The sequence below is a fragment of the Pseudomonas sp. 11/12A genome (assembly GCF_000800055.1).
Lineage (GTDB): Bacteria > Pseudomonadota > Gammaproteobacteria > Pseudomonadales > Pseudomonadaceae > Aquipseudomonas > Aquipseudomonas mohnii.
Genome location: NZ_JUGV01000001.1, coordinates 1,934,241 through 2,049,583, shown reverse-complemented (window position 1 = coordinate 2,049,583; position 115,343 = coordinate 1,934,241). Strand labels below are relative to the sequence as shown.

General features: G+C 61.4%; 99 protein-coding genes (1 of these 99 only partly in view). 36 read left to right on the top strand and 63 right to left on the bottom strand.

Going from position 1 to position 115,343, the window contains the following annotated elements:
* From GQ39_RS09470 to GQ39_RS09460, 3 genes are all read left to right on the top strand, one after another.
* Nucleotides 1-855 carry the 3' portion of an alkene reductase gene (locus GQ39_RS09470; RefSeq protein ID WP_047529184.1) on the top strand. 258 nt of this gene lie to the left of the window's left edge, so 855 of the gene's 1,113 nt are visible here — the last part of the coding sequence; its start codon lies off the left edge, out of view; it ends in the stop codon at nucleotides 853-855.
* Between the two features lie 53 nt (nucleotides 856-908).
* The gene (locus GQ39_RS09465; protein WP_047529182.1) at nucleotides 909-2,051 is read left to right on the top strand and encodes an FAD binding domain-containing protein; all 1,143 of its coding nucleotides are present in this window, start codon (nucleotides 909-911) and stop codon (nucleotides 2,049-2,051) included.
* Nucleotides 2,052-2,163: 112 nt separating this feature from the next.
* A complete protein-coding gene (locus GQ39_RS09460) occupies nucleotides 2,164-3,063 on the top strand; it encodes a LysR family transcriptional regulator (RefSeq protein WP_047529180.1) in 900 nt (299 codons plus the stop codon).
* A gap of 99 nt (nucleotides 3,064-3,162) precedes the next feature.
* On the opposite strand, the gene GQ39_RS09455 is transcribed toward GQ39_RS09460, so the two are convergent.
* Nucleotides 3,163-5,070, bottom strand: coding sequence for a sigma 54-interacting transcriptional regulator (locus tag GQ39_RS09455; RefSeq protein WP_047529179.1), 1,908 nt, complete (start codon nucleotides 5,068-5,070; stop codon nucleotides 3,163-3,165).
* Nucleotides 5,071-5,313: 243 nt separating this feature from the next.
* Between GQ39_RS09455 and GQ39_RS09450 the strand changes: the two genes are divergently transcribed.
* From GQ39_RS09450 to GQ39_RS09355, 20 genes are all read left to right on the top strand, one after another.
* Nucleotides 5,314-5,796, top strand: coding sequence for an MSMEG_0572/Sll0783 family nitrogen starvation response protein (locus GQ39_RS09450; protein WP_047529177.1), 483 nt, complete (start codon nucleotides 5,314-5,316; stop codon nucleotides 5,794-5,796).
* A 138-nt stretch (nucleotides 5,797-5,934) separates the two neighbouring features.
* Entirely contained in the window at nucleotides 5,935-6,912 is a 978-nt protein-coding gene (locus tag GQ39_RS09445; RefSeq protein ID WP_047529175.1) for a Nit6803 family nitrilase, read from the top strand.
* Nucleotides 6,899-7,981 carry an MSMEG_0568 family radical SAM protein gene (locus tag GQ39_RS09440; RefSeq protein WP_047529174.1) on the top strand — a complete coding sequence of 361 codons (1,083 nt, stop codon included), beginning with the start codon at nucleotides 6,899-6,901 and terminating at the stop codon, nucleotides 7,979-7,981. The genes GQ39_RS09445 and GQ39_RS09440 overlap by 14 nt, the downstream gene beginning before the upstream one ends.
* Nucleotides 7,982-7,995: 14 nt before the next feature.
* Nucleotides 7,996-8,556 (top strand): MSMEG_0567/Sll0786 family nitrogen starvation N-acetyltransferase, encoded by a 561-nt coding sequence (locus GQ39_RS09435; RefSeq protein ID WP_047529172.1) that lies wholly within the window; start codon nucleotides 7,996-7,998, stop codon nucleotides 8,554-8,556.
* On the top strand, nucleotides 8,549-9,577 hold the full coding sequence (locus GQ39_RS09430) for a sll0787 family AIR synthase-like protein (RefSeq protein ID WP_047529170.1): 1,029 nt from the start codon (nucleotides 8,549-8,551) through the stop codon (nucleotides 9,575-9,577). The genes GQ39_RS09435 and GQ39_RS09430 overlap by 8 nt, the downstream gene beginning before the upstream one ends.
* A 1-nt stretch (nucleotide 9,578) precedes the next feature.
* A complete protein-coding gene (locus GQ39_RS09425) occupies nucleotides 9,579-9,914 on the top strand; it encodes an MSMEG_0570 family nitrogen starvation response protein (protein ID WP_047529168.1) in 336 nt (111 codons plus the stop codon).
* A gap of 52 nt (nucleotides 9,915-9,966) precedes the next feature.
* Entirely contained in the window at nucleotides 9,967-11,268 is a 1,302-nt protein-coding gene (locus tag GQ39_RS09420) for an MSMEG_0569 family flavin-dependent oxidoreductase (RefSeq protein WP_047529165.1), read from the top strand.
* Nucleotides 11,269-11,654: 386 nt separating this feature from the next.
* Nucleotides 11,655-13,304, top strand: a complete 1,650-nt coding sequence (locus GQ39_RS09415) for a flavin-containing monooxygenase (protein ID WP_047529163.1) — start codon at nucleotides 11,655-11,657, stop codon at nucleotides 13,302-13,304.
* 83 nt (nucleotides 13,305-13,387) lie between these two features.
* Entirely contained in the window at nucleotides 13,388-14,437 is a 1,050-nt protein-coding gene (locus GQ39_RS09410) for an alpha/beta fold hydrolase (protein WP_047529162.1), read from the top strand.
* A gap of 83 nt (nucleotides 14,438-14,520) precedes the next feature.
* Nucleotides 14,521-15,495 carry a transporter gene (locus tag GQ39_RS09405; protein ID WP_236693089.1) on the top strand — a complete coding sequence of 325 codons (975 nt, stop codon included), beginning with the start codon at nucleotides 14,521-14,523 and terminating at the stop codon, nucleotides 15,493-15,495.
* Nucleotides 15,496-15,579: 84 nt separating this feature from the next.
* Complete coding sequence (locus tag GQ39_RS09400) at nucleotides 15,580-16,701, top strand: Re/Si-specific NAD(P)(+) transhydrogenase subunit alpha (protein WP_047529157.1); 1,122 nt, start codon at nucleotides 15,580-15,582, stop codon at nucleotides 16,699-16,701.
* Between the two features lie 15 nt (nucleotides 16,702-16,716).
* Nucleotides 16,717-17,040: an NAD(P) transhydrogenase subunit alpha gene (locus GQ39_RS09395; RefSeq protein WP_003187010.1), complete on the top strand. Its 324-nt coding sequence runs from the start codon at nucleotides 16,717-16,719 to the stop codon at nucleotides 17,038-17,040.
* Nucleotides 17,040-18,482, top strand: a complete 1,443-nt coding sequence (locus GQ39_RS09390) for an NAD(P)(+) transhydrogenase (Re/Si-specific) subunit beta (RefSeq protein ID WP_047529137.1) — start codon at nucleotides 17,040-17,042, stop codon at nucleotides 18,480-18,482. Before GQ39_RS09395 ends, GQ39_RS09390 begins: the two co-directional genes overlap by 1 nt.
* A 343-nt stretch (nucleotides 18,483-18,825) precedes the next feature.
* Nucleotides 18,826-19,716, top strand: a complete 891-nt coding sequence (locus GQ39_RS09385; protein WP_047529135.1) for a helix-turn-helix domain-containing protein — start codon at nucleotides 18,826-18,828, stop codon at nucleotides 19,714-19,716.
* A 92-nt stretch (nucleotides 19,717-19,808) separates the two neighbouring features.
* Nucleotides 19,809-20,066 carry a hypothetical protein gene (locus GQ39_RS09380; RefSeq protein ID WP_047529134.1) on the top strand — a complete coding sequence of 86 codons (258 nt, stop codon included), beginning with the start codon at nucleotides 19,809-19,811 and terminating at the stop codon, nucleotides 20,064-20,066.
* A 334-nt stretch (nucleotides 20,067-20,400) separates the two neighbouring features.
* Nucleotides 20,401-20,805, top strand: coding sequence for a DUF2251 domain-containing protein (locus GQ39_RS09375; RefSeq protein WP_047529132.1), 405 nt, complete (start codon nucleotides 20,401-20,403; stop codon nucleotides 20,803-20,805).
* A gap of 927 nt (nucleotides 20,806-21,732) precedes the next feature.
* Complete coding sequence (locus tag GQ39_RS09370) at nucleotides 21,733-23,070, top strand: MFS transporter (protein ID WP_047529130.1); 1,338 nt, start codon at nucleotides 21,733-21,735, stop codon at nucleotides 23,068-23,070.
* Nucleotides 23,071-23,375: 305 nt separating this feature from the next.
* Nucleotides 23,376-24,068, top strand: coding sequence for a 3-oxoacid CoA-transferase subunit A (locus GQ39_RS09365; protein ID WP_047529128.1), 693 nt, complete (start codon nucleotides 23,376-23,378; stop codon nucleotides 24,066-24,068).
* 8 nt (nucleotides 24,069-24,076) lie between these two features.
* Nucleotides 24,077-24,718, top strand: a complete 642-nt coding sequence (locus GQ39_RS09360; protein WP_047529126.1) for a 3-oxoacid CoA-transferase subunit B — start codon at nucleotides 24,077-24,079, stop codon at nucleotides 24,716-24,718.
* A gap of 183 nt (nucleotides 24,719-24,901) precedes the next feature.
* Nucleotides 24,902-25,345: a hypothetical protein gene (locus GQ39_RS09355; RefSeq protein WP_047529124.1), complete on the top strand. Its 444-nt coding sequence runs from the start codon at nucleotides 24,902-24,904 to the stop codon at nucleotides 25,343-25,345.
* A 318-nt stretch (nucleotides 25,346-25,663) separates the two neighbouring features.
* Here the strand turns inward: GQ39_RS09355 and GQ39_RS32995 are convergent, their stop codons facing one another.
* From GQ39_RS32995 to GQ39_RS09275, 17 genes are all read right to left on the bottom strand, one after another.
* Nucleotides 25,664-25,945, bottom strand: coding sequence for a hypothetical protein (locus GQ39_RS32995; protein WP_139213587.1), 282 nt, complete (start codon nucleotides 25,943-25,945; stop codon nucleotides 25,664-25,666).
* A 12-nt stretch (nucleotides 25,946-25,957) separates the two neighbouring features.
* Nucleotides 25,958-26,998, bottom strand: coding sequence for a Rieske 2Fe-2S domain-containing protein (locus GQ39_RS09350; RefSeq protein ID WP_047529122.1), 1,041 nt, complete (start codon nucleotides 26,996-26,998; stop codon nucleotides 25,958-25,960).
* Between the two features lie 178 nt (nucleotides 26,999-27,176).
* Complete coding sequence (locus GQ39_RS09345) at nucleotides 27,177-28,589, bottom strand: DUF1329 domain-containing protein (protein ID WP_081997879.1); 1,413 nt, start codon at nucleotides 28,587-28,589, stop codon at nucleotides 27,177-27,179.
* A gap of 112 nt (nucleotides 28,590-28,701) precedes the next feature.
* On the bottom strand, nucleotides 28,702-29,910 hold the full coding sequence (locus GQ39_RS09340) for a helix-turn-helix transcriptional regulator (protein ID WP_047529120.1): 1,209 nt from the start codon (nucleotides 29,908-29,910) through the stop codon (nucleotides 28,702-28,704).
* A 91-nt stretch (nucleotides 29,911-30,001) separates the two neighbouring features.
* A complete protein-coding gene (locus GQ39_RS09335; protein ID WP_081997878.1) occupies nucleotides 30,002-31,210 on the bottom strand; it encodes an acetyl-CoA C-acyltransferase in 1,209 nt (402 codons plus the stop codon).
* 7 nt (nucleotides 31,211-31,217) lie between these two features.
* Nucleotides 31,218-31,688 carry a MaoC family dehydratase gene (locus GQ39_RS09330; protein WP_047529118.1) on the bottom strand — a complete coding sequence of 157 codons (471 nt, stop codon included), beginning with the start codon at nucleotides 31,686-31,688 and terminating at the stop codon, nucleotides 31,218-31,220.
* Nucleotides 31,689-31,698: 10 nt separating this feature from the next.
* Complete coding sequence (locus tag GQ39_RS09325) at nucleotides 31,699-32,484, bottom strand: SDR family oxidoreductase (RefSeq protein WP_047538666.1); 786 nt, start codon at nucleotides 32,482-32,484, stop codon at nucleotides 31,699-31,701.
* A 176-nt stretch (nucleotides 32,485-32,660) separates the two neighbouring features.
* The gene (locus GQ39_RS09320; protein WP_047529116.1) at nucleotides 32,661-33,539 is read right to left on the bottom strand and encodes an SDR family oxidoreductase; all 879 of its coding nucleotides are present in this window, start codon (nucleotides 33,537-33,539) and stop codon (nucleotides 32,661-32,663) included.
* A 67-nt stretch (nucleotides 33,540-33,606) separates the two neighbouring features.
* Nucleotides 33,607-34,758, bottom strand: a complete 1,152-nt coding sequence (locus tag GQ39_RS09315) for an acetyl-CoA C-acetyltransferase (protein WP_047529114.1) — start codon at nucleotides 34,756-34,758, stop codon at nucleotides 33,607-33,609.
* 3 nt (nucleotides 34,759-34,761) lie between these two features.
* Entirely contained in the window at nucleotides 34,762-35,820 is a 1,059-nt protein-coding gene (locus GQ39_RS09310) for an acyl-CoA dehydrogenase family protein (protein WP_047529113.1), read from the bottom strand.
* Between the two features lie 10 nt (nucleotides 35,821-35,830).
* The gene (locus GQ39_RS09305) at nucleotides 35,831-36,988 is read right to left on the bottom strand and encodes an acyl-CoA dehydrogenase family protein (RefSeq protein ID WP_047529111.1); all 1,158 of its coding nucleotides are present in this window, start codon (nucleotides 36,986-36,988) and stop codon (nucleotides 35,831-35,833) included.
* A gap of 9 nt (nucleotides 36,989-36,997) precedes the next feature.
* Nucleotides 36,998-37,750 (bottom strand): enoyl-CoA hydratase family protein, encoded by a 753-nt coding sequence (locus GQ39_RS09300; protein ID WP_047529109.1) that lies wholly within the window; start codon nucleotides 37,748-37,750, stop codon nucleotides 36,998-37,000.
* Complete coding sequence (locus tag GQ39_RS09295) at nucleotides 37,747-38,859, bottom strand: NAD(P)H-dependent flavin oxidoreductase (protein WP_047529107.1); 1,113 nt, start codon at nucleotides 38,857-38,859, stop codon at nucleotides 37,747-37,749. The genes GQ39_RS09300 and GQ39_RS09295 overlap by 4 nt, the downstream gene beginning before the upstream one ends.
* Nucleotides 38,856-39,764, bottom strand: a complete 909-nt coding sequence (locus GQ39_RS09290) for an enoyl-CoA hydratase (protein ID WP_047529105.1) — start codon at nucleotides 39,762-39,764, stop codon at nucleotides 38,856-38,858. The genes GQ39_RS09295 and GQ39_RS09290 overlap by 4 nt, the downstream gene beginning before the upstream one ends.
* 16 nt (nucleotides 39,765-39,780) lie before the next feature.
* Nucleotides 39,781-40,578: a CoA-transferase subunit beta gene (locus tag GQ39_RS09285; RefSeq protein WP_047529103.1), complete on the bottom strand. Its 798-nt coding sequence runs from the start codon at nucleotides 40,576-40,578 to the stop codon at nucleotides 39,781-39,783.
* Nucleotides 40,579-40,590: 12 nt separating this feature from the next.
* Nucleotides 40,591-41,466 (bottom strand): CoA transferase subunit A, encoded by an 876-nt coding sequence (locus GQ39_RS09280; RefSeq protein ID WP_047538663.1) that lies wholly within the window; start codon nucleotides 41,464-41,466, stop codon nucleotides 40,591-40,593.
* 12 nt (nucleotides 41,467-41,478) lie between these two features.
* The gene (locus GQ39_RS09275) at nucleotides 41,479-42,369 is read right to left on the bottom strand and encodes a VOC family protein (protein WP_047529101.1); all 891 of its coding nucleotides are present in this window, start codon (nucleotides 42,367-42,369) and stop codon (nucleotides 41,479-41,481) included.
* Nucleotides 42,370-42,599: 230 nt separating this feature from the next.
* Here GQ39_RS09275 and GQ39_RS09270 point away from each other — a divergent pair, with 230 nt between their 5' ends.
* Nucleotides 42,600-43,772: an acyl-CoA dehydrogenase family protein gene (locus GQ39_RS09270; protein ID WP_047529099.1), complete on the top strand. Its 1,173-nt coding sequence runs from the start codon at nucleotides 42,600-42,602 to the stop codon at nucleotides 43,770-43,772.
* Nucleotides 43,769-44,959 carry an acyl-CoA dehydrogenase family protein gene (locus GQ39_RS09265; RefSeq protein WP_047529097.1) on the top strand — a complete coding sequence of 397 codons (1,191 nt, stop codon included), beginning with the start codon at nucleotides 43,769-43,771 and terminating at the stop codon, nucleotides 44,957-44,959. The genes GQ39_RS09270 and GQ39_RS09265 overlap by 4 nt, the downstream gene beginning before the upstream one ends.
* Nucleotides 44,960-46,187: 1,228 nt before the next feature.
* Here the strand turns inward: GQ39_RS09265 and GQ39_RS09255 are convergent.
* From GQ39_RS09255 to GQ39_RS09245, 3 genes are read right to left on the bottom strand one after another with little or no spacing between them, the layout of a single operon-like run.
* Complete coding sequence (locus GQ39_RS09255; protein ID WP_047538661.1) at nucleotides 46,188-46,817, bottom strand: nuclear transport factor 2 family protein; 630 nt, start codon at nucleotides 46,815-46,817, stop codon at nucleotides 46,188-46,190.
* A 5-nt stretch (nucleotides 46,818-46,822) separates the two neighbouring features.
* Nucleotides 46,823-47,596, bottom strand: a complete 774-nt coding sequence (locus GQ39_RS09250; RefSeq protein WP_047529094.1) for an SDR family NAD(P)-dependent oxidoreductase — start codon at nucleotides 47,594-47,596, stop codon at nucleotides 46,823-46,825.
* 14 nt (nucleotides 47,597-47,610) lie between these two features.
* Complete coding sequence (locus GQ39_RS09245) at nucleotides 47,611-48,345, bottom strand: SDR family NAD(P)-dependent oxidoreductase (RefSeq protein ID WP_047529092.1); 735 nt, start codon at nucleotides 48,343-48,345, stop codon at nucleotides 47,611-47,613.
* A 259-nt stretch (nucleotides 48,346-48,604) separates the two neighbouring features.
* Between GQ39_RS09245 and GQ39_RS09240 the strand changes: the two genes are divergently transcribed.
* Nucleotides 48,605-49,438, top strand: coding sequence for an alpha/beta fold hydrolase (locus tag GQ39_RS09240; protein ID WP_047529090.1), 834 nt, complete (start codon nucleotides 48,605-48,607; stop codon nucleotides 49,436-49,438).
* A 152-nt stretch (nucleotides 49,439-49,590) separates the two neighbouring features.
* Here the strand turns inward: GQ39_RS09240 and GQ39_RS09235 are convergent, their stop codons facing one another.
* The 5 genes from GQ39_RS09235 to GQ39_RS09215 all read right to left on the bottom strand — a co-directional run bounded on the left by GQ39_RS09235 (nucleotide 49,591) and on the right by GQ39_RS09215 (nucleotide 56,571).
* Nucleotides 49,591-50,823 (bottom strand): NADH:flavin oxidoreductase, encoded by a 1,233-nt coding sequence (locus GQ39_RS09235; protein ID WP_047529088.1) that lies wholly within the window; start codon nucleotides 50,821-50,823, stop codon nucleotides 49,591-49,593.
* Between the two features lie 73 nt (nucleotides 50,824-50,896).
* On the bottom strand, nucleotides 50,897-52,543 hold the full coding sequence (locus GQ39_RS09230) for a DUF1302 domain-containing protein (protein ID WP_047529086.1): 1,647 nt from the start codon (nucleotides 52,541-52,543) through the stop codon (nucleotides 50,897-50,899).
* Between the two features lie 94 nt (nucleotides 52,544-52,637).
* The gene (locus GQ39_RS09225) at nucleotides 52,638-54,248 is read right to left on the bottom strand and encodes a FadD3 family acyl-CoA ligase (RefSeq protein WP_047529084.1); all 1,611 of its coding nucleotides are present in this window, start codon (nucleotides 54,246-54,248) and stop codon (nucleotides 52,638-52,640) included.
* A gap of 32 nt (nucleotides 54,249-54,280) precedes the next feature.
* Complete coding sequence (locus GQ39_RS09220; RefSeq protein WP_047529081.1) at nucleotides 54,281-55,303, bottom strand: ferredoxin--NADP reductase; 1,023 nt, start codon at nucleotides 55,301-55,303, stop codon at nucleotides 54,281-54,283.
* An 80-nt stretch (nucleotides 55,304-55,383) separates the two neighbouring features.
* Nucleotides 55,384-56,571 carry an acyl-CoA dehydrogenase family protein gene (locus GQ39_RS09215; RefSeq protein ID WP_047529079.1) on the bottom strand — a complete coding sequence of 396 codons (1,188 nt, stop codon included), beginning with the start codon at nucleotides 56,569-56,571 and terminating at the stop codon, nucleotides 55,384-55,386.
* Nucleotides 56,572-56,808: 237 nt separating this feature from the next.
* Here GQ39_RS09215 and GQ39_RS09210 point away from each other — a divergent pair, with 237 nt between their 5' ends.
* The 4 genes from GQ39_RS09210 (at nucleotide 56,809) to dmpG (ending at nucleotide 60,444) form a co-directional block, all read left to right on the top strand.
* Nucleotides 56,809-57,582 (top strand): glucose 1-dehydrogenase, encoded by a 774-nt coding sequence (locus GQ39_RS09210; RefSeq protein WP_047529077.1) that lies wholly within the window; start codon nucleotides 56,809-56,811, stop codon nucleotides 57,580-57,582.
* Between the two features lie 73 nt (nucleotides 57,583-57,655).
* The gene (locus tag GQ39_RS09205; RefSeq protein WP_047529076.1) at nucleotides 57,656-58,447 is read left to right on the top strand and encodes a fumarylacetoacetate hydrolase family protein; all 792 of its coding nucleotides are present in this window, start codon (nucleotides 57,656-57,658) and stop codon (nucleotides 58,445-58,447) included.
* Between the two features lie 31 nt (nucleotides 58,448-58,478).
* Nucleotides 58,479-59,405 (top strand): acetaldehyde dehydrogenase (acetylating), encoded by a 927-nt coding sequence (locus GQ39_RS09200; RefSeq protein WP_047529073.1) that lies wholly within the window; start codon nucleotides 58,479-58,481, stop codon nucleotides 59,403-59,405.
* 10 nt (nucleotides 59,406-59,415) lie between these two features.
* The gene (gene dmpG / locus GQ39_RS09195) at nucleotides 59,416-60,444 is read left to right on the top strand and encodes a 4-hydroxy-2-oxovalerate aldolase (protein ID WP_047529071.1); all 1,029 of its coding nucleotides are present in this window, start codon (nucleotides 59,416-59,418) and stop codon (nucleotides 60,442-60,444) included.
* Between the two features lie 85 nt (nucleotides 60,445-60,529).
* On the opposite strand, the gene GQ39_RS09190 is transcribed toward dmpG, so the two are convergent.
* The 11 genes from GQ39_RS09190 to GQ39_RS09140 all read right to left on the bottom strand — a co-directional run bounded on the left by GQ39_RS09190 (nucleotide 60,530) and on the right by GQ39_RS09140 (nucleotide 75,588).
* Nucleotides 60,530-61,363 (bottom strand): SDR family NAD(P)-dependent oxidoreductase, encoded by an 834-nt coding sequence (locus GQ39_RS09190; protein WP_047529069.1) that lies wholly within the window; start codon nucleotides 61,361-61,363, stop codon nucleotides 60,530-60,532.
* An 11-nt stretch (nucleotides 61,364-61,374) separates the two neighbouring features.
* A complete protein-coding gene (locus GQ39_RS09185) occupies nucleotides 61,375-62,142 on the bottom strand; it encodes an SDR family oxidoreductase (protein ID WP_047529067.1) in 768 nt (255 codons plus the stop codon).
* A 206-nt stretch (nucleotides 62,143-62,348) separates the two neighbouring features.
* The gene (locus GQ39_RS09180; protein ID WP_047529065.1) at nucleotides 62,349-63,584 is read right to left on the bottom strand and encodes a helix-turn-helix transcriptional regulator; all 1,236 of its coding nucleotides are present in this window, start codon (nucleotides 63,582-63,584) and stop codon (nucleotides 62,349-62,351) included.
* A 183-nt stretch (nucleotides 63,585-63,767) separates the two neighbouring features.
* The gene (locus GQ39_RS09175) at nucleotides 63,768-66,191 is read right to left on the bottom strand and encodes an efflux RND transporter permease subunit (protein ID WP_047529063.1); all 2,424 of its coding nucleotides are present in this window, start codon (nucleotides 66,189-66,191) and stop codon (nucleotides 63,768-63,770) included.
* 14 nt (nucleotides 66,192-66,205) lie between these two features.
* Nucleotides 66,206-67,192 carry a WD40/YVTN/BNR-like repeat-containing protein gene (locus GQ39_RS09170; protein WP_047529061.1) on the bottom strand — a complete coding sequence of 329 codons (987 nt, stop codon included), beginning with the start codon at nucleotides 67,190-67,192 and terminating at the stop codon, nucleotides 66,206-66,208.
* A 385-nt stretch (nucleotides 67,193-67,577) separates the two neighbouring features.
* Complete coding sequence (locus GQ39_RS09165; protein ID WP_047529059.1) at nucleotides 67,578-68,528, bottom strand: bifunctional OB-fold nucleic acid binding domain-containing protein/MaoC family dehydratase; 951 nt, start codon at nucleotides 68,526-68,528, stop codon at nucleotides 67,578-67,580.
* A 4-nt stretch (nucleotides 68,529-68,532) separates the two neighbouring features.
* Entirely contained in the window at nucleotides 68,533-69,744 is a 1,212-nt protein-coding gene (locus tag GQ39_RS09160; RefSeq protein ID WP_047529057.1) for a thiolase family protein, read from the bottom strand.
* Nucleotides 69,745-69,837: 93 nt separating this feature from the next.
* Nucleotides 69,838-71,508 (bottom strand): DUF1302 domain-containing protein, encoded by a 1,671-nt coding sequence (locus GQ39_RS09155; protein ID WP_047529055.1) that lies wholly within the window; start codon nucleotides 71,506-71,508, stop codon nucleotides 69,838-69,840.
* A 66-nt stretch (nucleotides 71,509-71,574) separates the two neighbouring features.
* A complete protein-coding gene (locus GQ39_RS09150; protein WP_047529054.1) occupies nucleotides 71,575-72,660 on the bottom strand; it encodes an MBL fold metallo-hydrolase in 1,086 nt (361 codons plus the stop codon).
* Nucleotides 72,653-74,506, bottom strand: a complete 1,854-nt coding sequence (locus GQ39_RS09145) for a long-chain-acyl-CoA synthetase (RefSeq protein ID WP_047529052.1) — start codon at nucleotides 74,504-74,506, stop codon at nucleotides 72,653-72,655. Before GQ39_RS09145 ends, GQ39_RS09150 begins: the two co-directional genes overlap by 8 nt.
* Nucleotides 74,503-75,588, bottom strand: a complete 1,086-nt coding sequence (locus tag GQ39_RS09140) for an alkene reductase (protein ID WP_047529050.1) — start codon at nucleotides 75,586-75,588, stop codon at nucleotides 74,503-74,505. Before GQ39_RS09140 ends, GQ39_RS09145 begins: the two co-directional genes overlap by 4 nt.
* Before the next feature lie 301 nt (nucleotides 75,589-75,889).
* Between GQ39_RS09140 and GQ39_RS09135 the strand changes: the two genes are divergently transcribed.
* The gene (locus GQ39_RS09135; protein WP_047529048.1) at nucleotides 75,890-77,218 is read left to right on the top strand and encodes a spinster family MFS transporter; all 1,329 of its coding nucleotides are present in this window, start codon (nucleotides 75,890-75,892) and stop codon (nucleotides 77,216-77,218) included.
* Between the two features lie 69 nt (nucleotides 77,219-77,287).
* Nucleotides 77,288-77,719, top strand: a complete 432-nt coding sequence (locus tag GQ39_RS09130) for a nuclear transport factor 2 family protein (protein WP_047529047.1) — start codon at nucleotides 77,288-77,290, stop codon at nucleotides 77,717-77,719.
* 160 nt (nucleotides 77,720-77,879) lie between these two features.
* On the opposite strand, the gene GQ39_RS09125 is transcribed toward GQ39_RS09130, so the two are convergent.
* The 10 genes from GQ39_RS09125 to GQ39_RS09080 form a co-directional block, all read right to left on the bottom strand.
* Entirely contained in the window at nucleotides 77,880-79,262 is a 1,383-nt protein-coding gene (locus GQ39_RS09125; protein WP_047529044.1) for a DUF1329 domain-containing protein, read from the bottom strand.
* 90 nt (nucleotides 79,263-79,352) lie between these two features.
* Complete coding sequence (locus GQ39_RS09120) at nucleotides 79,353-81,032, bottom strand: class I adenylate-forming enzyme family protein (RefSeq protein ID WP_047529042.1); 1,680 nt, start codon at nucleotides 81,030-81,032, stop codon at nucleotides 79,353-79,355.
* A gap of 147 nt (nucleotides 81,033-81,179) precedes the next feature.
* Nucleotides 81,180-82,322, bottom strand: coding sequence for an acyl-CoA dehydrogenase family protein (locus GQ39_RS09115; RefSeq protein ID WP_047529040.1), 1,143 nt, complete (start codon nucleotides 82,320-82,322; stop codon nucleotides 81,180-81,182).
* Nucleotides 82,319-83,536 (bottom strand): acyl-CoA dehydrogenase family protein, encoded by a 1,218-nt coding sequence (locus tag GQ39_RS09110; protein ID WP_047529039.1) that lies wholly within the window; start codon nucleotides 83,534-83,536, stop codon nucleotides 82,319-82,321. The genes GQ39_RS09115 and GQ39_RS09110 overlap by 4 nt, the downstream gene beginning before the upstream one ends.
* 67 nt (nucleotides 83,537-83,603) lie before the next feature.
* Complete coding sequence (locus tag GQ39_RS09105) at nucleotides 83,604-84,773, bottom strand: acyl-CoA dehydrogenase family protein (protein ID WP_047529037.1); 1,170 nt, start codon at nucleotides 84,771-84,773, stop codon at nucleotides 83,604-83,606.
* A gap of 9 nt (nucleotides 84,774-84,782) precedes the next feature.
* Nucleotides 84,783-85,961: a lipid-transfer protein gene (locus tag GQ39_RS09100; RefSeq protein WP_047529034.1), complete on the bottom strand. Its 1,179-nt coding sequence runs from the start codon at nucleotides 85,959-85,961 to the stop codon at nucleotides 84,783-84,785.
* A gap of 17 nt (nucleotides 85,962-85,978) precedes the next feature.
* On the bottom strand, nucleotides 85,979-86,398 hold the full coding sequence (locus GQ39_RS09095; protein WP_047529032.1) for a MaoC family dehydratase: 420 nt from the start codon (nucleotides 86,396-86,398) through the stop codon (nucleotides 85,979-85,981).
* Complete coding sequence (locus GQ39_RS09090; protein ID WP_047529031.1) at nucleotides 86,370-87,503, bottom strand: acyl-CoA dehydrogenase family protein; 1,134 nt, start codon at nucleotides 87,501-87,503, stop codon at nucleotides 86,370-86,372. Before GQ39_RS09090 ends, GQ39_RS09095 begins: the two co-directional genes overlap by 29 nt.
* Before the next feature lie 12 nt (nucleotides 87,504-87,515).
* Nucleotides 87,516-88,484: a bifunctional MaoC family dehydratase N-terminal/OB-fold nucleic acid binding domain-containing protein gene (locus tag GQ39_RS09085; RefSeq protein WP_047529029.1), complete on the bottom strand. Its 969-nt coding sequence runs from the start codon at nucleotides 88,482-88,484 to the stop codon at nucleotides 87,516-87,518.
* A 56-nt stretch (nucleotides 88,485-88,540) separates the two neighbouring features.
* On the bottom strand, nucleotides 88,541-89,329 hold the full coding sequence (locus GQ39_RS09080; RefSeq protein ID WP_047529028.1) for an SDR family oxidoreductase: 789 nt from the start codon (nucleotides 89,327-89,329) through the stop codon (nucleotides 88,541-88,543).
* A gap of 141 nt (nucleotides 89,330-89,470) precedes the next feature.
* On the opposite strand from GQ39_RS09080, the gene GQ39_RS09075 reads away from it, so the two are divergent.
* Nucleotides 89,471-90,256, top strand: coding sequence for an enoyl-CoA hydratase (locus tag GQ39_RS09075; protein ID WP_047529026.1), 786 nt, complete (start codon nucleotides 89,471-89,473; stop codon nucleotides 90,254-90,256).
* Nucleotides 90,257-90,381: 125 nt separating this feature from the next.
* On the opposite strand, the gene GQ39_RS09070 is transcribed toward GQ39_RS09075, so the two are convergent.
* From GQ39_RS09070 to GQ39_RS09045, 6 genes are all read right to left on the bottom strand, one after another.
* Nucleotides 90,382-91,161 (bottom strand): SDR family oxidoreductase, encoded by a 780-nt coding sequence (locus GQ39_RS09070; RefSeq protein ID WP_047529025.1) that lies wholly within the window; start codon nucleotides 91,159-91,161, stop codon nucleotides 90,382-90,384.
* A complete protein-coding gene (locus GQ39_RS09065) occupies nucleotides 91,158-92,855 on the bottom strand; it encodes an FAD-binding protein (protein ID WP_047529023.1) in 1,698 nt (565 codons plus the stop codon). The genes GQ39_RS09070 and GQ39_RS09065 overlap by 4 nt, the downstream gene beginning before the upstream one ends.
* 8 nt (nucleotides 92,856-92,863) lie before the next feature.
* On the bottom strand, nucleotides 92,864-94,573 hold the full coding sequence (locus tag GQ39_RS09060) for an FAD-binding protein (RefSeq protein WP_047529021.1): 1,710 nt from the start codon (nucleotides 94,571-94,573) through the stop codon (nucleotides 92,864-92,866).
* 230 nt (nucleotides 94,574-94,803) lie between these two features.
* Nucleotides 94,804-96,375, bottom strand: a complete 1,572-nt coding sequence (locus GQ39_RS09055; protein ID WP_047538658.1) for an amidase — start codon at nucleotides 96,373-96,375, stop codon at nucleotides 94,804-94,806.
* A 110-nt stretch (nucleotides 96,376-96,485) separates the two neighbouring features.
* Nucleotides 96,486-98,138: a methyl-accepting chemotaxis protein gene (locus tag GQ39_RS09050; RefSeq protein WP_047538655.1), complete on the bottom strand. Its 1,653-nt coding sequence runs from the start codon at nucleotides 98,136-98,138 to the stop codon at nucleotides 96,486-96,488.
* Between the two features lie 55 nt (nucleotides 98,139-98,193).
* Nucleotides 98,194-99,630, bottom strand: coding sequence for a coniferyl aldehyde dehydrogenase (locus GQ39_RS09045; protein WP_047529020.1), 1,437 nt, complete (start codon nucleotides 99,628-99,630; stop codon nucleotides 98,194-98,196).
* Nucleotides 99,631-99,829: 199 nt separating this feature from the next.
* On the opposite strand from GQ39_RS09045, the gene GQ39_RS09040 reads away from it, so the two are divergent.
* Nucleotides 99,830-100,813: a flavin reductase family protein gene (locus GQ39_RS09040; RefSeq protein ID WP_047529018.1), complete on the top strand. Its 984-nt coding sequence runs from the start codon at nucleotides 99,830-99,832 to the stop codon at nucleotides 100,811-100,813.
* Complete coding sequence (locus GQ39_RS09035) at nucleotides 100,810-102,150, top strand: spinster family MFS transporter (protein WP_052193523.1); 1,341 nt, start codon at nucleotides 100,810-100,812, stop codon at nucleotides 102,148-102,150. The genes GQ39_RS09040 and GQ39_RS09035 overlap by 4 nt, the downstream gene beginning before the upstream one ends.
* Nucleotides 102,151-102,365: 215 nt before the next feature.
* Here GQ39_RS09035 and GQ39_RS09030 read toward each other — a convergent pair whose 3' ends face one another.
* The 6 genes from GQ39_RS09030 to GQ39_RS09005 all read right to left on the bottom strand — a co-directional run bounded on the left by GQ39_RS09030 (nucleotide 102,366) and on the right by GQ39_RS09005 (nucleotide 108,667).
* Nucleotides 102,366-103,010: a dTMP kinase gene (locus tag GQ39_RS09030; RefSeq protein ID WP_047529016.1), complete on the bottom strand. Its 645-nt coding sequence runs from the start codon at nucleotides 103,008-103,010 to the stop codon at nucleotides 102,366-102,368.
* Nucleotides 103,011-103,294: 284 nt separating this feature from the next.
* Nucleotides 103,295-104,359, bottom strand: coding sequence for a 2,3-butanediol dehydrogenase (locus GQ39_RS09025; RefSeq protein WP_236693142.1), 1,065 nt, complete (start codon nucleotides 104,357-104,359; stop codon nucleotides 103,295-103,297).
* Nucleotides 104,360-104,449: 90 nt separating this feature from the next.
* A complete protein-coding gene (locus GQ39_RS09020) occupies nucleotides 104,450-105,562 on the bottom strand; it encodes an acetoin dehydrogenase dihydrolipoyllysine-residue acetyltransferase subunit (RefSeq protein WP_047529012.1) in 1,113 nt (370 codons plus the stop codon).
* Complete coding sequence (locus GQ39_RS09015; protein WP_047529010.1) at nucleotides 105,559-106,578, bottom strand: alpha-ketoacid dehydrogenase subunit beta; 1,020 nt, start codon at nucleotides 106,576-106,578, stop codon at nucleotides 105,559-105,561. The genes GQ39_RS09020 and GQ39_RS09015 overlap by 4 nt, the downstream gene beginning before the upstream one ends.
* 33 nt (nucleotides 106,579-106,611) lie before the next feature.
* On the bottom strand, nucleotides 106,612-107,589 hold the full coding sequence (locus GQ39_RS09010; protein WP_047529008.1) for a thiamine pyrophosphate-dependent dehydrogenase E1 component subunit alpha: 978 nt from the start codon (nucleotides 107,587-107,589) through the stop codon (nucleotides 106,612-106,614).
* Nucleotides 107,567-108,667 carry an ATP-NAD kinase family protein gene (locus GQ39_RS09005; protein ID WP_047529007.1) on the bottom strand — a complete coding sequence of 367 codons (1,101 nt, stop codon included), beginning with the start codon at nucleotides 108,665-108,667 and terminating at the stop codon, nucleotides 107,567-107,569. Before GQ39_RS09005 ends, GQ39_RS09010 begins: the two co-directional genes overlap by 23 nt.
* A 343-nt stretch (nucleotides 108,668-109,010) precedes the next feature.
* Here GQ39_RS09005 and GQ39_RS09000 point away from each other — a divergent pair, with 343 nt between their 5' ends.
* On the top strand, nucleotides 109,011-110,891 hold the full coding sequence (locus GQ39_RS09000; RefSeq protein WP_047529005.1) for a sigma-54-dependent Fis family transcriptional regulator: 1,881 nt from the start codon (nucleotides 109,011-109,013) through the stop codon (nucleotides 110,889-110,891).
* Between the two features lie 261 nt (nucleotides 110,892-111,152).
* Here GQ39_RS09000 and GQ39_RS32335 read toward each other — a convergent pair whose 3' ends face one another.
* From GQ39_RS32335 to GQ39_RS08985, 4 genes are all read right to left on the bottom strand, one after another.
* A complete protein-coding gene (locus GQ39_RS32335; protein WP_139213585.1) occupies nucleotides 111,153-111,509 on the bottom strand; it encodes a hypothetical protein in 357 nt (118 codons plus the stop codon).
* Nucleotides 111,510-111,512: 3 nt separating this feature from the next.
* Nucleotides 111,513-112,985 (bottom strand): FAD-dependent tricarballylate dehydrogenase TcuA, encoded by a 1,473-nt coding sequence (tcuA, locus tag GQ39_RS08995; RefSeq protein WP_047529003.1) that lies wholly within the window; start codon nucleotides 112,983-112,985, stop codon nucleotides 111,513-111,515.
* Nucleotides 112,986-113,119: 134 nt separating this feature from the next.
* A complete protein-coding gene (locus tag GQ39_RS08990) occupies nucleotides 113,120-114,193 on the bottom strand; it encodes an SMP-30/gluconolactonase/LRE family protein (protein WP_047529001.1) in 1,074 nt (357 codons plus the stop codon).
* A gap of 123 nt (nucleotides 114,194-114,316) precedes the next feature.
* A complete protein-coding gene (locus GQ39_RS08985; protein WP_047528999.1) occupies nucleotides 114,317-115,162 on the bottom strand; it encodes an alpha/beta fold hydrolase in 846 nt (281 codons plus the stop codon).
* Nucleotides 115,163-115,343: the final 181 nt, after the last annotated feature.

The following is a 115,343-nucleotide window of genomic DNA, read 5'->3' as shown; positions in this document are numbered from 1 at the left end:
AGCGACGCCGTGCATGCGGAGGGCGGGCGCATTTTCCTGCAGCTTTGGCATGTGGGGAGGGTGTCACACCCCGTGTTTCAACCGAACGGCGGCTTGCCGGTCGCGCCGACCGCACAGCCGGTCCCCGGCAAGACCTTCATCCTCAATGAGCAGGGCGAGGGGGTGTGGGGTGATGTTCCTGTCCCTCAGGAACTGGACATCCCGGGGATCGAAGCGATCGTTTCCGATTTCCGCAAGGCCGCGCGCAATGCGCTTCTGGCCGGTATGGACGGCGTGGAAATCCACGCGGGCAATGGCTACCTGCTGGACCAATTCATCAACAGCGCCAGCAATCAGCGCAGCGATCGCTACGGTGGAAGTATTGAAAACCGTGCACGGCTGCTGCTCGAAGTGGTTCAAGCGGTGACCGAAGAAGTCGGGGCCGAACGCGTTGCCGTACGCCTGACACCGATGGGGCGATTCATGGGAATGGGCGATGACACCCCGGAACAGACCTTTGGCTACATTGCTTCCCGGCTCAATCAATGGAATCTCGCCTACCTGCACCTGGTGGAACCGATGATGGTCGGCACGGTGCTCGATGAAAGTAATGATCCACGCTGGGACGCCATCATCAAACAGCTGCGTGCTGACTTCCACGGCGTTCTGATGCTGGCGGGGGGGTACACCGCAGAGACCGCTGAACGCGCCATCGCGCAAGGGCGTGCCGACGTCATCGCGTTCGGTCGCCCGTTCATTGCCAACCCCGACTTGCCGGCTCGCCTGCGCGGGCGTACCGAACTCAACCCGGCGGACGGCAACAGCTTTTTTGGCGGCGACGCCAAGGGCTATATCGACTATCCGGCGCTGGCATAACGCAGCTCAAAACCGGTTGGTTCGGGAATCACCACTACGCAAGGAGAAAGGTAATGAAGAGTCCGGATAGTCCGAAAGCCCTGGTCATCGGTGGTTCTCTGGGCGGCCTGTTTGCCGCCACAGCGTTGCGGGCAATTGGCTGGCAAGTCGATGTTTTCGAGCGCTCCCCCGCGGCAATGGATAGCCGTGGCGGAGGCATTGTTCTGCAAGCGGATGTCCTGCAGCATTTTCGCTATGCAGGCATCCAGCATACCCATGCGCTGGGTGTCCGCTCCCATGATCGTCTGTATCTGGATCGAGCCGGTAGCGTCTTGCATAAAGAACCGATGCCGCAAACACAGACGTCCTGGAACACCGTGTACAACGCATTGTTTTCGGCATTTCCCGCCGAGCACTATCACCGTGGCAAGACGCTGGTGGATCTGGCTCAGGACGAGCACGGGGTGACGGCGATGTTCGCCGATGGCAGTCGTGCCGAGGCAGACCTGCTGGTGGGGGCCGATGGGGCGGGTTCATCCGTGCGGAGCAGGGTGTTGCCCGGGGCGCAACCTGGCTATTCGGGCTATGTGGTTTGGCGTGGGCTTGTTGATGAAGACCGACTTGCAGACTTCGCCAAGACGCAGCTTTACGAGGACTTTGTCTTTCAACAGGACCCTGGATCGCTGATGCTCGAATACATGGTGCCGGGCTTGAACGGCTCCATTGAGCCTGGCGAGCGTCGGTTCAACTGGCTATGGTATTTGAAAGCCGCGCAAGGGCCGGAACTGGACGCCGTGCTCACTGATCGCGACGGCCAGCGGCGTAACCACTCCATTCCACCGGGGGCTTTGGCGGCGGAGCAGGAGGCTTATCTGCGGGAAATGGGCGAGCGATATGCAAATCCGGCTTTTCGCGAACTGATACGCCAGACCCAGGACATTTTTGTCCAGGCGATCCTTGATCTCGACGTTCCACAAATGGTGTTCGGACGCGTGCTGTTGACCGGCGATGCCGCTTTTGTACCGCGGCCCCATACCGCCGGAAGCACGGCCAAGGCGGCCCGCAATGCACTGTTCCTGGCGCAGGCCATCGACGACAATGGCGATCTCGACAAAGCCCTGCAGACCTGGCAAAGACAGCAACTTGCAGAAGGCAAGCGCATGAGGGACTGGGGAGTGCACATGGGCAATCGGATCATGGGCATCACGCCATCCTGATTCAGCGGCTCGTATCGGGTTTAATCCACCTGGTTAAGCACATCCATGCAAGACGTGAAACGCCTGGTCATGCACAGTCGTTACCTTACCTTTTCGATCCTGGACTCCGCTTATGGATAAGTTGCTGGCGCTCAAAATGTTTGTCGAAACCGTACGCTGTGGGGGGTATTCGTCTGCGGCGCGCAAGCTTGGCATCTCCACTTCGTCTGTGACCCGGCAGGTAGCGGGGCTGGAGAGTGAGTTGGGCGCCAGCTTGCTCAATCGCACCACGCGCAACACGAGCGTCACGGTGGCAGGGCAGCACTATTTCGATAAAGCCGTGGCGATCCTCGAGGCCATCGACGAGGCCGATGCCGTCGTGACCGACCGTGGCAGCGAAGCCCAGGGACGCTTACGGGCCAGCGTCCCGGTGGAGTTCGGCCGACGCATCATCGCGCCGCATCTGGGACGACTGCTGGATCGTCATCCTGGCCTGGAGATCAGCCTCGCGCTGAGCGACGAGGTCAGTGACCTGCTCAGCGAGCAGATAGATGTGTCCGTGCGCCTGGGTTCATCGGTCGTCAGTGAAGACATCGTCAGCAAGCGCCTGGGCGATTTCCAGCGTTGGGTAGTGGCGAGCCCCGATTACCTGACGCGTACCGGACTGCCCAGGCACCCCCATGATCTGCTGGAGCACCAATGCCTGCGTTTTGATTACCGCACAGGCCACCACAATTGGACATTCCAGGGTGATGAGGAAATCATTCGCTTGAATGTGCAGGGAAGGCTGCAAAGCAACAACGCCGACATTCTGCGTGAGGCGGCGTTGGCCGGGGGCGGGGTGACGCTATTGGCCGACTGGCTGGTGCGTGACGATGTCAGCGCAGGTCGCCTCACGCGTGTGCTGGAGCAGTACGAGGTCAACCCTGGCAGTGCCAGCAGTTGTATTAATGCGCTGTACCTGCCCAATCATCGTGGTTCCAGTCGCATTAATGTGTTCATTGAATTTCTGCAGGAAATCCTCGCACCCTGAGCATGTGCCGTGCATTTGACTACCCGGCCTGTGCGACATTGCCCAAGGCGGTTCAGGCAGGGTAGATATCCATCCATGAGGCCGGCAGGGCGGCGATGATCAATCGCCCACTTTGATGTCCAGCCGCTTGAACCTCGATGCCAGTGTCGTGGGCTTGAGACCCAGCCGTTCAGCAGCACCGCCCTTGCCGAACAGCTTTCCATCCGCGGCCTTCAGTGCTGCCTGCATGTTGTTGCGTTCAAGCTCGCGAATCTGGGCGTCAGTCATGATCACGGACAAGGGGGGAGGTTGTGGCGTGGCGTTGAGGCTGGCTTTAGGTTCGTCGGGCAAATCCAGGTTCAGGTCCGCGCCGATCGAGGTGATCAACGCACGCTCGATGACGTTTTGCAACTCGCGAATATTGCCTGGCCATGAGTAGCGTTGCAGGCGTTCGATGTCGCTGTTGCGCAATCGCCTGCCAGGCATGTTCAAGCGTTTGCCGGTCTGCTTGAGGAAGTGTGCGGCCAGGGCGCCGATGTCCATCGATCGATCACGCAATGGCGGCGACTTGATCGGGAATACGTTCAGGCGAAAGTACAGGTCTTCGCGAAAGTGCCTGGCCTCGACTTCCTGACGCAGATCGCGGTTGGTCGCGGCAATGATCCTGACATCGACCTTGCGCGTGCGTTCTTCACCGACGCGCTCGAACTGACCTTCCTGCAACACTCGCAGTAGCTTGCTTTGCAGCTCCAGGGGAATTTCGCCGATTTCGTCGAGGAACAGCGTGCCTCCGTCAGCCAGCTCAAAGCGCCCGACGCGATCACGCACCGCCCCGGTAAACGCGCCCCGGATGTGCCCGAAAAACTCGCTCTCGAACAATTCCGCAGGGATCGCCGCGCAATTGACCCGAATCAGCGGATGGGCATTGCGGCGACTGGCCTGGTGGATGGCGCGGGCAATCAGCTCCTTGCCCGTTCCCGATTCACCGTTGATCAACACGCTGGCATCGGTCGGGGCGACCACGTCGATCTGCCGGATGATTTTTTTGATCGGCTCGCTCTGGCCGACGATTTCGCGGAAGTTGTGCTCGATGTGAATCTCTTCCTGCAAGTAAGCGTTCTGCTCTTCGAGACGCTCCTTGAGTACCTTGAGTTCATCCAGGGCACTTTGCAGCTGGTTTTCCGTGCTGCGCCGCTCGGTGATGTCGCGGAACACCACCACCGCACCGACGATACGGCCCTCGGAAATCACCGGAGTGCTGGTGAATTCCACCGGAAACGAACTGCCATCCCGGCGCCAGAACACTTCCTGACGACCCTCATGAATCACACCATCGTGCACCGCCTTATAGATCGGGCACTGTTCGACCGGGTAATGACTGCCATCGGCATGGGTGTGGTGGTGAATGCGGTGGATGTTCTTGCCGATCATGTCCTGGGTTTCCCAACCCAGCATCCGCGCACAGGCGGGGTTGACGAAGGTGGCCAGGCCCTCGCTGTTGATGCTGTAGATGCCGTCGCCCACGGAACTGAGCAGCAGTTGGTTGTCGCGTTCATTTTCCTGGAACAGGTTAAGGATGTTGCGCCACTCGATCAGCCCGCCGCGCATGGTGCGCTCGGTCTGGGCCTGGTCGCGCTGGTACTTCTCCTGACTGCGTTCACGCAGCACCAAAATGAGGTGTTGTACGCCCTTGATTTGTAGGGTGGTGGCGGAGATTTCCAGTTCGATGCGTTCGCCGCTTTTGCAGTTGCAACTCAGTTCATCTGTCCAGCCGCGGCCTTTGTCCATCACTGCCTGGGTGAAGACGATCAGGTCCGCCAGTTGATGCCCGAACAGCTTGCTCACCGGTAGCTCCAGCAGTTCCTGGCGGGGATAGCCGAGCAACTTGCAGGCGGCGATGTTCAGGTCGCCCAACCGGTCGGAAAACGGATTGAGCAGCGCGATGGCTTCGGCGCAATGTTCAAACACCATATGCCGTGACGAATACGCCAGGTCGGCCCAACCGCTGAGAGAGTCTGCTTCAGTCATGACTACGAAATCTCGTGTTTTGCCACTACGAATACTCGTATTTCTACGGGAATGCGTGGTTCGGCGAAAGCATCAGATGCGAAATCAAACACCGGATCAGTTCAGTATTTACATAAAAATCAATGGGATAAGTCGTTACGAAAAAGGTTTTATTTTTCTGGCACGGCGTTCGCTCTATCTCCTGCAACCCGGCAGCCAATACAGGCTGACGTCAAAGCACGAAGAAAACTGGAGAGCGACACTATGCCAAGCGTGGACATCCCCCATTACAAAGACGGCGACTTCCTGGTCAATTACGAAGAAAAAGTCTTCGAGGACATCAAAGCCGAGCCTGGTGAGAAAGTGCTGATCACCTTTCACACCATCGCTTTCGAGGGCTCCATTGGCCTGGTCAATATGCTTCAAGCCAAGCGCCTGCTGCGCAAAGGCTTCGAAACCAAAATCCTGCTGTATGGACCCGGCGTGCAGTTGGGCGTGCAACGCGGCTTCCCGACCTTGGGCGCCGAAGCATTTCCCGGCCACCTGGCGGTGAACAAGCAGTTGATGCAGTTCATGGAGGAGGGCGGTGAGGTTTACGCCTGCCGCTTCGCCCTGCAAGCGCTGTACGGCCAGACCGAAAAAGCCCTGATCGAAGGCATCCGCCCGATCAACCCACTGGACGTCATGGACCTGCGCCTGCTGATGCGCCGTGAAGGCGCGATGATCATCGATACCTGGACCGCCTGACGCACAAAAAACCTTGTGGGAGCGAGCTTGCTCGCGATCGGTGTAACTGATGCACCGCGTCACCCGAATCGCAGGCAAGCCAGCTCCCACAGGACCGCTGTTGATCTTCCGAACACTACTGACTTCAGGACCCCCATCATGGCCATCATTCGCGCAGCCGCCGTTCAGATCAGCCCAGTGCTTTACAGCCGCGAAGGCACCGTGGACAAGGTCTGCCAACAGATCATCGCCCTCGGTCGACAAGGCGTGCAGTTCGCCGTGTTCCCGGAGACGGTGGTGCCGTACTACCCATACTTTTCGTTTGTGCAGCCGGCGTTCGCCATGGGTGCACAACACCTCAAATTGCTCGATCAATCCGTCACGGTCCCATCCGCCGCGACCCTGGCCATTGGCGAGGCCTGCAAGCAAGCAGGGATGGTGGTTTCCATCGGCGTCAATGAGCGCGACGGCGGCACGATCTACAACGCGCAGTTACTCTTCGATGCCGACGGCAGCCTGATTCAGCATCGGCGCAAAATCACCCCGACCTACCACGAGCGCATGGTCTGGGGGCAGGGTGATGGTTCGGGTCTGCGCGCCATCGACAGCGCCGTGGGGCGCATCGGTTCGCTGGCATGCTGGGAGCATTACAACCCGCTGGCCCGTTACGCCTTGATGGCGGACGGCGAGCAGATTCACGCGGCGATGTTTCCCGGCTCACTGGTGGGCGACATCTTTGCCGAGCAGATCGAAGTCACCCTCCGCCATCACGCCCTGGAGTCCGGGTGCTTCGTGGTCAATGCCACCGCGTGGCTGGATGCCGATCAGCAGGGCCAGATCATGCAGGACACCGGTTGTGGGCTCGGCCCGATCTCCGGTGGCTGCTTCACGGCCGTCGTGTCGCCCGAAGGCAAATTGCTCGGCGAGCCGCTGCGTGGCGGCGAAGGCGTGGTCATTGCCGATCTCGACCTGGCCTTGATCGACAAGCGCAAACGCATGATGGATTCGGTCGGGCATTACAGCCGTCCGGAACTGCTCAGCCTGTTGATCGACCGCACGCCGACGGCCCATGTCCATGAGCGCGGTACGCACTTCGCGGCGCTGGCCACCGAGGAGTTCGATCATGCGAGCCAATGAATTGCTGGCCGAGTTGCAATGCCATGGCGTGCGTTGGCCGGCGGCACAAAACGGTTTGTCCCGACAAGGCGGCGCGGGGCCGTCGGACCACAAGGCGCTGAGTTTTGGCAGTCGGACCATGATGGTGCCGATCCTCAATCAGGCTTCACAGGATTCGCCCTACCAGGCGCAGCCCAACGCCGATGGCAGTCAGGCGCTGATCTTCCGCGAAGGCTTGCAGGTGGGGCAGGTGCAAATGCCCGGTGTGCCGAAGTTCTACGGTTTGAGCACCGCCGATGGCATTCCCTATTGGAAAATCGCCACGCTGCACAGCAGCGATGTCCTCGCGACCACGGTGCTGCAGCATTGCATTCGTTTCAATGATCGCGGCAGTTCCTGCCAGTTCTGCGCCATCGGCCAGTCGCTGGCGGCGGGCAAAACCATTGCCCGAAAGCGCCCGCAGCAACTGGCGGAAGTGGCAAAGGCCGCGGTGGAACTTGATGGCGTCAAGCACATGGTGATGACCACTGGCACACCACAAACGCCGGACCGTGGCGCGGCGATTTTGTGTGAATCGGCCGCCGCCGTTACAGCCGCTGTCGATTTGCCGATTCAGGCGCAATGCGAGCCGCCGGACGATGATCGCTGGTTCCAGCGCCTGGCCGACAGCGGGGTGGTGTCACTGGGTATGCATCTGGAAGCCGTCACCGATGAAGTGCGCCACCGGATCATGCCGGGCAAGGCCGAAGTGCCGCTGAGCCGCTATTTCGAAGCCTTCAGCGCAGCGGTCGAGGTCTTCGGTCGGGGCCAGGTCAGCACCTACATCCTGGCCGGCCTGGGCGACAGCGAAGCCGCCATCAGCGAGATGAGCGAACGTTTATGCGCGTTGGGTGTGTATCCGTTCGTGGTGCCGTTCGTGCCCATCGACGGCACGCCATTGGCCCATCACCCAAAACCGGAGAGTGCGATGATGGCCCGGCTTTATCCGCAGATCGGCGCCAGCTTGCGCCGCCACGGATTGCACTCCGATCAGATCAACGCCGGTTGCGCCAAATGCGGCGCGTGCTCGGCCCTGAAAAGCTACGAATAAGCCGGAGAATCCCTATGCCGAATTCCGCCTTTGCCCTGGTCGACAGTACCTTCGAGCCGTTCCGCGCGGGCGAGTTATGGGTCAAGCCCGCCAGCGAACACTGGGAGAAACAAGCCTATTTTGCCCTGCGTCGGTCGGTATTTTCCGATGAACAACAACTGCTGGTGCAGGACAAGGACAGCCATGATTTTCAGGCGATTGCCATTGTCGCCCTGGCCGGCAATTGCGGGATCGCCGATCAGGTGGTGGGCGCGGTGCGCATCTACCAGCCGGAGCCAGGCCTGTGGTTTGGTGGGCGTCTATGCGTGGCGGCGGCGTATCGTCGCCACAGCATGATCGGCAAGGCGTTGGTCAACGAAGCCGTGTCGCGGGCCAAGGAACTGGGCTGCGAAGTGTTTCGCGCTACGGTGCAGGCGCAGAACGAAGTCTATTTCCATGGCCTGCGCTGGCAAACCCTGGAAAAGCTGGAGTTGCTCGGCCAGCCGCATTGCTTGATGCAAGCGGATTTGCCGAGCTACCCGCTGATGCCGCGCCAGGTCTCATTGCGTGCGCTGAAGGTGGCTCGCCATGACTGACGCTCTTGATCTGGCGGCGCTGATCGACACCTTGCGGACCACCCCGGCCATGCGCTCCAAACAGGCGATTCAGCAGCCTGCCGCCGTGGTGGGTCGCGCAACACAAGCGCTGACCCGCGAGCAGCTTTACGCCTTGCCTGGCGACGACACAGCAGCGATTGCCTGTGGCGATCAGTTTCAGCTGCTGGCCATCGAAGGCATGTTGCCGGCCTTTGTCGAGGCTGCGCCGTGGTTTGCAGGATGGTCAGCGGTCATGGCCAATGTCAGTGACATTACTGCCATGGGCGGTCGTGCCACGGCGGTGGTCAACGCCTACTGGCATCACGACAAAGACGCCGCGCAGCAGATTCTGGCGGGCATCCGTGCAGCCTGTGAAGCCTATGGCTTGCTGTTGGCCGGTGGGCACACCAGCCTCGACACGAACCATCCCGCCGCGCTGGCCGTGGCGATCACAGGGACTGCGCAAACACTGCTGTCGACCTTGCATGTCGCTCCCGGCCAAGTCATCGCCATGGCGGTGGACCTTGAAGGCGCCTGGCACGCCGACAGCACCTATTGGAAAGCCTTCGAAGGCGTACAGGCCGAGCGTCTGCGCAGCAAGATCCACGTATTGCCGCGCCTTGCCGATGCCCGACTGTTGCTCGCGGCCAAAGACATCAGCAACGCCGGGATTCTCGGCAGCCTGTTGATGCTGCTGGAAACCACCGGCTGCGGCGCAACCATCGATCTGGCTGCACTGCCGTGTCCGCCGGATGCCGACCTCGCACGCTGGCTCCAGGTGTTTCCCAGCTACGGCTTCCTGATGACGCTAGACGAGCGTGACTGGCCGCAAGTCCAGACAGCCTTCGCATTCGAAGGGATTCCCTGTGAGCGTATCGGTCAGGTGAACTCAAGCGGCGCATTGACCGTCCGGCACGGACAACAGCGTGGTGAATTCTGGAATCTTCGTGAGCAGGCCTTTACCGGATTCAGTTACCCCCATCTCGACCTCACCCCTTTAAACCTGAAACAGGAGCACTGACATGCCCGCCGTCAATTTCAGAATCCGCTGGCCCAATGGGCGCGAAACCACCGGCTATTCACCCTCGACCGTGATTTTCCAATACCTGGAAGAGGGCGCCAGCTACCCGTTGCCGGAGTTTCTACAGCGCATCGAACAGGCCTTGAACAACGCTTCGGAGCGGGTGAAGGAGGTCAAGGGGTTCTATTGCAGCTCGGCCATGGACACCTTGAGTTCATTGAAGGGACAGGCCAGTGATCTTCAAGCGCCTGCCCACGAAGAAGGGCAGGTGGACATTCTCAGCATGCGGACCGAAGGCGCCGGTCAGGTGATCGGCGCAGGCTGGAGTTCGTTCTGATTCATTGAATTTCCCCTTGATGCTTATCGTCACCCATGACAGGAGCAACGTTATGACCAGCCATCTCACCTCAATCAAAACCTCACATTACAGTGTGATCATCGTTGGCGGTGGCCAGGCCGGGTTGTCCGCCAGCCATTACCTGCAACAGGAAGGGATCGACCATCTGGTGCTGGAAAAGCACAGCGTGACCCATACCTGGCGCAATCAGCGTTGGGACGCTTTCAGTCTGGTCACGCCTAACTGGCAATGCGCCTTGCCGGGCTATACCTATGTCGATGATTTCAAGGGCGCCGACCCTCACGGTTTCATGAAAAAGGACGAGATAAACCAATACCTCGCTGGCTTCGTCAAATCGGTGAACGCGCCGGTTCAGGAGGGCGTTACCGTGCAGCGTGTGGTCCCGCGCACACTGGGTGGTTTCGAGGTATATACCTCGAACGGCGAGTTCACGGCTGATCAAGTGATCGTCGCGTCCGGCGGCTATCACACGCCAATCATTCCGCGCCTGGCCGAGCGTTTACCGGCCGGTGTTCATCAACTGCATTCAGAGCAATACCGTAACCCCGGGGCATTGCCTGTCGGCAACGTACTGGTGGTCGGCTCCGGGCAGTCGGGGGCACAGATTGCCGAGGACCTGCATCTGGCAGGACGCAAAGTCTTTCTTGCAGTGGGTGACGCACCGCGTTGCGCGCGTTTCTATCGAGGCAAGGACGTGGTCGACTGGCTGGCGGAAATGGGCTACTACGAGATCGGCGTCGATACCCATCCGCTGCGTGAGGGCGTGCGCGACAACACCAACCATTACGTCACGGGACGCGACGGCGGGCGCGATATCGACCTGCGTAAATTCGCCCTGGAAGGCATGGAATTGTACGGTCGTCTTGAAGGGTTGCAGGGTACGCGCATGCAATTCGCCCCTAACCTGGAAGAGAGCCTGGACAACGCCGATGCGGTGTACAACCGCATCAACGGATCGATCGACAAGTACATCGAGGAACACGCAATCGACGCGCCGCCCGGTGAACGCTACGAGCCGAATTGGTCGCCCGAACAAGAGCGCAGCGAACTGGACCTTGAGGAGGCAGGCATCACCAGCATCATCTGGTGCATCGGCTTCAGTCCGGACTTTACCTGGGTCGAGGCTCCCGTCTTCAATGGCCGTGGCCACCCGGGACACCAACGCGGGGTCACGGCGCAGCCAGGTCTGTATTTCCTCGGATTGCCATGGTTGTACACCTGGGGGTCGGGGCGTTTTTCCGGCGTGGCAAAAGATGCGCAATACCTGGTGGACCGTATCAGGGCTTCACGCATAGAACCTTCGATTCAGACGAAACGGGCTATCGCAAGGTAGTCGTCAGAATCGGGGTGAACGATATCGTGTAGGCGCGAACTTCGTTGCTATCGGAAAAGTCCGTTCAAATAGGCTGGGCAAATAGTGCGGGCGTAGATACAAACGCACTTATCTTGTATAGCGAAAATACCGGAGGAGGGCTATCACGAGGCCGGTCACGCCTGGGAAAAGAGCAAAGCGACGATGAGCCCGCTCATCGTTCGCGGCGTTCTCCAATCAATTTTGCGGGTCATACCGCCTGTCACTGCACCGGATTCTTCAAGCTATTCACCATTTCCTTCAAGAGTGACACTCGCCTTCATTGTTAACGTTTATCCGCGCCTTAACCATTGCCTGGCAGCAAGTAAGTAAAGGCAAATATAAACATAACAATATGAGGTTTCAAAATGAGTGCTCAATCTAAACTCACCTCTGCGTTTACCGGCGACGGTAAAGTCACCTACCTGGACGCAATGGTGATTGGTGCTGGGGTTGCTGGCCTCTATCAGTTGTATCGACTTCGTGAAATGGGCTTGACGGTCCGCTCCTACGATACGGCTTCCGGTGTTGGCGGCACATGGTATTGGAATCGTTACCCCGGTGCGCGCTTTGACTCTCAGGCTGAAATTTATCAGTACTGGTTCTCCGAAGAACTCTACAAATCCTGGCAGCCAACCGAGCGATTCCCCGCGCAGCCCGAAACAGAGGAGTGGCTGAACTTCGTCGCGGATCGGCTGGACCTCAAGAAAGATATCCAGTTCAACACCCGTATCGCTTCCGCTCACTTCTGCGAGGAGAGTGGTCGCTGGATTGTGACAACCGAGGCGGGTGAAACGATCAATACGCAATACCTGATTTCTTGCTGCGGCATGCTGTCCGCCCCACTGTCCGACCGGTTCCCCGGCCAAACCGACTTCAAAGGCCAGATCTATCACACCGGTCTGTGGCCAAAAGACCCCGTGGACTTCAAGGGCAAGCGTGTGGCCGTGGTGGGCACTGGCGCCACGGGTATTCAGGTGATTCAGACCATCGCCCCGTCAGTGGGATCAATGAAGGTCTTCGTGCGCACCCCGCAGTATGTCATTCCGATGAGGAACCCCAAATACAGCAAAGAAGACTGGGAAAAGTGGGGCACACAATTCCATCAACTCAAGAAACGCGTGCGAGAAACCTTTGCAGGTTTCGACTACGACTTCGACGCCGGCCCCTGGGCCGAGAAGTCCCCCGAAGAGCGACAAGCCGTGCTTGAACAACTCTGGGAAGATGGCTCGTTAGCCATGTGGCTGGCTTCTTTTCCCGAGATGTTCTTTGACGAGCAGGTCAACGAAGTCGTGTCGGAGTTCGTGCGTATCAAGATGCGTGAGCGTCTCCAGTCCAAGCCGGATCTTTGCAACCTGCTGATCCCCACCGACTATGGTTTCGGCACCCATCGCGTACCGCTCGAAAACAAGTACCTTGAAGTCTATCTGCAACCCAACGTCGAGGCGGTTGACTGCAAGCAGTCACCAATCGAGCGCATCGTGCCGGAGGGGATCCAGACCGCCGATGGAAAGATTCACGAGGTCGACATTATCGTGCTGGCCGTGGGCTTTGATGCCGGTTCCGGCGCACTCAGCCGGATCGATATTCGCGGTCGCGACAGCCGGTCACTGAGGGAGCAGTGGAAACAAGAAATCCGCACATCCATGGGACTGCAGATCCACGGCTACCCCAACCTGTTCACAACAGGTGCACCGTTGGCACCGTCGGCTGCACTTTGCAACATGACCACCTGCCTGCAGCAGCAGGTGGACTGGATCACTGGATGTATTGAGTTTGCCGCCCGGCACGGTAAACAAGTCGTAGAAGCCTCCAAAGAGTTCGAGGACGACTGGGTACAGCATCACGACGAGACGGCGGCGAAGACCTTGGTCGTCAAAACCGACTCTTGGTACATGGGCTCCAACGTCGATGGAAAACCGCGCCGACTCGTATCCTATATTGGTGGCGTTGGTAATTATCATCGCCGATGCGACGAAATCGCCGCACAGGGTTACCCGGGCTTTGAAATGGCCTGAGGTCGAATGACTGCTCACTAGTTGCAGCTGTCACCACGACTCTCTATTTCGCCGTGACAGCTCGATAAACGAGGTAACCTGTAATGAACAATTATTACTCCCAAGAAAATCACGGTCCTTTTGAACTTATTAATATCGGGCCGCTCCAGCTTGAAGAAGGGTCATGTATTCCTGACTGCCGACTGGCAGTAGCAGTGCATGGCACCCTGAACGCCGACAAGAGTAACGCCATACTTGTTCCGACCTGGTACTCCGGCACGAGCAAGGCGATGGAGCAGATATACATTGGCGAGGGGCGAGCGCTGGACCCTTCGAAATACTGCATCATTGTTGTCAACCAGATCGGTAACGGCCTTTCCAGCTCTCCGAGTAACACGGGCGGATCGCTGGCAGGTCCTGGATTCCCGAATGTCAGGATTGGCGATGACGTCAGTGCCCAGCACACATTGCTGACCGAGTACTTTGGGATCGAGAGCCTGGCGTTAGTGGTGGGGGGGTCGATGGGGGCGCAGCAAACCTACGAGTGGGCCGTGCGCTATCCAGACTTTGTCAAACGCGCCGCAGCGATAGCGGGTACAGCGCGCAATAGCGAACATGACTTCCTGTTTACCGAATTACTCATTGAAGCGATAACGACCGATCCGGCCTTCCGGGCGGGCTTATACAGCTTATCGTCAGAAGTACAGGCCGGACTCAAGCGGCATGCGAAACTGTGGGCATTGATGGGCTGGAGTACCGAATTCTTCCTCGCCGAGCGGCATAAGGCGCTGGGTTTCGAGTCGATGAAGATATTCGTCGACAGTTTCATGGCGAGCTACTTTGCGGCAATGGACCCTAACAACCTCCTGACCATGGCCTGGAAATGGCAGCGGGGAGATGTCAGTCGAAACACGGGCGGTGATCTTGCGACAGCCCTGGGTCAAATCAAAGCGAAAGTCTATGTAATGCCAATCTCGCACGACCAATTCTTTACCGTGGAGGATTGTTTGTCGGAGCAAAAAATGATCCCGAACAGCGAGTTCAGGCCCTTGAGTTCAATCGATGGTCACCTCGGACTGTTTGGCACCGATACTGAAATGCTCAATCAACTGGACGCCCATCTGGCAGAGCTGCTGTCATCCCCAACACATTGAAACACGCCTTCAAGAACAATAAATAAATGGCACAGGACTCCTGTGCCAAACCCAGAACAATTTTATAAAAAACAGGGTTGAAGATGAAAATAACAACAGCACATTTTTTGCGCGTGCCAAATACGCTCGAGCCGAGTTCTGACGCTAACGTTGATAGCCTCAGAAAAAACAACATAAACGTCCGAATTCGCCATGCGTTTCGGTTGATGATTTTAGTTTTCTGCCTTCAACTATCTATTGTGTGTCACGCATTGGATGTCGATCCTGGTGACTATACGCCAATGCCAGATGGCACAAAGCTTGGACTTGTTTATTTACAGCACGCCGAGCGCGACGATTATTACGTGCGTGGCAATCGTTTAAGCGACAAATATAACCTTCAGTCGGACGTCGCCATTCTGAGGGGGGTCAGCTATCAGGAGTTTGCAGGCCTGCTGACGAATATCCAACTTCTATTGCCTTTTGGCCACCTGTCGGCAGGTGGCGATATAAAAACCATGGGCAGCGAAACAGGAATGGGCGATCCCATTCTGGCCAATGCGATCTGGATCCACCAGGACCCTTCGGCAAACCGCGCATTGGGCATAACTCAATATCTGTTTTTGCCTTTGGGAGACTACAGCAAGAATAAAGAGCTGAATATTGGGGAAAACAGATGGAAGTATGTTTTGCAGGGTGGGTACATGCACGGCATCGGCAGCCACGTCATTCTGGATTTCGTCGCTGACGTTACTTTTTTCGGTGACAACGATAGTTACTCCCCCGACGATCTGACGATGAAGCAGCGTCCACAGTACCAGATGCAAGGATTTGCCAGGTACAAACTCAGTGAGCGCGCGACCATTCATGTCGGTTATTCCCGGCTATGGGGAGGGGAGAGAGAAGTTGACGGAACTGATTTGAAAGATGAAAGCGGTCAAGAAAAAATAATGTTGGGAGGGTCTTATTTTGTTACCCCCAAAACACAACTGCTTGCGACATTGGGGCGTGATATTTCAGTTGATAATGGCTTCAAGGAAGAGTCTCGCCTTAATCTTCGATTGCTTTACGTATTCTAAGCAACACCGTTCTTGATCATGGAGAGTCTGGAAGGGACTCCACAACACGCTCCGCTCTAACGTCATTATCCAGAGAGATTCGCCGTGCATATTGGTATAACTCGCGAAACACACGCTGGAGAGACCCGTGTGGCTGCTACGCCGGAAACGGTGAAAAACCTCGTTGGCCAAGGCCATAGAATCACCGTCCAAAGCGGCGCCGGCATTAACGCCAGTGTTGTCGACAGTGCTTATGAAGCGGCAGGCGCGATCATTGGCAGCGCCAACGATGCGTTTGGTGCGGAGCTGATTCTTAAGGTGGTCGCGCCCAGCGACAGCGAGCTGGCGCTGATCAAGCGCGGCACCGTTGTGGTGGGCATGCTCAACCCGTTCAGCAATGAAACCATCGCCAAAATGGCCGAGTGCGGCATGACCGCTTTCGCGCTGGAGGCCGCACCGCGTACCTCCCGCGCCCAAAGCCTGGATGTGCTGTCCTCGCAAGCCAACATTGCCGGCTATAAAGCCGTGCTGCTGGCCGCTCATTACTATCCGCGCTTCATGCCGATGCTGATGACCGCTGCAGGTACCGTGAAAGCGGCACGCGTGCTGATTCTCGGCGCCGGCGTGGCCGGGCTGCAGGCGATTGCCACGGCGAAACGTCTGGGTGCCGTGATCGAAGCGTCTGACGTGCGCCCCGCGGTAAAAGAGCAGATCGAATCCCTCGGCGCCAAGTTCGTCGACGTGCCCTACGAGACCGACGAAGAGCGTGAATGCGCCGTCGGTGTCGGCGGTTACGCGCGGCCCATGCCGGCCAGCTGGATGCAGCGCCAGGCGGTGGCCGTGCACGAGCGCGCCAAGCAGGCAGATATCGTCATCACCACCGCGCTGATTCCGGGCCGCAAGGCGCCGACGCTGTTGAGCGCCGAAACCGTGGCACAGATGAAACCGGGCTCGGTGGTCATCGACCTTGCCGCCGCCCAGGGCGGCAACTGCCCGCTGACCGTGGCCGATCAGGTGGTCGTCGAAAATGGCGTGACCATTGTCGGTCCGACCAACCTCGCCGGTGCGGTCGCGGCAGATGCTTCAGCGCTGTATGCCCGCAACTTGCTGGACTTCCTGAAACTGGTCTTCACCAAGGAAGGCCAGTTCGAGATCAACCTCGAAGACGACATCGTCGCCGCGTGCCTGATGTGCCGCGACGGCCAAGTCATCCGCAAAAACGCCTAAGCAGGGATTCAGACGATGGAAGAGCTTATCTCCCCCGGTATCTACAACCTGATCATCTTCGTGCTGGCGATTTATGTCGGTTATCACGTGGTCTGGAACGTTACACCTGCGCTGCACACGCCTTTGATGGCCGTGACCAACGCCATTTCGGCGATCGTGATCGTCGGCGCCATGCTGGCAGCGGCTTTGACCGTGACGCCACTGGGCAAGACCATGGGCACCCTCGCGGTCGCGCTGGCGGCGGTCAACGTGTTCGGTGGCTTCCTGGTCACTCGCCGCATGCTTGAGATGTTCAAGAAAAAAGCCCCGAAAGCCGTAAAAGAAGAGGCGCCGAAGTAATGAGCATGAACCTCGTAACGACGCTCTACCTGATCGCGTCGATCTGCTTCATCCAGGCCCTCAAAGGCCTGTCGCACCCCACCACGTCGCGTCGCGGCAACCTGTTCGGCATGCTCGGCATGGCCCTGGCGATCCTCACCACCGTCGGCCTCATCTATAAGCTGGGCGCGCTCTCTTTTGGACAAGGCGGGGCGACAGCCGGCATTGGTTACGTGATTGTCGGCCTGCTGATCGGCGGCACGGCCGGTTCGATCATGGCCAAGCGCGTTGAAATGACCAAGATGCCGGAACTGGTCGCGTTCATGCACAGCATGATCGGTCTGGCCGCGGTGTTCATCGCCATTGCCGCCGTCGTCGAGCCGCAGTCCCTGGGCATCGTCAAGCACCTGGGTGATTCGATTCCGGCGGGTAACCGACTGGAACTGTTCCTCGGCGCCGCCATCGGTGCCATCACGTTCTCCGGTTCGGTGATCGCGTTTGGCAAGCTGTCCGGCAAGTACAAGTTCCGCCTGTTCCAGGGCGCACCGGTACAGTTCGCCGGCCAGCACAAACTGAACCTGCTGTTGGGCCTGGCCACACTGGCGCTGGGCGTGACCTTCATGCTGACCGGCCACCTCAGCGCTTTCGCCTTGATGCTGGCCCTGGCGTTCGTCATGGGCGTGCTGATCATCATCCCGATCGGTGGCGCCGACATGCCGGTGGTGGTGTCGATGCTCAACAGCTACTCCGGCTGGGCGGCGGCGGGTATCGGCTTCTCGCTGAACAACTCGATGCTGATCATTGCCGGCTCCCTGGTGGGCTCGTCCGGTGCGATCCTCTCGTACATCATGTGCAAGGCGATGAATCGCTCCTTCTTTAACGTGTTGCTCGGCGGTTTCGGCAACACAGCCGACGCAGGCCCGGCAGGCGCCAAGGAAGCCCGTCCGGTGAAATCCGGCTCGGCTGACGACGCGACCTTCCTGCTGACCAACGCCGACACCGTGATCATCGTTCCGGGCTACGGCCTGGCGGTGGCCCGCGCCCAGCATGCGCTGAAGGAACTGACCGAGAAGCTGACCCACCGTGGCGTGACCGTGAAGTACGCGATCCACCCGGTGGCAGGGCGGATGCCTGGCCACATGAACGTATTGCTGGCCGAGGCCGAGGTGCCTTACGACCAGGTGTTCGAGATGGAAGACATCAACTCCGAGTTCGGTCAGGCCGACGTGGTCCTGGTGTTGGGCGCCAACGACGTGGTCAACCCGGCCGCGAAGAACGATCCGAAATCGCCGATTGCCGGCATGCCGATCCTCGAAGCGTTCAAGGCCAAGACCATCATCGTCAACAAACGCTCGATGGCCAGCGGCTATGCCGGCCTGGACAACGAACTGTTCTACCTGGACAAGACCATGATGGTGTTCGGCGACGCCAAGAAGGTCATCGAGGACATGGTGAAGGCCTGATATAAGTCGCTCCGCTGCGAGAACTACGTCTCGCAGCCCCTTTACGGCCACCCCCAGGCGGCCGTTTTTTTGCCTGGACAGGAAAAATTCGAAACCATCAGCTCATGGGAATTAGTTGGTATTTTGTTATGTCTTTTTCATATTAGCGTCCGGATTTTTTATAATAACTTTAAGTCGCATGGCGATTGATATCTCTTTCGACACCGAGAATCCCATGCTAGTATCCCGACATGCTGCATATACTAATAAAAACAATACTAGCCGACCACCTCTTGAGTGCTTTCAATTCTGCGTAGGAGCGCAATAAGAGCAAGGGGGACGGCCCTCAAATGAGACTTTAAGTATGCCGACTGTCATTACTCCAAAGGAACTTCTCAAGTGGGTGCCAGGCGTAGTTCTCAGCTCAAGCGAAGAACTCGGCTGGAAAGATATAGAGCAGCGGTCATATCGATACAAAGGTCAGGACGTCCTTATCCCACCCCTCGATCATTTCATGATCGTTTATTATTTCCTGGGCCATACACCGATGGATAGATGCGTGGATGAAGGGTGGACGCGTACCGCTTGCGCTCCGGGCGATATTTCCCTGCTTACAATGTCACAGGACTCCCATTGGAACTGGACCGAAGACATTGATGTTTCTCACCTCTATCTTTCCAATGCGCTGATGTCACGTGTTGCCATGGATGTTATGGAACGTCCGATTGAAGAGGTCCGCCTGCATGATCTGCTCCGTACGCAAGACTCGATTCTGACTTCCATTGTCAGCGCAATTACAAGCGAAGTCAGAAGCCGTGGAATTGGTGGATCGTTGTATGTTGAGGCCTTGAGCATGCAGTTAGCCATTCACCTTCTCCGAAATTACGCCAGCGTCACCTTTAAAGAATCCTGTACGCCTGGTCGCCTATCTCAACAGCAGAAGAAACATTTGCTCGACTTTATCGATAGCCATTTGGAACAATCCATACGCCTGGATGAAATGGCCGATGCAGTAGGCTTGGGAGTCTGGACATTCTCGAAAAAATTCAGCGAATCATTTCATTGTTCGCCACATACATTTGTCACCGAGCAGCGCGTCGAGCGAGCGAAGCGGCTGCTGTACAATGGAACACTTTCGATTAAAGAAATTGCATATCATTGCGGATTTTCGGATCAGGCGCATTTAACTCGCATCCTGCGTACCAAACTTGGCGTGACACCTACACAACTAAGACGAATTAAAAACCAAGAATAGCGTTCCTGCAAATATCGAAATGAATTTTTCTGCTTCGCTGAACAAGGGCAAGCGAAGTCAAGCATTTGCCGTCAACTGCTATCGGAAAAAACATGGACCTCTTAGACATTCTATCATCCGCTGTCATATCGGTATTGGTTGCGGCGCTGATAACACTCAGAACCATAGACAGGAAGGTCCGGATCGAAAACATCACGCAGGAACGTGCCAAATGGGAAGAGAAGATTCGCGGTAAATCCCAGTTAACCCTCACACGACGTCCGGGCGAAACCTCTATCCCGAAACAATATTTGCCTTGCGAGTCTGCAACCATCGGCGAGGCGATGTCTGATCCGACGGATAAAAAATAAAGCAGGCCATCTGGCGCATGATTTGATGGAGCAGAGTAGGGGAGCGCTACCATATCGTCTTGAAAGTCTTTACGACGAAATCTTGGTGGATCAGGGATCGGATCTCAGTGGATGCGACAGGGAGATCCTTAGGGGCGGTGCCATCTTATTCTATCGTCCAATAACCGCCTCTTTATTATAACTAAACTAAATGGATATTTAGTTTAGTTATAATAATCAGTTATTTGTCGGTAGCGTAGGGCAGGTTAACCACCGTCATCTTGCCGTTGTGATCCGCCAATGGCCGTTGGCATTATCGAATGCTCCAGATATTCAACCCGTATAGGAATACCCGATGCCAATATACCTGACAGCCGAATCTGAACTGCATGTGGGCCAAGGCTCCGTCACAGAAGCTCCTGCGGAGGCAGGAACTTACGTTGTCGTATTCGAAGACGACGAAGATACCGGCTATTTCTACGCGCTGGACACAGCGGCTGAAGGCAACCCGATTCAGGATGCGCTGCATATCTACAACGTGGCGGACGTTTCTGACAAACACAAACCCTCCAGCGTGAAGATCGGCTGGTCGGTTGATCACAGCAAGGCTGCGCTGCTGATCAACGATTACCCGCATGCCATACTTGATTTCACGGCGAAGCAAGGATATTGCCGTACCGGGTTCCCGCCGCAAAGTGACAATGGCTGGTCCGAGCGTGGACACGAATGGGATGATTCGGCGCTTGAGTTGTTTGCGTGAAACAGCATCAAATTGCGTTAAACGCCATGTGTCAGAAAGCATGGCGACTTGAATCGTAATTTCGTCACGGTGTTTTCTCGCATGCGAGAAATTCGACTTGGCTAGCCTGGTCACCAGGTGAAAAGCGGCAGCAAAGACACCCAGGCTTCGTATATCACGGTTCGCATAATGTATATTATGTTAAATGCAGTATTGCTCGATTAATGACAGGCGTGTTTAGTTTTGATTCTCTCCCTCAGCGCCCAATTGCTCATCAACAGCGTCGTCATGCTGCTTGGGTGTTGTCCTGCGTTCCGTACTGTATTGGATTGCCAGTTTCATTGAGCAAAACTTCGCCCGCGCCCCTAAGCAACGCAGGACCAGCAACCGCATCGTGTGCAGACACGTGCAGCTAGATACACCGCACGCGCCATCGCCAACGGCACCTTTTGCAGCCCGTATGCAACGAGGACATGGCGAAAAAACTACTTGGAGCGCAGAGCTCATGAATTATTTCTTCTTTATTCACGGCAGCCGAACTGAGCATCAAGCGGCTATCACTTGACCAAATCAAGTCCGGAAGTTTGAGAACTAGGTATTTGCCATCGCGTAGCAAGTTAGACAGTCCTTCACTCCAAGCGATGCAGCACTGCTAACGTAATAGCTGTTCAATTTCGACATCGACCACTGCCTTCCCCCCTGCCCCTCGCCCCGTCTGCTCGTTGCCATTCTGTTACGAGAAGTTGTCCTGTCCTGCAAAGCAGCGGGGTTATCAGGGCCACGACGTTTGAGGGCACGTGAAATTGATCATGCAATAGCAGTTCATACCTTCTAGGTATCACACACCACTCAAATGATATTAGACCCCGGTGAGTTTCGAACTTAGCCTGTGATCCGTAAGGCTATGCGTACGCATAAAAAATAAAAATGCCTTTTAATGGAGCAATTATGAGTACTCATTGTTCGATTCCCACGCTTCTCGACGGCACTCGAATCAGCGCATTTCAATGGAAAGTGTTTGGCCTCTGCTTTTTCGTAGCCATACTCGACGGCTTTGATACTCAAGCCATTGCCTTCACAGGTCCCTCAATCACTCAGTTTTTCGGACTGGGCGCAGGTGCATTGGCACCGATTCTCACCGCCGGTATTGTCGGCATGGTGCTCGGGGCAATGACATTGGGACTGTTGGGCGACAAATTTGGTCGACGACCGACAATTATCGGATCGGTCACCTTATTTGGTGTGGCCTCCTTAGCCACCGCATTTGCGCACACTACCGAACAAATTCTGGTTTTGCGGTTTATCGCGGGACTTGGAATGGGTGGCGCAACGCCCGTGGTTCTGTCGCTTGCGGCCGAGTACGGCAGCGCCAAACATCGCGGCACAATCATGACCACTGTTTTGCTTGGATTGCCTGCGGGCGCCATTCTGGGCGGATTGTTGGCGGCAAAAATGCTGCCCTCGATCGGCTGGCAAGGCATTTTTGCGGTTGGCGGTGTAGTGCCGCTGGCGCTGGTGGGGGTATTAGTGTTCGCGTTGCCTGAGTCGCTGTATTTTTTAGCGAGGAATCAATCAACTCTCAGCCGTCAAAAGATTGCGCGAATTATTGCCCGCATCACCAAAACCCAAACAACACCGGACGCCACTTATAGCGTTCCTGAGACGGAAGTCAAAACCAGGGTGGCTTCGTTGTTCAATGGCGGCCTGGCTCGTAATACCCTGGGGATATGGACGGTCTACCTGTTTAACTGGGTTGCCTGGTTTATGTTTCTATCCTGGCTGCCCACTGTTCTTAAAGCGACCGGATTACCCGCAGAGCAGGCGCCAATGGGGACTGTCGCGGTCAATGCAGTGTTTGTTGCGTGTGCCATACCACTGTCTATCATCTTGCCGAAGATCAACACGCGGCTTTTGCTGCTTATCCTGTTCCTGTTCGGGATCGCGCTTTGCTGGGGACTGGCTAACAGTGGCACCAATTGGACCCTGGTGTTTATCCTGGCCGGCTGCGCCGGTGTAGGTATCGGAGGTCAGCAAATAGTATTGAACTACATGGTTGCCCAAGCCTACCCCACTGCACTGCGTGCAACGGCAACAGGCTGGGCTATTGCACTGGGGCGGGTCGGGGCCATTATCGGATCGGCAAGCGGTGGCTGGTTTCTTGAACACGGTGGGCCCGCTGGCTACTACTCAGCACTGATCATTCCACTGATCATTGCCTCAGCCGGGCTGATCATTATTCGCCCTCAAATCGATGCGGTGGAAGGTCATCCGCTCGCCACTCATTGACGCTCAGCGGTTACACGGGAAGGTCTCGAGGAAGACGCTCATTAAGGTTCGTCTTCCTCTAACCCCGGTACAACCCAACCCAATGCCAAGGATGGGTTCGCTAACCTCGCACATGCACAGCTGAATGCTCCAAGGTACCTGTCACGGTGTTACGGTTTCGTTCGCTAATCGCACGACATCACATGTCGGGACACCCTCCTTGCCCCATTGTTTGGCACGCTATGCACATCTTAACCGTCACGATGATCCAGCGGTTTTTTCCATCGGATCATTCTGTTCAGCCAACATAAAAACGGGAGTACGTCTTGATCAACAAAACATTTGAGTCCGTCGCTGCTGCACTAGACGGCATTGCCGATGGTTCGGTCATCATGGTGGGTGGCTTCGGCACTGCCGGGATGCCGTCGGAGTTGGTAGATGGTGTCATTGCTTCCGGCGCTCGCGAGCTGACCATCATCAGCAACAATGCCGGCAACGGTGAGATTGGTCTGGCGGCACTGCTCAAGGCCGGGCGCGTTGCCAAGGTCATCTGTTCGTTTCCACGCCAATCCGATTCCTATGTATTCGACGAGCTCTACCTGGCAGGAAAGGTACAGCTTGAAGTCGTGCCACAAGGCAATCTGGCCGAACGTATCCGCGCGGCAGGCTCTGGAATCGGTGCGTTTTATTCGCCCACCGGGTATGGCACGTTGCTGGCCGAAGGCAAAGAAACCCGAGTGATCGACGGTCGCAACTATGTGCTGGAAATGCCGTTGCGCGCCGATGTCGCACTGATCAAGGCCGAAAAGGGCGATCGCTGGGGCAACCTCACCTATCGCAAAGCCGCGCGTAATTTTGGACCAATCATGGCGATGGCGGCGACAACGACAATCGCCCAGGTCAATCAGATCGTCGAGTTGGGAGAGCTGGACCCCGAACACATTATTACCCCGGGGATCTTCGTTCAGCGCGTGGTCAAAGTGCCGCGTGCCCCTCTCACGAAAGCCAACGTCAACTGAGGCCCGCCATGACTGTTATGAAAAAACTATCGCGTAGCGAAATGGCCCAACGAGTGGCCGACGATATTCTCGAAGGCTCTTACGTGAACCTGGGCATTGGCGTGCCCACGCTGGTGGCCAACTACCTGGGTGACAAGGAAGTGTTCCTGCACAGTGAAAACGGTGTACTGGGCATGGGCCCGAGTCCTGCACCGGGTGAGGAAGATGATGACCTGATCAACGCGGGCAAACAGCACGTGACGCTGCTGCCCGGTGGCGCCTATTTTCACCACGCCGATTCGTTCTCGATGATGCGCGGCGGGCACATCGATATTGCCGTGCTTGGCGCCTTCCAGGTCTCGGTCAACGGCGACCTTGCCAACTGGCACACCGGCGCCGAAGGCTCCATTCCGGCAGTGGGTGGCGCGATGGACCTCGCGACAGGCGCGCGTCAGGTGTTCGTCATGATGGATCACCTGACCAAGACGGGCGAAAGCAAATTGGTGCCGCAATGCACCTACCCACTGACCGGCATTGGCTGCGTGACTCGGATTTATACCGACCTGGCTATTCTGGACGTCACCGCGGAAGGCTTGAAGGTCCTGGAGATTGTCGCTGATATCAGCTTTGAGGACTTGCAAACGCTCAGTGGCGTGCCTTTGATTCGATAACGGATCAAGTCGGTTGGCTCGTTACAGGCGGGCCAGCCATCCAACTGTTTCAATAAATTCAAAATTGCAGCGCATTTCATAGTGGAGGATGACCGCCCATCAGCTAGATCCCGCGCCCAGCGCAGGCCACTAGACTACACAGGGGGACATGAAATCAACGCACTTCAAATCAGGAGTTCTGTAATGAACAGAAAATCTTGGCTGGCGTTGGTAGTGATGGTCGGGACGATTTCAGGTTGCGCAAGCAGAACCGAGGTTGTCGATGTCCCCCTCAATGCTACCCCGCAAAACGCCGAGCATATCGCTCGAGCCACCCTCAGCCCGGTGGGCAACCAAACCAGCATCTGGCTCACCGTCGGTGGTGTCCCTCACGACCTGGCTGTACCTAGCCGCCTCGTTACTGCGATCTACTCTGGCTCGTGTCAGCAGTTGAGCGCACAACCGATGTACAAGACCCATCAGGCCAACAGCGTCGATTATCCATCGCTGGCCCCGCGTACCCAGCAATGGTCCCAGGCGCCGGTGGCGCTGAGCGAACTGACCAAGGGTGACTATGTCTTGCTCGTTCGTACCAGCCCGGCGGACGGTAGCCGCCCTCTTTTCTGCGGCAACATCAGCGCGAGCTAGGGGCGCATCAGGCAATTCGTTCGGTACCGTGGCTTGCGCACATCCACCAGGCCACGATGAACCCGCGCTTTTCAGTGAGCGCACCTTGCGCCCGTCGAGACATTTATCCAACGCCTCGGCATCGCCATGGGAGCGGCTGGCGACCACGTCCAGTCCCTCCTCCGATACCGTCCGGCATTGAATGACCTCGCGTTTTCTGCCTGCTCGATACAGGTCGCCTCGTCTCGCTGCTCACGGAATGGTGGTGTGGACATTGAAGGGTCATGAAACAGCAAAAGGCGACAGGGATGTCGCCTTTCTTTATGCGTAACGCCGCCGCTAGCGAAGGTTAAGCCAGTTCGGAACGCTCTGGCTGATCGCGACGCAACCCGCATACTGCTTGCAGGCTTTTACGCTGGGAGATTCCGCTGGTTGCGAGACCTGCACGGTGAACACCAGCAGGAACAGAATCAGCAGGCAAACATGATAGGCAAGAAGACTTTTTATTTTCATTGTCAGTGCTCTCGTGACCGTCAGGTCGGACCTATGTCGTTCAAGAACCCGGAACGGGTGACCTCTTTCCGACGCCCCATGAGCGACACGGCATGGCGTGTCGCTCATGGGGCCTCACCTTCAGCGCTCGTCGACCGTGATGAATTCACGGCGTTCGGCCATGAATGCGGGCACGTCATCCTCATCGGTGAAGAACTGCTCGTACCACTCGCGCAGCTGGTACACCGGGCCGTCGGTTTCAGCCAATATCGGCTTATCGATCCGTATCTTGTGCTTCCAGATCACGACGTCCTGATAGAACGAATCCCGATTGCCCTGGACATAGGCCCTGGCCACCTCCTGGTTCTGTTCTTCAGTCCAGCCCGGCACCCGTTTGACCATGCACCCAAAACGTAAATCGAAGCTGTTCGGCGTCACTGGCACGTGGCTGTTGAGCAAAATGGCGTGGATGCGCACATCGCCGAACATCGAGCTGATCTGCGTGAAGTGGGTGGCAGGGCCGTAGTAGGCCGATGGCGCGATCAGGTCGCCGCCCAGGCGCTCGGAGTCACCATGGAAAATCTGGTGCCCGATATGACCTTCAAAGACGTTGGCGAAGTATTTGGTGGGCGTGCCGTGTACCGGTCCGAAATGCTGGGCGTCCACCAGGTTATCGACCAGCTCCCGTGGATTGGTCTCGATGTGCATGGTGTCGATGTTCCAGTCATGGATCCAGTCCGGGTCGTCCATCTCCGGCAGGTGCGGGATGACCACGCCTTCTTTCGGCGGACGGCCCTCGGGATTGTTCCAGATGAACAGCAGGTTATTTTCTTCGCAGGTCAGCCAGCTACGGGTCTTGGCCTTGGGTGGAATGCGCTTGCAGTAAGGGATCTCCACGCATTTGCCGCCCGTGTCGTACTTCCAGTGGTGGAAGGGACAGACCAGTTTGTCGTTCTCGATGGTGCCTTGCGACAGATCGGCGCCCATGTGCGGGCAATAGGCATCCAGAACGCTGATGTTGCCTTGGCTGTCGGCGAAGGCCACCAGCCGGGTGCCAAAAACTTCCAGGGTATGGGGCTTGCCGTCACGGTATTCGCTGGCATTGCCCAGGCAATGCCAGCCACGCGCGTAACGGTGAGTGCGCTGGGCGTTCTCGACATTGATCTCAACGAGTTTCGTCATTGTTATTGTTCCTCGATTGCAGACTTCGGGGCGGGTAATGCCCCCAAGAAATACAGGGCGATCCCATGGCAGGCATCATTGAACAGCCGCGCAAGGAGATCATCCTTCAGTTGGACTAGATCAAACGCGATCCATTCTCAAAGGGTGCTCACTGCTCGTTGAGCACCCTGCTCCACGGCTATTGACCGAATCGGCGCGCGGCTTCCGGGCCGAAGTCCCGCGGACTGAAACCCGGCTTGTTCAACTGGTAGCCACTGCGCTGTTCATTGATCAGGTTGAACGCCAGGTAGCTGCCGGCATTGAGGTCGTAGTACAGCCCCACACCCGCTTGCGGTCGCTGGCTTTCATAGGCGTAGAAGAAATTCAGCATCGACGTCCGCCATAGCTCGCCACGGTTGTCGTAGTTGTCGGCCAGCATCGGGAACCAGGTGTCTTCATCGATGTACAGCTTGCGTTTGCCGTACAGATGGCGATAACCCGGCTTCAGGGTGCCTTCCAGCTCCCAGACCCGATGACGCTCGTAGCGCATGGCGTCCTGATTGAAGTGGCCCGGGGTCAGCAAGTCGGCGTACTTGAGATTCGCCGCGTGCAGGCGATACGTGTTGTAGGGGATGAACATCTCGCGCTTGCCGACGATCTTCCAGTCATAACGCTGGCCCGAGCCGTTGAACAGCCGCACTTCGTCCACGGTGATCGAACCGCCGCTGCCAGGGAACGACATGTCGAAGCCATACCCCGGCGACTGGCGCACACGACGGGTACCGGGGTCGTAACGCCAAGCCTGGCGGGGTTCGGTCTTGTCGTTCCAGAACTCGGTGCCGGTATTGATCTCGCCCTTGTCCCGTTGTGGCAGAAGCGTTTCGTTGAGGTAGAACGCCGAGTTGCCCACCGTCTCGCCTTTCTTGCCCGGTTCCAGCGACGGCGCCAGGTTGCGCGAGTGCACGCGACCCCAGTTGATGTTGCCGTCCTTGAGCACATAGGCGTTGTCGGAGGTGTACTCCTCGGTCCAGGCGCGCAAGGTGAAGGCCGAGGCGTTCTTCAGCAGCTCCAGGCCGCTGCGTGGTACGGGAAAGGGCGTGCCACCGGTTTTGCCCACCACCCCTTCACCGTCATCGACCAGTCGCGCGATGCTGGCGTTTTCGCGGGTGGCATTGCACACCCCATCATCGAAACGGAAATCCCGGTGCGAGGGATAGACCGGCATCTTGTACGTAGCCGGGTACAGCTTGAACAAGGCTTTCTGCCCGTCGGACAGATACTGGCTGTATTGCGCCAGGTTGGCCGTGGTAATCACGAACAGCGGTTTTTCGTCCGGGTACGGGTCAATGGGATGGTTGCCGGTGCCCTTGAAGTCCACGTGGGGTGGCACCCCCAGCCACTTGCCACTGAACGCCGGGATGCTGCCATCGGCATTGGCGCTCTTGTCGGCGCCGACACAGGTCAAATCCTTGCCCAGGCGCTCCACATCTTCGGGTGCCGCATTCGCCGTGGCGATTGCACTGCATCCCAATATCAACCCCAACACCCAGCTGGGAGTGGCGTTGGCAGGCCGCGAGACAAGACAACTGGAGGCCAGGTTACTGCCGGTCATTTTTATTCTCCTTGGTTACCGATAGCGGTCACCCAGTATCGGCAGCCCAAGGATCGAGAAGCATCGTCCGCACGGACTAACGCATTTTTACCCGGCGCCCAAGCAATACCACTTAAAGCGCTGGCTCGGCCAAACCCGGTCCGTGGGGCTGCGCCAACGCCACGACACTGTTGAGCATGATCCTCACCAGTTCGGTCTGGCGACGGACACCGGTCTTGGAAAAAATCGAACGCAAGTGCGCACGGGCTGTGTTGCGGCGAATACTCAATGTCTCCGACGCCTCCTCCAGCGACAGACCGTTGGCCAGCTCCAGGGCCAGCGCGGTTTCCGCCGGCGTCAGGTTGTACAACTGCGACGTCGCCACGTTACTCACCAGCGACTTGCTGACCGCGTCGCGCACATACACCACGACCGTCGGTTTCCCCCTGCCCTCGACCAGCTCCTGCGTCGGTATCAATTCCACTACCACGCCCAGGCTGACTTTCCCCGAGGGCCGGGAAATCGACATGGCCTCGGCACCCTGCACGCCGGCACCGCCCGAGCTTGCCCGCTGAAAGGCATTACGCACCAGGCGCAGCAGTTCGCGATTGTCACTCGGGTAAATGGCTTCGAGCCGACCGCCAACGACTTTAAGGCCGTCCTGACTGTCGAGAATCTCCCGGGCCACCGAATTGAGCTGCACTACACTGCCGTTCTCATCGAGGACGAAGGTCGCCACCGCCATGCGGCTGATGGTTTGCGAATACAGGCTGCCCAGGGATTCACTGCGATCAAGCTGTGAATGCATGTGCAACGCACGGCGCAAATGCGGCAGGAGCATCTCGCACATGGCTCGATCGACGTGAGAAAACCGTGCCTGATCCCGTGGGCGGTTGATCCGGAAACGTACGGCGCTGCCATCGGGCATGCGGATATCGGCACCCAGCATCTGATGACAGTTATAGGGTTGGCAGTAGAGCAGATAAAAAGAAGAACCAAGCCACTCGGCCTCGCTCACCAATTCATCCACGGTGAAAACCGTGTCGGTGGGCAGATTGTCGAACAGCGTGGATTTGGAATAGTAGGCGTAATGGTTGATGCCCCCCTCCCCCAGCTCGACATCGCCGGCGACCATCATCGGCGACAGCAGCGGCTCATCCTGAACGCGCAGGATCAAGGTCACGAAATTGGCCTTGAACAGTGAACGCAGCTGGCGCAACGAATCACCCAAACGGCGGATATCCATGGCCGAATCGTACATGTTGCCGATGAGCCGTTCGTAGTCTGAAAGCTCCAGCCCCATCTCAGTCAGGACCTGTGTGTTCGTCAAGCGACTTTGCATTGCCACTCCCCCGGCAGCGGGCCCGGACTAAGGGGCCCGCTTGAATCAATGGTCATGGGTGATATCGATGCGCATTGCACCGTGGTCCATCTTAAGGCAGTTCGAACAACCCGGCCGCGCCCATGCCGCCACCGATGCACATGGCAATCACCACATAACAGGCGCCGCGACGACGACCTTCCAGCAGTGCGTGACCGACCATGCGCGCACCGGACATGCCGAACGGATGGCCAATGGAGATTGCACCGCCGTTGACGTTCAGGCGTTCGGCCGGGATTTGCAACGCATCGCGGCAATGCAGCACCTGGCAGGCGAAGGCTTCGTTGATTTCCCACAGGCCGATGTCCGCCACGCTCAGGCCAAAGCGCTTGAGCAACTTGGGCACCGCCACCACCGGGCCGATGCCCATTTCCTCGGGGGCGCAGCCGCCCACGGCAATGCCCCGATAGATGCCCAGCGGAGTCAGCCCGCGACGCTGGGCTTCCACGCGACTCATCAGCAGGCTGGCCGATGCACCGTCGGAAAACTGCGAAGCGTTGCCGGCAGTAATGAACTCCCCCTGCTCAATCCATTTACCGTCCTTCCACACCGGCTTGAGCGACGCCAGGTCCTCCAGGCGCGTGTTGGGGCGATTGCATTCGTCGCGCTCGACCACCACACGCTGATGACCGCTGGGTTGGCCGGCGGCATCGAAACACAGCTTGTCGACGCTCAAGCCAACGATTTCCTCGTCGAACAATCCGTCACGCTGGGCGGCGGCGGTGCGCAGTTGGCTCTGCAAGGCATACTCGTCCTGAGCAGCGCGGCTAATGCCGTAGCGACGCGACACGATTTCAGCGGTTTCCAGCATCGGAATGTAGGCGCTGGGCATGATCTGCAATACGGCTTCGGACTGGGCGCGATAGCTGTTCTTGTGCTTGGTCTGGGTCAGTGACAACGATTCCACGCCACCGCCGATGGCGATGTTCAACTCGCCGGTCATGATGCCCTTGGCCGCGACGCCGATGCTCATCAAGCCCGAGGCGCACATGCGATCCAGGGCCATGCCCGGCACGGTGTCCGGCAAGCCGCCGGTATAGGCGCACAGGCGGCCGATGTTGTAGGCCTGGGTACCCTGCTGCACCGCAGCGCCCATGATCACATCATCCACTTCACCCGGTTCGATACCGGCCCGCTCGACCACGGCCCGTACCACGTGTCCGCCCAGCACCGGGGCTTCGGTGTCGTTGAACGAACCGCGAAACGACTTGGCGAGCGCGGTCCGCGCAGTAGCAACGATGACAACTTCATTCAAATCCATGACAGGCTCACTCGGTAATAGGGTTGAAGGTGTAGCGGCTGATCGTGTCGATTACACAGCCGGGGCGCGACTGGCCCTCGACTTCCACAGTGACGCGCACCACCAGTTGCACGGCGTCCGCCAGTTGTTCGGCACGCACGATGCTGGCGCTGCCACGCACCCGCGATCCAACCTTGACCGGTGCCGGGAAGCGCACGCGGTCACTGCCGTAATTGACGCCCATCGCCATGTTGTCGATCGTGAGCAATTGCGGCAGGAACAGGTTAACCAGCGACTGGGTCAGGTAACCGTGGGCGATGCAAGCACCGAACGGGCCGGTGGCGGCGCGTACCGGATCGACATGAATCCACTGGTGATCGCCGGTGGCTTCGGCGAACAGATCGATGCGCGCCTGGTTGATGGTCAGCCACTCGGTGCAGCCGAGGTCCAGGCCTTCGGCCTCGAGCAACGCCCGGGCACTGCTGAAAACATGAGTCATCGCCTACTCCTCAGGCTTGTTGGGAACTGACGGACAACACTTCGCCGACCATGTAGGAGGCGTAATCGCTGGCCAGGAACATCATCACGTTGGCGACTTCCCAGACTTCGGCGGCACGCCCGAACGCCTCGCGCCCGGCCAGGCTGGCGAGCAGCTCTTCACTGGAAGCCTTCTTGAGAAAGTCATGCAGGGCAATCGATGGCGACACCGCGTTGATACGCACGCCATACTCCGCGGCCTCCAGCGCGCTGCAACGGGTCAGCGCCATGACCCCGGCCTTGGCCGCGGCGTAATGCGCCTGTTCCTTCTGGGCGCGCCAACCGAGGACCGAGGCATTATTGACGATGGCACCCGCGCCACGGCGTTGCATCGGCCCCAGCATCGCGCGGGTCATGCGAAACGTGCCCGTCAGGGTCACATCCAACACCCGCAGCCACTCTTCGTCGCTCATCTCGACCACGCGCTTCTGGCCACCGAGGCCCGCATTGTTGATCAGCACATCGACGCCGCCGAGGTGTTCCTCGGCGCTCGCCACCAGGGCCTGGACCTCATTTTCGAGGGTGACATTGCACAATTGGCCATAAATGGCTTGCAGGCCCGTTTCGGCCTTGAGGCGCTCCACCGCCTCTTCAAGGCGACGCGGGTGCACGTCGGAAATCATCAATGCCCGGCAGCCCTCCTCGGCGCTGCGCCGGGCGGCTGAGTACCCGATACCGGCACCTGCGGCGGCTGTAATCAGCACCGACTTGCCTGCCAGCAGTTGATGACCGGGAACATAAGGGGGGGCTTGTTTCACAGCGTCTACCTCCAGGGAATGAATGCCCTGCATTTGTAGGGAGGGCGCCAGGCGGGCGCATCGTCAAAACAGGGTATAAAACCCCGGTGTCCCTGGGAGCTCGGTTTGCCCGCGAAGAACGAAAAGGCGCAGTAACAGACACGCTGCTGCGCCCGGTTCGAAGGCCAGCTTGGCGACTACGTGCCCCACACCTTCTGAGCCTTCGGGGCTTCGGCGAGGATCTCGGCTACGGCGCCACCAATTTCCTCCACCTGCCACCTCGCCCCCTTGTCGCGGGTCACGCCGGTGCGCCAGCCGTCCCCGAGGGAAATTCGCCCGCCCTGGCTCTCGAACACCTGGCCATTGACGTGGGCCGATTCCGTGCTGCCAAGCCACACCACCAGCGGTGCAACGTTTTCCGGGGCCCAGGCATCGAAGCTATCGTCCTCGGGCTTCTTCACCACATCAGGCATCGCGCTTTCGGTCATCGAGGTACGCGCTGCAGGGGCCAGTGCGTTGGCGGTGATGCCGTAACGCGCCAGTTCGGCCGCCTGGACCAGCGTCAACGAGGCAATCGCGCCCTTGGCCGCTGAATAATTGGACTGCCCCACCGAGCCCTGGAGACCCGCGCCGGAGCTGGTGTTGATGATGCGACCGTCAACCGGTGTACCGGCCTTGGCCAGATCACGCCAACGCCGCCCCAGCAGGTTGGCCAGGCAGTAATGCCCCTTGAGGTGCACGCGCATGACCATGTCCCAGTCTTCTTCGCTGAGGCTGATAAACATGCGGTCGCGCAGGACCCCGGCATTGTTGACCAGCACATGCACTTCACCGAAGGCCCCCAACGCCGCGTCGATGATGTGCTGCGCGGTGGCCAGGGTGGTGATGTCGTCACTGTTGGCGATGGCCTGGCCACCACTGGCGCGGATTTCGCCCGCGACGTCTTGCGCCGCATCGGCGCGGATATCGTTGATCACCACGTTGGCGCCCGCTGCGGCGAACGCCAGCGCATAGGCGCGACCGAGCCCGCCGCCGGCCCCGGTGATGATCACGGTGCGGCCTGAACATATAGCCATGCTTGACTCCTTTGACTGCACGACCGCACGCCCCACGGGCGGCGGTACGGATGGATAAGGGAAAACCCTAGAGGCGTTCGATGATCGTGACGTTGGCCTGGCCACCGCCTTCGCACATGGTTTGCAGGCCGTAACGGCCACCGCTGCATTCCAGCTCGTTCAGCAGCGTGGTCATCAGCCGGGCTCCCGTGGCACCCAGCGGGTGACCCAGGGCGATGGCGCCACCGTTGACGTTGGTGCGCGCCGGGTCGTAGTCGAGCTCCTTGGCCCAGGCCATGACCACGGAGGCGAAGGCTTCGTTGATCTCTACCCGGTCGATATCGCTCATGCGCAAACCGGTTTTCTCCAGGGCCCGACGGGTCGCGGCGATCGGCGCGGTCAAGTGCCAGATCGGGTCATCGCCCAGCACCGTCAGGTGATGGATACGCGCGCGAGGCGTCAGGTCATAACGCTTGAGCGCTGCCTCCGACACCACCAGCAATGCCGCCGAGGCGTCGCAGGTCTGGCTTGAAACAGCGGCGGTGATCGAGGGAAATTGCGGGTCCACCGGCTGCAATTCGGCCATTTTCGCAAGACTGGTCAGGCGCGGCGTTTCATCCACTCGCAAACCGTTGCAGGCAACGATTTCCCGGGCGAATCGCCCGCTCTCGATGGCGGCCAGGGCGCGGGCATGACTTTGCAGGGCGAAGGCCTCCATCTGCTCGCGGCTGATGCCCCAATGATCGGCGATGCGCTGCGCGGCGTAGAACTGGTTGACCGGTTGATCGCCGAACCGTGCGCGCCAGCCTTCACTGCCGGAAAACGGATCGGGATAACCCAGCGCCTGCCCGGCCAGCATGGCCGAGGAAATCGGAATCCGGGTCATGGTTTGCACCCCGCCGACGGCTATCACGTCCTGAGTGCCGCTCATCACCGCCTGCGCGGCGAAATGCAGCGCCTGTTGTGACGAGCCGCACTGACGATCAATCGTGGTGCCGGGCACGTTCAGTGGCAAACCGGCGGCCAGCCAACTGGTGCGGGCGATGTCCCCGGCCTGGGCACCGATGGTATCGACGCAACCGAAGATCACATCGTCATAGTCTTCGCCGGGAATGGCGTTGCGCTCCACCAACGCCTTGAGCACCCGGGCGCCCAGGTCAATGGCGTGAACGTCGCTCAAGGCACCCTTGCGCTTGCCGGTCGGGCTGCGCAGTGCATCAACAATATAGGCCTCTGGCATGACTCACTCCTCGAAGGTATGGCCCGGGCCCAGGCGGGCACCATCGGCGAACACGTACTCGCCGACACGGGTTTTATGGAAACCGCGATCCCCCCAGGACGCATCGAGCGCCCAGGCACGTTTCATGAACATCTGCAGGTCGACTTCCCAGGTGTAGCCCATCGCGCCATGCACCTGAATACCCTTGCGCGCCGCGATCCAGCTGGCTTCGCAGCAGGCCAGGCGGGCCTGGGAAACCCATACGCCGGCATGGGCATCGCCCCTGGCCAGGCCATGCGCGGCGCGGTACAGCACCGGTTTGGCCTGTTCGATATGCCGGGCAACATCGGCCAGGTGATGCTTGACGGCCTGGAAGCTGCCGATCGGCTTGCCGAACTGTTTGCGCTGCGCGACGTAGTCCACGGACAAATCGAGCATGCGTTGCGCCAGCCCGAGCAGTTGCCCGGCCACCGACAAGGCGCCACGCTCGAGCAGTCGTGCCTGCAGGGTACGACCCAAAGCGCCGCTGGCCACGCAGGTGGCCGGGGTCGGGTTCCAGATAACCCGCCCCAGACGCCGGGACGCGTCGATGCTCGGCCGTTGCTGAACATCCACCTGGGCGCGCGGCACGATATGAATGTCGTCGCCATCGGTCAGGATCAAGACTTCAGCCAGCTGAGCATCACTGACCAGCGGGTTGACGGGATGACTGATGGCAATGCGCACGGTGCCTTCGGCAATGCGCGGTAAAAGACTGCTGCGGGCCGGGTGCCCGCTTGGCAGGCTGGTGAGCAGCCCGGTGGCGACATACGCAGTGTCGGCCAGGGAGTCGGGAATCGCGTAATACCCCAGTTCCTGGGTCATCAACGCCCAGGCCAAATCGTCCATGCCCAGGCCGCCTTCGGCCTCGGGCACCGACAAGGCGGTCAGGCCCTGTTCGGCAATCTTGCCGCGCAGGTCCGGTGAACGACCGACATCGGTCTCCCAGATTTCCCGGAGCATTTCCGGGGCGGCTTCGGTCATCAGGAAACGACTGATGGCTTCGCGAAACGTCAGCTGGTCATCGGTAAAAGTGAAGTCCATGGCCCGTTCCTTATTTCGGCAAGCCGAGCATCCGCTCGGCAATGATGTTGCGCTGGATTTCGTTGGTTCCGGCGTAGATCGGCCCGGACTGGGCGAACAGGAAGCCCTCCAGCCAGCCCGCCGCATCGCCCTCCACGGGCGGCAACAGCTCGGCGCGGCCACCGAGAATGCGCATCGCGGTTTCGTGCATTTTCAGGTCGAGCTCCGACCAGATGATCTTGTTGATGCTCGACTCGGCACCAATCTGCTCGCCCCGACTCAGCCGGCCGACCGTGTAGTAGGCCGACAGGGCATACGCCTCGGCACCCATCCAGGTTTCCAGCACCGCGTCGCGCAGGCTCGGGTCGCGGTCGGCGCTCTCGCGGTTGGCCTTGTACAGTTCCACCAGCTTGCGCGCGGTGTATTGGAAACGCGCCGGCGAACGCAGCAAGAGCCCGCGTTCAAAACCGGCGGTGGCCATAGCCACATGCCAGCCCTGACCTTCGGCACCGATACGGTTGGCCACCGGCACCCGGACGTCGTCGAAAAACACTTCGGCAAAGGCATCCTTGCCATTGAGGGCCTTGATCGGGCGAATGCTCACCCCCGGGGCATTGAGCGGCACCATCACGAACGACAGGCCATGGTGGCGGCTCGAGCCCGGTTCGCTGCGAAACAGGCCAAACAGCCAGTCGGCGAATATCGCCCGGGTCGACCAGGTTTTCTGGCCGTTGATCACGTAATGCTCGCCGTCGAGTGTCGCCTTGCTGGTGATCGCCGCCATGTCCGAACCGGCGTTCGGTTCCGACCAGCCCTGAGCCCACATGTCGAGGCTGGCGGCCATGCGCGGCAGAAACCGCTGCTTCTGTTCAGGCGTGCCGAATTCCATCAGCGTCGGCCCCAACAGCAACTGGCCATTCTGGTTGACCCGCATCGGCGCCCCGGCGCCGTAATACTCTTCTTCGAAAATCAGCCACTCGATCAGGTCACAACCGCGACCGCCCAGTTCGGCGGGCCACATCACCATCGACCAGCGACTCTCGAACAGCTTCGCCTCCCAGGCCCGGTGTTGTTCGAAGCCTTCGCGGGTGTCGTAGCTGGCCAGCGGCTCGCGCGGCAGGTTGGCCGCCAGCCAGGCGCGCACTTCGGCGCGGAAGGCGGTTTGTTGGGGTGTGTAAGTCAGTTCCATGGCGTTCCCTCAGAACTTGGCGTCGCGTTTTTCGACGAAGGCCCGGCGGGTCTCCGCGGAGTCCGGGCTGCTGTAGGCCTGCATCGTGAAGCCCTGCTCCCAGCGATATTTGTCTTCCAGGTTGCCGTCTTCGATACCGTTCAAGGCTTCCTTGGCGATACGGATCATGCTTGGGCTTTTTTCGGCGATTTTCGCCGCGATGCCCAGGGCGGTTTCGCGCAGTTGGTCCTTGCTGACAATCCGCTCGATAAACCCGTATTGCAGGGCTTCGGGCGCACCGATGCTGTCGCCGGTAAAAAACAGGTAGCGCACTTTTTGCACCGGGAACAGACGTTGCAAATGCGCACCGCCCCCCATCGCGCCACGGTCGACTTCCGGCAAGGCGAAAGTCGCGCAGTCAGACGCAATAACGATATCCGCCGCCCCGGTGATGCCGATGCCGCCGCCCAGGACGAAGCCGTGCACCGCGACAATGACCGGCACCGGATTGCGATGCACGGCCTTGAACGTGGCGTAGTTGCCGGCGTTAACGTCGACAATTCGCTCGGGGTACTTATCCAGTTCCTTGATGTCGACACCGGCACAAAAGCCCCGGCCTTCAGCGCGGATGACAATCACGCGGACTTCGGGGTCGGCCCCAAGCGCCTCGATCTGTCGCGCCAGGGCGTGCCATTGCTGACTGTCAAGGGCGTTGACCGGTGGTTTGGCGATCACCAGTTCCGCGATCCCCTGATTGAGTTGTGTGGTAAATGCCTGGTTCACAGGGGTTCTCCAATACTGGCGGGATGGTTCGATGAATGGGTCTGGCGGCGGGCCAGGAGCGCGTCCAGGCATTGCTCGGCTTCACTGGCGATGCCTTCGATGACCTCACGGCAACTGAGCAACTCGCCGATCGCCGCAGCGACCTGGCCGCTGGGCAGGATGCCTTCGTCCGGCGCGCCATCGACCATTGAGCGTTGCAGCAGCACCGGCTGGTTGGCAGCCATAACCACTTGCGACAGCGCGGACGGGTCTTCACGCAACGCACGGAGAAATACCGCGGCCATGTGCCCCAGGCTCATGCCTGTGTGTTGCTTCCATTGCCAGGCGCTACCCAGGGCCATGCGCAAGCGCCCGAACGGGCCGGCCTTTTCCAGATGATTGATGAAGCGGTTTTCGATCATGCGATGGCGCATGCCGTCCACCGCCGTGGTGACCCGCACCTGTTGCGGGTCGCTGACCTTCAGGTAGCGCTGCAACGTCGCCGGCGGCGTCGGCGATTCGCGAGTCATGAGGAACCGCGTGCCCATCGCGATCCCGGCACCGCCGGCGGCCAGCACCGAGGCCAGACCACGGCCCGTGGAAAACCCTCCGGCGGCGATCACCGGCACCTTGACCGCTGCCAGTACCTGGGGCAACAGGATGGAACTGGGCACACCGCCGGTATGACCGCCGCCCTCGCCGCCCTGAATGGTGATCAGATCGGCGCCGAGTTCCACGGCCTTCAGCGCATGTTTGAGTGCCCCCACGGTCGGGATACAGAGCACCTTGGCCGCCTTGAACCGCGCGATGGTCTGTTTGTCCGGGCCACGCCCGTAGCTCACGGCACGCAGGCGGTACTGGATCGCCAGGTCGACGCACTGCGCGGCGTTGTCCTGGAACATATGGAAATTGAGCCCGAAGTTGCTGCCCCCGGTGGCGTCGATCACCTTGCGGATTTCGCTTTCCAGTTCGTGAGCGGGAATGGTTGCACCGGCCAGGAAACCAAAGCCGCCAGCCTGGGTCGTGGCGATCACCAGGTTGGCGTCGGCGACCCAACCCATCGCGGTTTGCACAATCGGGTAGCGACAACCGAGCGCCTCGGTCAAGGGCGTATCAAGCCATCGGTTCATGGGCGTTTGTCCTCGGCCTGCTTGTTGGCCCGGGCCATGCCTTTGGCATCGAAGCCGCCCAATTTGTCGCCGGACAACAGCTCGTTATGGGCGTGGGCGAAATGGTGCCAGGCGAACACTGCATCCATGGCCGTGCGCTTGCCCTGCAGGTCTTCGACGTGGTTGATCGCCTGCTTGGTCAGTGCCAGGCCCATGCGTGGCTGGCGGGCGATGCCGGCGGCCAGTGCATAGCACGCTTGTTCAAGCGCTTCACGGGGCACCACGCGGTTGACCATGCCCACTTGCCAGGCCCGGTCGGCGCTCATGCGGTCGCCGGTAAACAGGAATTCCTTGGCGATACGCGGGTTCATTTCATAGGGATGGGCAAAATACTCCACCCCCGGAATGCCCATGCGCACCACCGGGTCCTGGAAGAATGCGTCATCGCTGGCAATGATCAAATCACACACCCAGGCCAGCATCAGCCCACCCGCGACACAGGCACCCTGGACCATGGCAATGGTCGGCTTGGGCAATTCGCGCCAGCGCCGGCACATGCCCAGATAGACTTCCTGTTCCCGGGCGTAAAGTTGCTCGCCACCGGGTTTGTTGGTGTGGTCCCACCACAGGTGCGCGCGCTCGAACGGTTTGTCGATATCGCGCCCCGGCGTGCCGATGTCGTGGCCTGCCGAGAAATGCTTGCCGTTGCCCCGCAAGACGATGACCTTGACTTCGTCATCGTTGACCGCCTCGCGAAAGGCGGCGTCCAGGGCATAGGTCATCTGCGAGTTTTGCGCATTGTTGAAGGTCGGCCGGTTCAGCGTCAGCGTGGCAATACCCTCGGCCACGCTGTACAGCACCGGTGTGTCTGTTTCGTAGACGGCTTTGTCCTCACGGACGACGAATTCACTCTCGCTGCTGTGCATGTTCACTGTCCTCGCCTCAGGCCTGACGGATGCCGGGCGGATTGCCCTTGATCGCCGTAGCGCGGTAATCGTGGGGATCGAGTCGGCGGATCAGGGCCAACTGCTCTTCGGTCGGGTGCACCGTTTCATGCAGTTGCGCCGATTTGAGCAACGGGAAACCGGTGTTTTGCTGGACCTGCTCGAAGGTCACGCCGGGGTGCAGCGAGCGCACCTGCACCGCACGGTCGGGGCCGTCGAAATCGAGCACGCACAGATCGCTGACCACCCAGCGGATGTCCATCAGGTCGCGGCGCGCACCTTCGGGCCAGCGGTCGGCCTTGAAGCCGACGCCGGACACCATGTCCACCTCACCGCTGACGAACACCCGGGTGTTGTGGCTGGGCACGAAAAACGAGTTCAGGTGGTTGATGCTGTTGCCCGGCAAACCGCGCACGCCGAGGATCGCGGTCTTGGGCTTTTGATAATCGCCCACGCAGGACAGGTTGGTCTGGCCCCAGCGGTCGATCTGGGTCGGGCCGATCATCGCGTGACGGCGACCACCCCAGACACATTCGAAGACCCGCTCGAACGACAGGTAGCCCGAGTAACGCGGCACGTAGTCGCCACGCGGGCCGAGGGGAATCGGCTCTTCGACCAGGAAGGCTTCGCTGTCGGTCATCAGCAGCTCGGGGCTGTGGGTCAGTTTGGCCAGGCTCGCGCCAAGGCGCGGAATCACGCCAAGACCCGAGGCAATCACTTCGCCATTGCCGCGCCAGGCCTCGGAGGCGGCGACGATCATCAGTTCAGCCAGGGTGAAGTCACAGGTTGCAGACATAGTCGCTACTCCTCAGAACACGGGAAGGGGCAAGGCGCCCATGGAGTCGGCACCGCCGTTCTGTGTCTGATAGGCCTGCTCGCCGCCGGCGACGTAGGTCTGCACATAATCCTGCCAGCCGTTTTCCGCCTGGCTGCTGGCGACATAGCCCTTAAGATGTTTCATGTCCCAGCCGTAATCAGGGGCGCAAGCGGTCGGGTGTGCGCCGAGCGGTGCATGCACCACCCCACTCACCAGATAGCGCTCGAAGGTATTGAATCGAGCCTGCTCGGCGCTCAATGCCAGACGTTCTTCCAGGCGTTCGCAGGAGACGAAACACTGTTGCGCGGCACGGGCGAACAGGTGATCGAAATAAGGGTCCGGGCCGGTCACCAGGGTATTGCCCAGGCGATCGGCGACATTGACATGGACGAAGGCCACATCGAGATTCAACGCCGGCATCGCCAGCAGTACCTCGCCATCGGCATAAGGCGACGCGACGGTCTTGAGTTGCGGATTCAGGCGCATGACGTCAGTCGCCAGACCGCAACGGGTCGGCAGAAATGGCAGGCGCATGCCGGCGGCGCGCAAGCCCCACTGGAACATGCCTTCGTCGAGCTCCAGCAACTCCAGTTCACCGGCCTCGCGGGCCTTGCGGTAATAGGGTTCCAGCGGAATGGCGTCGAGGGTGGCGAAACCGAACACCAGTTTCCTGACCTTGCCGGCCGCGCACAGCATGCCCACTTCCGGGCCGCCGTAGGCCACCACGGTCAGGTCCTTGACGTTTGATCGCAGGATCTCGCGCACGATCGCCATCGGCTTGCGCCGTGGCCCCCAACCGCCGAAACCGATGGTCATGCCATCGCGTAATTGAGCGACCGCATCGGCCGCTGTCATCTGTTTATTTATCATGACAATTCCTTACTGTCGGCCGACCGAAAAGTCGTGCCCCCAAATGCTCACGCGGGTGAACTCGAATGCCGAATGCTCGGCCCAATCGACTTGCAATCCACCAAAGCCGTATTCCAGATCGAATCCCGACGGTGTCTTCATGTAGAAACTGGTCATGCGATCGTTCAGGTGCTGGCCAAGCGTTGCCGACAGGTTCACGTCATGGGCCAGCAACCGGTCATGGGCACGACCGACTTCGGTCATCGAATCCACCTCGACCATCACGTGCACGCAACCTGACGGCACCGGGTATTCGGCCAGCGCCAGGCTGTGGTGGCGGGCGTTATGGCAATGCAGGAAGTGAATGCGCACGGGTGGCTTGGACGGATCCGGGCGGAAGTTGAAAATGTCCGACAGCTCGAAACCCAGCACGTCCTTGGCGAACGCCAGCGTGGCGTCGAAGTTCGGTGCCGGCAGCACGGTATGGCCCAGGCCCATGTCGCCGGTGATGAAACGCGGCACACCCTGGGGCGACACAAACGGCAGGCAGTCGGAGCGATGACCCCAACTCAGTTCATGGGTGTTGCCCGACGGATCGGTGACTTTGACCAGTGCCTGGACACCACGCTGATCGATTTCGGCGGGGGTGCCCGGCTGCCATTCAATACCCGCGGCAGTCAGGTGCTCGAGGGCCGCCTGGAACGCCGGCTCGCCAGGCAGTTCCCAGCCGGATGCCAGATAACGTGCCTCGCTGCCTTCGACGATCAGCATGCGAAACGGGCGCTCGTCCATTTTTACGTACAGGCCCCCGCCCGGCGCCGCATGCACCTGCATGCCCAGCACGTCCTCGGCATAACGCTGCCACTGACTGAGGTTCTCGATCTGGGAGACGAAATAGCTCAAACCACGAATATCGATCATGCCTAAGTTCTCATTGGCTGAAGGGGGTGCGTGGCGAGCATTGTGCAAAGCGCCGCCCGCCGCTTCATCGTCCGTTGAGACTAAGCACCACCACGGCCTGCGCGCTCCTGCGGGCGAAGAACGATGACGCGGCGCAACCAACTGCCTGCGCACTAGTCCGTTTTAGTGATTCGACAGTCGCCCCGAACAACCCAGACTGCTGCATCCATCCGCCTTGCAGAGACAACCCCATGGAGTTCGCTTTTACCGAAGAACACCTGATGATTCGCGACAGCGCCGAGCGTTTTCTCGCCGCCGCCAGCGATTCCCATGCCGTGCGTGCCGCCATGATTCGCGCGGACGGTTACGACCCCGATGTCTGGCGGCGCATCGGCCTTGAGCTGTGTTGGCCGGCGCTGATGATCCCTGAGCGTTTCGGTGGCATGGGCCTGGGGTTTGTCGAGCTGGCGATTCTGCTGGAACAGAGCGGTCGCTTCCTGTTGGGCTCGCCGCTGTTCGCCACGACCTGCCTGGCCACCCCTGCGCTCCTGGCGGGACACAACACGGCCCTCCAGGAACACTGGCTCAGTGCGATTGCCGCCGGTGAAACCACGGCGACGCTGGCGTTCGCCAGTGGCAAAGGCTGGGATGCACGCAGTGTGCAAGCGATCGCCCGGCCCGCTGCCGGCGGCTGCTACCTGAGCGGCGTCTACACCCAGGTCATCGACGGGGCACAAGCGGACTTGCTGATCGTCGCTGCGCGCAACCCCGGCAGCGAGGGGGAATCGGGTATCAGCCTGTTCGCCCTCGCTGCCGATACGCCGGGGATCCTGTGCACGCCCCTGCCCACCCTGGATCAGACTCGGCGCCTGGCACGTATCGAACTGCACGATGTGTTCGTTAACGAGGCGCAAATGCTCTGCGCCCCCGACCAGGGCTGGCCGGTGCTGCGCGAGACCCTTTCGATTGCCGCCGCCGGCCTGGCCGCCGAACAGGTCGGTGGCGCGCAGCAAGTGTTCGACCTGACGCTGGCGTACATTGCCGAACGCCGGCAATTCAACCGCACCATTGCCAGTTTTCAGGCCATAAAGCACCGCTGCGCCGACATGATGCTGCAGGTCGAGTGCGCCCGTTCCGCGATCTACTACGCCGCCTGCGTCGTGCAGGAACACCTCGACCCCGAAGGTGATATCGCGGTGGCCAGCGAACTGGCCATGGCTGCCGCGACGGCGAAGATCCATGCCAGCGAAGCATTTTTCCACTGCGCCGCCGAGTCGATCCAGTTGCATGGCGGCGTAGGTTTCACCTGGGAATACGACCCGCACTTGTACTTCAAGCGCGCCCGCGCCAGCGAGCAATTGCTGGGCAGCCCGGCGCTGCATCGTGAACGCATGGCGACACACCTGTTTGGAGAAGACGCATGAAAATCGGTTTCAGCAAGGCCGACGAGGCTTTCCGTCAAGAGGTCGCCCAATGGATGGCCGAGCACCTGAGTGGTGAGTTTGCGTCGCTGCGCTATCGCGGCGGCCCCGGCGACGAGCATAGTTTTCCCGAGGAACGTAAAGCCTGGGAGCGAGAACTCGCCGCAGGTGGCTGGATTGGTCTGGGATGGGCCACAGAGCATGGTGGGCGAGGACTGAGCATCTGCCAGCAGGTGATTTTCCATGAGGAATACGCCCGGGCCGGCGGCCCCGGACGCATGGGCCACATCGGCGAAGGGCTGGTCGGCCCGACCCTGGCCGCCTTCGGCACCCCTGCCCAGCAACAACGCTTGTTGCCCGGCATCCTCACTGGCAGCGAGTTCTGGTGCCAGGGCTATTCCGAGCCCGGCGCCGGTTCCGATCTGGCGAACGTGCAAACCCGGGCCAGGCTCGATGACACGGGCGAACACTGGCTTATCAGCGGCCAGAAAGTCTGGACCTCGCTGGCGCACGAAGCCGATTGGTGTTTCGTGCTGGCGCGGACAGAGCCCGGGAGCCAAGGGCATCATGGCCTGTCATTCCTGCTGGTGCCGATGGCCCAGGCGCAGATCCGCGTGCAGCCGATCCAGCAATTGACAGGCACCAGCGAGTTCAACGAAGTGTTTTTCGATCAGGCAGTCACCCGCGCCGATAACCTGATCGGCCTACCGGGCGACGGCTGGAAAATCGCCATGGGCCTGCTCGGCTTCGAACGCGGTGTCTCGACGCTGGGCCAACAGATGCAATTTCAAAACGAGCTCGATGAAATCATCCGCATCGCCCGCGCCAATGGCGCCTCGCGCGACCCGTTGCTGCGCCAGCGCATCGCACAGGCGTGGTCGGGACTGAAGGTGTTGCGCTACAACTCGCTGCGCATGCTCTCCGGTCCGCAGGATGGCAGTCTCAAGCGAGAAGCCATGATCTACAAACTGGCCTGGTCCACCTGGCACTCGGATCTTGGGAAACTGGCGATGGATGTGTTGGGCGACGAGGCAGAAATCCTCGAGGGCGCGCCTTACCAGCTGAGCCGTTTGCAGTCGCTGTTCCTGTTCACCCGCTCCGACACGATTTATGGCGGCAGTAACGAGATACAGCGCAATATCATTGCCGAACGGGCGCTGGGAATGCCGCGGGAGGCGCGGGCTGTCTGAATGCCTGCGTTGTCCTGGCGTTTTTCGCGAGCAGGCTCGCTCCTACAGGGTCCACACAGATCCTTGTGGGAGCGAGCCTGCTCGCGATGGACGTCAACGATAACGCGGGCTGTCTGAATGCCCGCGTTGTCCGCACGTTTTTCGCGAGCGGGCTCGCTCCTACAGGTTCCACGCAGATCCTTGTGGGAGCGAGCCTGCTCGCGATGGACGTCAACGATGACGCGGGCTGTCTGAATGCCCCCATTGCCCGCGCGTTTTTCGCGAGCGGGCTCGCTCCTACAGGGTCCACGCAGATCCTTGTGGGAGCGAGCCTGCTCGCGATGGACGTCAACGATAACGCGGGCTGTCTGAATACCCGCATTGCCCGCGCGTTTTTCGCGAGCGGGCTCGCTCCTACAGGGTCCACGCAAATCCTTGTGGGAGCGGGCTTGCCCGCGATGGACGTCAACGATAACGCGGGCTGTCTGAATGCCCCCATTGCCCGCGCGTTTTTCGCGAGCGGGCTCGCTCCTACAGGTTCCACGCAGATCCTTGTGGGAGCGAGCCTGCTCGCGATGGACGTCAACGATAACGCGGGCTGTCTGAATACCCGCATTGCCCGCGCGTTTTTCGCGAGCGGGCTCGCTCCTACAGGGTCCACGCAAATCCTTGTGGGAGCGGGCTTGCCCGCGATGGACGTCAACGATAACGCGGGCTGTCTGAATGCCCCCATTGCCCGCGCGTTTTTCGCGAGCGGGCTCGCTCCTACAGGTTCCACGCAGATCCTTGTGGGAGCGAGCCTGCTCGCGATGGACGTCAACGATAACGCGGGCTGTCTGAATGCCCCCATTGCCCGCACGTTTTTCGCGAGCGGGCTCGCTCCTACAGGGTCCACGCAGATCCTTGTGGGAGCGAGCTTGCTCGCGATAGTCGGCAACGATGACGCGGGCTGTTTGAATGCCCGCGTTGTCCTGGCGTTTTTCGCGAGCGGGCTCGCTCCTACAGGGTCCACGCAGATCCTTGTGGGAGCGAGCCTGCTCGCGATGGACGTCAACGATAACGCGGGCTGTCTGAATGCCCCCATTGCCCGCGCGTTTTTCGCGAGCGGGCTCGCTCCTACAGGGTCCACGCAGATCCTTGTGGGAGCGAGCTTGCTCGCGATGGTCGGCAATGATGACGCGGACTGTTTGAATGCCCGCGTTGTCCTGGCGTTTTTCGCGAGCGGGCTCGCTCCTACGCAGGGGCGAAGTCAGCGAACCCGAATCTTCGGGTCACCCGCCCCGCGTCGCAGCGTCGCAAGAAACCCCTCCAACGGCGCCGGCTCGGCAATTTCCGGCAACGCTTCCTTGTCCGGCCGTTTCGCCCAGAACGCATCCCAGGACGGGAACAGTTCGTGGAAGGTACCGGCATAGGGCTCGCGCCCCGGCCAGCGCATTTTCAAGCCGCCGATCGGTGGCTTGTTCAGGTCGGTCGCATACCAGTAGCACGGCAGGCGACGTCGGAAACACCAGCGCCCATCAATCCGCTCGTAGTCGTCCCAGTACAGCATCTGCATGATCACCCACTCGGGGCCCGTCTCATGCTCGTTCTTGGAATAGACCACGCCCGTGGCGTGATCCGAGTCACTGAACTCGATGATGTGCTGACCCAGGTGATGGGACGTGCCGTGAAACTGCTTGCGCATGGTTTCGTCCAGCCAGGCCTTGAGGTGCGCCCGACCGCTCTTGTCGCGACCCACACGCACATCCGGGGCGAAACAGTTGGCCATGGCGTCCATGTCACGCATATCCAGGGCCAGCGCGTATTTGCCGGCCAGTTGACGGATCGCGTCCAGCGACTCCAGGCGGTCGATGCGCTCAAGCAGCGCGGCGGATTCCAGGCCCATCAGTCGAACACCGTGTACAGGTCGGAACCACGTCCGCCGTCGACCGCCAGACTGGCGCCGGTGACATAGGAGGCCTCGTCGCTGGCCAGGAACAAAATGGCGTTCGCCAGTTCCACCGGCAGGCCGACCCGTTTCATCGGGATGACTTTTTCGGTGTTGGCACGGGCCTTCTTGTCGCCGAGCATGCCGGCGGTCGCCGGGGTATCGACCACGCCCGGGATGATCACGTTGCAACGGATGTTGTGCGGCGCGCCTTCGCTGGCCGCCGCGCGGCTGAAGTTGATCACTGCCGCCTTGGCCGCCGAGTAACCGGCCATCTGCGCGGTACCGAACAGCCCGCAGATCGAGGCGATGTTGACAATCGAACCGCCGCCCTGCTCTTTCATCAGGCGCATCGCCGTGCGCGTGCCGAAGAAGGTGCCATCGACGGTGGTGGCGAAGTTGGCGTGCCAGTCGGCGGTGGTCATGTTGTCGATGTCGCCCCAGGTGTAGGCCATCGCATTATTGACCAGGATGTCCAGACGTCCGTGACGTTGTGCCGTGGCTTGCAGTGCACTGACGTAGGCTTGCTCGTCGCTGACATCGGCGACGGCGATTTCAGCCTGGCCGCCGAAGCCGAGAATTTTTTCCTGCACACCCTGCAGTGGCTCAACGCGGCGCCCGCACAGCACCACAGTAGCGCCCTCCTCGGCAAACCGCAGCGCGGTGGCTTCGCCGATGCCGGAACCCGCGCCGGTAACGAAGGCGATTTTTCCCTGTAAACGCTTGTTCATCAGTCTCTCTCCGATCAGATAAAGGCCATGCCGCCGTTGACGGCAACGTTCTGGCCGGTCATGAAACTGGCGTCTTCGCTCGCGAGGAACACCGCAACACGGGCGATTTCGTCCGTCTCGCACATGCGGCCCAACGGCACGTTTTTCAGCAGCGCTTGCATGTAGTCGTCAGGGATGCCGGCCATCATTGGGGTATTGGTCGGTCCCGGCACCAGGGTGTTGACGCGAATACCGCTGGCGGCCAGTTCTCGGGCGATCGAGCGGGTCAGGCCCATCACCCCGGCTTTCGAGGCGCAGTAGTGGCTGGGACCGTCGCCGGTCAGCGCGGCGGTGCTGGAAAGGTTGATGATCGCTCCCTTGCGTCCACCCTTGATCATCAGCCTGGCGCCTTCGCGACAGCACAGGAAGGTGCCGCCCAGGTTCACGCCGATCACCCGCGCCCAGCTCTCGTCAGGGGTTTCAAGGAAGCTGTCCAGGGCGCCGACGCCCGCGTTGTTGACCAGGATGTCGAGGCCGCCGAAGTGTTGCTCGGCCTGGCCCATGGCATCGGCCACGGAAGCACTGTCACCAACATTGCAGGCCAGGGCCAGGACTTTATCGCCCAGGTCCGCAAGACTCTCGGCCAGCGCAATCTGGTTGAGATCGACCGCCACCACCTTGGCGCCTTCGGCGACAAATCCACGCACGATGGCCTGGCCCATGCCCTGCGCGGCACCGGTCACGAACGCCACTTTATCGAGTAACTTCATAGCAATCTCCGAATGGACGAATACGCTGCGGCCCGCTGCCCTTGCAGTGGAGCCGTCCCCTGCATGATTAGCGGCAAGTGCCTGGCCACACATCGTCCGATGAGACTATCGCCGCGTGGTCTGAACGGACGATGTGATCCCTCCCGTCAACGCCCAGCATTGGCGGGGTGCGCACCTCGCCAGGCGCTGCATCCCCTTCAATCTGCTCCGGCGCCTGGCGCGGCTGTGCTTCATGAATCCGCAGACAATGGAGAACCCCATGAATCAACCCGTAGACCTGCCCCTGCCCGTCGGCCATTACGCAACGCTGCCCAACGGGTTGCGCCTGCACTACCTGGATGAGGGCACGGGCCCCGTGGTGCTGTGGCTGCATGGCAGCGGCCCGGGCGCCAGTGGCTACAGTAATTTCAAGGGTAACTATCCGCAGTTCGTCGCTGCCGGTTACCGCAACCTCGTGCTCGACCTTCCGGGTTTCGGCCGCTCGGACAAACCCGAAGACGTACAGTACAACCTGGATTTTTTCGTTGACTGCGTGGCGGCCTTCCTGGAATCCGTCGGCGTGAAGCGCTGCACGCTACTGGGTAACTCATTGGGTGGTGCGATTGCCCTGGGCCTGGCCCTGCGCCTGCCGCAATTGCCCCAGAGTCTGATCCTGCTGGCACCTGGCGGTGTCGAGGAGCGGGAAACCTACTTCAAGATGGAAGGCATCGTGCGCATGGTCAGCCTGTTCAGCGCCGGGCCCATTGGCATGGAAGAAATGCGCAACATGATGCGTCTGCAGTTGTTCGACGATTCGATCCTGCCGGAAAGCCTGCTGCAAGAACGCGTGGCGGTGGCCGTGACTCAACCGAAGAACCTGTTCAGCACGATGATGGTGCAGAACATGGAATCGCGCCTGGGCGAGATTCAGTGCCCGATCTTCGGTTTCTGGGGCAACAACGATCATTTCAACCCGGTCAGCGGCGCCCAGCGCATCATCGATGGCGCAGCGAATGCCCGGTTCATCGTGCTCAACCGCTGCGGGCATTGGGTCCAGGTGGAACACCGCGAATTGTTCAACCGCAGCTGCATCGACTTCCTGCAGAACGGTTGAAACCCGTGGCGACGCGGTTTGATAAAGACGCCGCGGTATCTGGTTCGTTGTAGGAGCGAGGCTTGCCCGCGAACTGGACGATGCGGTGTCCCTGTGTCACCGCGTTATCGTTCCAGCCGGGCAAGTCTCGCTCCTGCCACCAGGGCTCGATTTCAGGCCCCCGCCGCCGGCAGGCGGTTCAATTCGGCATCACCGGGCTTACCCAGTACGCAGGAGGTGCCACCGGGCGTGTACATCATCGCCACGCAGCGGTTGCAGGCGGTGCAGATCGAATCGCGGCTGGTGCCACTGGCGAGCTTGTTGACATAGTCATTCTCGGCCAGCAATACCCGGCCCATGGCGACCAGATCGAAACCCTCGGCCATGATCGTCTCGATACTCGCCAGGCTCTTGGCGCCGCCCAGATACGCCAGCGGCATCTTCACCGCCGCCCGCACCTTGCGCGCATGTTCCAGCAGATACAGCTCGCGGAACTCCACGGTCGGTTCCTTGCGGCGCTGGATGGCCATCGCCAGGGCAATGATCTTGTTCTTCTGCTGTACGCGGTTTTCCTTGGGGAACGAGGAGCCGAACATGGTGGTGATCGACTCGGCGTTCATCCCCGCGCTGAGCACCAGCAAGTGGGCGCCCTCCTGCTCCAGCATGCGGGCGATCTTCGCCCCGTCTTCGGCACTGTTACCGGCGCGAACCCCTTCGGTGACGCTGTACTTGCAGATCACCGCCATCTCATGACCGACCGCATCCAGCACCGCGCGCAACACCCGGCGCGGAAAACGCAGGCGGTTTTCCAGACTGCCGCCGTACTGGTCTCGACGCTTGTTGTACATCGGCGAAATGAACTGGCTGAGCAAATAGCCGTGGCCCATGTGGATTTCCACCGCATCGAAACCGGCCTGGCGTGCCAGGCGCGCGCCCTGCGCGAAGTCGCGCACCACCTGTTGCATGTCAGCCTCGTTCATCGCCTGCTTGAGGAACATGCCACTCATCAAGCCGATCTTGTTGAAGCCGCCGCTGGCCGACAGCGGACGCTTGGTCGAACGTTCACGGATAAAGGTAAAGCAGCCGCCGTGGGTGATTTGCGCGCTGGCCAGGCCACCGGCTTCATGCACGCCGTCGGTCAGGGCCTTGAAATGCGGCAGGCTGGCCTGGGTCAGGGTCAATTGGTTGGGCAAAGTACGGCCATCGTTGCTCACCGCGCAGTAGGCCACGGTCGTCAGGGCGATACCGCCCGCGGCCAGGTCCGAGTGCAACTTGACCAACTGCCTGGAAGGCACGCCCTGGGCACTCATGCCCTCATTGGTGGCGGACTTGATAAAGCGGTTTTTCAGGGTCAGTGGGCCAATCGCAATCGGGCTGAACGGTGACGGGGTCGGACGAGGGTTCATGAGATGCCTCTCTTTATTGTTATCAGGCTACGAACGCAGGCTGCGTCGCCTCATCGCGACGCAGCCCTGTTCATCAGAAGGTGTACTTGGCGTTGAGCGACAGGTAATCGCGGTCAGCCAGCAGCCGGCCTTGGGCGACGTCAGGCGAACTCAGGTAGGCGACATAGGTCATGCCGATCTGGAAGTTGCCCAGATACTTGAAGTCACCGCCCACGGTCAGACGCTTCTCGTCGCGCCCCAGCCCCTGATAGGCGCTGCCGTCGACGTTCTGCGTCCATACCACTTTGGTGCTGAGGTCCAGGCCGTTGGCAATGGACGGGTAGTCCATGTAGGCGCCCACGCCGAGCAGGGTCGAACCGCGGGTCTGAGTCTTCGATTCGAATTCATCGAAGGTACCGTCCACGCCGGGGCCTCCGCCGGTGATTGTCAGGCTGTCCACCCCGGCGATGCGCTGATGCACCACTTCGCCCATGAAGGTCGTCTGCTGGGCCAGCAAGCTTGGCCCGAGGATGTACGACGCGTTGAGGTTGCCTTGCCAGATTTGCCCGGTGGTCGGCGAGCCGTTGTTCAGGTAGACAGAGGCGCCGTCGCGGTAGCTCAGGTCACCGGCATACTGCACCGAATCGCCGACCTTGGAGCTGAAGCTGATGCCGGTGAGCTTGACGTCTTCGAAGTAGCCCAGGCGATAGATCGGCGCGGTGCCGTCATGGCCAATGCTCTTGAGCGATGAATATTGGGTGGTGCCGGTGAAGTCGAAGAACAATGAGCCGATGCGCTCGTTGTAGCGGTAATGGAAAAGCCCCACCTCGGTGTTCTCGGTGACCCGGTAACGCACGCCAACGCCCCATTGGCCGCTGTCGCTGGGGTCTTTCTCACCGCCATAACCGACCGCCACACCGCTCGGCAAGCCGTCTACCTGCCCACGACCCAGACGAAAGAATTCGGCACCGGGACCAAAGGTATCGCTGCCGAAATAGTCCCCCACCGGGTTCAGTTCAGTCTTTTCCCACTCGTACTGGTAGTAGCCCACCAGTGCCAGGTCTTCATTCAGCGACCAGGAGCCCGACACCTGCCCCACCGGCAGGTAGGAGTCCTTGGCCTCGGTGCCGGGCACGTTGAACTTGGTGGCATCCACCGGGGCCTGCCCCTGGCTGATGTTGGGCCAGAACAGGCTCTCGCCCCAGGCCACCAGATGCCGCCCGGCTTTGAGCGACAAGTACTGTGTCTCGCCCATTTCAAAGTTGCCATACACATAGGCATCCAGCAGGCGCGCGGTGCTGCCGCTCTGCCTTCTGGTTTCATCACTGAAACCATCGTTGTGTCCCAACTTGTTCACTGTGTCCGGTGAGTCGTTGGCATTGCGCTGGTGATAGACGTCGTCATAGAAATCACTCCCGCGCAGCACCGCGCCGAGGTTGTCATGCTTGAGCAACAACTCGCCGAACAGGCTCAGACGATTGTTGATCAAGGAGCCGCGCTTGAAGTTGCGCGTGCCGTCGTCGTTGTTCGGGTCGTTGAGATATTGATTGGCCTGTTTGGCGGTGCGCATGGAAGCGGTGTAGTTGACCGTCAACGCCGATTCCAGTGTGGTGTTTTCCCCCAGTTCGATCGTCGGCGCAGCGTGGGCCGAGGCACCGGCAACGGTAATGGTCGCCGCCAACAGGCTGCGTCCTCCCCACAGATTTGCCGAATGGCGCACAACCGTATTTCGCGTAAGCATGCTCCTCTCCTTTTTGTTGTTTTGTGCTTGTGTCAACGCAGCATGAAAAGAACCGCCGCCGCGCACATCGTCCATTTGGCGAGATGGGACCGCTTTACGCCGGGGTGCTGCCCACCAGCGCGCGCAGTTCGTTTTTCGCCACCTTGCTCGAGGGGTTCAATGGCAAGGCGTCGAAGAAGCGCACTTGGCGCGGCACCTTGTAATTGGCCATTTGCTCGCGGCTCCAGGCGATCAGTTGAGCCTCATCGAGCACTTGACCTTCGCGCAGCACCACGCAAGCACAGCCGACCTCGCCCATGCGTTCGTCGGCGATACCGATCACCGCCACCTGGGCAATCGCCGGGTGTTTGATCAGCGCCGCTTCGATTTCCGCCGGGTAGCAGTTGAAACCGCCAACAATGAACATGTCCTTCAAGCGATCGGTGATGATCAGGTTGCCCGCCTCGTCCAGGCGCCCGACATCGCCGGTGTGCAGCCAGCCTTCGGCGTCGATGGCTTCGCGGGTCGCTTCGGGGTTCTGGAAGTAGCCCTGCATGACGTGGAAGCCGCGCAGGCAAATCTCTCCGGTCTGCCCTGGTTCCAGCGCCAGGTTATGCGGATCGCGGATGCTCACTTCGGTGCCGGCAATCGGCCGTCCGCTGGTGCCGGCGATCACCTGCGCCGAGTCCCGGGGATCGCAGATGGTCGCCAGCCCTCCGCACTCGGTGAGTCCGTAGGCGGTGGTGACCACGGCAAATCCCAACTCGTTGCGCATGCGCTCGATCAGGCTTGGCGGAATGCTGGCCGAGCCGGTCACGGCGATGCGCAGGCTCGACAGATCGGTTTGCTTGAGTCGGGGATGGGCCAGCAGCGACAGGTACAGGGTCGGCGCACCGGGCAGTACGCTGATGCGCTCGCGGGCGATGCGCTCGAACACCGCTTCTGCGTCAAACACCGCGTGGGGCAGGATGGTCGCGCCGCCGATCAGGCAGGTCAGCCATCCGGCCTTGTAGCCAAAGGCATGGAAGAACGGATTGACGATCAGGTAACGATCGCCCGGCACCAGGCCAATGATCTTGACGTATTCGGTGAAGGCCCGCAGGTTCTGGCCGTGGCCGCTCATCACACCTTTGGGCTTGCCGGTGGTGCCGGAGGTGAACAACAGATCGCACATGGCCTCGGGGCCGACTGCCAGCGCACGGCGCCTGGCACTGTCGGCATCGATGGTCGCCGCGCCCAGCAAGAACTGCGCAAGGGTGAGGTCCGAAGACCGGGCAGGCGTTTCACCCTCGACAATGATCAGGTGTTCCAGGCTGGCCGGCCGATGCGGTGCCAGCAGCGCCGGGTAGTCGACATCGAGAAAACGTTGCTGGACGAACAACACCCGGCAACCGCTGCGCTCCAGCACATCGGCGGCCTCCGGGCCCTTCATGCGCGTGTTGATCGGCACCAGCACTGCACCGGCGCACTGGATGCCAAGCGCTGCGAGGATCCAGTCAGCGCTGTTGGGCGCCCAGACACCAACCCGGTCACCCGCCTGGATGCCCAGTGCCATCAAGCCCCTGGTGAATTCCAGGACACGTTCGGGCAAGCGGGCATAGTCGATACATTGGCCGTTTTCCTCGATGGCTGTGCGACCGGCGAAGCGTTCGGCACTGCTGAAGAGCAACCGGGCCAGGGTGACAGGGGCTGCGCTCAAAGGCGCAAGGTTCAGGCTCTGATTCATCGTAGGCTCTGGCTTGGCATCATTCAGGGACGTCATTCGGGAAAACGGATATGCAGTTGCGCGGTGGTCGGCACAGCCTGGCAGGCCAGGATCCATCCTTCGGCCAGATCGCTCGCGTCCAGCGCATCGTTGTGCAGCAGCTCGACATCGCCGCTTTCCAGCTTGCACATGCATGAGGCGCAGCCACCGACACGGCAGGCGGCGGGTGGATTGAGGCCGGCACGCTCCATGGCGGCCAGGACCGTTTCGCCACTGTCGCAGCCCAGTTGATAATCCTGGCCGTCCAGACGCACCGCCAACCGTGCGGCCACGGCGGCTTCGCTGCTGCTTACCGGCGGCTGTTCGCCTTCGCCGGGCAGCGACACGAAGCGCTCGACATGCACTCGGCCATCCGGCATGCCCAAGTCACCGAGGGCGCTGACGACTGCGTCCATGAACGGCGCTGGTCCGCAAATGAACGCGTGGGCATCGACAAACGGCCGCGCCAGTTCGCACAGTTGTCCGACACTCGGCACGCCCTGGACCGAGTCGAGCCAATGGACGATTTGCAAGCGTTGCGGATGGGCGCTGGCCAGGGCCTTGAGCTCATCCTTGAAAATCACCGAGTCTTCATCACGGTTGGCGTAGATCAACAGGATGCGACCGGTTCCCGCGAGCAACGCCGAACGCAGGATTGACAGCACCGGCGTCACACCGCTGCCGCCGCCGAACAGCAATAAGTCGCTGTCCAGGTTGCGTGGCACGAACACACCGGCCGGTGGCAGCACCTCCAGCGCCTCGCCAGCCTGCAGCTCGTCGCACAGCCAGTTGGAAGCGCGTCCCTGATACACACGCTTGACCGTCACCCGCAACGGCTCATCGAGCAACGGCGTGCTGGACAAGGAGTAACACCGAGGCAGCCAACCGTCCTCGAAAGGAACACGCAGTGTCAGGAACTGGCCGGGTTGATAACGAAAGCGTTCAGCCAGATGCTCAGGCACGTCGAAGACCAGGGAGCGCGCATCGGCGGTTTCCTCGATCACGCGTGCCACGCGCAGGGCAAAGTAATTGTTCATAGGTCAGGTACTCATGACCACCTGCCCGCATGCCGCGGACAGGTGCAAAACCCAGGGGTGTCGAAACGGGCTGCGAGGCCTCAGACGTAAGGGTCCGGATTGGGCAAGCCCAACATCACGGCGCCATAGCTGCGCCCGTAAGCCATGTAGTTGTTCGCAATGTGCCCGCGCGCCTGGTGCAGGTCGCGGAACAGCCGCGCAACCGGGTTGGTGTTGTACAACCCCGAGGCAGCCATGCTGCGCAGCAGGTCGTTGACCCGATCGGCGCAGATGTTGGTCACGTAGGCCGACTGGTAGCGGTACAGCAGGCGGGTCTCGGTGTCCGGGTACTCGCCGGCCCGGGCCAGCGTCATCAGGTGCTCGTAGTTGCGCTCCAGCACCAGGCGCAGACTGTCGACGGTGATCATGGCTTCGGCCACCGCCGTTTGCGCCACCGGATCGTCAGCGGTGCGGGCGCCGTGCTTGCCGATGTGTTTGGCGGCGTTTTCGCGGAACTCGTTGATCGCACCTTGCAGGGCGCCGATGGCCGATGTCGACACCGCACGGGAGAACACTTGGGCGAAGGGAATCGCATAAATCGGATTGGTATTGACCAGGCGTCCCGGGGTCGCTTCGAGGGTCCAGTTGTTAGTGCGTTGCACACGATGGGCCGGGACGAACGCATCCTCGACCACGATGTCGTGGCTACCGGTGCCGCGCAGGCCCAGCACGTCCCAGTTGCGCTCGATCTGGTAATCGCGACGGGGCAGCAGGAAGGTGCCGTGCTCGGCGGCAAAGTCGCCATCGGGCGGCAGGATACCGCCGAGGAGTATCCATTGGCAGTGTTCGCTGCCGCTGGAGAAACTCCAGCGCCCGCTGATGCGGTAACCGCCCTCCACCACCGTGACTTTGGCCGCCGGCATATAAGTCGAGCAGATCAACGTGCTGTGGTCGTCGGCCCAGACTTCGCGTTGTGCCTCGATCGGATAACGCGCCAGCTGCCAGGGGTGCACCCCCATCACGCCGTAGATCCAGGCCGTGGACATGCAACCCTCGGCCAGGATGGTCTGGATTTCGAAGAAGGTGCGCGGGTCCACTTCATAACCACCGAATACCCGTGGCTGCAAGGCTCGCAGCAGACCAGCGGCCTGCAATTGCGCAACGCTTTCTTCAGGCACCTTCAAGTCCTTTTCGGCCTGCGCCGTACGTGCCTTGAGTGCCGGCACAAGGCTGCGTGCACGTTCAAGCAGATCACGTTCGTCCTGGGTCTTTTCTCGCATGCTGTGCATCACTCAATTCTCCCGATCTCACTGCGCCACTGCGCGAACTGTGATGGATCATCGGGTTGAGCGAGCAATCATTCATCGTCAAAGCGGACTAGGGCGTGCGAGCCGGTGGAACCCCGCTGATACAGGCGAAGAGCGATGACGCGGTCGCTGCGGCGCTAGTCCGTTGAGACGATGCCTTGCCCGGCCACCACAGCGATAGTGAATGCATCTATAGCCGACCCCACGGAGCAAGGGCCCATGAGTATTTTGCAGCGTTTCCACCTGGACGGCAGCGTCGCCATCGTCACCGGCAGCGGCCGTGGCATTGGTCGAGCGATTGCCCTGGCGTATGCCGAAGCGGGCGCCGATGTGGTGTGCTCGGCACGCTCGCTGGACGAGGTGCAGGCGGTGGCCGAGGAGGTGCGCAGCTTGGGTCGACGCGCCCTGGCCGTCGCCTGCGACGTCAACGATGCCGAGCAGCGCCGGATACTGGTTCGCCAGAGCGTCGAGCACATGGGCCGAATCACCCATCTGGTCAACAACGTTGGCGGCGGCGGGCCGAATGATCCGCTGGAAATGACGCCCGAAGACTTTGCCCAGGTGCTGAATTTCAACGTCGCCACCACCTACGCCTTCTGCCAGTTGTGCGTGCCGCTGATGCGCGAGGCCGGTGGCGGCAACATCATCAATATCAGCTCGGTGGCGGCGCGTTACGCCCAGCGCCATTTCAGCGCCTACGGCACGGCCAAGGCGGCCCTGAGCCACCTGACCCGTCTGCTGGCCCAGGACTTTGCTCCGCAGATCCGGGTCAACGCTGTCGCCCCGGGCCCCACCCTGACCGAAGCACTCAACGGCGTAATGCCGACGGCCATGCGCCAGGTCATGGAAACCAACACCCCGCTCAAATGCCTCGGAACCCCGCAAGACATCGCCGCCGCCGCACTCTATCTGGCCAGCCCTGCTTCGGCCTGGGTGACCGGCAAGATCATCGATGTCGATGGCGGTGCCGACTCGTCGGTCTGGCCCGGCTGAACCCACACCTTTACGCCTGTACCGGTTGCTGTCGGGGCAGGCTTTTTTCTTCCTGCCATCTGGAGCCCTCACCATGGATGCCCATTTGATCACCGCGCTCGGTGATGAGCTGTTCAACGCCTTGCGCAATCGCCAAACACTCGCGCCCCTGACCCGTCGCTATCCAGAGATCACCCTGGAGCAGGCCTATCGGATTTCCCTGCAGTTCCTGAAACGCCGCGAAGCCCTCGGCGAACGGGTGATCGGCAAGAAAATCGGGGTCACCAGCCGTGCCGTGCAGGAGATGCTCGATGTCCACCAACCGGACTTCGGCTTCCTGACCAATGCCATGCAAGTCGAGGTCGCCAGCGATGTCAGCCTGGCTCGCTACCACCTGATCCAGCCCCGTGCCGAAGGCGAAATCGCCTTTATCCTCGGTGAAGACTTGCAGGGCCCGGGGATCAGCGCCGAGGACGTGCTGGCCGCCACCCAATCGGTGGCGCCCTGCTTCGAGATCGTCGATTCGCGAATTGACGACTGGCAGATCCGCATCCAGGACACCGTGGCCGATAACGCCTCGTGCGGCGTATTCGCCCTCGGGACACAGCGCATCGACCCGCGAGAGCTGGACCTGGCCGCCGTACACATGCAGCTGCTCAAGAACGGTCAGCCGGCGGGCTCGGGCCTGGGTTCGGCGGTGCAAGGTCACCCTTGCGCGGCAGTGGCCTGGCTGGCCAATACCCTGGGCGAGCTGGGCATCCCCTTTCGTCGCGGCGAAATCATTCTCTCGGGCGCCCTCGCGCCGCTGGTGCCTGTGGTCGCCGGAGACCATATCAGCCTGACCATGAGCGGGTTGGGCGAAGCCAGCCTGCGCTTTGTCCCTTGAACCACCCTTCCCTCCACTGGAGCCAAAAACCATGAGCAAAAAGATCAAATGCGCGCTGATCGGGCCGGGCAATATCGGCACCGACCTGCTGTACAAGCTGATGCGCAGCGAAGTGCTGGAACCGGTATGGATGGTCGGCATCGACGCCACTTCCGAAGGTTTGGCGCGGGCTCGCGAGCTGGGCCTGAAAACCACCGCCGATGGCGTTGACGGCCTGTTGCCACACGTCATTGAAGACCAGATCCAGATCGCCTTCGACGCCACCTCGGCCTATGTGCACGCGCAGAACTCGCGCAAGCTCAATGCCCTGGGCGTGTTGATGATCGACCTGACCCCGGCGGCCATCGGCCCCTATTGCGTGCCACCCGTCAACCTCAAGGCCCAATTGGGGCGGGGTGTGATGAACGTCAACATGGTCACCTGTGGTGGCCAGGCCACCATTCCGCTGGTGGCGGCAGTGTCCAGCGTGCAGCCGGTCGACTACGCGGAAATCATCGCCACTGCCGCTTCCAAATCGGTCGGCCCCGGCACCCGGAAAAACATCGATGAGTTCACCCGCACCACCGCCAGCGCGGTGGAAAAGGTCGGCGGCGCAAAGAAAGGCAAGGCGATCATCATCATCAACCCTGCCGAGCCGCCACTGATCATGCGCGACACCGTGCATTGCCTGACCGCCAGCGAACCCGACCAGCCGGCCATCACCGCCGCCATCGAGGCGATGATCAAACAGGTGCAGCGCTACGTGCCCGGCTACAAGCTGGTCAACGGCCCGGTGTTCGACGGCAATCGCGTGTCGATCTTCATGGAAGTCGAAGGCCTGGGCGACTACCTGCCCAAGTACGCCGGCAACCTGGACATCATGACCGCTGCGGCGGCGCGCACCGCCGAGATGTTCGCCGAGGAAATCCTCAAGGGCGAGCTGGTACTGCAAGCCACCGCCCAACCCGCCCACGCATAAGGAGTCGACCATGGATCTTCGCGGCAAAAGCATTACCGTTCACGACATGTGCCTGCGCGACGGCATGCACCCCAAGCGTCATCAGATCAGTCTGCAACAGATGAAGGACATTGCCTGCGGCCTCGATGCGGCCGGCGTGCCGCTGATCGAAGTGACCCATGGCGACGGCCTGGGCGGCAGCTCGGTGAACTACGGTTTCCCGGCCCACACCGATGAAGAATATTTGTCGGCAGTGATTCCGCTGATGAAAAATGCCAAGGTCTCGGCGCTGCTGTTGCCAGGTATCGGCACCGTCGATCACCTGACCATGGCCCATGAGCTGGGGGTCAACACCATTCGCGTGGCCACCCATTGCACCGAAGCCGATGTCAGCGAGCAGCATATTTCCCACGCCCGGGGGCTGGGCATGGATACCGTCGGCTTCTTGATGATGGCCCACATGAACAGCCCCGAAGGCCTGGTCAAGCAAGGCTTGCTGATGGAAAGCTACGGCGCCAACTGCATCTACCTGACCGACTCGGCCGGTTACCTGCTGCCCCACGACGTCAGCGCCCGCGTGGCGGCAATGCGCGCCGCCTTGAAGCCTGAAACCGAGATCGGTTTTCATGGCCACCACAACTTGTCGATGGGCGTGTCCAACTCCATCGCCGCGATTGCGGCTGGTGCCAACCGTATCGACGCCGCCTGCGCAGGCCTCGGTGCCGGGGCCGGCAACACGCCGATGGAAGTGCTGGTAGCGGTGTGCGACCGCATGGGCATCGACACCGGGGTCAGTGTGTTTGGTATTCAGGACGTCGCCGAAGATCTGGTCGTGCCGATCATGGACTTCCCGATCCGCAGCGACCGCGACGCGCTGACCATGGGTTACGCCGGGGTCTACGGTTCGTTCCTGCTGTTCGCCAAGCGCGCCGAGAAGAAGTACGGCGTTTCCGCGCGGGAAATCCTCGTCGAGATGGGGCGCCGCGGAATGGTCGGCGGCCAGGAAGACATGATCGAAGACACGGCCATGACCCTGGCGCGTCAACGTAAGCAGGCCTGAAACCGACGGTGATCGTTCGCACAACCGTGGGAACGATCAACGACCGCAGGCGCGAGGCTTGCCCGCGAACCAACAGATCAACAGATCAACGCCAATCGGCGACGATGCCATGCTCCAACGCAAACGGCTGCGCGGCAATCGTACGGCGTTGAAACCGCGGTGCCTGTTCGGACGTCGCCAGCCATAGCATGACCGCCGCCGGGACATGGGGTGGCGCGCTGCCCGAGCGCAGCGCGATCAATCCCTTGTCGCCGATGGTGGCCTTGAGCGCTTCAGTGGTCACTACTCCTGGATTGAGGGTGTAGGCGCGGACGCCAAGATCACCCAACTCCGTGGCCAGCACACCGGACAACCGCGACACCGCCGCCTTGCCAGCACCGTAGGCATAACCCCAGCCCCCCTTGCCCGCCGCCACCGGTGGGTCGCTTTCGCCGGCGCCCGAGGTGACGTTGATCACCACTCCGCCGCCGCGCGCCACCATGTGTTCGGCCACCGCCCGGGTCAGCAGGAACGGCGTCAGGATGTAGCCCTTGAACATCCGCTCCAGGGTTTGCGCCTGCAGGTCCATGAACCCGGCATTGAGGTCACTGCCCTGGTAGATCGCGTTGTTGATCAGCACGTCGATGCGCCCGTACTCGGCCAGTACCGCCTCGCAGGCATCGAGCGCCGAAGCGCTGTCGAGCAGGTCCATCGGCACCACGAGAACCCGGCATCCGAGTTCGCGCAACGCCTGGGCAGTGCCGTTGAGGCTGCCGGCCAGCGGCGCCCCGTCGGCATCGCGCAGGGCGTGTTCATGGTGTTCGCCTTCGTTGAGGGTACGGGCGCTGATCGCCAGGTCGAAACCGGCACGGGCGAACGCCAGTGCCGCCTCGCGGCCAATACCCCGGCTGGCGCCGGTAATGAATGCCACTTTGTTCATGGGTATTCCTTTTAGAAGCGCGAGGCGCGGACCATGGCGTCCATGCCGCCGTCGACGAACACCACGCTGCCATGGACGAACGAGGCTTGCGGCGATTGCAGGAAAGCCACCACTGAGGCGATCTCGTCAGGCCGGCCGGCGCGACCCAGGGGGGCGACGAACTCGCGGACCGACTTGCCGAATCGTTTATCATCCAGCGAGGCCTGGTGCAAGGGCGTCTCCACCGCACCGGGCGCTACCACGTTCAACCGCATGCCCTGCTTGCCCCAGCTGACCGCCAGGCGGCGGGCGTAGTGACTGATGGCGTATTTGGACGCGGCATAAGCGAGGTGAGGCTGGTCAAGGGTATCGGCCAACTGCAGCGAATGAGCCTCGTCACCGGCCAGCATCATTTCGATCATCGGTTGGCTCTCAGGATTCGTATGAGTCGACGCGACCGAGCCGATCACCAGCGCCGCCGGCTGCCGACTCCTGGCCAGCGCACCTTGCAAGCCATCCAGCAATTGACTGACCCCAAAGTAGTTGACCGCCAGGATCACCGAGCAGGACGGCGCCGTGACACCGACCCCGGCGCAACAGATCAGCCCGTCGAGCACCCCGCCACTCTGTTCAAGCACTTGCGCGACGGCGGCGTTGCGTCCCTGGGCGGTGGACAGGTTGGCGATCACTTCAGCGTCGCTGCGATCGATCCCGATGACCTGGTGGCCGGCCGCGCGCATGGCTGCGCTGACGGCGGCCCCGATTCCCGAGGCACTACCGGTGATGGCTGTAATAGGCATGGTGGTTCTCCGTGATAGGTCCACCCAGTATCGACAGGGCCATCGCCGGACGGCATCGTCTATGCGGACTAAAACGGGGCGGAGGTGAACCTGTTGCAGCGCGTTGGCGGTCCCCACCTGCCGGAGCGAACCGCTCGCGAAGGTGAGAACCCTTGACGCGGGCTGTCTGAAAGCCCGTTGTGTCCTCGTCTGCTGTGGTGGGCCCTTTAAGCCTGGCGATAGACAGGCTCAGCCAGTTTCAGCGGCGGCACCTTGATTTTCTCGACAGCCTTCAACGCCAGCTTGGGTTTGCCCAGGGCCACCACGCTGTTAAGCAGGATGCGCACCAGCTCGGTCTGGCGGCGTACGCCAGTCTTGGAGAAGATGGAGCGCAAATGCGCCCGGGCGGTGTTGCGTCGGATGTTCAGGGCTTCGGCGGCTTCTTCCAGGGACAGGCCGTTGGTCAGCTCCATGGCCAACGCCGTCTCTGCCTTGGTCAGGTTGAACAGCTGCTTGGTCACCGCCTCGCTGGCAAGGGATTTGCTCGCCGCGTCGCGGATGTACACCAGCGCCGCCGGCTGGCCCTTTTCCTCGGCCCAGTCCAGGGACGGAATCGACTCCACCACTACCCCCAGATTGACCAGCCCCGAAGGCCGGGTCACCGACATGGCTTCGGCACCCTTCGGTGCATCCGGAGCGAAAGCACCCCGAATCAAGCGTTGCAGCTCGCGGTTGTCGCTGGGATAAGTCGCCTCCAGGCGCCCGCCCACCATTTTCAGGCCGTCCGAACGCGCGAGGATTTCCTGGGCCACTGCGTTGACCTGCAACACACTGCCGCTCTCGTCGAGCACCAGGGTGGCCACCGACAAACGGCTGATGGCCTGGGAGTACAGTTCGCTCAGTGACTCGCTGCGGTCCAGAAGATTGTGCAACTGCAAGGCCCGGCGCAGGTGCGGCAGAAACATCGCGCACAGTGTCCGCTCCTGTGCGGAAAAGTTGGGAGAGCGCTTGGGCCGGGTGATGCGAAAACGCACCTTGCCGCCGTCCGGGGTGGAAATGTCGGCACCCATCACATGATAAACGTCGTTGGGACCGCAGAATGTCTTGAAGTAGGCCGTGTGCTCCCACTCCGTGGGACTCATGATGTCATCGACGGCGAACACGCGATCCAGCGGCTGGTTGACGAACGGCGTGTTGGTCTGCGGGTAAGTCATGTAGTTGACGTCACCGGCACCTTCGATATCGCCGGCGATGATCATCAGGCCCATGTCAGGTTGCTCTGGCACCCGCAAGATGAGGGTGACGTAATTGGCATCGTAGACATTGAGCAGGCTCTTGAGGGCGTTGGCCATCAGTTTCGGATCGAGGGCGCCGTCGTAGACTTCGCCCACCAACTGGTTGAAACGTGTGAGGTCCAGGCCAAGACTCGCCAGGGCTTCATGGGTCAAGACAACATCTTGCATAGTCTTCTCCTCGCACGGGTAAGGACGGTGCCCTTCCCTTGTTATTTTTATAATTTCGGCTGGGGGGGAACTCAGGGCTCCCCCTCTGGACTGCAACTCGCTCGCGGGCCCCGCAACAAGACCCGCACGCCAGTCTCCCTATCGTCAACGCCGTCCACAAGAGGCCCGGCAGGTTTATTTTTTCTATTGGGGATCACGCGCAGCCGGGCTGTCTTTCAGCCGGAACTGACCCTGTGCGGCCGGCGGCGGGCGCATGCGTTCGGAGACCAGCGGTCGCCCGCGGTTGAACCAGGCCGCCAGTGCCGGCAGGAGGAAAATCGCCCCCAACACGTTGACCAGGAACATGAAGGACAGCAGTACGCCCATGTCGGCCTGGAACTTCAGCGGCGCGAATGCCCAGGTGCACACGCCAATGGACATGGTCACGGCCGTGAATACCGCCGCCGTGCCTCGTTGGCACATGGCTTCGTAGAACGCTTCGCGCAGGCTGGCGCCGCCCAGCATTTCGTGCTGAATGCGCTCATACAGGTAGATACCGTAGTCGACCCCTACCCCGACGCCCAGGGCCATCACCGGCAAGGTGGCGACTTTCAGACCGATCCCGAGCAGGGTCATCAGCGCGTTGCACAGGATCGCCACGATCGCCAGCGGTACCAGAATGCACAGCACCGCGCGGATCGACAGGAATGTCAGCCAGCAAAACAGCGCCACTGAACCGAACAGCGCCCCCAGCATGATGACTTCAGCGCGCTTGACGGCTTCGTTGGAGGCCGCCATCACGCCGACATTGCCACCGGCCAGGAGGAATTCGACCTGCGGCGAGTTGACCTCGGCAATGATCCGCTTCGCCTCATTGATCGCATGGCTCACCGTGCTGCCTTCGTGGTCGGTGAGGAACACCAGGATCTGCATCTGCTGGCAGCCGTCGGTCACCAGGCCGTCGTCCGGCATATAGGCCCTCGCGCCCTGACTGAGGCCCCGGGATGAACCGGGGATCGCTGCCCAGCGCGGATTGCCTTCGTTATTGCCGGCAATCACCCGCTTGCCCATGTCCGCCACGCTCTGGATCGACTGCACACCGGGGACTGTGCGCATGCGGAAATCGAAGGCCTCCACCGCGCGCATCACCGCCGGGGAAAGGCAGCCTTCCTCGACGCCCTTGACCTGGACGAACACCGACATCACATCGAGGCCGATCGCGTAGCTGTTGATGATCTTGCCGTTGTCCAGGTTGTAGCGCGAATCGGCACGCAGCTCTGGCGCCCCCGCGCCGACATCGCCCACCGCCAGGTCGCGAGCCTTCCAGGCCCCGGCCGCCAACAGCAACAGACTGATGGCAAACACCCCCAGCGCAGGCCCCGGTTCAGCGAGTGCCGACAGGCGCCACCACAGGCGATGCTTGCCTTCCGGCCTCGATTGCGCCCGGCGCAACAGCGCGGGTTCCAGGTGCAACCAGGAAATGATGATCGGCAGCATGAGTTTGTTGGTGACGATCATCAGGATCACGCCGATGCAGGCGGTTACGCCCAGTTCGTGGACGATCGGAATGTCGATCAGCATGATCACCGCGAACCCCAGGGCATTCATCAGCAAGGCCAGGGAACCGGGGATGAAAATCTTGCAGAATGCCGTGCGCGCCGCGCCCAGTGAGCTGCTCCCGGCCAGCACGTCCTGCTTCCAGGCGTTGGTCATCTGCACCGCATGGGACACGCCGATGGAAAAAATCAGGAACGGCACCAGGATCGACATCGGATCGATGCCTAACCCCAGCAGCGGCAACAGGCCCAGCAGCCAGACCACCGGCAGCAACGCCACCACGAGCGCCACCACCGTCAGGCGCAGGGAGCGCGAATACAGCCACAACAGCAAACCCGTGATCACGAACGCCACGACAAAAAAGCCGATCACCGTATTCAAGCCTTCGACCACATCGCCCACCAGTTTGGCGAAGCCGACGATATTGATCTCGATATCCGGGCTGTTGTACTTGGCGCGGATCTCTTCCAGGCGCTTGGCGATCTCGACATAGGACACCGGCTTGCCGGTCATGGGATCGGTGTCCTGCAGGTCGGCGCGGACCATCGCCGACTTCAGGTCATTGGCCACCAGGCGGCCCACCTGGCCGGAGGCCGCGGTGTTGCTGCGCACTTGCGCCAGGTCTTCGGCAGTGCCGCTGAAGCGCGGCGGCACCACCACATCGCCGAAGAACCCTTCTTCGGTAATTTCGATGTAGCGCACGTTGGCGGTAAACAGCGACGTCACGCTGGGACGGCTGACCCCGGAGATGAAAAACACATCGTCAGTGACTTTGCGCAGGGTCTCCAGGTACTCGGTGTTGTAGATATCGCCCTCGCCCTTCCAGTGCACGCTGACCAGCAGGCGGTTGGCGCCGGTGAAGTAGCGGCTGAACTTTAGAAAATTGACCATGTATGCATGGGTGACCGGGATCTGTTTGTTGAACCCCGGATCCAGCTGTGTGTGGGTGGCGCTGTAGCCCAGGCCCAGGGTGACCAGTACAAACAACACCAGCAGTCCCTTGCGCCAGGCCATCAAGTGGTCGGCGGCCGTTTCGACGCATCGCGTCACCCAGTGTTTACCTTGATTCATTGCCCGCCTCTCATTTACTGGGTGGCCTGTGTGGCCTCTAAAGCAGCGACGCTGCCACCTGAACCTTGCAGTACACCGCGCTCGCCGCCGACCAGCAGGCGTGAGCCGACCATCGTCGCCGAGGTCAGCGTGCCCAACCCTGCCAGACGGCTGACACCGAGCAACGCGCCCTGTGCATTCAGGTGTACTACCGAGCTGCCGGCACCGACGATGACTAACCCTGAGTGGTCGGGCAGCACCACATGGCCGTACAGCGGCAGTTGGTTGCCGAGGTTGATCCGGGTCCAGTTGTCGCCAAAGTCATGGCTGACGAAGACATGCCCGCGCATGCCATAGGTCACCCAGGTGTCCGCGCTCAAGCGCACGATGCCGAACAGCGATCCGCTGTAGAACGCCGGCACGGTTTGCCAGTGCTGGCCGGCATCGGTCGTGCGCAGTACCAGGCCCTGCTCGCCCACCAGCATGCGGCGACCATCGCTGCCGCCGGCCATGCTGTTGAGGTGCGCGTTGTCGATATCCAGGGCGTGGGGCGCCCAGGTCTGCCCGGCATCGGTCGATTGATAGAACTTGCCGAAACTGCCGAAGGCCATGACCTTGTCGCCGCCAGCGGTCCAGAGGCCCAGCAGCGGTTCGCCCAGATCGGCGTCGTAGCGTGCTTCCTGCCAGTGGCTTCCGGCGTCCATGGAACGCAGGATCCAGCCGTCATGCCCGACGGCCAGCAAACGTTTGTCGTCCAGTGCCACCACGGCAGTCAACGTGGCGTTGCGCTGGGTCGCGACGCTGGCAGGCTGCCAACTGACGCCCTGGTCATCACTGAGCAGGATGCTGCCTCGCTCACCTACGGCGACCACGCGCGAGCCAAGATTGAGCAGACCGTTGATCTGCACACGGTCCGCGCGCGTGGCCAACAACTCTGCCTGAGGCGCAGATTTGGGGGAAAAGGTGTAGCCAATGGTCAGGGCGACCACCAGGCAGACCAGGTAACCGATCACTGAGCGCATGGGCAACGCTCCTGTTCGGGGCACGTTTGCATAGGGCAAGTCATAGGGCCAATCCTCTTGTTCTTGTCAGGCGCCAGGGCATGCGAGGCAAGCCACGTGGGTCTCGCCTCTGAGGGGATAGTCGGGGGTAGGTTCGTTTGAAACATCGTCCAAATGGCTTATGCAATGGCGCAAATGCCGTAGCGGACCAGGGAGGGAGCGGGCTTGCGCCGAACGGTGTGCCGACGAAGGGACCTGACAGCCGATCTGCGTTCGCGGATGTGCGCGCGCGCCCTTGCAGGCGCGAGCCTGCTCGCGAATAACGCCAGGACAACACGGGCATTCAGACAGCCCGCGTTATCGTTGACGACCATCGCGAGCAGGCTCGCGCCTGCAAAACCAACGATCAGGCGAGGTAGAGAATCACCAGGTCGTTGATCACCGACGGCCGATCCTGGCCAACCACGTGGGTGTTCAGTTCCAGGGTCAACTGGGTGCCGCGCGCGGAGATCTCAACTTTTTTCACCCGTGCCCGCGCATGGATGCGCGAGCCGGCCGGCACTGGCGCGGGGAAGCGCAAGCGGTCGGAACCGTAGTTGATCTGGGTGCTGAAACCGGTGATTTCGAAATCCAGCTTCATTTTCATCCGCGACTGCAACACTTGCACCAGCGCGCCGTGGGCGATGGTGCCGCCAAACGGGCTGTGCAGGCGCGCCCGCTCGGGATCGGTGTGAATCCAGTAGTCGTCTCCCGACAACTGGGCAAACGCATCGATCAACGCCTGGTCGACCACCACGACGTTGCTCCAGTCGCTGAACTGCTCGCTGACAAGGCTCTGCAAGGCCGGCCCGTCGTTGAGGTCGATTTGTCGGGCAGCCGGTTGTCCTGACGCCACGGGTGCCGGTTCACTTTCCTGCGCAGGCAGCGGTTCAAGGCTCGCCGCATCCTTGTCTACGCCGGTAAAGCGCAGCAGGCGGTTGCCCTTGGCGTCGACTTCGGCGAACACCGGCTGCAACGGCATGCCGATGCGGATTTCGTCCTCCGCCAGGCCGACCAGGTTGGTGTTGATGCGCACACCCTGGGCCAGTTCAACCACCGCCAGTTTCTGCGGCATCTCGTCCATGAAGTCGGGCAGCGTGGCGATGCGCGTCACGGTATAGCTGTACAGCGTCGCGGTGCCATCGACTTCGCGCCAGGCCAGGTCATGTTCCAGGCAGGCCGTGCAATGCCGGCGCGGGTAGAAGTTCCAGTGCTCGCAGGCGTTGCATTGCTGGATCAACAGGCGACGAGCCTTCAGGCCCTCCCAGAACGGTGCGGAGATCTGCGTCGCGACCGGCATCGGTTTGTTGTTGGACATGTGCTTATGCTCCCTGAAGAATCAATGCGCCCTGCTCGCTCATCACGCCACCGGTACCGGAGACGTAGACGTTGTCACAGCGCCCCAGTTGGCGTTCGCCGGCTGTGCCCGCGATCTGCGTGACCGCTTCGATCACCTGACTCATGCCGCCAGCCGAAGCCGACTGGCCGAAACTGAGTTGCCCGCCGTGGGTGTTCATCGGGAAATCGCCGCGCCAGGTCAGGTCGTGCTCACGCACGAATGCCATGCCCTCGCCCTTGGCACAGAAACCGGCATCTTCCAGGGTCAGCAAGGTGGTGATGGTGTAGCAGTCGTAGATCTGCGCGGCGTCGACATCCGCGGGTTTGATCCCGGCCATGGCAAAGGCCCTTTGGGATGCAGGGCCAATCGGCGTATTGATCATGTCCTGAGCATAGGACGGCGACTTGAACGCCAGGTGTTCGCCAAACCCGGTGATAAACGCCGGACGTTTGCGGCACCGTGCTGCCACTTCCTTGCTGGTGATAATCAATGCGGCGCCACCGGCCACCGGCATGACGATTTCGAGCACGTGCAGCGGGTCGGCGACCATTTTGCTCGCCAGCACCTGTTCGATGGTCAATGGCTGGCCATAGAACATGGCCTGCGGGTTGGCCAGGGCATTGGTGCGCTGGTCGACCGCGATTTTGGCCATCGCTCGCTGGTCGTAATCGTATTGTGCGGCGTAACGCTGAGCGATCATCGCGTAACCGGTGTTCTGGCCCATGTGCCCGTATGGCAGGTCGAACTCGGCTTCAGGTGCGCCAAACGCCGTGCTGTGCCCGCCGTAGCGCATCGACCGGGCCATCCAGCCCGGGTCCTCGTCGGGGCCGAACGGCGCCATGCGTGCAGGGATGACGCACAGCACGGCCTGGCACAGGCCCAGCTCGATCGCGGCGGCGGCGCGCCAGACCATGCCCACCGAGGTGCAGCCCCCCAGATCCACCACTTCCGCGAAGTTCAGGCGCAAGCCCAGGTATTCAGCAGCCATGGCTGGCACGAACACCGAGGCTTCATGAAAATGCGGGCCGTTGATCACCAGCCCGTCGAGGTCCGATGCCTTGAGTCCGGCATCCCGCAGGGCCTGGGCCGCCAGGTCGGCGACCTGCTCAAGGTGAAACATCTTGGGCGCGGTCGCGTACTTTTCCGGTTTGTATTGCGCGGTGCCAACAATGGCCGCGTGCCCTTTAAGCCCCATAGTGCCTCCCTGCCGAAGCGTACTCGCCACGGCGATTTCCAGTTGGTATAGAGGACCGGGCACGCGTGAGCGCCCCGGCCCTTGAGCGGTCGATCAGAAGGTGTACTTCATCGAGAACGTGGCGTAGTCGCGGTCAGCATAGGGACGCTTGATCGGGTCGGCTTCACCCAGGTAGGCGATGTACTTCAAACCGAGTTCCAGGTTGCCCAAGTACTTGAAGGTCGTCCCGGCGCTCAGGCGTCGGTCTCCCTCGATACCGGAGATACTGCCGGCCATGGGCGTCGATCCGCTGAAGACGTTGGAGAAGCTGAAGGGGACTTCCAGATCCCAGCCTTGGAAAACTCCCGGATAACTGAACGATGCGCCCACGGTGTAGGCACTGGAGGACTTGGTGCGCATGCCTGCGCTGGTGTTGTAGGTATAGTCATCGGAAGGCGCCACTAGATTGGCCACGGAAGGCAGCAGGTTCAGGCCTTGCAGGTTGGGGGCCGCCGAAACGGATTCAACGCTGTCGACCTGCACGCGAATGATTTCGCCAGTCAGGGTGGTCTGGCTGGCCCAAGGGCGGTCGCCCAGGATGCGCATCGCCGACAATTGCATTTGCTGACCCTTGCCCCGAGCCGGAACCGCGCCAAGTCCGGTATTGACCATCACCGGCGCGCCGTCACGATACGACCATTCGGCACCGACCTGGGTATCGCCAAGCTTGGTCGAGGCGCTGATGCCGGTCAGCTTGATGTCCTCGAAGTACTTGATCCGGTAACCATTGGACGTCAGGGCGTACCTGCCGCCGCCGACCGGTAACGGGTCGTAGCCGACCTGGGCTGTGGCCGGGTTCTTGTCGTGATAGTTGACGTGGAACAGCGACAGTTCCAGGGCCGGCACCGGACGGTAACGTACTTGCACACCCCACTGGCCGCCATCGCGCGGTTCGTCGGTGCCGCGATAAGGGATCTTCTGGCCGTTTGCATAAATGAACTCGCGGCCCGGCCCGACCACGTCGCTGCTCGAAAGATAGCTGCCCACCGGCGGCAACTCGGTGCCTTTCCATTCATATTGCACATAAGCACCGAAGGTGATGCTGGGATTGAGGCGGAACGAGCCGGAGAACTGGCCAACCGGCAACAAGATTTCCTTGACTTCCACCCCCGGCTGCGAAGCCTTGACGGCGTCGGACGGGTTCTGCACGCCATTCACGCCCGGGTAATACAGGCTTTCGCCCCAGGACTCGATATGCCGCCCGGCCTTGACGTCGAGCATGGTGTTGTTATCGAAGCGCCAGCCACTGAACACATAGGCATCCAGCAAACGGGTCCGGCCTCCGCTGTAATAGCGGGTGTCGCTGGTGAAATCGTCGTTGCGCCCGGTCTTGTTGACCGTGCCGGGGGAATCGTTATCGTTTTCCCGGTGGTAGACGTCATCGTAGAAGGTACTGCCGCGCACCACTGCGCCATAGTTATCCTTGCGCAGAATCATTTCGCCGAGCGCGCCCACACGATTGGTCGTCAGGCTGCCACGATCGAAGTTGCGATTGGCGTCGTCAGCGTTGACGTTGCTTAGCAAGCGATTGCTTTGCTCGCCAGTGCGTACACCGATGCCGTAGCTGGTAGTCACCGACCAGTCCATGGTCAACCCGTTGTCGAACTCGATTGTCTCTCCGGCCCATACCGGCGTGGTCGCCAGCGTAATCGCCGCCGCCAGGCTGCCGAGCTGGAATGCGCCCGAAACCATGACCGTAGAGTTATTGTTGTTTTTGTTGATCACACTTTCTCTCCTCTAGGGCAGCCGAAAGCTGCCTGGAATGTTCAACACTGCCGCCGTGCCGCCCGCTCAGAACACCTTGAGTGGTGTCGTTGCGCACGCTCCCCTTACAGCGCGCCGGTAGCGATATCGCCCCCGGTCCTCTTCCCGCACCAGCGACCCTTCGGCCAGCAGGTAGTTGGCATGCGCCAACGTTTCACCAAGTGCCATCAGTTCGTCGAAACGACCGGACAACCTGGGGAATAAAACGGCCATCAGTTCGACTGCCGTGCGCGGCTCGTCACAGTTGGCCAGCAGCAGCGCCAGATGCGCCCGGTGATGCGCCTCCAGTTGATCCAGGCGCCGATGCAAATTGAAGAAAGGCCGCTCGTGGGCCGGCAGTACCAGCACGCTGTCGGGCAAGGCGCGCAACTGCTCGATGGACTCGAGCCATTCGCGCAGCGGGTTGGCCAAGGGTTCGGTGGCATGCACGCCAACGGTGGAGGTGATGCGCGGCAGTACCTGATCGCCGGAGATCAGCAAGCCGTCATCGGCGGCGTACAGACAGGCGTGCTCCGGCGAGTGGCCACGACCGACGACCACTTGCCAGGTACGACCGCCGATTTCCAGGACGCTGCCTTCGCGCAGACGGCGGAAATGGTTCAGGGGCGCGGGCAAGAAATGCGCATTGCTCATCACCCCGAACATTTCCCTGCTCTGCTCGTCAGTGACGCCGGCCTTGCGATAAAAATCGAGAAAGTCCCAGCCCACTGGTTGTCCGGCGGGAAACCGCACATGCAACGACTGGAACTCGCTGGCGGTCATGTACACCGGGCACTGAAAGCGCTCCGACAGCCAGGCCGCCACACCGGCGTGGTCGGAGTGAAAGTGGGTGCAAACCACCGCCAGCAAAGGCTGGCCTGCACAGACCTCAGTTAGCACACGGTCCCAGACCTCACGGCTCTGTTCGGTGTTCATGCCGGTGTCCACCGCGATCCAGCCGTCGGTGTGGCGCAGCAGGTAGAGATTGATGTGGTCCAGGCGAAACGGCAGCGGCATGCGCAGCCAGAAAACCCCCGGCGCCACTTCGAGCACTTGGCCGGCGTCGGGCGCCTGTGGCCACGGATAGCGAAGGCCGCTGCGCAGTTCGTGACCGTTCTCGTCGAGTTCAGTCATGGCTGGCCACCGCGAACGGTGCAAGGCCGGCTCGCGTCAGCGCCTGCGGCGAATACGGCACATAGGACCGGGTTTGCTCGTCGCGGATGAACAGTGGGTCGCTGCAACGTGTCGGACAGTAGCCCTGGCGCTGCAGATCGACCTTGCGCAACTTGAAGCTGGCGGTCAGGTCGGCCGCCCGGGCGACCCGCACGAATACCGGGGCCGCATAACGCGGCAGACGCGCCTCGGTCAGGGCAAACAGCGCGTCGGGATCGAAGGAATGGCCCGGTTGCATCAGCACCGCCGCCATACCGGCGCGTCCTTCATGCCCCGGGACCTGGACGCCGTAGATGTTGATCAGTTCAAGCCCTGGCAGATCGCTCAGTGCATCGGCGACTTCCTGGGTCGAAACGTTTTCGCTTTTCCAGCGGTAGGTGTCACCGATGCGGTCGACGAAATAGCAGTAACCGTCGGCGTCTTCGCGCAGCAAGTCACCGGAGCTCCAATAGGCGTCGCCCTCGCGCAGCACGTTGCGGCGGATCTTGCTCTCGGTGGCTTCGGCCGAGGTATAGCCCTCGAAACGCCCGCCGCCAATCTGCGGGTGATCGACGATAAAACCCATCGCCTCGCCGATCTCACCCACTTTGCAGACTTGATAGAAACCGTTTTCGTCCCGTGGGTGGCAGTCGTTCTCGACGTCGTAACGGACCAGCCGCAGGTTGGTCTTGTTCCAGTCCGGCACGCGACCGCAGGAGCCAAAGTAATTGTCGACGTTGATGATCGCAGCGTTGGCCTCCGTGGCCCCCCAGCCCTCAAACACCTGGATCGGCCCGAAGCGTTCCAGCCAGCGCTGCCAGGTGTCCGGCGACAGGCCCGCGCCGAGCATGCAGCGCAGGGTGTGCTGACGGTCGTGGGCTTGTTGCGGTTGATTGAGCAGATAGCGGCAGATTTCGCCGATGTACTGGAAGATGCTGATCCGGTGAAGTGCCACATCGTTCCAGAATTCGCGCACGCTGAACTTGCGGCGCACCACGATGGCGGCCCCGGCCCGCAACGCGGTGGAGGTCACTGAGGTGGCGGCGGCTCCGTGGTACAGCGGCAAGCAGCAATAAAAAACGTCGTCGCAAGTGGCTTGCAAGGTGACTTCCATCACATCGCCGGAGGACATCCAGCGCATATGGCTGTAGCGCGCCGCCTTGGGCAAACCGGTGGTACCCGAGGTGAAGATCAGCAGGGTTGGCGTCTGCGCATCGATGTGGGCGCGGATATCACGGGGGAACGGTGTACGCGGCGCTTTTTCCAGGCGCGCATCGAAATGTCCGTCGATGCCTTTGGGCAGCGCTTCTGTCCAGGGATTTTCCGGGTCGCGGATCAGCCAGCACGGTAGCTCGGGGAAACCTTCGGTGGCCTGCACGTTGGCCAGGCACTCTTCGCCGACCACCAACGCCTTGGCGTCAGTGGTCTGCAACGCATGGAGCAGCGGACGGCCACTGACCTGGGTATTGATGAAGGCCACTACCACGCCCAGCTTGACCAGGCCGAACCAGGTACAGAAGAACGCCGGGCGGTTTTCCATGGCCAGGGCGCAGACATCGCCGGCCCGCAGGCCGTTGGCATAAAAGGTGTGAGCCATCTGATTGGCCCGCGCATCGACTTCGAGGTAGCTCAGAACCTGTTCGCCGTAGATCAGGAACGGGCGTTCGCCCAGTTCGCGCGCCTGATGTTCCAGGCGATCTGCCAAGGTGTAGAGGTCACCGGGCTTGATCTGGCCGGCGGCCGCCGAGCGTTGATCCAGCAGCGCCTGGGTCTGCTCCCGTGGCACCACTTTGGTCCGCAGGGCGCCGGTCAAGTCGTTCAGGTTCATTGCGCCATCTCCTGGGCGATCGCTTGATAGGCGGGGTAATCCGAGTAGCCAGCCGAGCCTGGCGTATAGAGGGTCTTGCGGTCGAAACCGCTCAGCGGCAGGCCACGCTTGAGGCGCTCCACCAGGTCGGGGTTGGCAATAAAATGACGACCGAACGACACAGCAGCCCCCTCGCCCGACGCGAGAGCGGCACTGGCCGAAGGACCGTCGAAACCATCGTTGAGAATCAGTGCGTGAGGACTGTGCCGACGCGCCAGGGCAAAGGCGTCGAGGTCGGCCAGGGGGGAGCGCATGATGTGCAGGTAAGCCAGGTCCAGTGCCGCCAGGGCTTCGCACAGGGCTGCAGCCGTGGCCGCCGGATCGCGGTCGTCGATGTCGTTGTAGGGGTTGCCGGGGCACAGGCGAAAACCGACGCGTCCGGCGCCGATCGCGCTGGCCATGGCCTCGATCACTTCCCTGGCAAAACGCACCCGCCCTGCCACATCACCGCCATAGGCATCGTCGCGCTGGTTGCTGCCCGATGCCATGAACTGCATGGGCAGGTAACCGCTGGTGCAGTGCAGCTCGACACCGTCGAAGCCGGCCAGGCGCGCATTCAACGCCGCCTGGCGATAGTCATCGATGACCTCTTGGATGCCCCGCAAGGTCAGTGCCTTTGGCGTGTCGGTGTCCACCAGGCCCGCTACATCACTGAACACCTGGGTGCGCGCGCGCAGCGCCGAAGGTGCAACCGTGGCCGCCCCGGCTGGCTTGTTGTAGTGGCTGGCGGCGCGACCGACGTGCATCAGTTGCAGGACGATGCGCCCGCCCTCGGCATGCACCGCCTCGGTGACCTGCCGCCATCCGGCGATCTGCTCGCTGCTGTAGATGGCCGGGGTGCGGCAGTAGCCCAGGCCGCTGGCGGAAGGCGCAGTGCCTTCGGCCACGATCAACCCGGCACCGGCACGCTGACGGTAATAATCGACCATGGCGCTGCCGGGCACCGCATCGGCAAGAGCGCGACTACGCGTCATCGGGGCCATGACAATGCGGTTGGCCAGTTGCAGCTCGCCCAGGACTACCGGCTCGAACAAGACGCTCATTTCAATACCTCAGCTTCTTATTGTTTTCTGGCTGTCGAGGGGCTTGCCACGGCGGTGGCAAGCGCTGACAAACCAGCGAATATGCGCTGAATGATTGACGTTGAACGCGGGCGAAACATCGTCCGACAAGACTAGGTTCGCTATCGACAAGGCGATGCCGGTGCCGCATCGTTCATGCGCAACCCGATAACCGTTTCCGGCGACCTGGCCGGGGACGAAAAGATGGTCTGAACGGACGATGAAAAAAAGCCGCGACCGACCGAGCATCGCGACAACCAGAACAAGACCGGGAGCACCCGCAGTGAATCAATCCCCACCCGTGACATGGCGAACGCATTACGCGCTCTTCGTGCTCGCCAGCATCTATGTGTTCAATTACATCGATCGACAGTTGATGGCGATCCTGATCGAGCCGGTGAAGCTCGAATTCGGTATCTCCGACACGGGCATCGGCCTGCTTTCCGGCGTGACCTTCGCGGTGTTCTACACCGTGTTCGGATTCCCGCTGGGACGCCTTTCGGATCGCATCGGGCGCAAGCCAGTGATTGCCTTCAGCTGCATCGCCTGGAGCCTGATGACCATGCTCTGCGGCATGGCCGGCAATTTCCTGAGCCTGGTGCTGACGCGGATCGGCGTGGCCGTCGGTGAAGCCGGCGGCACGGCACCGTCGGTGGCCATGGTTTCGGATTTGTACCCGCCGAATCGCCGCTCCACCGCGCTGTCGGTGCTAATGCTCGGTTCCAGCCTGGGGGCAATCGTGGGACTCGGGCTGGGGGGCTGGATCGCCCAGCACCACGGGTGGCGCTACGCGTTCTTGCTGATCGGTGCACCCGGGATTTTCCTCGGTTTGCTGCTATTGCTGACCGTGCGTTCACCCCAGCGCGTGACGCCATTGGGCGTTGTCCCGGCGCAACAGGACAACTGGGTCAAGACCCTGGCTGAACTGTTTCGCATGCCATCCTTCCTGTGTCTGGTGCTTGCCGGCGGCGCGGCAGCTATTGCCGGTTACGCCATCGGCACCTGGAGCCCGAGCTTCCTGATCCGCTCCCATGGCCTCAATCTGCAACAGGCCGGATTTCTGGTGGGGGTTGTCGGCGGTACGGGGGCGACCGTCGGCACCCTGACGTGCGGCATACTCACCGACCGCATGGCCCGACGCGATGCCGGCTGGCAAATCGGCGTGCCCTTGCTGGGCACGCTGATCAGCATTCCCTTCGCCCTGGCCTATTTCCTCTGGCCGCAAGGCACGGCGTTCATCATCGGCGGTATCGCGATACCGCAAGCCTTCCTGTTCTACAGCGTCTTCGGCTTCTTTGGCGTCTGGTGGGCAACTCCCTGCCTGAGCGCTATCACTCACCTGTTCCCCGCCACGCGCCTGGCCCAGGCCACGTCGATTTTCCTGATGTCCATGACCTTGCTGGGTGTCGGTATCGGGCCATTGCTGGTGGGCATGCTGAGCGATTTTTACGTGAAAGGAATGGGCGCTGAATCCCTGCGCTATGCCCTCGCCTCGTCGGTGTCGATGCTGGCATTGGCCAGCGTGTTTCTGGCGCTGGCACTGCCGCGTTATCGCCAGCAGATCAAGAACCCCGCCGTGCTGCCAGCACCGGTCCGAACCGTCACGGCCTGAGCCCCCTCCCCGCGACATCTCGCCGCTGAATCCCTGTCGGGTTCCAGCGGCTTTTTTTTGAGGATTGCCATGAGCACCAGCGCGATACAGATCTGCAACCTGCTCTACCGCTACGCCGAGTGTATGGACAGCGGACAACTGGTCGAGGCCGCCGAGCTGTTCCGTCATGCCCGCATCAAGGTCCACAGTCAGCATTTCATTGATCACACGGCCCTGCTGCGCCTCTGGCAGCAGCGAATCAAGCTCTACCCCTGCGGCACGCCGCGCACCCGACACGTCATCAGCAACCCCATCATCGACATTGACGAGGCGTCGGGAACGGCGACGATACGCGCCTGTTACACGGTGCTGCAGGCAACTGAAGACCTGCCTTTGCAGCCCATCGCCGCCGGGCGTTATCTGGATGAATTCGAACGTGTCGATGGGGCATGGCGGTTCAGCTTTCGTGATTATTCGAAACTGGACATGCTGGGGGACTTGAAGGCGCATCTGGTGGTGTAGGTAACGGGCCAGCGCCTGCAGGTTTTCCTCACGGCGCAAGGCGCGGTCAAGAAAGTCATCTGCCAGGCTGCGATGCGGTGCACTCACCACCGATGAGACAGTCGTAAAAAAGCCCCGCCGGAAACCGGCAGGGCTTGGTCAACGGACACTACCGAAATGATTACCGCCCGATAGCCCGCGCCGCGTCTGCGGTGTACTGGTCAGGGGTGAATTTGCCTTCGTTGAGGATTGGCCCCTTCTTCGACTCGTTGGTCATGCCATAACCGGTGTACTGGCCGGAGTTAAGATCCATGAAGAACTGCGAACCAGCCTGCCAGCCGCTCATGTCCGGGTGGTAGAAGTAGTTGATCATGGCGTGTTTCCACAGCTGCCCGCGGGCGTCGTAGTTGTCGGCCATCACCGCGTTCCAGGTGTCTTCGTCGATGAACAGCACGCGCTTGCCATAGACATGGCGAAAGCCTTCCTTCAAGTCCGCTTCCAGCACCCACACACGGCGCAATTCATAGCGCATGAAATCAGGATTGGGGTGGTTGGGTGTCAGGATGTCGGCGTACTTGACGGTTCCAGTGTTCGCCTTGAACGCGTTGGCCGGGCTGTAGATCTCGCGCTTGCCGATCAGTTTCCAGGTATAGCGCTCCGGTGAACCGTTGAACAAACGGTCTTCGTCGACGGTCATGGTGCCGTTGGTGCCGATCATTGGCTGATCGTAACCGTAGCCCGGCAATTGCCGTACGCGCCGGGTTGATGGGCTGTAGGACCAGGCCTGACGCGCATCGGTGCCGTAGTTGTAGGGTTCATGGGCAATGCTGAGGGTGCCGTTGTCTCGGGCCGGTTTGAGGGTCATGTTGTTACTCATGGCCGATAGCTTTTCTTCGGTCCGCGAGTCGGCGGTCGGCGAGTTCGCCAACGACAGGTTACGCGCGTACGCACGTCCCCAGCCGATGCTGCCGTTGGGCAGGACCGAGGCCAGATCCGTGGTTTTTTCCTCGGTGTAGGCACGTGCCGGTAGTTGGTGGTTCCACAACACTTCGGTGCCGTTCTTCGGGATCGGGAACGGTACCTGGCCAATCCCGGTGAAACCGGCGCCATCATTGACCAGTTTGGCGTGTAGCGCGTTGTCCATCACGCGGCGACAGACGTAATCGGGGTAGCGGAAATCCCGGTGGCCCGGGTAAATGTTCATTTTGTAGGTGGTCGGATACTTCTTGAGCAGCGCCTTCTGCCCTTCGGTCAGGTGCGACTCGTACTGACTCATGTTCTGCGCAGTGATCACCAGGATCGGCTTCTCGGCTGCGTAAGGATCAACGGGTTGGTCACCGGAGTACTTCACGTGATTCCAGCCCGGCACTTCACCCAGATACTTGCCGGTATAAGGCGGAATGGTGCCTTCGGCGTTACCCGCTTGCACGGCGCCGACGCACGTCAGATCCTTGCCCAGCCTGGCGGCTTCCTCAGGTGATACCTCGGCGTACGCATAACCCGTCAACCCGCTATTGGCTGTGAATGCGACCGCGAGCATGAGACCTGTTCTTGTTATTTTCATGTGTTGCCTCCTACGCTGATAAGGCTCTGTGGATGACCCATTGTTCGTGTTCTGCCGGCCCCAACATCGTCCGGAAAGACTAAGAAGGCGTCAGGCACCCAAACTTTCTTGCAGTTGCGCCTTGAGCACCTTGCCAGTGGCATTGCGGGGCAAGGGTTGGAGTACCCGGTACACCTGCGCCGGCACTTTGTAGGCGGCCAGACGCTTGGCGATGAAGGCGCAGACTTGCGCCTCCCCAGGCAACGTCGATGCCTGGCCATGCACAGCCAGCCCGACCGTTTCGCCCAGCAGCGGGTCGGCAATGGCGAACGCCGCCGCTTCCAGCACGCCAGGCATATCAAGGACGCAGGTTTCGATCTCGGCGGCGGAAATCTTCTCGCCTCCGCGGTTGATCAGTTCCTTGACCCTGCCGGTGATGTGGAGAAATCCCTCATCGTCGAGATAGCCGATATCGCCGGTGTCGAGCCAACCGTTGCGCAGGCTTTGCGCGGTGACCTCGGGCAGGTTCCAGTAGGCGCTCATCAGTGTTGGCGAACGCAGCCAGATCACGCCGCGGGTGTCCACCGACTGCGCCTGGTCGGGGCTGTCACCGATGCGGATATCAACGATCGGTAGCGCCCATCCCGCCGATGCCGGCTTGTAGACAAACGGATCGCCACCAATCGCCGCGCCGATCCCGTTGCTTTCGGTCAGGCCATAGCCGGCACCGCCAATGACATCGGGCTTGATCCTGAGCATGTCGTCGAGCACGCTGGCCGATGACGCACCGCCGCCCAGGCCCAGGCCAAACAGGCTGGCGGTTTGCTCGCTGCCGAAACGCGGCGAGGCGAGCAATTGCTGCATCATCATCGGTGCGCCATTGAACTGGGTGCAGCGCTCGTCGCGAATCAGGTCGATGGCGCGTTCGACATCCCACTTGTACATCAGCATCAAGCGTCGACCCGCGCGCAGTGCCGACAAGAACTGCGCATGCAAGCCACTGACATGGAAAAGCGGGACCGCCGCCAGGGTCGTGGGGGCAAAACCGCTGTTGATCACCACGCCGACTCGCTCGGGCGAACTCATGGCGCAGAACGCACCCTGGAATTCCAGCGCGGCCAGCGCCTGGCAGATCGCCCGGTGACTGGACACCGCGCCCTTGGCACGACTGGTAGTGCCCGAGGTGTAGAGGATCAGCGCTGGCGCATCAGGGTCGACTTCCCGGGCTGGCAACGCGACAGCCGGTTCGCTGATCAGGTCTTCATAACGCAGGCAGTATTCAGGCAAAACGCCCTGCGCACCGACGACAATGGTCGCCCGCTGCTCATGCGCCAGGTCTTCGCGCAAGGTGTCCAGGCGCGCTTCGTCGCCTATCAGCACGCGCGCGCCGCTGTCCTGCAACGCGTATTGCAGCTCATCGCGCAGCCCCCAACTGTTGAGCGGCACACATACACCGCCACAGCGCAGGATCGCGGCGAAGGCCACCAGCCAGGCCGGCTGGTTACGCATGGCAATCGCCACCCGCTCGCCCGGTTGCAGGCCGAATCGAGCGACGATTTGCCCGGCCAGGCGATCAACCTGATCGTAATACTGATTGAAGGTCAGGCGTTGCGACTGCCAGACAAGAAACTCACGGTCGCCGTGGACCCGACCCGCGTCGATCACTTGCAACAGGTCGCACGCAGCGTGACGAAAATAGCGTGGTGCGCCATCTTCCGGCGTCACCACTTCAAAGGGCGAACCGGGGGCGATCAATTGGCGCCACGCGGTTTGCCAGCGTTCAATGCTCATTTTTATTTTCTCCAGAACGGGCGGAAGACCCGTGGGTGTGCGGTGAATCTCCAAATTGGGTACGACGCCTTTGCAGGGGGGAGGCTTGCCCGCGAAAGCGGTGTATCGGGTACACCGCGTCATCCCGTTCGCCGGCAAGCCTGGCGCCTACGCAAGGGCGGCGTAGCGTTCGCAATGAAAATCCCGATCGCCCAGGCAGCTCTGTGCAACGCGGACGCGCTTGAGGTACAGGCCGACATCCAGTTCGTCGGTGACGCCAATGCCACCGTGCATTTGCACCGCTTCGTTGGCGACCTTGACTGCCGTATCGCCCGCTTTCCATTTCGCCAGGCTGACCAGTCGTGCGCGCGCGCCGACATCGAGGCTGGCGTCATCCAGGGTCGCGAGCGCAGCCATCAGGGCGCTGCGGCTAAGCGCCAGGTCGACATACATTTTCGCGGCGCGATGCTGCAGGACCTGGAAAGTGCCGATCGCCGTGTCGAACTGCACGCGGGTCTTGAGGTACTCCAGGGTGGTTTCGAACAATTGCTCGGCCATCCCCAGGAGTTCTGCGGCCAGGCAGGCGCGGCCCCGGTCCAGCGCGGTTTCCAGCGCAGTCCAGCCTTCGTCCAGCGTACCCAGCAGCGCATCGCTCCCCAGTTGCACACCCTCCAGTTGCAGGCGTGCGCAATTGCGTGAATCGATCAGCGACAAGGCACTCACCGTCAGGCCCGGCGTATTGGCGGGCACCAGGAACAGGCTGATGCCACGGGTGTCGCCCGGTTGTCCGGACGTACGCGCCGCCACCACATAGGCATCGACGCCCAGGCCGTCGACCACCCAGTACTTGTCGCCGTGCAAGCGATAGCCCTGCCCTTCGGCCTTCGCCTCAAGAACAATGTGACTCGGCTCATGGCGCGAGCGTTCGTCCACGGCAAGGGCCAGGCGCCGATCGCCACCGATCACCGCTTGCAACCATTGCGCCTGCTGCGTTGAATTGCCCGCCAGGTGCAGCAATGAGCCGCCAAGCACCACGCTGGAAAGCAAAGGCGTGGCGGACAGGTTGCGGCCCATGGATTCGAAAATCGGCCCCAGGCCCTTACAGCCGAAATCCAGACCGCCGAAGTCTTCCGGAAATGGAATCGCACTCCAGCCCAGCTCGACGGCATCGCGCCATAGCTGCGCGTCGAAACCCGCTTGCACGGCCTCATCGCGCAGTCGACGCTGGACACTGACCGGGCTGCGGGCGGCAAGAAAGTCCCGCGCGCTGTCGGCCAGCAAACGCTGTTCATCGCTATAACGCAGGCTCATGACTGAGCTCCTTTCACGGCAGGCTTCTTGGCTTCAGGCAAGCCAAGCACGCGCTTGGCGATGACGTTGAGCTGGATTTCCGAGGCGCCCCCCGAAATGGTCAACGCGTAGCTGTTGAGCCAGGCTCGGGTGATAGCCAGTTGCTGCTCGCTAAACGCCGGGCATTGCCAACCGAAGGCATGCCCTGCCATGGCATCGAGCAAGACCTCGAACTTGTCGCGCTCCTGCTCGGTGTGCACCAGCTTCATGATCGACATCAGGCCGCCGATGTCATCGCCGGCCCGCGCCTCTTCGCCCATGCGCTGCACGGTCAGGTTATAGGCCTGCTCGTTCATCGCGCAGGCCGTGGCCCGCGCCTGCAGCGCATATTCGCTTTGGCTTTGCGGTGCCGGTACGTATTCGCGCATCAGGGCCAGCAGGTCGAAATGCGATGGCAAGCTGAACTCGCCGAACTTCGACATCGCCTTGCGTTCGTGCTGCAACAGGTATTTGGCCAGGTTCCAGCCGCCGTTCAATGGCCCGATCAACTGGCTCTTGGGCACCTTCACGCCATCGAAGAACACTTGGCAGAACGCCGATTTGCCGCTGATCAAATCAATCGGCTGTGGCTTGACACCGGGGCTGCGCATGTCGAGCACGATCAGGCTGATGCCCTCGTGTTTCGGCGCACTGAAGTCCGTGCGCACCAGCGCATACATCCAGTCGGACTTGTCGCCGTAGGACGTCCAGATCTTGCTGCCGTCCACCACGAAATGGTCGCCGGCATCGCGGGCGGCCATTTTCAGGCTGGCCAGGTCGGAACCGGCGTTCGGTTCGGAGAAGCCCTGGCACCAGCGCACTTCGCCCCGGGCGATCGGCGGCAGCAAGTCGCGTTTCTGCTCTTCGCTGCCAAACGCCAGCAACACCGGCCCGAGCATCCAGATGCCCAGGTTGATCTGCGGTGGCCGGCATTTGATCCGGCGCATTTCACTTTCCAGCACCGCCAGCTCTTCGTCGCTCAGGCCCGCGCCACCGTATTCCACCGGCCACTCGGGACAGAACCAGCGCTTGTCGCGCATGCGTTCGAACCACAGGCGCGCGTCTTCGCAGGGAAACTGCGGGTTCTGGCTACCCCACACCACATCGCCTTCAGCCATGCCCGTGCGCATCGACAGCGGACAGTTAGCCTCCAGCCAGGCACGGGTGTCGTGCCGGAATTGCTCGATAGTGCTCATGAGAGTCCCCTTCGCCCCGCCCCGTGGCGGGGCGAGTACGGTTTTTTTTGTTGTTGATGGACGAGCGTCAGCGTTGGGTGCGTGGCATTGCGAGACCAAACTGGGCGATCAGTTCGCGCTGGATTTCATTGGTGCCACCGCCGAACGTCAGGGTCACCGAACTGCGCAATTCGTACTCCAGCTCGCCCTGCAACAGGGTCGCTGCCGAGCCGCTGCGCATCGAGCCATTCGCACCGAGGATCGACGCCAGCTTGCGCAGGATCTCGATCGCCGACTCCGAGCCGAACACCTTAGTGGTCGAGCTCAGGGCCACGTCCATACGGTCGTGCTCCAGGTCGGCGGCAATGCGCATGTTGATCAGGCGCATCGCCTCAAGGCGCGCATAGCACTCGGCCAGAGAGCTGCGCACCCAGGCCTTGTCCATGGCACGACGGCCCTGCTCGTCGCGCGCTCGCGCCCACAGGTAGACCCGGCGAAACAGCGCCACGACCTTGTCTGACCAGGTGCCCAAGCCAAGGCGCTCATGGTTTAACTGCGAGGTAATCAGCTTCCAGCCACCGTTCAACTCGCCGACCAGCATCTCGTTGGGCACCCGCACGTTGTCGTAGTAGGTGGCCGTGGTCGGAATACTGGTGGTCGGAATCAGGGTGTGGGAGAAACCCGGTGTCAAGGTGTCGACGATCAACAGCGAAATGCCTTTGTGCCGCAACTGAGTCGGATCGGTGCGGGCCGCCAGCCAGACGAAATCGGCTGATTCGGCACCCGAGGTCCAAAGCTTGTTGCCGTTGACCAGGAAGCCTTCATCGTCCTGGCGCGCGGTGGTTTTCAGCACGGCCAGATCGCTGCCGGCGTCGGGCTCGGAATAACCGATGGCGAACATGATTTCGCCCCCGGCAATGCCCGGCAGGAAGCGTTCTTTCTGCAGCTCGCTGCCATGGGTCATCAAGGCCGGGCCGACGGTGCTGATGGTCACGAACGGCAGCGGTGCCCCGGCGATGTTGGCTTCTTCGAAGAAAATCAACTGCTCGGTGGCCGCGTAGCCCTGGCCGCCATGGGCCTTGGGCCAGCCGACCGCGAGCCAGCCGTCGCGCCCCATCTGGCGGATGGTCTGGCGAAACAGCTCGCCGCCTTCCTTGCCGCGCAACTGATCGCGCATGTCCGGGGTCATCAGGGCCTGGAAATAGTCCCGCACCTTGTGGCGCAGGGCATGTTGTTCGGGAGTGAGGTCGACGAACATAGCTGCTCCTTAGGCTGAGCCGAGAATCAGGCCACTGGTAGGTACGCCGGTACCGGCGGTGACCAGCACGTTTTGCACATCCGCCACCTGGTTGACCGCCGTGCCACGCACCTGGCGCACCGCTTCGGCAATGCCGTTCATGCCGTGAATGTAGGCTTCGCCGAGTTGCCCGCCGTGGGTATTGATCGGCAGCTTGCCGCCACGGGCATGGTGCCCGGCGCGAATGAACTCCTTGGCTTCACCGCGTTTTACGAAACCGAACTCTTCGAGCTGCGGCATCACGAACGGGGTGAAGTGGTCGTAGATCACGGCGGTCTGGAACGCCTCCGGACCGAGTCCCGACTGGCGATACAGTTCGCGAGCGACCACGCCCATCTCCGGCAGACCGGTGATGTCGTCGCGGTAGAACGAGGTCATGCTTTGCTGACCGTGACTGATGCCCTGGGAACCCGCCTTGATGGTCACCGGCTTCTGTCTCAAGTCACGGGCGCGCTCGGCCGAGGTGATGACCATCGCCACCGCGCCATCGGATTCCTGGCAGCAATCGAGCAAGTGCAAGGGTTCGCAGATCCAGCGCGAAGCCTGGTGTTCTTCCAGGGTGATCGGCTTGCCATGGAAAAACGCCTGGGGGTTGGTCGCGGCAAAATCCCGCGCCGCCACCGCGATCCGCCCGAAGTCCTCGGAGGTCGCGCCATAGGTGTGCATGTAGCGCTGGGCGAACATGCCAACCCAGGCCGCCGGCGTGTGGAAACCGTGGGGCATGTACCAGCCGTAATTGACGTTATCGAAGGTCGGCGTAGAGGCGAAACCGTAGCTGCCGGTGCCGAAGCGATACCAGGAACGCTCGTTCATGGCGCGATAGACCACTACAACTTTCGCCATCCCGGTCGCCACTGCCATGGCCGCGTGCATCACCGGTCCGCAAGCCGCACCGCCGCCATGAGGCACCTGTGAGAAAAACTTCACGTCCTTGCAACCGAGCAAACGGGCAACTTCATACTCCGGGACCTTGTCGACGGAATAGGAACTGAACCCCTCGACCTCGCTCGGGTCGATGCCGGCATCCTTGAGCGCGCTCAAGGTGGCTTCCATGGCCAGGCGCAATTCGGTGCGTCCGGAGTTCTTGGAAAATTCGGTTGCGCCAAGACCAACGATCGCGGCGCGCCCGGAAATCGATGAATCAGTCATCTGTGTCTCTCCGGCTGTCAGGGCAGGACCACTGCGACCGTACCGGTCACGTGGTTGCCCATGGAATTTTTGCCGCCGAGGGTGATTTCCACCGTGCGGGTATCGGCGTCGAGGCGCGTGACGCTGCCGCTGAAGGTCATGCAATCACCGGGATAGTTCGGTGCGCCAAGCTTGATTTTCAGCGAGGTGAAGACTGCCTGCGGGCCCGTCCACTGCTCGATAAACCGCTGCACCAAACCGTTGGTTGTCAGGATGTTCATGAACACATGGGGCGACCCCAGGGTTCGGGCGGCGTCCGCGTCATGGTGGCCGGGAAAGTAATCGCGGGTGGCAATCGCGCCGCCGTTGATCAGGGTCACCGTGATTGGCACCGCCAGTTCCGGCAGTGCTTCGCCGGGGCGCACGTCTTCAAAGCGCTTGGTGTTCTTCGAGGTCATATTTCCATCCCAGCTTGTCGTTATCGTTGAGCCAGTCGCCCAGGCGTTCCAGGCTTGCCGCCGAACCACCGAGGGCAAGGCACAGGCCACGGCTCCAATAGAGAAAACGGTGGATCGGGTACGTCAGGTCGACGCCAATCCCGCCATGTACATGCTGCGTGACGTGGCCGATCCGGTGCCCCGCTTCACAGGCCATCCAGGCGGTGGCCAAGGCTTCGGAAGGTGCTGGCAGGCCGGCATCGATGCGGTAGGCCAGTTGCCACAACACCGTGCGCAATGCTTCGACGGCAATGTGGGTGTCGGCCATGCTCATCTGTACCGCCTGGAAGCTGCCGATGACGCGCTCAAACTGTCGGCGCTCGCTGATATAGGCCACGGTGCGGCGGACCTGCTCTTGGCTCACGCCCAATTGCAAGGCGGCCAGCGCCGCCACGCTGCGCAACTCCAGCCAGTCGACGGCCTCGGCCGGCAGCAGCGCCCCGGCCTCCACGGTCAAGCCCTGGATATGCAGGTCTGCCACGGCTTCGCCGTGGGTCAACACGGCTGAAAGCTTCTGAATCTGTGGCGCGGACAGGTCCAGCAACAACAAGCGCGGTTCGCCCTTGGCCTGAACCACGACCAACGCAGCGTGGGCCTGGTCGCCCAGGGACAGCGCCGCGACCCGGCCGTTGATCGACCAGCCGTCGGCACACGCAGTGGCTTGCAGCTCGATCCCCAAGGCGCTGTTCAAACCGTCAATCGACAGGCTCAACAATGCCTCGCCCGACGCGGCCTTCGCGATCCATTGCGCACTGCCCGAAGCGGCGAAACGGGCCAGGGTCGCGGCCGCCAGCTGATGGCGCCACAACGGTACCTGGGCAAGGGCCTTGCCCTGGGCCTGCAACACCAGCATCAGTTCGGTCATGCCCAGGCCGCTGCCGCCGTGCTCTTCGGGAATGGCCAGCGCTTGCAGCCCGGTTTCGATACACAGCTTCCACAGCGGCGCCATCATCGGCTCGCCGCTGACGTCCCACTGGCGCATGTAGTCGTCATGGCAATGGTCGACAAACAGGCTGTCGGCCATCTGCGCGATGGCGCGCTGGTCTTCACTCAATTCGAAATCCATGGTGACTGGCTCCTAGGCGTCTACCGGCCGGAACAAAGGCAGGGTCTGCTGGTCGTCGAAGGTCTGGAATTCGACCTGCAACCGCTGGCCGATCTGTAGGTTTTCGCGTTCGATACCGACCAGGCCGGCGATCAGGCGCACGCCCTCCTCCAGCTCGATCAACCCGATGGGATTGGGGTAATCGAACGGCGGAACTTCGGGGTAGTGCATGACCACGAACGAATACAAAGTGGCGCGGCCGCTGGCTTGCAGCGTGTCCCAGTCGAAACTGTGGCACTCGATGCACACCGGTGCTGGTGGATGACGCAGCGTCTGGCACGCGGTGCAGCGCTGGATCAACAACTGGCCCTTCTCGCAGCCTTCCCAGAAAAACCGCGTGTCATCGCTAATGCCCGGCAGCGGGCGCTTGGGCCTGGCTGGCGCGGCATCCAGTCTGGCGGGCGCCTGGGCATTGGCAGGACGGAACTTGAAGACGCGGAACAACAGTTCGCCCACCGGCTCATCGCCGCCCGCTTTTTCAGCGAAATGACTCATGACCAGGGTGACGAAAAAACCGGTGCCCAGGGCCGTGGTTTTTTCATCGCTGACCGAGTCCAGGCGAGTGGTGTAGTACAGCTTCTCGCCCATGCGCACCGGTCGGCTGAAGGTCAGTTCGGAGTTGACCGCCACGGTCGACATGTAGCCGTGGGCCTCCATGATCTTGAGCACCTCGTAGGGGTTCTCGTCGGTCGAGCCAGGCGGATAATTGTTGGCGTGCAAACCTTCCATGGTCCACACCTGCAACATGGCCGGCGGGGCGATCAGCCCTTCATGCCGGGTGCCCAGGGCAAACGCCGGGTCGGTGTAGACGGGGTTGTCCACGCCCATGATCTCGCACCATTGGCGGACCATCGGCGCGTTGACTTCATCCCAGGCATACACGCGGCCGTATTGGCGCCCTACCAGGGCGCGCGCATCGGATAGCAATTGTGGATCAGCCAAAGTCGTCTCCTTCAAATTGAAGGCGGCAGCCGGACCCGGCCACCGCCACGGGTCGATCAGGTGGGCAGAACCTGCGCGGCGGCCCCGAGAAAGGCGGGACGCTCACCTCCGCCATGCAGCAACAGATTGCAACCGCTGGCGTAACTGGCCAGAGGCGATGCGATGTACAGGCAGGCGTTGGCAATGTCTTCGGCAACCGCCATGCGCGCCGCCGGTATGCCGGCGGCGACAGCAGCGATACCGGCCTCGGTGCCATAGTGCAGATGCGCCTGTTCAGTCAGCACCAGACCCGGGCTGACCGTGACCACCCGCACTTTGGGACCCCACTCCACCGCCAGGGAATTCACCAGCGCCAGGACCCCGGCCTTGGCCGCGCCATAGGCAGCAGTGCCTGGCGAGGGGCGCAACGCACTGATACTGCCGATAAAGACGATGCAACCGCCCTGGACTTGCGCCTGCATCAGCCGGTTGGCGTGCTGGGCGACGTTCAGTGGGGCGATCAGATTCAGGCCGATGATGCTTTCATGAAACCTGGGCGAGGCCGTGGCCGCGTCGGCAGCAGGGCTGCCGCCGGCGTTGTTGATCACCACATCGAGGCGTCCGAAATCGCGCTCGACGGTGGTAAACAGCCGTTGCAGGGAATCGTGGTCGCGCACATCGGCGGCAATGAAGGTTGCGCTCTTGCCGCCCAGCGTCGGCAGCTGTTCCGGCTCGCGTCGAGCACAGACGATCACCCGTGCGTTCGCAGCCAGAAACCCCAGCGCAATACCGGCGCCGATGCCTTTGGTGCCACCGGTGATCAGCACCACCTTGCCGCTGTAATCAAGACTCGAATGCAGCTCCATCATGTGCTCCTTGTTTACTGACAAGGGTCACTCTAGGGACGAATCCGGGGCCGAACTACGTCTGAACGGACGATGAAAATTTAACCGTGCGAACAGGACACTGGCGGTCATTCCTACGTTGCCTGGTCCTTGAGGATGCCCATGTCCGATTCATCCGTTGCACCGGTTCTGCTCGAACGCCCTCTGCCGGGCGTGGCGCTGTTGCGGCTCAACCGGCCGCAAGCGACAAACGCCTTGAGCCTGGAATTGCAGGCGCTGCTGTCGCGTTATTTCAGTGAACTGGCGGTCGATCCCCAGGTGCGATGCATTGTGCTGACGGGCGGTGACAAGGTGTTCGCCGCAGGAGGAGACATCAACAGCATGGCCGGGGTCGGTCCCATCGACATCTACAAGCGTCACACCGAGCGGGTCTGGGGACCGATCCAGCACTGTCCGAAGCCGGTGATCGCCGCGGTTTGCGGTTATGCCTATGGCGGGGGGTGCGAACTGGCGATGCACGCTGACCTGATTGTTGCCGGACGCAGCGCGCGCTTCTGCCAACCGGAGATCCGTATCGGCATCATGCCCGGCATTGGTGGCACCCAGCGGCTGGTGCGCGCGGTGGGCAAGGTCAAGGCGATGCGCATGGCGCTCACCGGTCAGCCGATCAGCGCCGATGAGGCTTGGGTGGCGGGATTGGTCAGCGATCTGGTCGACGATGACCAGGTGCAGAGCCACGCCCTGGAGCTGGCGCGGGTCATCGCAGCAATGCCGGCCCTGGCGGCCGAACAGATCAAGGAGGTGATTCTGGCGGGCATGGACGCGCCACTGGAGGCGGGCCTGGCGCTGGAACGCAAGGCCAATGCATTGTTGTTCGCCTCGCTCGATCAGAAAGAAGGCATGCAAGCCTTCATCGAAAAGCGCCCGGCTCGATTCACGGGGGATTGAATCCTTTCTCGCTCCCACAGAGCGCAGGCAATGGTACCAATACCAACGCGTCCACCTGCTCGCGATGCTCGTCCAGGGTCACGCGGGCTGTCTGCATGCCTGCAGACAAACCGCGTGACGGGCCGCTAGATACTCATGATCATCTGCCCGCTGTCGATGCGCAGCTCGACGCCATTGATCGCCCGCGATTCGTCGCTGGCGAGGAATAGCACGCTGGCGGCGACGTCCTCGGGCAGGCACATGCGGTTCATAGGGTCGCTGTCGATGGTCATGCGCGTCGGGTCGAGGCCTTGGGGGAAGCTGCCACGGGTCATGTCGGTGAGGACGCCATCGGGGTGTAACGTATTGCAGCGAATCCGGTATTTTCGGCGCCGGCAGAGCGCCGCCACCGAACGCGACAACGCCGCCACCGCCCCCTTGGACGCGCTGTACGCTACGTAATCGTCGCGCCCGGCAAGGGCCGCGATCGATGACAGGTTGATGATCGAACCGCCGGTTTGCTTCATCAGCGCGATCCCTTCGCGACACCCGATGAATACGCTGTCGGCGTTCACCCGCATGACCTTGTGCCAGTCCTGCAGAGTCGCGTCCTCGATGTTGGCGTGCAGGAGGATGCCGGCGTTGTTCAGCAGAATATCCAGCCGGCCATGTTGCTCGCGCAGATGAGCCATGACGTCGCGCCAATCGCTCTCACTGCTGGCGTCATGCCGGATAAAGGTCGCCGCCGGACCGATCTCGGCGGCCAAGGCCTCACCCGCCGCGACATCCAGGTCGCTGATCAGCACGTGGGCGCCATGCGCCGCCAACAGGCGAGCGCTGGCCCGCCCGATGCCCTTCGCACCTCCGGTCACCAGTGCAACCTTGCCGTGTACACGGCCATTCGTGTTGTTGTCGTTGTTCGTCATGATGTCGTCTCTCGCGCAAAGGCCTGCTGCTGTTGGTCCACGAACCGGGCGGCGGCCGCTCCGGCACGGCGTCCGGAAAACACGCAGTCAGCCAGGGATAAACCGCTGATATAGAGGTGCGAAGGAATGCCCAGCGCGGTGCGCCCGGCGGCGTACAGACCCGGTATTGCCAGCCCGTTGCCGTCGAGCACCGAGCCGTTGTCCTCGTCCACCCGCAACCCGCCGAGCGTGAGGGCACCCAATGGAAAGACCGGGTTAGTCACGGAAATGTCGACGGCATAAAACGGCCCATGATTAAGCACCTGACGCCCACCCGGCGACTTGCCGAACGGATCGGGCGCCTCGCCACGGGCTGCAGCGTTGGCGGCCAGCACCGATTCGCGCAGCGCCGTCGCGTTCATGCCGGTAATGTCGGCCAACTCGCTCAGGTGCTTGCCCTTGCGCACCTTGAACAGCATCAGGGCCAGGGCCGGAAAGCTTTGAAACCACCAATAGCCTCCAAACAAGGCCTCACGGATGGCCTTCTTGCGCAATGGCGCATCCAGCACCAACCACGCCTTGCCACCCTGCTCTTCCATCAAGGGTTGCCCCAGGGTCGCCCCGTAGACCTCTTCGTTGCAGAAACGCCGACCTTCGCGATTGACCACCAGCCCTTTGTGCCAACTGTACGGCGGGTTGATGAAACGCCAGGCCGAGACCCGCTCCAGCCCCGAGCCCTGACCGCCGACGCTGGTCCCCAGCCGCAGGCCGCTGCCATCACAACCTGTGGCACCCACTTTGAAATTTCGCTGGAATTTCGGCGCATGGCGCTTGATCAGCTCGCGATTGAAAATGAACCCGCCGGTACTGAGGATGACGCCGCTCCTGGCGCGAACCAGTCGTGGCCGGGCGAAATTCCGTTCGAGCTGGCCGATCCGCTCCCGCAGTTTCCCGCAGTAACCCGGGGCGAAATTCTGCAAGCGCTCGGCACGAGCGGCCAGGCGCGCATGCAACTGCGCTTGCGCACTGTCGGGCGGCATGCACCAGATCTCCGCACCGAGCACGCAGCCTTGAGCATCGACCACCAGGCGTTTCGCCGCCGCTTGCAGCAGCGGCCGCGCCCCGGCACGCAAACACGCGGCCTTGAGGTGGCCATACAGCACGGCTCCACACTGCCCCTTGCCGACGGTACGATGTCCCCGGGGTGCCGGCGGCAATGGCCCGCCGTGTTGGGGGACCAGCTCGTTGCCGGAGTAGTAGAGAAAATAGCCATCCGGCGGGTACGACGTCTTGCCTCCCGGGGGCATCCGGTGACCATAGGGCGCTCCGTGACTTTCCAGCCATTGGAGATTGCTGACGCTGTCGGCACAGAAGCGCCGCAGGGTGTCGTCGCTGACCACATTTCGGGTTTCATGCTTGAGGTAATCAAACATCGCTTCGGGTGTGTCGTTATAGCCCGCGGCCTGCTGATGCCGAGTGCCGCCACCGGCGTAGACTACCCCGCCGCTTTTGGCGCTGGCACCGCCACCGGTAAAGCGGTCGGCAATCAACACATCCGCGCCCTGGGCACGTGCCTCGAGCGCCGCGCAGGCCCCGGCTGCGCCCCAGCCAATAATCAACACATCACAATGCTCGTCCCACACCAATGCACCGCTGTCGGCGACTTGCAAGGGTGTCTGGATCGGGGTGCAAAAGCTGTCATCGAACGTCGCCATACCCCCTCCTATCGCTGGCTGGCCAAGTGGTTGGCGGCCACATAAGCGAAGGTCATCGCCGGCCCCAGGGTGCCCCCGGCGCCCGGATAGCTGGTCCCCATCACCGATGCCGAACAGTTGCCGATCGCGTACAGCCCGTCGATAGGCGCGCCGTCCTCGCGGACCACCTGTGCATGTTCGTTGGTCAGCAAACCACCCTTGGTGCCAATGTCTCCCGCATCCAGGCGCATGGCGTAGTAAGGTCCCTTGCGCAACGGTGCCAGGCACGGATTAGGCTTGATGGTGCTGTCGCCATAGTAACGGTCGAACACATTGTCGCCGCGCCCGAAGTCCGAGTCCTTGCCCGTGCGCGCGTACTCGTTGACCTTGACCACGGTGGCTTCGAGACCGACGGCATCGACACCGATCTGCCTGGCCAGCCCGGTCAGGGACTCGTCCTTCCAGTACAGGGTGTTCAGCCATTCCTTGCGCAAGCGGCTGTCGGGCATGATCTGCGCTGGCATCAACGGTCCCATCGCATAGTTGAAACGGAAATGCCCGTCGAAAATCACCCAGGCCGGCACCGACTTGCCACCGGTGAGTCCGTTGTCGCGGTACATGGCATCGACGAATTCGAGGTAGGGAGCGGCTTCGTTGACGAAGCGCTGCCCCAGGCTGTTGACCACGATGGCGCCAGGGAACGCGCGCTCGGCAAAGATCCCCCGGGGTTTTTCCTCGCCCGGTACGGCGATGGTCGGGGCCCACCAGGCCCAATCCATCAAGGCAGTGGCCGCCCCCTGCGCCAGCCCGGCCTCCAGTGCCGCGCCGGTGTTATTCCCCGGAGGGGTTGCACTCCAGGCCATGCGGGTCGGTTGCGGCAGATATTTTTCACGCAGTGCCTGGTTCTGTTCAAAACCACCGGACGCCAGGATCACGCCATGGCGCGCATGCAATTGCATCTCGGCCCCGTTACGCCGCACAGTGACGCCGTTGACCCGCCCGCCTTCGGTGAGCAACCCGGAAAAATCGGTGTTGAGCCACAACGGCACATGGCGGTCCATCAGCGAGCGTCGCAGCGACGCCACCAGCGAACTGCCCAGCGAAGCACGCCGATCTATCTTGCTTTTACGACGCCATTTGAAGTCCAGTTTGTATCGCAGCATCAGGCGCATGATGAGCAGGCGCCAGCCAAAACTGCGCGCCATGACCTTGTGCGCATCGCGGGCGGTCCAGGCGATGCACCCCATGAGCAACGTCGAGGGCGATGGTTTGCGCAGGTTGACCAGTTCGTCACCCAATAGGCTGGTGTCGAAGAATTCCGGATCCAGCGTCCTGCCGCCCGGCAAGGCGCCCGGCAGGTGCGGGTAATAATCGGGGTATTTGGAGGCCACCGCGTAGCGCACCCGGCTGGTACGGGCCAGCGCTTCGATCATCTTCGGTGCGTTGTCCAGATAGGTGCGAAGGCGGATTTCCTCAACCTGATCGCCCGCCGCGGCCTTCAGATAACGCAACGCCGTGTCGTAATCGTCGTTGCCGTTCAGGCGTGCAAAATAGTGGTTGTTGGGGATCCAGATGCCGCCGCCGGAGATCGCCGAGGTGCCACCGTACTTATCGCTTTTCTCCACGATCAGCACGCTGAAACCCTGGTCGGCGAGGAACACCGCCGACGTCATTGCACCTGCTCCCGAACCAACGACAATCACGTCGTAGTGGGTCTGAGACTGAACTTGAGCCGTCATTATTATTGTGCCATTAGCTGAGGTCAGAAATAACCGCCGTCGACGCTGCGCGAACGCGGGCGGAGTGCAACCCATGATCGGGGCTGCACGGGCCGTGCTCATCGTCAAAGCGGACTAGGAAGGCGTGTGTGCGTAGGGCACTTGCCGGTGCTGCGAGGGATGGCTTGGTGTGACAGCGCTTTTTTGTGGCGAGGGAGCTTGCTCCCTCGCCACAACAGGTGTGCGGTGTCTCAGAGGACTGCGCGCCTAGCCGCCCAGGGGCGGTCTTGTTCCAGCTGGTGGGCCAGACGCAACAGTCCATCTTCACCTCCCAGGCGGGCGGTGAACATCATGCCCACGGGCATGCCGCTGTCGCTCTGTCCCAGGGGCAGGGAAATGGCCGGTTGCCCACTGACGTTGGCCAACACGGTGAAACCGGCGCTACCCATGGCGTGATGGGCATAGCTGTCCCAAGGCTGATCCAGCGTCAACAGGCCCAGTTGCGGGGTCAGGTTGGCGGTCACCGGTGAGAGGATCACATCGAAGCGCTCGAAGGGTTGCTCCATGGTCGCGCCGATGCTTTCGAACGACTGCCGGGCGCGATACAGGGCTTCGCCGGTGGTCATCTTGGCTCGTCCAAGGTTGACCAGGGTGATTTGCTCCAGGTCCTGCGCGGTGGCAGCCCGCCCCAGCACCTGTTCACGGTCTTGAATGGCCGTACGCAAAGCTGTGCCAATCACCGCGCCGTGGGCGCCGAACAACTGGCCAGGGTCGATGTTCAGCGTCAGTTCCTCGACTTCATGCCCCAGCCCCAGCAACTGCTTGATGGTCTGATCCAGCGTGGTCGCAATCGCCGGTTCCAGCGCGGCACCGGTCAGCGACTGGCGAACCACGGCGACTCGCAACTTGCCCGGTTCGCGCTGCAATTCTTCGACATAGGGCCGCAACAGCGGTGGGCTCCAATAGGCACTACCGACCTCATGGCCCTGGCCCGCGTCGAGAAACAACGCGGTGTCACGCACCGAGCGCGAGACGACGTTGGCGACACTGGCACCGAACCAGCCTTCGAAATGCCCCGGACCGCTGGGTGTGCGATAACGGCTGGGCTTGAGCCCCACCAGACCGCAATAGGACGCGGGAATGCGGATCGAGCCGCCGCCGTCGGTGGCATGGGCGACGGGCACGATGCCGGCCGCCACTGCGGCCGCCGCGCCACCGGAGGATCCGCCGGCGCTCATGGCCAGGTTCCATGGGTTGCACGTCTGCCCCCACAGCTTGGATTCGGTGGTGGTGGTCAGGCCGAACTCGGGACAAGTCGTCTTGCCGAAGGGCACGGCGCCGGCCTGTTCGTAGCGGGTGATCAGGGTACTGGTCCGGGCAGCGGGCGGCGCGTCCTTGAATAAACGGCAACCGTTGCTGGTCGAGGTGCCTTGCAGATAGGTATTGAGGTCTTTGATCAGTACCGGAACACCGGCCAGCGCGCCCTGTTTTTCAGTACCGGCGGCGCGACGCTGGGCCAACAACGCCCTGGCGTAGTCCTCGTGCAGCATGTTCACCGCCTTGACCCGGCCATTGACCGCCTGGCAGCGCGCCAGCGCGGCGGCCAGCAAGTCGGCCGGTTGCAGCTCGCCACTACGGATCGCCTGGCCCATCGCCCAGGCGTCCAGCCCCTGGTAGTCACTGCTGGACAGTCCTTCGGAGCGGGCATCGGCGAATCGCCCGAGGAGGCCGACCCCCACGGCCAGGGCGCCGGCCTTGAGCACGCTACGACGGGGCCAGCCACTCTGCGCAGCGTCGCAAGCAGTGGATGGCTGGGCAGTCATGAATCGGTATTCGTCGTTTTGCATAATGGTCTCGCGCCCTGTCAATTATTGTTTTAGGGGTGATTAAACGGCTTTTTTCTTTCGGCGAACAACCCTGTCCCGCCAGGCATTCAAACCACATTGAAGCGTGACGACAGCTGATCCAGCTCTTGCGCCAATTGTTCCAGATCCAGCGCGGCAATCGCACTTCGCCCGGCGCCGGCCGACAGCGCGCCGGTGCCCGCCGAGACACTGTCGACCCGCGCGACCATTTCCCGGGTCACCCGCACCTGTTCAGTGATTACCGTGGCAATGGTGTCGACACTTCGGATCACGTCATCGGTGCCACTGCGAATCTGCGCCACCGAGTCGCCAGCTTGATGCGCCAGGCTGACCCCGTCATTCACCCGGTCCACCACCCGGCCCATACCGTCGACCACCGCCAGCGTACCTTCCTGGATGCGTTGCACCGTCAGATCGATCTCGCCAATCGAGCGGGCGGTACGCTGCGCCAACATCCTGACTTCGTCGGCGACCACGGCAAACCCACGCCCCTGCTCTCCCGCCCGCGCCGCTTCGATAGCGGCGTTCAGGGCCAGCAGATTGGTTTGCTCGGCAATGCTGCGAATCACATTGAGCACATGGCTGATTTCACCGGAAAAACCTTCCAGTTCACGAATATGCACCGCGGTCTCGCTGATCACATCGCTGATACGGTTCATCTCCCGGGCCATGTCGCGGATAAAATCTTCGCTTTTGCCCGAACGCGCTGCGGAGTGTTGGGTGATGCTGCGCGACATGCCCACATGATTCTCCACTTCGCCAATCGACCCCGACAGGTGTTCGACCGCGCTGGAGATGCCGCGCACCGCATCAGCCTGCTGCCGGGTGGCCAACGAGGCCAGTTCCGCCGACTCGGCCATGTGCCTGGCCTCAGAACTGACACGTTTGACCAGCACGCGCATTTGCGAGATCAGCCTGTGCAGGTTGTCACGCATCGCCGCGATGTCCCCCAGCATCCGCGAGAACTCGTCATGCCCCTTGACCTCGATGGTCCGGGACAAGTCGCCAGCGGCGATGGCGCGGACACTGGCGCCCGCCTGGGCAAAGGCACGCTTGAGCCGGGTCAGGGTGGAAAACGCGGTCAGGCTGCCCGCGAACACACCGAACAGGGCCAATGCCAGATACGCCATCAAGGTCGAGCGATAGCGTTGCTGCGCCGCTTCATACGCGTGCTCAGCCGCCGCCTGCTGGATCGCTTGCAACTTGCCCAGCTCAAGCACGGCGGCATCGCCCTCAGGCTCGGCCATGCGCAGGAATGAAAGAATGCCCGGCAATCTGAAGTCGCCGGCTCGAAACGTTTCCAGAAGGATTTGCAACTCGTCCTTCCAGGCCTGGTAATGCGCGGCAAAGGCGTCGGCCGCCTGTTGTTCCTCACTGCTCAGCGTGCGCTGGCGGTACTGCGCCCAGAGCAGATCAAGCGACCGATTGCTGGTCTCGATTGCGCTCAAGGTGGCTTCGACGGGACGATCGAACGCCGCCACCAACGGGCCCTCGGGGTCTTGCTGGATGGCGAGCAGGACCTGGCGCCGGCTCTCATCGAGGCGCTGCCGGACCTCGCCAAATACCAGCAGCGTCGCCAGGTTGTCTTCGTTGATCGCTCGCAGGCTGTCGCGCGCCTGTTGCAGGCCGTGGGCGCCAAAACCGACCGCCAGCACGAACAACAAGGTGGCCAACAGCGCCCAAAGCCACAGACGCTGAGCGATCGTGATTGTCTTGAACATGAACAATGGCTTGTCTCGTGCAGCGTGCGTAGCGCCGGAAGCGCCCCGCACGGGGTCAGTCGGCAGTCACGCTGGCCAGCATGGCCGTCAGGAAGTGCTCGCTGTACGGCGGCAAGAGTCCCCATTCGCGACGCGGGTCATGGGCCGGCGCCTTGAACACGGTGCGCTGGTGGCTGAATTCGAGGAACCCTTCGTGGCCATGGTAATGGCCCATTCCCGAAGCGCCGACGCCGCCGAACGGCGCGTCGTGCATCGCCGCATGCATCATTACGTCGTTGACGGTGACCCCGCCGGACACGGTGCGATCCAGTACGTATTGCTGCTCTTGCGGGTCTTCGCCGAAGTAATACAGGGCCAGCGGACGCGGACGCGCATTAATGTCGTCCAGGACACAGTTGAGCTCGTCATAGGTGAGTACCACCATGGCCGGGCCGAAAATCTCTTCGCGCATGATCACGCTGTCCGGCGCCGGGTCGACTACCACGCGCAACGGACGGCGCCGATCATCGGCATTGGCCGCCACGGGTTCAGGCACGCTCTCGATGCGGGCGCCCCGGGCCTGGGCATCCAGTACATAGCCTTCGACCCGATCCAGATGCCGCTGGTTGACCACCGCCACCACGTCCGGGTTGCCAGCCACCGAAGGGTTGAGTTCGCGGTAGGTTGCACGCAGTGCGTCGAGGAACGATTCGAGCAGCGCCCTGGGTACGTACACCAGATCCGGATTGATACAGATCTGCCCGCCATTGCAGGCCTTGCCCACGGCGATGCTGAAAGCGGCTTTTTTCAGGTCGGCGCTGGCGGTCACGATGACCGGCGACTTGCCACCCAGCTCCAGCGTCACCGGCACCAGGTTCAGCGCAGCGTTGCGCATGACCAGCCGCCCGGTCGCGGTACTGCCGGTGTACACCAGGTGATCGAACGGCTGGGCGCTGAAGGCTTCGGCCAGTTCGACGTCACCGGTGACCACAGCGATCTCCAGCGGGTCGATGTGTTCGGCGAACAACTGCGCCACAAGCTCGGCGGTGCGCGGTACCACGTCCGACGGCCTGAGGATTGCCCGGTTGCCCGCTGCCAGTACCGAGGCCAGGGGACTGAACAAGGTATACAACGGCGCATTCCAGGTCCCGAGAATGCCGACCGTGCCCTTGGGTTGATGCATCACCCAGGCCTTGGCGCCGAGTTGATCGTAAGGCGCGAATGGCGCACGCGGTTCATCCTGCATCCAGTCTTGCAGATGGTCCCGCGCATATTTGAGCGAAGCCAGGGCACCCACCACGTCATTCATCAGCGTGAAACCGGCAGGCCGGCCGCCGAAATCCAGGTCGATCGCCTCGGTCAGCGCCCCATGGTGGCGCACCAGCAGATCGATTACTTGCTGAAGTCGGCGTCGGCGGGTATCCGCGCTCACAGCACCGGCGCTGGCGAATGCGTTTTTTTGCCGGGATAACAGGCTGGCAAGCCCCTCGACGGATGATGTGACGGAACTCATTCGTGCCCCCTTGCAGGTACTGGCCCCATGGCCGGGAAGCGCCCGATGCGCTTGCCATCACCCTAGCCCCGCCTGCCCCCGCGCCGCCTCGTCCGATCGGACGAGGCACGCCTGAATCTGTTAGTCCGTTGAGACGATGTTTAATAGCGTGCCGGAACCAATACTGGCCCTACGAAAATCCAACTCCATGAGGCCAGTCATGGCAACGCCAAACGTCAGTTTCGATCCCCAGGCTTTTCGTGCCGCACTCGGCACCTTTACCACCGGGGTCACGATCATCACTACCCAGTCCGAAGACGGCTCACCCGTGGGGATCACGGCCAACAGTTTCAATTCGGTTTCGCTCAACCCGCCACTTGTGCTCTGGAGCCTGTCCAAGCAGGCCCGCAGCCTGCCGGTGTTCACCAGCGGCAAGCACTGGAATGTCCACGTGCTGTCCACTGAACAGGAAACCCTGTCGGGACGCTTCGCCACCCAAGGCGAGGACAAGTTCTCGGAAATCCAGCTGGACAATGGCGTCAGCGAGGCGCCGTTGCTGCAGGACTGCACAGCGCGTTTCCAGTGCCGCACCGCGTTCCAGTACGAAGGCGGCGACCATGTGATTTTTGTCGGCGAAGTGCTTGCGTTCGATCACAGCGACCGCGCGCCACTGGCGTTCCAGAGCGGCCAATATGCCCTGGCGACCCGCAAGCCGCGCAGTGAGCTGCGTCTGGCCACCACACCGCCGCCTCCGGAATGCAGCTACACCGAGGACTTGCTCGGCTATCTGTTGGGTCGCGGCCACTATCAGGTGCTCAATGCCCTGCGGCAGATGCTGAGTCATCAGCAGCTGGACGAAATGGCGTTTTTCATCCTGTCCATTCTGTGTATCCGCGACAACCTGTCCCTTGAAGAAATCAATACCTTCGTGGCGTACACCGGCCGCGAAGTCACCCTGGCCAGCATGCGCTTCCTCGAACACCAGCGCCTGGTGGCGATCGAGGGGACAACCGATGCCTTGCGTTTTGTCCTGACCGCGCAGGGCCGGGAGGTGTCGCTGCATCAACTGGCACTGGCCAAGGCTGTCGAGGAAGACCTTTCGGTCAAACTCGGCGCCGCCGATGCACAAGCCTTGAAGGTCTTGCTCAAGCGTCTGATTGTGGTGAGCGACCCTGGCTTGCCGGATCTCTGGGCACCGCGATGAGCGCGAACCCGAGGAGCACGCTGCCACCGGCCAGGGTCGGTTGGCGCAGCCACGGTTTGCTGTTGCTGCTGGCCGTGGTGTTCGCCGACAACTTCGTCGGGCGACAGATACTCGCGGTGATGATCGAACCGATCAAATCGGAATTCGGCGTCGGCGATACGGCCATGGGACTGATTTCCGGCCTGGCGTTCGCGGCGGTGTATGCCCTCATGGGATTGCCCGCGGGACGGCTGGTCGATCGCATGCCACGCACCCGCTTGCTGGCCATGGCTTGCCTGCTCTGGGCAGGGGCGACCATGGCCTGCGGGTTGGCGGGGAGTTTCCTGGCGCTGGCCATTGCGCGCATGCTGGTGGCCGTCAGCGAATCGCCGACCACCTCGGCCTCGCTGTCGGTGATTGCCGATTTGTATCCCCCGCAACGGCGCTCCTTGGCGATCAGTTGCTTCACCAGCGCCCCCACCTTTTCTTCAATCATCGGCCTGAGCATCGGCGCCTGGGTGGTCGAACACTACGGCTGGCGCGCCGGGTTCATTGCCCTTGGCGCGCCGGCCGTGCTGTTCAGCGCCCTGCTCGCCTTTGTCGTCCGCGATCCACAACGAGGCCGCTGGGACCTCACGCCCCACGCACAAGCGCCTTCCCCGTTGCTGGGCATGAGGGCCGAAGCCCGTGAGCTCTGGGCTTTTCCGGCTTATCGCTGCCTGATCCTCGCCGGCGGCCTGACCACACTCAGCTCCTACGCCGTCGGCATGTGGAATACGAGTTTCCTGGTGCGCTCCCACGGCTTGTCGTTGCAACACGCCGGGCTACTGGCCGGGGTCATTTGCGGTATCTCGGCCGGGATCGGCGGGCTGTTCAGCGGTTGGCTGAGTGATCGCCTGAGCCGCCGTCACCCGCACTGGCAATTGTCCATTCCGGTGTTGGGCCACCTGACGGCGCTCGGTGCGCTGATACCCTACCTGCTCTGGTCAGACTCGGTGCTGATCCGCATCGGCGATGTGCCCATCCCCACGGCCATGCTCTGGTGCGCCCTGTACGCGTTCTTTGCCGTGTGGTGGGTTGCGCCGTCGTACAACCTGGTGACCCAACTCGTGCCCCCGGGTCGGCGCGGGAGTGCCATGGCCCTGCAAACCATCATCAGCACCCTGCTCGGAGTCGGTGTCGGTCCGCTGGTCGTCGGCCTGTTCAGCGACCTGCTGCTGCCGGTCTATGGCCAGGAGTCACTGCGTTATGCGCTGATGCTGGTAAGCCTGCCAGTGCTGGGCTCGGTGCTGTTGCTGGTACGCACGGCAAGCCATGCGGCCAGGACTGAGTACCGTCATGCGGTGACGGTTTCGTAATCGCCAGTGGTGCTCGGGATGCTGTTCACTACGGTGTAGATATCCGTGTCTTCGGTGATCGCTACTGGCGGCTTCGCTTTGACAGCGAGTGACTTGGAGAAGCGCCAGGCAACCAGGCGCTTTGGCGCCTGTCGTTCGGTGCCTCGCTCAGGTCCTGCCCCGTGAGCCCGCTACCGCTGCGGCGACAAATTCCCCCCTTCGATCCGGCCAACGCTCTAAACCTCGGCTATCTCAACCGCATCTACCGGACATTCAAGGACGCTATAGATCTCAGAAATCACCTGCATCGTTGCGTCTTCGATCGTTCCTTCATTACGGCATAGAACCCAGCCGTGATCCGCAATCGCTCGTTCGAACGCGTGGGTACAAGCGACCTGTTCTTCCAGCTTATGGATGACCGTACTGCTCAGCCCGCGCTGTCGTGCCGCTGCCCTGGCCCATGAAATATCAGGGGCGGTGACAACCCCGACATGCAGGTCTGGCACTCGCACGTTTCGCTCAATGTTTAACTGTAGAATTTCTGCAAACGGGATTATCCGGCGAAACGCCGCATCAGACGGGTACCAGCGATCAATCAAGATGATGCTGCCCGGTGGCTGTTTAGTCAGCACATGCCGGGAAATCCAGGCACGGCTATCGGCAAAGCGCTCACAAACCCCCCACTCCAACTCCCGGCCGGGATTTCTGACGAGCTGGTTGACGAGGGCCATTGTTTCACCCCTGCAGGGATCGCTTTTTTTCTCACAAAGCCGGATCACCATTTTATTGTCGGCCCTCAGTACTTTCGTAACGGCCTCCAACAGCGTGGTTTTGCCGGTTCCCTTGGGCCCATCGAGTGAAACAAACAGCGGACGATTCATTTTTCAAATAACGATTGATAGACGGTTTTTTTGCCCGGTTCGTTCGCTGGAAACGCTTGGCGCGACGATGCGAATCGAGTGGAGGGACCTTATGAACAGACATTTGATGAACACTCTAACCCGGTTTCCGGTTGACGGGTCTCAAATCCAGGGTCCGGTTCTCTTTCAACCCACCAAACCTGCGTTCAATGATGTTGCGCTGGTCGCAATAGCGTCGCAGGTACTCAGCGCGGTAGCCCTTGTCCGCTTGCGACCAGCCTGGTCCATCGTGCGATTCCGCCGCTTCAGACTCGAGCGGGCGACACGATGATTTTGACGTTGTGCTCCTTGTTGTTGACCAGTTCCTCGAAGCCCTGCCCCACGATCTGCTCCAACTGAATGCGCCCCGTCACCAGCGGCGTGATATCCAGCCGACCATCAGCGATAAAGGCGATCACATCGGCGAACTCACCGTTATAGGCCAGCGCACCCAGCACCTGTTTTTCGGTAGCCACCAACTCGAAAAAGTTGAACTCGCTGGGCTCCTCGAAGATCCCCACCAGTACGCACTTGCCGGCCTTGCGGATCAGGTCGATTGCGAGCTTGGCCGTGTGTTTGTTGCCGATGCATTCGAAGCTGACATCCGCCCCGAGCCCACCCGTCAGGCGTCGCACTTCAGCCAAGGCATCGCATTCCTTGGGATCGAGCACATGGCTCGCCCCCACTTCCAGGGCCTTGGCCTTGCGCGCGCCAGACATTTCCAGAGCGATCACCTGAGCCGCACCGGCAGCCTTGGCGCACATGATGGTGCACAAGCCAATGGTGCCCGCACCCACGACGACAACGTTCTGACCGAGCAGGCTCCCGGCTTTTTTCACCGCGTGCATGCCCACCGCCAGAGGCTCGATCAGTGCCCCGGCTTCTGCTGGAAAGTTCGCCGGCAACTTGTACAACAGATTCGCCGGCACGTTGACCAGTTCGGCGAAGGCACCATTATTCATCAGTCCGGTGAAGGCCAGGTTCTCGCAGATGTTGTACAGCCCGTGGGTGCAGTAGTAGCAAGTGCCGCAATGTTGGCAGGCATCGGCCGCCACCGGTTCGCCGACGCTGAAACCCTGGACCCCGGCACCGAGCTCGACGATTTCGCCACAAAACTCGTGACCGAGAATGCACTGGCCCTTGATCCCGGTCAGGGGGTGCGGTGCGTCAACCGGTATGAACACCGGTCCGGCCACGTACTCATGCAGATCGGACCCACAAATTCCGCACCATTGCACACGGATCTGCACCCAGCCGGCCGGTGGCGCCACTGGCAGCGGAACGTCTTCGACACGGATATCGTGACGGCCGTGCCAGACAGCGGCACGCATACTGCGTTGAGGATTGATTGGAAGGCTCATAGCGACATCTCCTTGAAATAGTTGCTCCTGGCAGCCCGCGAGAGGCCACCAGGAGGGGCGTCAGTGCTGTTGCACAAACTTTAGAATCAATGGGTTGACTTGCTCGGCCGCTTCCATCTGCACCATGTGTGCCTGACCAGGCAGGACCTCGACCTGGGCCTTCAGCCCGGTGCTATGGTTTACTGGAATAATCGCGTCGTCACTGCCCCAGATCAGCAATACCGGCTGCTGGCCGTCCTGCACCACGCCCCGCAGATCGAGCTGTTGCGATCCATCTTTGAACAAGCCTGATACCAGCAGGCGCAGGGCCGCGCCCACGCCTTCCAGGCGCTTGTACTTGAGCATGTCTTCGAGCATCTGCCGGTTGACCAGATCGGGATTGGAGAACAGTTTCACCAACTGTGGCTTGAGGGCATTGCGGTTGGTCGCCTCGACAAAACCTTCCAGGTAATCACCGTTGATGCCCTCCCCCAGACCCGCGCTGCCGATCAAGGTCAAGGTCCGTACCCGTTGCGGTGCCAGACGCGCCAGGTTCAGCGACACCGCTCCGCCCATGGAGTGACCCACCAGATGCGCGGCGGGAATGTCCAGGTGATCAAGCAACGCGAGCACTGCGCTGCTCAGCTCATCCAGGTCTCCGCGCTCCAGCTGTTTGGTCGACTCGCCATGGCCCGGCAGGTCCAGAGCAATCACCCGACGCCCGGCGGCCAATGCTTCGTGGTTGAACATCCAGTTGTTCAGGTCACCGCCAAAGCCGTGCACCAGTACCAACGGCACCCCGCCTTCGCCGCGCTCGAAGTAACGGATCAACCGCCCGTCCAGCTCGACCTTTTGCGGCTTCGGCCCCAGGTCTTCCTCGGCACTGCCCCCGGGCACGAACGTGGCCTGAAACTGTTCGATAACCGCATCGATCTCGACCTCGCTGGCCTCGCCATCGACCACGATACCGAGCAACGCCCCCACCGCGAGGGTTTCATCCTGGCGGGCGATCTGCCGACGAAGCACCCCGGAAAAAGGCGCTTCGACACTGCTGGAGATTTTGTCGGTTTCGACGTCCAGCACTTCGTCGCCCTTGGCGATGGCCTGGCCCTCCTCCTTGAGCCAGACATCGACCCGGCCCTCAGTCATGGACAGGCCCCACTTGGGCATGGTCAACGTATGGATCTGGCTCATGAACGCTTGCTCCACTCGATCAGCTTGAGCACGGCGTTCTCGATCTTCGCCGCGTCGGGAATGTAGAGGTCTTCCAGAGCGTCGGAGAACGGAACCGGCGTATGCGGTGCAGTCACCATCTCGATCGGTGCCTTGAGCGAGGCGAATGCTTTTTGCGCCACCAAAGCCGAAATATCAGTCGCCATGGAGCAGCGCGGGTTGGCTTCGTCGATGACCACCAGGCGTCCGGTCTTCTCCACACTTTCCAAAATACTGTCTTCGTCCAGCGGGCTGGTGGTGCGCAGGTCGATCACCTCGCAGTCGATGCCACGCGCGGCCAGATTGCGGGCGGCGTCCATTGCGGTGTTGACCGTACGGCCATAGGAGACCAGCGTCACATCCTTGCCGTCACGCAGGAAATTGGCTTCGCCGAAAGGGATGGTATAGAGCTCTTCCGGTACTTCACCCTGCATGCTGTAGAGCATTTTGTGTTCACAGAAAATCACCGGATCGTTGTCGCGGATCGCCTGGATAAGCAACCCCTTGGCGTCATAAGGAGACGACGGGCAGACCACTTTCAGCCCCGGAATGTGGGTCCACAACGAAGTCAGCATCTGCGAGTGCTGGGCGGCGGCCCGCAACCCGGCACCGACCATCGTGCGGATCACCAGTGGCGTGGCCGCCTTGCCACCGAACATGTAGCGAAACTTGGCCGCCTGATTGAGGATCTGGTCCAGGCAGCAACCGGCGAAATCGACGAACATCAACTCACACACCGGGCGCACGCCACAGGTCGCGGCGCCCACGGCTGCACCGACATAGCCCAACTCCGACAAAGGCGTGTCCAGCACGCGCCCGGGGAATTGGTGATAGAGGCCCTTGGTCACGCCCAGCACCCCGCCCCAGGCATCGTTTTCACCGGGGGCACCGGCACCGCCGGCGACGTCCTCCCCCATGATGAATACGCTGGGATCGCGGCGCATTTCCTGGGCCAGCGCTTCGTTGATTGCCTGCTGATAACTGATTTTTCTCGCCATGATGAAGGTCTCGATTCTTGTTATAGGGGGCGTTCAGGGATAGGAAACGTAGACGTCGGAAAGCAGATCGGCCGCGCTCGGCTTGGGGTCGGACTTGGCCTTGCGCACGGCGTTCTCGATCAGCAGGTCCACCTCGCTGTCGATCTGGTCCAACTGGCTGGCCTGCACCCGCCCGGCGCGGGTGACGCGGTCACGGAACTGCATCAAACAGTCGTTGTGTTCGCGGAAATGCTTGACCTCGTCCGGCGCCCGATAGGTCTGGGCGTCGCCCTCAAAGTGACCGTAATAGCGCGTCAGCTTGACCTCGATCAGCGACGGCCCCTCCCCAGCCCTGGCCCGCTCCACGGCGGCACCGGCGGCTTCGTGAACGGCGAAGAAGTCGAAGCCGTCCACGGTGACGCCGGGCATGCCGAAGCCGGCTGCGCGGTCGGCGATGTGGTCGCAGGCCACCGACCAGTTGGAGGCCGTGGCTTCGGCGTAACCGTTGTTCTCGGCAATGAACAGGCACGGCAGATTCCACACCGAGGCCATGTTCATCGCTTCGAACACCGCCCCTTCGTTGGAACCACCGTCACCAAAGAACACCACCGCAACACTGTCAGTCCCCTTGAGTTTGGCGGCCAGGGCCGCGCCCACGACCAGCGGCGCTCCGGCCCCCACAATGCCGTTGGCACCGAGCATGCCCTTCTCGAAATCGGCGATGTGCATGGAGCCGCCCTTGCCTTGGCAGACCCCGGTTTTCTTGCCGTAGATCTCGGCCATCATTCCGTACACATCGACGCCTTTGGCGATGCAGTGGCCGTGACCACGGTGGTTGGAGGCAATGCAATCGTCATCACCCAAGTGGGCCATGACCCCGGCGGCCGAGGCTTCTTCGCCGGCGTACAGATGGACAAAACCGGGAATCTCACCGGTGGCGAATTCCACGTGCAGGCGCTCTTCAAAGACGCGGATGGTGCGCATCACCTGATAGGCATGCAGCAATTGATCAGCGGTCAGCTGTGTCGACATTTTTATTCTCCAGGGTGTCTTGTGGTTCAAGGTTCAGAGGGTGTTGCGGGTGCTCGCGGCCGATGGCCAGTAGTCGCTGTTGCGCGGCATGGGCCAGGGTCGCATTGACATCGATGCTCAGCGGACCGCCGGCATCGAGCGTGACCGTGGGCCGGTCATGGGCGTTGAATTCGATCTCGCGCTCGCCATCCAGGGCGAGGGTTCCGCTGGCCAGGCACAGACGATGGGCGACCCCGGGTTCAAGGCTTCCGGCCGCGAGCACACCGCAGCCTTGCAGCAGGCCCGGCGCCAGCGGCACCAACAGCGCTTCGGGCGATCGCGCATCGAGTCGCATCCAGGCCCCGCCAGGCGCCTGGCGTGACACGGGGAACCACAAGCCGCAAAGGGCCGAGATGCCAATGGATTGAGGTTCGGCGAAAGTCACGAACACCTCGGCCAGATCGGTCCCGCGACTGATGGCCCGTGCGCCGACAAAGGGCAGCGAGGACACCGCCACGTCCACCAGGGCCATTTCGCACAGGCCACGACTCGGCTCGCGCACCAGCAAGCGTTTGTTGCGGCGCAAGGCGATCCCGGGCGGGATCCGCCCACTGACAAACAGTCCGCCGGCCAACCCGGCGCTGGTGGCTTCACGTAATTCCGGGAAGGCGTTATTGGTGCCGGTGGACAGCGTCAGCAGCGGAATGTCGCCCACTTCAGCGGCCACCGCCTTGTGAGTGCCGTCACCGCCCAGCACGGCAATCAGCGCAACGCCGCGTTCGGCCATCCAGCGTGCCGCGAGGCGGGTGTCCTCGACGCTTTGGCGCAGGGTCAGGTCGAGGAACTCCAGGGCCGGCCAGTGACTGCTGCGCGCCTGGCGGCCGTGGCTGTTTTTCAGCACGGCGGCGGCAATGCCAGTCATGTCCGTGGGCATCAGCACCCGGTCGACACCCGTGGCGCCAAAGGCCGCCAGCAAGCGCTGGATCACCGAGACCTTGTCGGTGCTGGAAAACAACCCGGCGTTGGCCGTCAGTCGCCGCACGTCGCGGCCGGAGGCCGGGTTGGCAATGATGCCTACGGTCAGCGGCGCACGACTCATGACGCCACCAACGGCAGATCAGGGAAAGGGTTTGGGCAGGACATCGGGCACCTCTTTTTATTATTGGGTGGCCAGTCGGGCTGGTTGCCAGAGCAAGAGCAAGGCCGGTGCCAAGTCTGCAAAAACGCCTGCATAACCGCGCCGTAGAGCGTTCCGGTGGTCACCCAGGGATGACCGGAATCCATCCCGGATGAGACGCGTCATGTCAGGCTGCACGAGGTGGCGGCGAGACCGTGAGACGTCGCGTCTCACCGCCGGCCCCGGTTGACCCGACACTTGTCTGTGGCCAATGAACGGCGCTTAATAGCCGCACAACTAAAAGAAGATGGAACCGGAGGCCTTAATGCTTTCCGCACACTCAAAGGCGCATGTGGATTGCGTCAGCCGTGTTTTGAAGAATGCCGGGCACCTGCCGCAACTGCCCGTGTCGGACCTGATTCTCGACTCCTGGCGGCGCTCCATGGAGCAACACCACCTGGATCCCGGCTCGCTACAAGGACCACGGATCCTCTCGCAGAACGTGTTGCAGGAATGCCGCGAGCGCTCCGAGTTGTTCTTGCGCATCGCCAGTGAAGAAGTCGCCCGCCTCCACGGTCGGGTCCGCGATGCCGACTACTGCGTCCTGCTCACAGACGCTCAGGGCCAGACCATCGATTACCGCGTCGAAACCTCCATTCGCAATGACTGCCGCAAGGCCGGTCTTTACCTCGGCACCTGCTGGTCGGAGGGTGAGGAAGGTACGTGTGGCGTGGCGGCGGTACTGACTGCGCGAACGCCGGTCACTGTTCACAAACGCGATCATTTTCGCGCCGCGTTTATCGGACTCACCTGCTCTGCCGCGCCGGTCTTCGACCCCAAGGGCGAACTGCTCGGGGTGCTCGATGTGTCGGCGGTGCGCTCACCCGACGACCGCCGCTCCCAACACCTGATCCGGCAGATGGTGGTGCAGAGCGCGCGTGAAATCGAACAGGCATTCTTCATGAGCAGCGCCCAGGGTTACTGGGTGCTGCGGGCCCACGGCAGCCCGGGCTACGTCGACAGTCAACCCGATTACTTGCTCGCCTGGGACGACGACGGCTGCTTGCAGGCCTTGAACCCCGCTGCGCGGCAATGGCTGTTGCACAGTTTTGGTCAACTGCCGGAACACATTGGCCAGGTGTTCGATCAGCAGTTGCTGCATCGGATCAGTGACGAGTCGCTGTGCCTGTTGCACAGCCAGGTTGGCCACACGCAATTGCACGGTCGCCTGAACGTGCCACGGCGGGTGAAACGTAACGCTCCGCGACTGGCACTGACACCCGCCGAACTCGACCCGCGACTGGGAGAAAGCCTGCGCCTTGCCGTGCGGGTTAAAGACCGCAACCTGCCGGTGCTGATCCAGGGCGAGACCGGCTCCGGCAAGGAAGTCTTCGCCCGTCAGCTGCACCAGGCCAGTCAGCGCCGCGAGCGGCCGTTCGTTGCGGTGAACTGCGCGGCGATCCCCGAGAACCTGATCGAAAGCGAATTATTTGGCTATGTCGCCGGTGCCTTCACCGGTGCCTTGAGCAAGGGCATGCAAGGCCTGCTGGAACAAGCCGATGGCGGCACTCTGTTTCTCGATGAAATCGGCGACATGCCCCTGCCCTTGCAAACCCGGCTGCTGCGGGTGCTGGCGGAGGGTGAGGTGGCGCCTCTGGGAGCTTCACGCAGCAGAGCGATCGACCTTCAGGTCGTCTGCGCGAGCCACCGCGATCTGGAAGGATTGGTCGCCGCGGGCGAGTTTCGCGAAGACCTCTTCTTTCGTTTGAATGGTGCACGCTTCCAGTTACCGCCTTTGCGCGAGCGCAGTGACCGGCTGGCGCTGATCAACCGGATTCTCGCTGAAGAATCGACGCTGTGCGCGGAACGGATGCAACTGGGCGGTGCGGCTCTGGAATGCCTGCTTGGCTACCGCTGGCCAGGTAACGTTCGCCAGTTACGGAACGTACTGCGTTATGCCTGTGCGGTGTGCGATTCAAACCTGATTCAGGTCAGCCATTTGCCCGAGCAACTGCAGCATCACAGACTTGATGGCCCCACCAATGATGGCTGCACGAGCCCGGAACGCCAGGCGCTGCTCGACGCCCTGGTCCGCCACCGCTGGAAACCCACCGCCGCTGCCAAGGCATTGGGCATTTCCCGGGCAACCCTGTATCGGCGGGTGCATCAACACGGCATCGACATGCCTGGCAGAAGCCAGGTGTAAAGCCTGGGTGTCCTGGCAAACCGCTGTAACGAGCGCTGTATCGACCCGTTCAACGGACATGCGCTCATCACTGCCAGTGCGCACACAGTTTGACCAGCTCATCGACCGCCTACCTGACCTTCGGCCGCAGATGCGACACCTTGAGCCACACGGCATGCACGCTATAACAAGAATCCGGCCGATCGCTGGCTTCGCCAGTTGATGTTTGAGCTGTTTTCCGATCAAGACGCCTGAGCCGCGACGCCGACGCAGGATTTTTGTTCAAAAGCGATGCGGCAGCCATTGGGTCCCACCCGGGTGCTCGAACTGTCGAAAATAGGCCTTGGTGCCGTCGATTTCATCCAGCAACTCATGACTCGCTTGTGCCCTGATACAGGCTTCAGTCGCGTTAGCGAGCGTATCGCGGGATGTTGGTTTTTGATCCGGATCGGATGCTGCCCTGCACCTTTCAGCCGCAAACAAATCAATTCTGGCTATCCCCTGAGGCAGCAGTCGATCACGTTGATCAAAAGCAAAGTGGGCCGACACAACGAGTATGCCTGCTGCCAGAGCCAACCCGCCCATTAACGCGGGACATGACGCCAGGTGCGCAATCGCTTGCCATCGTAAACGACGCATTTTTCACTGCGCCTTTCGCTGAACAGCGGCCTCTGCGCCTGCGATACGTCCCAACACCGATCCCGATGTCAGCCCCGCCCCGCCGGCGTACTTGACGTAGTAGAGATTGCCCACCAACTCGCCTGCGGCGTAGAGCCCGTCGATCGGTCGATCCTCTTCGTCCAGCACCTGAGCCTGGCTGTTGACCTTCAAACCGCCGAACGTGAACGTGATGCCACAGGTGACCGCGTAGGCCACGAAGGGCGGACGATCCAGGGGATTGGCCCAGTTCGACTTGGGCAATGCCAGGCCTTGCGTCGCTCGACCGTCACGAATGGCCGGATTGAATGGCACATCGAGCTGCACGGCAGCGTTGTAGGTCTGCAGTGTTTGCAGCAGCGCGTTGCCGTTGACCCCCTCCATCTGCTCGACCAGCCCTTGCAGCGTGTCTGCCTGCAGGCGCGTCACCTGACGGACCCGATACTCATCGGGCAGCAGGTGGTGGCTGTGCTGGTCAAAGATCTGCCAGGCCACGCCCCCCGGTTGCGCCATGACGCTGGCGCCCATGCTGGAGTAGGTGTAGTTGCGAAAATCCTGGCCCTCATCAACAAAACGTTTGCCGTGCGCATTGACCACTACACCCAGGTGGAAGTAGTTTTTCTGCTGGTTCAGGCGGCTGAGGTCGCCCATCTGCGGCGCGTTGACGTCATAGAACACTGCATGGCAACCGGACCAGTTTCCGTGCGCGACGGCGCCCACCTCCATGGCCATGCGAATCCCGTCACCGGTGTTGTAGCGCGACCCACGGACTTTGGCCAAATCCCATCCCGGCCCCAGGTACTTGGTGCGCCACTCCAGGTTGGCATGAAAGCCGCCGGTGGCGAGGACCAGCGAGCGTGTGCAAAACTGCCGACCGTCCGCACAATCGAGTTGCCACAAGCCGTCTGGGTGGCGGCTGATGCGCTGAGTACGGCAGCCGTAGAAAACCTCCACCGCTTCCTTTTCGACGCGACGAAACAGGGCGTCGACCAAGCCCAGGCCGCCGCCGGAAACCTCGATGGTCAGGCCACCCCAAAAGCGATACTTACCCTCGACCATGAATGCCTGACGCCCATAGATCGGCATGAAACGTACGCCCTTTCCGGTCATCCAGTGCAAGGTTTCCAGGCTCTGCGACACCACCGTGTCCAGCACTTCGGGATCAGAGCGGTATTGACTCATCGAGGCCAGCTCGGCAAAAAAATCATCCTGGCTGTAGGCACCGAAATCGCTGTTTTGCACCTCGGAATCCAACAGGTCCGGCATCAGCCGGCGCAAGTCGTCCACTCCCCGGTAGGCCACGCGAAACGCGCCGCCGGTATGGGCCGAGTTTCCGCCCCGCTGTTCCTGCGGCGCACGTTCGAGCAAGGCCACTCGGGCCCCTTGCTCGCAGGCTGAAAGGGCCGCGCAAAGCCCGGCATTGCCACTGCCCAGCACGATAACGTCATAAGGCTGCATATCCGCTCCTGATCATTGAAAGGCGTGCGTGATTATCAACAGAAGCGTGCGAGCGGATTGAGCCCGCACGGTCAAAGGGGCTTTTCAGCAAAACCGTAAAGTGGCGCACGACTCAACGTGCGCAGGCAGCGGATTTATGGCGCGGGCAGTGCGTCGGGAAGCAACAGCAGTCGATCCCCGGCAAACGCTCCGACGAACACATCCCGACCGACCTGCAGTGCTGTCGACGCGCCGAACAACACCCCCTCTTGAACGCGCAGCAGTTCATGACGGGTGCCATTTCGCGGATCGATCAACGCCACCACCGATGCACTGGGGCAGAACTCGTCGTGGCTGAGGAAACACCGGCGAAACGTCTGCGCATCCGGCACGCCCGCCGCCAGCAAATGCCCGTCCAATGTCCAGCTGAGGTTGTCAGGTAGAAAGTCCAGTGCGACCTTGCGTACGACTTTTTGCTGTTGCAGGTCGTACTGCCAGACTCCGTTGCCAGGCCAGGCCGAAAACCATACCGATTGGCCGTCCTGGCTGACTTGAACGCCGTTGGGCGCGGGAGCTTCGCTGGCAGTCAGGCGATGTAGCCCATGGGCGGAACTCCAGGCGAGCAAGTGTCCCGTCGCGCGACCATCCAGCAGCTGTTCCAGATGCGGATCAGCCTTCATGGCACTGAAGCTGAACATCGCCGTCACCACGAAACCGCCGTCAGGGGTGGCCGCGACATCGTTAAGCATACTGGCGTCGTGGCTCTCCACGCAGCCGCGCCAGATAGCCTTCCAGCCGTTGCCATCGCGCACCGGTTCTAGAAACTCCACCGCCTCGCGACCGTTATGGTTGACCACCAGCAACTGCGCGCGGCCATCGGCTCGCGTGGACAGGTGAATGCCGTGAGCGCCCAGGGCAGCCAATGGCGCCTTGCACGACGCCTCTCCCCAACCCGGCTCAATCTGAGACTCGATGAGCATGTCGCTGACCTGGCGTGAAGCAAGGTCCATGATGCGCAGCCGACTGCGATGGCTGTTGGTCAAGCCGGGCGTGGTGCTAAGAAACAGGAAGCCGCCGTCCGGCGACCGTTCCAGATCCTCGGGCGGTGCCATGCCGCAGATCGGCGTGTAACCGTTTCCCGCCGCACAGGCGGGTACCTGCTGTGTGGCATGGGACGACACACTGGCAGCCAAGGCCAGGGCAACGCCCAACCAACGTAATTGAGTCATGGGCAAACCCCGATGTTGTTTGAGTCATGGGTTCGTTGGAGGAGTAAAAGCGAGGACTTTCGAAGGGCTGTCGTTGACGCCTTGCCTCTCGCCGCGATGGTAGCGAGAGGCAGGCCTCACGATTTAGTGCTTGAGGAAATCGATCACCAGTCGGTTGAACGCATCAGCGTGCTCCCACTGGGCCCAATGGCCGCATTGACTGAACACATGCAGGCGCGCGTCAGGCAGGCCGTTAAGCAGCTTCAGGCTCCAGTCGATCGGTACGAAGCGGTCGTCGCGGCCCCAGGTAATCAGGGTCGGGTGCTTGATGTCGGGCAAGTTGGCAGTGAAATCGCCCATCTGGAACTTGCTCAAATCGATGCTCTTGAGAAAATTTTCCAGGTGTTGAGGGTTGGCCAGAATACTTTTGTGACGCAGGTTGATCAGTTCCTCGGTGAGGGCGCTGGAGTCGTAGACAAACACGTCGAGCATCTTCTTCAGGTTTTCAAGGCTCGGGTCGCGGTACACCCCGAACAGCAACTTGATGCCTTCCATCGGCAGTGGCGTGAACAGGCTGGTGCGCCCTACTCCGCCCGACCCCATCAGGATCATCCTGTCCAGGCGCTCCGGGTATTGCACGGCAAAGCCCAACGCGCTGCCGCCGCCCATGGAGTTACCCACCAGGTGCGCCTTATCGATGTCCAGGGCATCCATCAAGGACTTGATCGCCCGGGCGTTGATGACAAAACGTGGTTCGGCCGTCACCAGCGGATCGGACTTGCCGAAGCCTGGGCAGTCCATGAGGATCACCCGGTAGCCTGCATCGACAAAAGCATCGACGTTGCGGTGGAAGTTGGCCCACCCGGTTGCACCGGCACCAGAGCCATGGACCATAATCACGACCGGCCCTTCACCGGCCTCGTTGTAATGCATTTTCCACTCAGGGGTCTGCACGAATTTACTGGTGTTTTCTTGGGTGAATCGACTCATGGAAATTAGTCCTTGTTATTGGGGGTGAAGTGGCAGCGAACACCGCGCAACACGCGGATGTCCTGGGAAAAGCTGCCTTTGTATTTGAAGAGAGCAACGACTGTGCCAGTCCGTTTGCGGAGCCTGATAATTAGAATAAATCCATATTTATCAATTAATTAAGCGTGGGCACCGCAACCTC

What these genes read in the sequence shown, in the direction of transcription:
- GQ39_RS09055 (WP_047538658.1), bottom strand. Translation starts at nt 96,375, where the DNA reads ATGACTGCCCAGCCATCCACTGCTTGCGACGCTGCGCAGAGTGGCTGG.
- GQ39_RS09005 (WP_047529007.1), bottom strand. Translation starts at nt 108,667, where the DNA reads ATGAGTCGTGCGCCGCTGACCGTAGGCATCATTGCCAACCCGGCCTCC.
- GQ39_RS09410 (WP_047529162.1), top strand. Translation starts at nt 13,388, where the DNA reads ATGAACAATTATTACTCCCAAGAAAATCACGGTCCTTTTGAACTTATT.
- GQ39_RS09000 (WP_047529005.1), top strand. Translation starts at nt 109,011, where the DNA reads ATGCTTTCCGCACACTCAAAGGCGCATGTGGATTGCGTCAGCCGTGTT.
- GQ39_RS09345 (WP_081997879.1), bottom strand. Translation starts at nt 28,589, where the DNA reads ATGACCGGCAGTAACCTGGCCTCCAGTTGTCTTGTCTCGCGGCCTGCC.
- GQ39_RS09115 (WP_047529040.1), bottom strand. Translation starts at nt 82,322, where the DNA reads ATGAGCCTGCGTTATAGCGATGAACAGCGTTTGCTGGCCGACAGCGCG.
- GQ39_RS09180 (WP_047529065.1), bottom strand. Translation starts at nt 63,584, where the DNA reads ATGCAAGATGTTGTCTTGACCCATGAAGCCCTGGCGAGTCTTGGCCTG.
- GQ39_RS09335 (WP_081997878.1), bottom strand. Translation starts at nt 31,210, where the DNA reads ATGGATTTGAATGAAGTTGTCATCGTTGCTACTGCGCGGACCGCGCTC.
- GQ39_RS09295 (WP_047529107.1), bottom strand. Translation starts at nt 38,859, where the DNA reads ATGAACCGATGGCTTGATACGCCCTTGACCGAGGCGCTCGGTTGTCGC.
- GQ39_RS09075 (WP_047529026.1), top strand. Translation starts at nt 89,471, where the DNA reads ATGTCCGATTCATCCGTTGCACCGGTTCTGCTCGAACGCCCTCTGCCG.
- GQ39_RS09090 (WP_047529031.1), bottom strand. Translation starts at nt 87,503, where the DNA reads ATGGATTTCGAATTGAGTGAAGACCAGCGCGCCATCGCGCAGATGGCC.
- GQ39_RS09165 (WP_047529059.1), bottom strand. Translation starts at nt 68,528, where the DNA reads ATGTCCAACAACAAACCGATGCCGGTCGCGACGCAGATCTCCGCACCG.
- GQ39_RS09420 (WP_047529165.1), top strand. Translation starts at nt 9,967, where the DNA reads ATGACCAGCCATCTCACCTCAATCAAAACCTCACATTACAGTGTGATC.
- GQ39_RS32995 (WP_139213587.1), bottom strand. Translation starts at nt 25,945, where the DNA reads ATGAGCGACACGCCATGCCGTGTCGCTCATGGGGCGTCGGAAAGAGGT.
- GQ39_RS09210 (WP_047529077.1), top strand. Translation starts at nt 56,809, where the DNA reads ATGAGTATTTTGCAGCGTTTCCACCTGGACGGCAGCGTCGCCATCGTC.
- GQ39_RS09045 (WP_047529020.1), bottom strand. Translation starts at nt 99,630, where the DNA reads ATGAGTTCCGTCACATCATCCGTCGAGGGGCTTGCCAGCCTGTTATCC.
- tcuA (WP_047529003.1), bottom strand. Translation starts at nt 112,985, where the DNA reads ATGCAGCCTTATGACGTTATCGTGCTGGGCAGTGGCAATGCCGGGCTT.
- GQ39_RS09110 (WP_047529039.1), bottom strand. Translation starts at nt 83,536, where the DNA reads ATGAGCACTATCGAGCAATTCCGGCACGACACCCGTGCCTGGCTGGAG.
- GQ39_RS09080 (WP_047529028.1), bottom strand. Translation starts at nt 89,329, where the DNA reads ATGGAGCTGCATTCGAGTCTTGATTACAGCGGCAAGGTGGTGCTGATC.
- GQ39_RS09215 (WP_047529079.1), bottom strand. Translation starts at nt 56,571, where the DNA reads ATGCACAGCATGCGAGAAAAGACCCAGGACGAACGTGATCTGCTTGAA.
- GQ39_RS09130 (WP_047529047.1), top strand. Translation starts at nt 77,288, where the DNA reads ATGAGCACCAGCGCGATACAGATCTGCAACCTGCTCTACCGCTACGCC.
- GQ39_RS09010 (WP_047529008.1), bottom strand. Translation starts at nt 107,589, where the DNA reads ATGTCGACACAGCTGACCGCTGATCAATTGCTGCATGCCTATCAGGTG.
- GQ39_RS09030 (WP_047529016.1), bottom strand. Translation starts at nt 103,010, where the DNA reads ATGAATCGTCCGCTGTTTGTTTCACTCGATGGGCCCAAGGGAACCGGC.
- GQ39_RS09375 (WP_047529132.1), top strand. Translation starts at nt 20,401, where the DNA reads ATGCCAATATACCTGACAGCCGAATCTGAACTGCATGTGGGCCAAGGC.
- GQ39_RS09395 (WP_003187010.1), top strand. Translation starts at nt 16,717, where the DNA reads ATGGAAGAGCTTATCTCCCCCGGTATCTACAACCTGATCATCTTCGTG.
- GQ39_RS09455 (WP_047529179.1), bottom strand. Translation starts at nt 5,070, where the DNA reads ATGACTGAAGCAGACTCTCTCAGCGGTTGGGCCGACCTGGCGTATTCG.
- GQ39_RS09380 (WP_047529134.1), top strand. Translation starts at nt 19,809, where the DNA reads ATGGACCTCTTAGACATTCTATCATCCGCTGTCATATCGGTATTGGTT.
- GQ39_RS09040 (WP_047529018.1), top strand. Translation starts at nt 99,830, where the DNA reads ATGGCAACGCCAAACGTCAGTTTCGATCCCCAGGCTTTTCGTGCCGCA.
- GQ39_RS09370 (WP_047529130.1), top strand. Translation starts at nt 21,733, where the DNA reads ATGAGTACTCATTGTTCGATTCCCACGCTTCTCGACGGCACTCGAATC.
- GQ39_RS09015 (WP_047529010.1), bottom strand. Translation starts at nt 106,578, where the DNA reads ATGGCGAGAAAAATCAGTTATCAGCAGGCAATCAACGAAGCGCTGGCC.
- GQ39_RS09405 (WP_236693089.1), top strand. Translation starts at nt 14,521, where the DNA reads ATGAAAATAACAACAGCACATTTTTTGCGCGTGCCAAATACGCTCGAG.
- GQ39_RS09185 (WP_047529067.1), bottom strand. Translation starts at nt 62,142, where the DNA reads ATGCCTATTACAGCCATCACCGGTAGTGCCTCGGGAATCGGGGCCGCC.
- GQ39_RS09460 (WP_047529180.1), top strand. Translation starts at nt 2,164, where the DNA reads ATGGATAAGTTGCTGGCGCTCAAAATGTTTGTCGAAACCGTACGCTGT.
- GQ39_RS09095 (WP_047529032.1), bottom strand. Translation starts at nt 86,398, where the DNA reads ATGACCTCGAAGAACACCAAGCGCTTTGAAGACGTGCGCCCCGGCGAA.
- GQ39_RS09440 (WP_047529174.1), top strand. Translation starts at nt 6,899, where the DNA reads ATGCGAGCCAATGAATTGCTGGCCGAGTTGCAATGCCATGGCGTGCGT.
- GQ39_RS09120 (WP_047529042.1), bottom strand. Translation starts at nt 81,032, where the DNA reads ATGAGCATTGAACGCTGGCAAACCGCGTGGCGCCAATTGATCGCCCCC.
- GQ39_RS09415 (WP_047529163.1), top strand. Translation starts at nt 11,655, where the DNA reads ATGAGTGCTCAATCTAAACTCACCTCTGCGTTTACCGGCGACGGTAAA.
- GQ39_RS09430 (WP_047529170.1), top strand. Translation starts at nt 8,549, where the DNA reads ATGACTGACGCTCTTGATCTGGCGGCGCTGATCGACACCTTGCGGACC.
- GQ39_RS09230 (WP_047529086.1), bottom strand. Translation starts at nt 52,543, where the DNA reads ATGCTTACGCGAAATACGGTTGTGCGCCATTCGGCAAATCTGTGGGGA.
- GQ39_RS09360 (WP_047529126.1), top strand. Translation starts at nt 24,077, where the DNA reads ATGACTGTTATGAAAAAACTATCGCGTAGCGAAATGGCCCAACGAGTG.
- GQ39_RS09350 (WP_047529122.1), bottom strand. Translation starts at nt 26,998, where the DNA reads ATGACGAAACTCGTTGAGATCAATGTCGAGAACGCCCAGCGCACTCAC.
- GQ39_RS09205 (WP_047529076.1), top strand. Translation starts at nt 57,656, where the DNA reads ATGGATGCCCATTTGATCACCGCGCTCGGTGATGAGCTGTTCAACGCC.
- GQ39_RS09170 (WP_047529061.1), bottom strand. Translation starts at nt 67,192, where the DNA reads ATGCGCTCAGTGATCGGTTACCTGGTCTGCCTGGTGGTCGCCCTGACC.
- GQ39_RS09150 (WP_047529054.1), bottom strand. Translation starts at nt 72,660, where the DNA reads ATGACTGAACTCGACGAGAACGGTCACGAACTGCGCAGCGGCCTTCGC.
- GQ39_RS09235 (WP_047529088.1), bottom strand. Translation starts at nt 50,823, where the DNA reads ATGAACCCTCGTCCGACCCCGTCACCGTTCAGCCCGATTGCGATTGGC.
- GQ39_RS09190 (WP_047529069.1), bottom strand. Translation starts at nt 61,363, where the DNA reads ATGAACAAAGTGGCATTCATTACCGGCGCCAGCCGGGGTATTGGCCGC.
- GQ39_RS09145 (WP_047529052.1), bottom strand. Translation starts at nt 74,506, where the DNA reads ATGAACCTGAACGACTTGACCGGCGCCCTGCGGACCAAAGTGGTGCCA.
- GQ39_RS08990 (WP_047529001.1), bottom strand. Translation starts at nt 114,193, where the DNA reads ATGACTCAATTACGTTGGTTGGGCGTTGCCCTGGCCTTGGCTGCCAGT.
- GQ39_RS09100 (WP_047529034.1), bottom strand. Translation starts at nt 85,961, where the DNA reads ATGACTGATTCATCGATTTCCGGGCGCGCCGCGATCGTTGGTCTTGGC.
- GQ39_RS09050 (WP_047538655.1), bottom strand. Translation starts at nt 98,138, where the DNA reads ATGTTCAAGACAATCACGATCGCTCAGCGTCTGTGGCTTTGGGCGCTG.
- GQ39_RS09315 (WP_047529114.1), bottom strand. Translation starts at nt 34,758, where the DNA reads ATGCCAGAGGCCTATATTGTTGATGCACTGCGCAGCCCGACCGGCAAG.
- GQ39_RS09435 (WP_047529172.1), top strand. Translation starts at nt 7,996, where the DNA reads ATGCCGAATTCCGCCTTTGCCCTGGTCGACAGTACCTTCGAGCCGTTC.
- GQ39_RS09385 (WP_047529135.1), top strand. Translation starts at nt 18,826, where the DNA reads ATGCCGACTGTCATTACTCCAAAGGAACTTCTCAAGTGGGTGCCAGGC.
- GQ39_RS09320 (WP_047529116.1), bottom strand. Translation starts at nt 33,539, where the DNA reads ATGGCTATATGTTCAGGCCGCACCGTGATCATCACCGGGGCCGGCGGC.
- GQ39_RS09240 (WP_047529090.1), top strand. Translation starts at nt 48,605, where the DNA reads ATGAATCAACCCGTAGACCTGCCCCTGCCCGTCGGCCATTACGCAACG.
- GQ39_RS09250 (WP_047529094.1), bottom strand. Translation starts at nt 47,596, where the DNA reads ATGAACAAGCGTTTACAGGGAAAAATCGCCTTCGTTACCGGCGCGGGT.
- GQ39_RS09140 (WP_047529050.1), bottom strand. Translation starts at nt 75,588, where the DNA reads ATGAGCGTCTTGTTCGAGCCGGTAGTCCTGGGCGAGCTGCAACTGGCC.
- GQ39_RS09265 (WP_047529097.1), top strand. Translation starts at nt 43,769, where the DNA reads ATGAAAATCGGTTTCAGCAAGGCCGACGAGGCTTTCCGTCAAGAGGTC.
- GQ39_RS09200 (WP_047529073.1), top strand. Translation starts at nt 58,479, where the DNA reads ATGAGCAAAAAGATCAAATGCGCGCTGATCGGGCCGGGCAATATCGGC.
- GQ39_RS09105 (WP_047529037.1), bottom strand. Translation starts at nt 84,773, where the DNA reads ATGTTCGTCGACCTCACTCCCGAACAACATGCCCTGCGCCACAAGGTG.
- GQ39_RS09070 (WP_047529025.1), bottom strand. Translation starts at nt 91,161, where the DNA reads ATGACGAACAACGACAACAACACGAATGGCCGTGTACACGGCAAGGTT.
- GQ39_RS09175 (WP_047529063.1), bottom strand. Translation starts at nt 66,191, where the DNA reads ATGAATCAAGGTAAACACTGGGTGACGCGATGCGTCGAAACGGCCGCC.
- GQ39_RS09340 (WP_047529120.1), bottom strand. Translation starts at nt 29,910, where the DNA reads ATGCAAAGTCGCTTGACGAACACACAGGTCCTGACTGAGATGGGGCTG.
- GQ39_RS09290 (WP_047529105.1), bottom strand. Translation starts at nt 39,764, where the DNA reads ATGCACAGCAGCGAGAGTGAATTCGTCGTCCGTGAGGACAAAGCCGTC.
- GQ39_RS09020 (WP_047529012.1), bottom strand. Translation starts at nt 105,562, where the DNA reads ATGAGCCAGATCCATACGTTGACCATGCCCAAGTGGGGCCTGTCCATG.
- GQ39_RS09025 (WP_236693142.1), bottom strand. Translation starts at nt 104,359, where the DNA reads ATGCGTGCCGCTGTCTGGCACGGCCGTCACGATATCCGTGTCGAAGAC.
- GQ39_RS09225 (WP_047529084.1), bottom strand. Translation starts at nt 54,248, where the DNA reads ATGAATCAGAGCCTGAACCTTGCGCCTTTGAGCGCAGCCCCTGTCACC.
- GQ39_RS08985 (WP_047528999.1), bottom strand. Translation starts at nt 115,162, where the DNA reads ATGAGTCGATTCACCCAAGAAAACACCAGTAAATTCGTGCAGACCCCT.
- GQ39_RS09355 (WP_047529124.1), top strand. Translation starts at nt 24,902, where the DNA reads ATGAACAGAAAATCTTGGCTGGCGTTGGTAGTGATGGTCGGGACGATT.
- GQ39_RS09285 (WP_047529103.1), bottom strand. Translation starts at nt 40,578, where the DNA reads ATGTCTGCAACCTGTGACTTCACCCTGGCTGAACTGATGATCGTCGCC.
- GQ39_RS09220 (WP_047529081.1), bottom strand. Translation starts at nt 55,303, where the DNA reads ATGAACAATTACTTTGCCCTGCGCGTGGCACGCGTGATCGAGGAAACC.
- GQ39_RS09060 (WP_047529021.1), bottom strand. Translation starts at nt 94,573, where the DNA reads ATGACGGCTCAAGTTCAGTCTCAGACCCACTACGACGTGATTGTCGTT.
- GQ39_RS09465 (WP_047529182.1), top strand. Translation starts at nt 909, where the DNA reads ATGAAGAGTCCGGATAGTCCGAAAGCCCTGGTCATCGGTGGTTCTCTG.
- GQ39_RS09390 (WP_047529137.1), top strand. Translation starts at nt 17,040, where the DNA reads ATGAGCATGAACCTCGTAACGACGCTCTACCTGATCGCGTCGATCTGC.
- GQ39_RS09065 (WP_047529023.1), bottom strand. Translation starts at nt 92,855, where the DNA reads ATGGCGACGTTCGATGACAGCTTTTGCACCCCGATCCAGACACCCTTG.
- GQ39_RS32335 (WP_139213585.1), bottom strand. Translation starts at nt 111,509, where the DNA reads ATGCGTCGTTTACGATGGCAAGCGATTGCGCACCTGGCGTCATGTCCC.
- GQ39_RS09425 (WP_047529168.1), top strand. Translation starts at nt 9,579, where the DNA reads ATGCCCGCCGTCAATTTCAGAATCCGCTGGCCCAATGGGCGCGAAACC.
- GQ39_RS09450 (WP_047529177.1), top strand. Translation starts at nt 5,314, where the DNA reads ATGCCAAGCGTGGACATCCCCCATTACAAAGACGGCGACTTCCTGGTC.
- GQ39_RS09035 (WP_052193523.1), top strand. Translation starts at nt 100,810, where the DNA reads ATGAGCGCGAACCCGAGGAGCACGCTGCCACCGGCCAGGGTCGGTTGG.
- dmpG (WP_047529071.1), top strand. Translation starts at nt 59,416, where the DNA reads ATGGATCTTCGCGGCAAAAGCATTACCGTTCACGACATGTGCCTGCGC.
- GQ39_RS09270 (WP_047529099.1), top strand. Translation starts at nt 42,600, where the DNA reads ATGGAGTTCGCTTTTACCGAAGAACACCTGATGATTCGCGACAGCGCC.
- GQ39_RS09445 (WP_047529175.1), top strand. Translation starts at nt 5,935, where the DNA reads ATGGCCATCATTCGCGCAGCCGCCGTTCAGATCAGCCCAGTGCTTTAC.
- GQ39_RS09305 (WP_047529111.1), bottom strand. Translation starts at nt 36,988, where the DNA reads ATGGAACTGACTTACACACCCCAACAAACCGCCTTCCGCGCCGAAGTG.
- GQ39_RS09275 (WP_047529101.1), bottom strand. Translation starts at nt 42,369, where the DNA reads ATGATCGATATTCGTGGTTTGAGCTATTTCGTCTCCCAGATCGAGAAC.
- GQ39_RS09330 (WP_047529118.1), bottom strand. Translation starts at nt 31,688, where the DNA reads ATGACTCATGTTTTCAGCAGTGCCCGGGCGTTGCTCGAGGCCGAAGGC.
- GQ39_RS09310 (WP_047529113.1), bottom strand. Translation starts at nt 35,820, where the DNA reads ATGGACTTCACTTTTACCGATGACCAGCTGACGTTTCGCGAAGCCATC.
- GQ39_RS09125 (WP_047529044.1), bottom strand. Translation starts at nt 79,262, where the DNA reads ATGAAAATAACAAGAACAGGTCTCATGCTCGCGGTCGCATTCACAGCC.
- GQ39_RS09245 (WP_047529092.1), bottom strand. Translation starts at nt 48,345, where the DNA reads ATGAAGTTACTCGATAAAGTGGCGTTCGTGACCGGTGCCGCGCAGGGC.
- GQ39_RS09160 (WP_047529057.1), bottom strand. Translation starts at nt 69,744, where the DNA reads ATGGGGCTTAAAGGGCACGCGGCCATTGTTGGCACCGCGCAATACAAA.